This window comes from Nocardia vinacea NBRC 16497, assembly GCF_000308835.1.
In the GTDB taxonomy this organism is placed as follows: Bacteria; Actinomycetota; Actinomycetes; order Mycobacteriales; family Mycobacteriaceae; genus Nocardia; species Nocardia vinacea.
In genome coordinates, this window is sequence record NZ_BAGN01000006.1 from 1 (window position 1) to 115,343 (window position 115,343).

The 115,343-nt window shown below is 64.1% G+C and carries 106 protein-coding genes and 2 pseudogenes (1 of these 108 running past the window's edge); 60 read left to right on the top strand and 48 right to left on the bottom strand.

Translation table 11 applies throughout. The features are described from left to right. Positions 1-682: WD40 repeat domain-containing protein (locus ON44_RS00530; RefSeq protein ID WP_169338021.1), on the top strand; the 682-nt coding region annotated here is incomplete at its 5' end. Positions 683-793: 111 nt separating this feature from the next. Further along, positions 794-1,315 carry a RipA family octameric membrane protein gene (locus ON44_RS00535; protein WP_245566951.1) on the top strand — a complete coding sequence of 174 codons (522 nt, stop codon included), beginning with the start codon at positions 794-796 and terminating at the stop codon, positions 1,313-1,315. Positions 1,316-1,367: 52 nt separating this feature from the next. Here the strand turns inward: ON44_RS00535 and ON44_RS00540 are convergent, their stop codons facing one another. Next, entirely contained in the window at positions 1,368-1,790 is a 423-nt protein-coding gene (locus tag ON44_RS00540; protein WP_040685760.1) for an NUDIX domain-containing protein, read from the bottom strand. Positions 1,791-2,020: 230 nt separating this feature from the next. On the opposite strand from ON44_RS00540, the gene ON44_RS00545 reads away from it, so the two are divergent. The 4 genes from ON44_RS00545 to ON44_RS00560 all read left to right on the top strand — a co-directional run bounded on the left by ON44_RS00545 (position 2,021) and on the right by ON44_RS00560 (position 5,372). Further along, on the top strand, positions 2,021-2,605 hold the full coding sequence (locus ON44_RS00545; RefSeq protein ID WP_051181247.1) for a GNAT family N-acetyltransferase: 585 nt from the start codon (positions 2,021-2,023) through the stop codon (positions 2,603-2,605). A gap of 234 nt (positions 2,606-2,839) precedes the next feature. Then, positions 2,840-4,018 (top strand): cytochrome P450, encoded by a 1,179-nt coding sequence (locus ON44_RS00550; protein ID WP_218007497.1) that lies wholly within the window; start codon positions 2,840-2,842, stop codon positions 4,016-4,018. Between the two features lie 180 nt (positions 4,019-4,198). Beyond that, the gene (locus tag ON44_RS46375) at positions 4,199-4,774 is read left to right on the top strand and encodes a hypothetical protein (RefSeq protein ID WP_051181251.1); all 576 of its coding nucleotides are present in this window, start codon (positions 4,199-4,201) and stop codon (positions 4,772-4,774) included. After that, complete coding sequence (locus tag ON44_RS00560; RefSeq protein WP_040685761.1) at positions 4,758-5,372, top strand: putative T7SS-secreted protein; 615 nt, start codon at positions 4,758-4,760, stop codon at positions 5,370-5,372. The genes ON44_RS46375 and ON44_RS00560 overlap by 17 nt, the downstream gene beginning before the upstream one ends. A gap of 110 nt (positions 5,373-5,482) precedes the next feature. On the opposite strand, the gene ON44_RS00565 is transcribed toward ON44_RS00560, so the two are convergent. Beyond that, a complete protein-coding gene (locus tag ON44_RS00565) occupies positions 5,483-5,959 on the bottom strand; it encodes a phage tail protein (protein ID WP_051181252.1) in 477 nt (158 codons plus the stop codon). Then, positions 5,956-7,881 carry a putative baseplate assembly protein gene (locus ON44_RS00570; protein ID WP_040685863.1) on the bottom strand — a complete coding sequence of 642 codons (1,926 nt, stop codon included), beginning with the start codon at positions 7,879-7,881 and terminating at the stop codon, positions 5,956-5,958. Before ON44_RS00570 ends, ON44_RS00565 begins: the two co-directional genes overlap by 4 nt. A 56-nt stretch (positions 7,882-7,937) precedes the next feature. Between ON44_RS00570 and ON44_RS00575 the strand changes: the two genes are divergently transcribed. Together ON44_RS00575 and ON44_RS46380 are read left to right on the top strand one after the other, a co-directional pair. Continuing rightward, positions 7,938-8,351, top strand: a complete 414-nt coding sequence (locus ON44_RS00575) for an effector-associated constant component EACC1 (RefSeq protein WP_040685762.1) — start codon at positions 7,938-7,940, stop codon at positions 8,349-8,351. Beyond that, a complete protein-coding gene (locus tag ON44_RS46380) occupies positions 8,344-9,735 on the top strand; it encodes a caspase, EACC1-associated type (protein ID WP_051181256.1) in 1,392 nt (463 codons plus the stop codon). The genes ON44_RS00575 and ON44_RS46380 overlap by 8 nt, the downstream gene beginning before the upstream one ends. Positions 9,736-10,007: 272 nt before the next feature. Here ON44_RS46380 and ON44_RS00585 read toward each other — a convergent pair whose 3' ends face one another. The 11 genes from ON44_RS00585 to ON44_RS00640 form a co-directional block, all read right to left on the bottom strand. Next, on the bottom strand, positions 10,008-10,322 hold the full coding sequence (locus ON44_RS00585; RefSeq protein WP_040685763.1) for a hypothetical protein: 315 nt from the start codon (positions 10,320-10,322) through the stop codon (positions 10,008-10,010). An 11-nt stretch (positions 10,323-10,333) separates the two neighbouring features. Beyond that, positions 10,334-11,797 (bottom strand): hypothetical protein, encoded by a 1,464-nt coding sequence (locus tag ON44_RS00590; RefSeq protein WP_051181258.1) that lies wholly within the window; start codon positions 11,795-11,797, stop codon positions 10,334-10,336. Next, positions 11,794-12,084 carry a WXG100 family type VII secretion target gene (locus ON44_RS00595; RefSeq protein ID WP_040685764.1) on the bottom strand — a complete coding sequence of 97 codons (291 nt, stop codon included), beginning with the start codon at positions 12,082-12,084 and terminating at the stop codon, positions 11,794-11,796. The genes ON44_RS00590 and ON44_RS00595 overlap by 4 nt, the downstream gene beginning before the upstream one ends. Before the next feature lie 34 nt (positions 12,085-12,118). Beyond that, positions 12,119-12,409, bottom strand: coding sequence for a WXG100 family type VII secretion target (locus tag ON44_RS00600; RefSeq protein WP_040685866.1), 291 nt, complete (start codon positions 12,407-12,409; stop codon positions 12,119-12,121). A 1,220-nt stretch (positions 12,410-13,629) separates the two neighbouring features. Further along, entirely contained in the window at positions 13,630-15,069 is a 1,440-nt protein-coding gene (locus ON44_RS00610; RefSeq protein WP_245566952.1) for an ADP-ribosylglycohydrolase family protein, read from the bottom strand. 85 nt (positions 15,070-15,154) lie between these two features. Then, the gene (locus tag ON44_RS00615) at positions 15,155-16,228 is read right to left on the bottom strand and encodes an ADP-ribosylglycohydrolase family protein (protein ID WP_040685766.1); all 1,074 of its coding nucleotides are present in this window, start codon (positions 16,226-16,228) and stop codon (positions 15,155-15,157) included. Between the two features lie 109 nt (positions 16,229-16,337). Beyond that, positions 16,338-17,153 carry a TY-Chap domain-containing protein gene (locus tag ON44_RS46385; RefSeq protein WP_051181262.1) on the bottom strand — a complete coding sequence of 272 codons (816 nt, stop codon included), beginning with the start codon at positions 17,151-17,153 and terminating at the stop codon, positions 16,338-16,340. Then, entirely contained in the window at positions 17,150-17,632 is a 483-nt protein-coding gene (locus ON44_RS00625; RefSeq protein WP_040685767.1) for a DUF6301 family protein, read from the bottom strand. The genes ON44_RS46385 and ON44_RS00625 overlap by 4 nt, the downstream gene beginning before the upstream one ends. Before the next feature lie 113 nt (positions 17,633-17,745). Then, the gene (locus ON44_RS00630) at positions 17,746-18,102 is read right to left on the bottom strand and encodes a DUF6301 family protein (RefSeq protein WP_040685768.1); all 357 of its coding nucleotides are present in this window, start codon (positions 18,100-18,102) and stop codon (positions 17,746-17,748) included. Positions 18,103-18,120: 18 nt separating this feature from the next. Next, positions 18,121-18,570 carry a TY-Chap domain-containing protein gene (locus tag ON44_RS00635; RefSeq protein WP_040685769.1) on the bottom strand — a complete coding sequence of 150 codons (450 nt, stop codon included), beginning with the start codon at positions 18,568-18,570 and terminating at the stop codon, positions 18,121-18,123. Beyond that, on the bottom strand, positions 18,567-19,022 hold the full coding sequence (locus ON44_RS00640) for a DUF6301 family protein (RefSeq protein WP_506331747.1): 456 nt from the start codon (positions 19,020-19,022) through the stop codon (positions 18,567-18,569). Before ON44_RS00640 ends, ON44_RS00635 begins: the two co-directional genes overlap by 4 nt. Here ON44_RS00640 and ON44_RS52225 point away from each other — a divergent pair. Further along, entirely contained in the window at positions 18,913-19,170 is a 258-nt protein-coding gene (locus ON44_RS52225) for a hypothetical protein (protein ID WP_245566965.1), read from the top strand. The two genes, ON44_RS00640 and ON44_RS52225, sit on opposite strands and share 110 nt — an antisense overlap. Positions 19,171-19,240: 70 nt before the next feature. Here the strand turns inward: ON44_RS52225 and ON44_RS00645 are convergent, their stop codons facing one another. The 6 genes and pseudogenes from ON44_RS00645 to ON44_RS53880 form a co-directional block, all read right to left on the bottom strand. After that, entirely contained in the window at positions 19,241-19,591 is a 351-nt protein-coding gene (locus tag ON44_RS00645) for a hypothetical protein (protein WP_040685771.1), read from the bottom strand. A 57-nt stretch (positions 19,592-19,648) separates the two neighbouring features. Beyond that, positions 19,649-20,770: a DUF6301 family protein gene (locus ON44_RS00650; protein WP_040685772.1), complete on the bottom strand. Its 1,122-nt coding sequence runs from the start codon at positions 20,768-20,770 to the stop codon at positions 19,649-19,651. A gap of 151 nt (positions 20,771-20,921) precedes the next feature. After that, positions 20,922-22,823, bottom strand: a complete 1,902-nt coding sequence (locus ON44_RS46390) for a PH domain-containing protein (protein WP_157187001.1) — start codon at positions 22,821-22,823, stop codon at positions 20,922-20,924. Positions 22,824-22,844: 21 nt separating this feature from the next. Next, complete coding sequence (locus ON44_RS52230; RefSeq protein ID WP_245566953.1) at positions 22,845-23,741, bottom strand: hypothetical protein; 897 nt, start codon at positions 23,739-23,741, stop codon at positions 22,845-22,847. After that, positions 23,678-24,211 carry an SUKH-4 family immunity protein gene (locus ON44_RS52235; RefSeq protein ID WP_245566954.1) on the bottom strand — a complete coding sequence of 178 codons (534 nt, stop codon included), beginning with the start codon at positions 24,209-24,211 and terminating at the stop codon, positions 23,678-23,680. The genes ON44_RS52230 and ON44_RS52235 overlap by 64 nt, the downstream gene beginning before the upstream one ends. A 109-nt stretch (positions 24,212-24,320) precedes the next feature. Next, a pseudogene (locus ON44_RS53880) lies at positions 24,321-24,869 on the bottom strand (toxin glutamine deamidase domain-containing protein); the annotation flags it as partial. Between ON44_RS53880 and ON44_RS52240 the strand changes: the two are divergent. From ON44_RS52240 to ON44_RS00690, 3 genes are all read left to right on the top strand, one after another. Next, positions 24,762-25,007, top strand: a complete 246-nt coding sequence (locus ON44_RS52240) for a hypothetical protein (RefSeq protein ID WP_040685775.1) — start codon at positions 24,762-24,764, stop codon at positions 25,005-25,007. The pseudogene ON44_RS53880 and the gene ON44_RS52240 overlap by 108 nt on opposite strands. A 231-nt stretch (positions 25,008-25,238) precedes the next feature. Then, positions 25,239-25,505: a hypothetical protein gene (locus tag ON44_RS49800; protein WP_157187003.1), complete on the top strand. Its 267-nt coding sequence runs from the start codon at positions 25,239-25,241 to the stop codon at positions 25,503-25,505. A 1,046-nt stretch (positions 25,506-26,551) separates the two neighbouring features. Beyond that, entirely contained in the window at positions 26,552-26,947 is a 396-nt protein-coding gene (locus tag ON44_RS00690) for a hypothetical protein (RefSeq protein ID WP_040685779.1), read from the top strand. Positions 26,948-27,258: 311 nt separating this feature from the next. Here the strand turns inward: ON44_RS00690 and ON44_RS00695 are convergent, their stop codons facing one another. Next, positions 27,259-28,227, bottom strand: coding sequence for a zinc-dependent alcohol dehydrogenase family protein (locus ON44_RS00695; RefSeq protein WP_040685780.1), 969 nt, complete (start codon positions 28,225-28,227; stop codon positions 27,259-27,261). Positions 28,228-29,239: 1,012 nt separating this feature from the next. Between ON44_RS00695 and ON44_RS52245 the strand changes: the two genes are divergently transcribed. Continuing rightward, the gene (locus ON44_RS52245) at positions 29,240-29,890 is read left to right on the top strand and encodes a hypothetical protein (RefSeq protein ID WP_245566955.1); all 651 of its coding nucleotides are present in this window, start codon (positions 29,240-29,242) and stop codon (positions 29,888-29,890) included. A gap of 649 nt (positions 29,891-30,539) precedes the next feature. Next, positions 30,540-30,842, top strand: coding sequence for a hypothetical protein (locus ON44_RS00710; protein ID WP_157187004.1), 303 nt, complete (start codon positions 30,540-30,542; stop codon positions 30,840-30,842). 14 nt (positions 30,843-30,856) lie between these two features. Here the strand turns inward: ON44_RS00710 and ON44_RS00715 are convergent, their stop codons facing one another. After that, positions 30,857-31,558: a hypothetical protein gene (locus tag ON44_RS00715; protein WP_040685783.1), complete on the bottom strand. Its 702-nt coding sequence runs from the start codon at positions 31,556-31,558 to the stop codon at positions 30,857-30,859. A 172-nt stretch (positions 31,559-31,730) separates the two neighbouring features. On the opposite strand from ON44_RS00715, the gene ON44_RS00720 reads away from it, so the two are divergent. Together ON44_RS00720 and ON44_RS53885 are read left to right on the top strand one after the other, a co-directional pair. Continuing rightward, positions 31,731-32,339: a hypothetical protein gene (locus tag ON44_RS00720; RefSeq protein WP_040685784.1), complete on the top strand. Its 609-nt coding sequence runs from the start codon at positions 31,731-31,733 to the stop codon at positions 32,337-32,339. 118 nt (positions 32,340-32,457) lie between these two features. Continuing rightward, a complete protein-coding gene (locus tag ON44_RS53885) occupies positions 32,458-32,565 on the top strand; it encodes a helix-turn-helix domain-containing protein (RefSeq protein ID WP_218007498.1) in 108 nt (35 codons plus the stop codon). Positions 32,566-32,703: 138 nt separating this feature from the next. On the opposite strand, the gene sigJ is transcribed toward ON44_RS53885, so the two are convergent. Beyond that, positions 32,704-33,594, bottom strand: a complete 891-nt coding sequence (sigJ, locus tag ON44_RS00725; protein WP_040685785.1) for an RNA polymerase sigma factor SigJ — start codon at positions 33,592-33,594, stop codon at positions 32,704-32,706. A 135-nt stretch (positions 33,595-33,729) separates the two neighbouring features. Here sigJ and ON44_RS00730 point away from each other — a divergent pair, with 135 nt between their 5' ends. Together ON44_RS00730 and ON44_RS00735 are read left to right on the top strand one after the other, a co-directional pair. Next, positions 33,730-34,362 (top strand): NADPH-dependent FMN reductase, encoded by a 633-nt coding sequence (locus tag ON44_RS00730; protein ID WP_051181265.1) that lies wholly within the window; start codon positions 33,730-33,732, stop codon positions 34,360-34,362. Beyond that, the gene (locus tag ON44_RS00735; RefSeq protein WP_040685786.1) at positions 34,328-34,795 is read left to right on the top strand and encodes a YybH family protein; all 468 of its coding nucleotides are present in this window, start codon (positions 34,328-34,330) and stop codon (positions 34,793-34,795) included. Before ON44_RS00730 ends, ON44_RS00735 begins: the two co-directional genes overlap by 35 nt. Before the next feature lie 80 nt (positions 34,796-34,875). Here the strand turns inward: ON44_RS00735 and ON44_RS53355 are convergent, their stop codons facing one another. Next, a complete protein-coding gene (locus tag ON44_RS53355) occupies positions 34,876-35,166 on the bottom strand; it encodes an alpha/beta fold hydrolase (RefSeq protein ID WP_083897563.1) in 291 nt (96 codons plus the stop codon). Continuing rightward, the gene (locus tag ON44_RS46395; protein WP_051181268.1) at positions 35,163-35,816 is read right to left on the bottom strand and encodes an alpha/beta fold hydrolase; all 654 of its coding nucleotides are present in this window, start codon (positions 35,814-35,816) and stop codon (positions 35,163-35,165) included. Before ON44_RS46395 ends, ON44_RS53355 begins: the two co-directional genes overlap by 4 nt. A 172-nt stretch (positions 35,817-35,988) precedes the next feature. Here ON44_RS46395 and ON44_RS00750 point away from each other — a divergent pair, with 172 nt between their 5' ends. After that, complete coding sequence (locus ON44_RS00750; protein WP_040685788.1) at positions 35,989-36,681, top strand: CAP domain-containing protein; 693 nt, start codon at positions 35,989-35,991, stop codon at positions 36,679-36,681. Positions 36,682-37,078: 397 nt separating this feature from the next. Here the strand turns inward: ON44_RS00750 and ON44_RS00760 are convergent, their stop codons facing one another. Together ON44_RS00760 and ON44_RS00765 are read right to left on the bottom strand one after the other, a co-directional pair. Then, a complete protein-coding gene (locus ON44_RS00760) occupies positions 37,079-38,281 on the bottom strand; it encodes a lipid-transfer protein (protein ID WP_040685790.1) in 1,203 nt (400 codons plus the stop codon). Then, positions 38,274-38,720, bottom strand: a complete 447-nt coding sequence (locus ON44_RS00765) for a Zn-ribbon domain-containing OB-fold protein (RefSeq protein WP_444543885.1) — start codon at positions 38,718-38,720, stop codon at positions 38,274-38,276. Before ON44_RS00765 ends, ON44_RS00760 begins: the two co-directional genes overlap by 8 nt. 73 nt (positions 38,721-38,793) lie before the next feature. Here ON44_RS00765 and ON44_RS00770 point away from each other — a divergent pair, with 73 nt between their 5' ends. Continuing rightward, positions 38,794-39,633 carry a GTP-binding protein gene (locus ON44_RS00770; protein WP_245566956.1) on the top strand — a complete coding sequence of 280 codons (840 nt, stop codon included), beginning with the start codon at positions 38,794-38,796 and terminating at the stop codon, positions 39,631-39,633. Between the two features lie 382 nt (positions 39,634-40,015). Here the strand turns inward: ON44_RS00770 and ON44_RS00775 are convergent, their stop codons facing one another. Next, positions 40,016-40,363 carry a glycine zipper domain-containing protein gene (locus ON44_RS00775; protein ID WP_040685793.1) on the bottom strand — a complete coding sequence of 116 codons (348 nt, stop codon included), beginning with the start codon at positions 40,361-40,363 and terminating at the stop codon, positions 40,016-40,018. An 830-nt stretch (positions 40,364-41,193) separates the two neighbouring features. On the opposite strand from ON44_RS00775, the gene ON44_RS00780 reads away from it, so the two are divergent. Beyond that, positions 41,194-41,928: a hypothetical protein gene (locus tag ON44_RS00780; RefSeq protein WP_157187005.1), complete on the top strand. Its 735-nt coding sequence runs from the start codon at positions 41,194-41,196 to the stop codon at positions 41,926-41,928. 104 nt (positions 41,929-42,032) lie between these two features. After that, the gene (locus ON44_RS00785; protein ID WP_157187006.1) at positions 42,033-42,956 is read left to right on the top strand and encodes a hypothetical protein; all 924 of its coding nucleotides are present in this window, start codon (positions 42,033-42,035) and stop codon (positions 42,954-42,956) included. A 452-nt stretch (positions 42,957-43,408) separates the two neighbouring features. Here ON44_RS00785 and ON44_RS00795 read toward each other — a convergent pair whose 3' ends face one another. Further along, complete coding sequence (locus tag ON44_RS00795) at positions 43,409-44,035, bottom strand: dihydrofolate reductase family protein (protein ID WP_040685873.1); 627 nt, start codon at positions 44,033-44,035, stop codon at positions 43,409-43,411. Positions 44,036-44,166: 131 nt separating this feature from the next. Between ON44_RS00795 and ON44_RS00800 the strand changes: the two genes are divergently transcribed. From ON44_RS00800 to ON44_RS00820, 5 genes are all read left to right on the top strand, one after another. Continuing rightward, positions 44,167-45,714 (top strand): serine/threonine-protein kinase, encoded by a 1,548-nt coding sequence (locus ON44_RS00800; RefSeq protein ID WP_157187007.1) that lies wholly within the window; start codon positions 44,167-44,169, stop codon positions 45,712-45,714. A 158-nt stretch (positions 45,715-45,872) separates the two neighbouring features. Continuing rightward, complete coding sequence (locus tag ON44_RS00805) at positions 45,873-46,271, top strand: TOBE domain-containing protein (RefSeq protein WP_040685875.1); 399 nt, start codon at positions 45,873-45,875, stop codon at positions 46,269-46,271. Positions 46,272-46,276: 5 nt separating this feature from the next. After that, positions 46,277-47,056 (top strand): molybdate ABC transporter substrate-binding protein, encoded by a 780-nt coding sequence (modA, locus tag ON44_RS00810; protein WP_040685797.1) that lies wholly within the window; start codon positions 46,277-46,279, stop codon positions 47,054-47,056. After that, complete coding sequence (gene modB / locus ON44_RS00815) at positions 47,056-47,868, top strand: molybdate ABC transporter permease subunit (RefSeq protein WP_040685876.1); 813 nt, start codon at positions 47,056-47,058, stop codon at positions 47,866-47,868. The genes modA and modB overlap by 1 nt, the downstream gene beginning before the upstream one ends. Next, positions 47,865-48,914, top strand: a complete 1,050-nt coding sequence (locus ON44_RS00820; protein WP_040685798.1) for an ABC transporter ATP-binding protein — start codon at positions 47,865-47,867, stop codon at positions 48,912-48,914. Before modB ends, ON44_RS00820 begins: the two co-directional genes overlap by 4 nt. A 160-nt stretch (positions 48,915-49,074) precedes the next feature. On the opposite strand, the gene ON44_RS00825 is transcribed toward ON44_RS00820, so the two are convergent. The 3 genes from ON44_RS00825 to ON44_RS00835 all read right to left on the bottom strand — a co-directional run bounded on the left by ON44_RS00825 (position 49,075) and on the right by ON44_RS00835 (position 52,026). Next, positions 49,075-50,112 (bottom strand): alpha/beta hydrolase, encoded by a 1,038-nt coding sequence (locus tag ON44_RS00825; protein ID WP_040685799.1) that lies wholly within the window; start codon positions 50,110-50,112, stop codon positions 49,075-49,077. Between the two features lie 151 nt (positions 50,113-50,263). Beyond that, positions 50,264-50,908, bottom strand: a complete 645-nt coding sequence (locus ON44_RS00830) for a dihydrofolate reductase family protein (protein ID WP_040685800.1) — start codon at positions 50,906-50,908, stop codon at positions 50,264-50,266. Between the two features lie 197 nt (positions 50,909-51,105). Beyond that, the gene (locus ON44_RS00835) at positions 51,106-52,026 is read right to left on the bottom strand and encodes a MerR family transcriptional regulator (RefSeq protein ID WP_040685877.1); all 921 of its coding nucleotides are present in this window, start codon (positions 52,024-52,026) and stop codon (positions 51,106-51,108) included. 72 nt (positions 52,027-52,098) lie between these two features. Here ON44_RS00835 and ON44_RS00840 point away from each other — a divergent pair, with 72 nt between their 5' ends. Continuing rightward, positions 52,099-52,746 carry a maleylpyruvate isomerase family mycothiol-dependent enzyme gene (locus ON44_RS00840; protein WP_051181271.1) on the top strand — a complete coding sequence of 216 codons (648 nt, stop codon included), beginning with the start codon at positions 52,099-52,101 and terminating at the stop codon, positions 52,744-52,746. Between the two features lie 65 nt (positions 52,747-52,811). On the opposite strand, the gene ON44_RS00845 is transcribed toward ON44_RS00840, so the two are convergent. The 4 genes from ON44_RS00845 to ON44_RS00860 form a co-directional block, all read right to left on the bottom strand. Beyond that, positions 52,812-53,045, bottom strand: a complete 234-nt coding sequence (locus ON44_RS00845; protein ID WP_157187008.1) for a hypothetical protein — start codon at positions 53,043-53,045, stop codon at positions 52,812-52,814. Between the two features lie 406 nt (positions 53,046-53,451). After that, entirely contained in the window at positions 53,452-55,821 is a 2,370-nt protein-coding gene (locus tag ON44_RS00850; protein WP_040685802.1) for a heavy metal translocating P-type ATPase, read from the bottom strand. A gap of 34 nt (positions 55,822-55,855) precedes the next feature. Continuing rightward, complete coding sequence (locus ON44_RS00855) at positions 55,856-56,761, bottom strand: DUF8832 domain-containing protein (protein ID WP_040685803.1); 906 nt, start codon at positions 56,759-56,761, stop codon at positions 55,856-55,858. Positions 56,762-56,917: 156 nt separating this feature from the next. Further along, positions 56,918-57,673: a carboxymuconolactone decarboxylase family protein gene (locus tag ON44_RS00860; protein WP_040685879.1), complete on the bottom strand. Its 756-nt coding sequence runs from the start codon at positions 57,671-57,673 to the stop codon at positions 56,918-56,920. Between the two features lie 119 nt (positions 57,674-57,792). On the opposite strand from ON44_RS00860, the gene ON44_RS00865 reads away from it, so the two are divergent. Next, complete coding sequence (locus ON44_RS00865; protein ID WP_040685804.1) at positions 57,793-58,350, top strand: TetR/AcrR family transcriptional regulator; 558 nt, start codon at positions 57,793-57,795, stop codon at positions 58,348-58,350. 219 nt (positions 58,351-58,569) lie between these two features. On the opposite strand, the gene ON44_RS00870 is transcribed toward ON44_RS00865, so the two are convergent. From ON44_RS00870 to ON44_RS53890, 3 genes are all read right to left on the bottom strand, one after another. Beyond that, positions 58,570-59,280, bottom strand: coding sequence for a sterol desaturase family protein (locus ON44_RS00870; protein WP_083897575.1), 711 nt, complete (start codon positions 59,278-59,280; stop codon positions 58,570-58,572). Positions 59,281-59,393: 113 nt separating this feature from the next. After that, a complete protein-coding gene (locus ON44_RS00875) occupies positions 59,394-60,131 on the bottom strand; it encodes a FadR/GntR family transcriptional regulator (RefSeq protein ID WP_040685805.1) in 738 nt (245 codons plus the stop codon). 177 nt (positions 60,132-60,308) lie between these two features. Continuing rightward, entirely contained in the window at positions 60,309-62,096 is a 1,788-nt protein-coding gene (locus ON44_RS53890) for an nSTAND1 domain-containing NTPase (RefSeq protein WP_373283113.1), read from the bottom strand. Positions 62,097-62,851: 755 nt separating this feature from the next. Between ON44_RS53890 and ON44_RS49815 the strand changes: the two genes are divergently transcribed. The 6 genes from ON44_RS49815 to ON44_RS00910 all read left to right on the top strand — a co-directional run bounded on the left by ON44_RS49815 (position 62,852) and on the right by ON44_RS00910 (position 70,780). Continuing rightward, positions 62,852-63,001: a hypothetical protein gene (locus ON44_RS49815; RefSeq protein WP_157187011.1), complete on the top strand. Its 150-nt coding sequence runs from the start codon at positions 62,852-62,854 to the stop codon at positions 62,999-63,001. A 111-nt stretch (positions 63,002-63,112) separates the two neighbouring features. Next, on the top strand, positions 63,113-64,861 hold the full coding sequence (locus ON44_RS00885) for an MbnB/TglH/ChrH family RiPP precursor modification enzyme (protein WP_157187012.1): 1,749 nt from the start codon (positions 63,113-63,115) through the stop codon (positions 64,859-64,861). 41 nt (positions 64,862-64,902) lie between these two features. After that, on the top strand, positions 64,903-66,876 hold the full coding sequence (locus tag ON44_RS46400; RefSeq protein ID WP_169338022.1) for a glycosyltransferase: 1,974 nt from the start codon (positions 64,903-64,905) through the stop codon (positions 66,874-66,876). Positions 66,877-67,007: 131 nt separating this feature from the next. Further along, positions 67,008-68,300 carry an MFS transporter gene (locus tag ON44_RS00895; protein ID WP_157187013.1) on the top strand — a complete coding sequence of 431 codons (1,293 nt, stop codon included), beginning with the start codon at positions 67,008-67,010 and terminating at the stop codon, positions 68,298-68,300. Positions 68,301-68,342: 42 nt separating this feature from the next. Beyond that, entirely contained in the window at positions 68,343-70,079 is a 1,737-nt protein-coding gene (asnB, locus tag ON44_RS47930) for an asparagine synthase (glutamine-hydrolyzing) (RefSeq protein ID WP_157187014.1), read from the top strand. Beyond that, a complete protein-coding gene (locus ON44_RS00910; protein WP_040685811.1) occupies positions 70,076-70,780 on the top strand; it encodes a glutaminyl-peptide cyclotransferase in 705 nt (234 codons plus the stop codon). The genes asnB and ON44_RS00910 overlap by 4 nt, the downstream gene beginning before the upstream one ends. A 20-nt stretch (positions 70,781-70,800) precedes the next feature. On the opposite strand, the gene ON44_RS00915 is transcribed toward ON44_RS00910, so the two are convergent. From ON44_RS00915 to ON44_RS00940, 6 genes are all read right to left on the bottom strand, one after another. Next, positions 70,801-71,463, bottom strand: a complete 663-nt coding sequence (locus tag ON44_RS00915; RefSeq protein ID WP_245566957.1) for a hypothetical protein — start codon at positions 71,461-71,463, stop codon at positions 70,801-70,803. Continuing rightward, positions 71,460-73,139 (bottom strand): ABC transporter family substrate-binding protein, encoded by a 1,680-nt coding sequence (locus tag ON44_RS00920; RefSeq protein ID WP_040685812.1) that lies wholly within the window; start codon positions 73,137-73,139, stop codon positions 71,460-71,462. Before ON44_RS00920 ends, ON44_RS00915 begins: the two co-directional genes overlap by 4 nt. Positions 73,140-73,171: 32 nt before the next feature. Continuing rightward, positions 73,172-74,857, bottom strand: a complete 1,686-nt coding sequence (locus ON44_RS00925; RefSeq protein WP_040685883.1) for an ABC transporter family substrate-binding protein — start codon at positions 74,855-74,857, stop codon at positions 73,172-73,174. 130 nt (positions 74,858-74,987) lie between these two features. Then, positions 74,988-76,847 (bottom strand): ABC transporter ATP-binding protein, encoded by a 1,860-nt coding sequence (locus ON44_RS00930; protein WP_040685813.1) that lies wholly within the window; start codon positions 76,845-76,847, stop codon positions 74,988-74,990. After that, a complete protein-coding gene (locus ON44_RS00935) occupies positions 76,844-77,764 on the bottom strand; it encodes an ABC transporter permease (RefSeq protein WP_040685814.1) in 921 nt (306 codons plus the stop codon). The genes ON44_RS00930 and ON44_RS00935 overlap by 4 nt, the downstream gene beginning before the upstream one ends. Beyond that, the gene (locus ON44_RS00940; protein ID WP_040685815.1) at positions 77,764-78,738 is read right to left on the bottom strand and encodes an ABC transporter permease; all 975 of its coding nucleotides are present in this window, start codon (positions 78,736-78,738) and stop codon (positions 77,764-77,766) included. Before ON44_RS00940 ends, ON44_RS00935 begins: the two co-directional genes overlap by 1 nt. Before the next feature lie 159 nt (positions 78,739-78,897). Here ON44_RS00940 and ON44_RS00945 point away from each other — a divergent pair, with 159 nt between their 5' ends. Both ON44_RS00945 and ON44_RS00950 read left to right on the top strand, forming a co-directional pair. Then, on the top strand, positions 78,898-79,779 hold the full coding sequence (locus ON44_RS00945; RefSeq protein WP_040685816.1) for a hypothetical protein: 882 nt from the start codon (positions 78,898-78,900) through the stop codon (positions 79,777-79,779). A 74-nt stretch (positions 79,780-79,853) separates the two neighbouring features. Next, the gene (locus ON44_RS00950; RefSeq protein WP_040685884.1) at positions 79,854-80,654 is read left to right on the top strand and encodes a Cof-type HAD-IIB family hydrolase; all 801 of its coding nucleotides are present in this window, start codon (positions 79,854-79,856) and stop codon (positions 80,652-80,654) included. 9 nt (positions 80,655-80,663) lie between these two features. Here the strand turns inward: ON44_RS00950 and ON44_RS00955 are convergent, their stop codons facing one another. Then, positions 80,664-82,949 carry an N-acetylmuramoyl-L-alanine amidase gene (locus tag ON44_RS00955; protein ID WP_444543886.1) on the bottom strand — a complete coding sequence of 762 codons (2,286 nt, stop codon included), beginning with the start codon at positions 82,947-82,949 and terminating at the stop codon, positions 80,664-80,666. A 349-nt stretch (positions 82,950-83,298) separates the two neighbouring features. Here ON44_RS00955 and ON44_RS00960 point away from each other — a divergent pair, with 349 nt between their 5' ends. Continuing rightward, on the top strand, positions 83,299-84,894 hold the full coding sequence (locus ON44_RS00960; RefSeq protein WP_085998457.1) for a SpoIID/LytB domain-containing protein: 1,596 nt from the start codon (positions 83,299-83,301) through the stop codon (positions 84,892-84,894). Positions 84,895-85,259: 365 nt separating this feature from the next. Here ON44_RS00960 and ON44_RS00965 read toward each other — a convergent pair whose 3' ends face one another. Beyond that, positions 85,260-85,760, bottom strand: coding sequence for a MarR family winged helix-turn-helix transcriptional regulator (locus tag ON44_RS00965; RefSeq protein ID WP_040685818.1), 501 nt, complete (start codon positions 85,758-85,760; stop codon positions 85,260-85,262). Positions 85,761-85,866: 106 nt separating this feature from the next. On the opposite strand from ON44_RS00965, the gene ON44_RS00970 reads away from it, so the two are divergent. The 4 genes from ON44_RS00970 (at position 85,867) to ON44_RS49820 (ending at position 89,376) form a co-directional block, all read left to right on the top strand. Continuing rightward, positions 85,867-86,802 (top strand): EamA family transporter, encoded by a 936-nt coding sequence (locus tag ON44_RS00970; RefSeq protein ID WP_051181274.1) that lies wholly within the window; start codon positions 85,867-85,869, stop codon positions 86,800-86,802. Between the two features lie 61 nt (positions 86,803-86,863). Beyond that, positions 86,864-87,625 (top strand): MerR family transcriptional regulator, encoded by a 762-nt coding sequence (locus ON44_RS00975; RefSeq protein ID WP_040685819.1) that lies wholly within the window; start codon positions 86,864-86,866, stop codon positions 87,623-87,625. Between the two features lie 299 nt (positions 87,626-87,924). Next, positions 87,925-88,428: a hypothetical protein gene (locus ON44_RS00980; RefSeq protein WP_040685820.1), complete on the top strand. Its 504-nt coding sequence runs from the start codon at positions 87,925-87,927 to the stop codon at positions 88,426-88,428. Between the two features lie 243 nt (positions 88,429-88,671). Beyond that, the gene (locus ON44_RS49820) at positions 88,672-89,376 is read left to right on the top strand and encodes a hypothetical protein (RefSeq protein WP_051181276.1); all 705 of its coding nucleotides are present in this window, start codon (positions 88,672-88,674) and stop codon (positions 89,374-89,376) included. A gap of 21 nt (positions 89,377-89,397) precedes the next feature. Here the strand turns inward: ON44_RS49820 and ON44_RS00990 are convergent, their stop codons facing one another. Beyond that, a complete protein-coding gene (locus ON44_RS00990; RefSeq protein ID WP_040685821.1) occupies positions 89,398-90,060 on the bottom strand; it encodes a TetR/AcrR family transcriptional regulator in 663 nt (220 codons plus the stop codon). Positions 90,061-90,164: 104 nt separating this feature from the next. Here ON44_RS00990 and ON44_RS00995 point away from each other — a divergent pair, with 104 nt between their 5' ends. The 18 genes and pseudogenes from ON44_RS00995 to pks13 form a co-directional block, all read left to right on the top strand. Further along, complete coding sequence (locus ON44_RS00995) at positions 90,165-90,887, top strand: SDR family NAD(P)-dependent oxidoreductase (protein ID WP_040685822.1); 723 nt, start codon at positions 90,165-90,167, stop codon at positions 90,885-90,887. A gap of 75 nt (positions 90,888-90,962) precedes the next feature. Continuing rightward, positions 90,963-91,190, top strand: coding sequence for an enoyl-CoA hydratase/isomerase family protein (locus ON44_RS01000; RefSeq protein ID WP_040685823.1), 228 nt, complete (start codon positions 90,963-90,965; stop codon positions 91,188-91,190). Positions 91,191-91,306: 116 nt separating this feature from the next. Beyond that, positions 91,307-91,588, top strand: coding sequence for a hypothetical protein (locus ON44_RS01005; protein ID WP_040685824.1), 282 nt, complete (start codon positions 91,307-91,309; stop codon positions 91,586-91,588). 152 nt (positions 91,589-91,740) lie between these two features. Further along, positions 91,741-92,973, top strand: coding sequence for a UDP-galactopyranose mutase (gene glf / locus ON44_RS01010; RefSeq protein ID WP_040685825.1), 1,233 nt, complete (start codon positions 91,741-91,743; stop codon positions 92,971-92,973). Beyond that, positions 92,970-94,904 (top strand): glycosyltransferase, encoded by a 1,935-nt coding sequence (locus ON44_RS01015; RefSeq protein WP_040685826.1) that lies wholly within the window; start codon positions 92,970-92,972, stop codon positions 94,902-94,904. The genes glf and ON44_RS01015 overlap by 4 nt, the downstream gene beginning before the upstream one ends. A gap of 77 nt (positions 94,905-94,981) precedes the next feature. Beyond that, entirely contained in the window at positions 94,982-95,527 is a 546-nt protein-coding gene (locus ON44_RS01020) for a phosphatase PAP2 family protein (RefSeq protein WP_040685888.1), read from the top strand. A gap of 1 nt (position 95,528) precedes the next feature. Then, positions 95,529-96,461 carry a decaprenyl-phosphate phosphoribosyltransferase gene (locus ON44_RS01025; RefSeq protein ID WP_040685827.1) on the top strand — a complete coding sequence of 311 codons (933 nt, stop codon included), beginning with the start codon at positions 95,529-95,531 and terminating at the stop codon, positions 96,459-96,461. A 7-nt stretch (positions 96,462-96,468) separates the two neighbouring features. After that, positions 96,469-98,392 (top strand): annotated as a pseudogene (locus ON44_RS01030) (arabinofuranosyltransferase AftB family protein). 323 nt (positions 98,393-98,715) lie between these two features. Further along, on the top strand, positions 98,716-99,723 hold the full coding sequence (locus tag ON44_RS01035) for an alpha/beta hydrolase (protein WP_040685828.1): 1,008 nt from the start codon (positions 98,716-98,718) through the stop codon (positions 99,721-99,723). A gap of 295 nt (positions 99,724-100,018) precedes the next feature. After that, on the top strand, positions 100,019-101,113 hold the full coding sequence (locus tag ON44_RS01040) for an alpha/beta hydrolase (protein ID WP_083897570.1): 1,095 nt from the start codon (positions 100,019-100,021) through the stop codon (positions 101,111-101,113). A 471-nt stretch (positions 101,114-101,584) separates the two neighbouring features. After that, a complete protein-coding gene (locus ON44_RS01045; RefSeq protein WP_040685829.1) occupies positions 101,585-101,818 on the top strand; it encodes a hypothetical protein in 234 nt (77 codons plus the stop codon). A 339-nt stretch (positions 101,819-102,157) separates the two neighbouring features. Then, positions 102,158-103,195 carry an alpha/beta hydrolase gene (locus ON44_RS01050; RefSeq protein WP_083897571.1) on the top strand — a complete coding sequence of 346 codons (1,038 nt, stop codon included), beginning with the start codon at positions 102,158-102,160 and terminating at the stop codon, positions 103,193-103,195. A 210-nt stretch (positions 103,196-103,405) separates the two neighbouring features. Next, positions 103,406-105,208 (top strand): alpha/beta hydrolase-fold protein, encoded by a 1,803-nt coding sequence (locus tag ON44_RS01055; protein ID WP_040685891.1) that lies wholly within the window; start codon positions 103,406-103,408, stop codon positions 105,206-105,208. Positions 105,209-105,310: 102 nt separating this feature from the next. Further along, positions 105,311-105,829: a DUF732 domain-containing protein gene (locus ON44_RS01060; protein ID WP_040685830.1), complete on the top strand. Its 519-nt coding sequence runs from the start codon at positions 105,311-105,313 to the stop codon at positions 105,827-105,829. Beyond that, positions 105,826-106,815, top strand: coding sequence for a cutinase family protein (locus ON44_RS01065; protein ID WP_040685831.1), 990 nt, complete (start codon positions 105,826-105,828; stop codon positions 106,813-106,815). Before ON44_RS01060 ends, ON44_RS01065 begins: the two co-directional genes overlap by 4 nt. A 315-nt stretch (positions 106,816-107,130) precedes the next feature. Further along, positions 107,131-108,171: an LLM class F420-dependent oxidoreductase gene (locus ON44_RS01070; protein ID WP_051181283.1), complete on the top strand. Its 1,041-nt coding sequence runs from the start codon at positions 107,131-107,133 to the stop codon at positions 108,169-108,171. Positions 108,172-108,363: 192 nt separating this feature from the next. Then, complete coding sequence (gene fadD32, locus ON44_RS01075) at positions 108,364-110,280, top strand: long-chain-fatty-acid--AMP ligase FadD32 (protein WP_040685832.1); 1,917 nt, start codon at positions 108,364-108,366, stop codon at positions 110,278-110,280. 106 nt (positions 110,281-110,386) lie between these two features. After that, positions 110,387-115,343: the 5' portion of a polyketide synthase Pks13 gene (gene pks13 / locus ON44_RS01080; RefSeq protein WP_063721497.1), read on the top strand. 407 nt of this gene lie beyond the right edge of the window; the window shows 4,957 of its 5,364 coding nt (coding positions 1-4,957); it begins with the start codon at positions 110,387-110,389; its stop codon lies off the right edge, out of view.

Genomic DNA, 115,343 nt, shown 5'->3' on the forward strand with positions numbered 1-115,343 from the left:
CACCCGGCTGGCCTCCGGCAGCGACGACAAGACGCTGAGGCTGTGGGATGCGGCCACCGGTGAGCCCGTCGGTGCACCGCTCACCGGCCACACCAGCTCGGTGTACGCGGTGGCGTTCAGCCCCGATGGCACCCGGCTGGCCTCCGCCAGCGACGACAAGACGCTGAGGCTGTGGGATGTAGCCACCGGCGCACTGGTCGGTCAACCGCTCACCGGCCACACCGACGCGGTGTTGGACGTGGTGTTCAGCCCGGACGGTACTCGACTGGCCTCCGGTGGCCGTGACGGCACAGTGCGGCTGTGGGATGTGGCCACCGGTGCATCGGTCGGCGACCCGCTCACCGGCCCCACCGAATTCGTATATACGGTGGCGTTCAATCCCGCCGGGACCCTACTGGCCTCCGCCGGCCTGTTCAGTGACACGGTGCAGTTGTGGGATGTGGCCACCGGCGCGCCGGTCGGCGCCCCGCTCACCGGCCACACTCAATCGGTGTTGAGCGTCGCATTCAGTCCCGACGGGCGTCGGCTGGCCTCGGCCGGCATGGACGGCACCGTGCGGCTGCGGGATCGCCTCTGGGATATCGATGAAGCGTGCGAGCACGCCGCCCGCTACGTGACCCGCGAACAAATGCAGCCGTACCTGCCGCAGGACTGGACGCTGGCGTGCCACTATGCGCAGTGAACCTCCTCGAACCACTGGGATTCGATTCCGTTTAGCGCCGCACTCGGATCCGCCCCAGGAAGCCATCCGAATGAATGAGACTGTGCGCCACGACAGGAGGTCGAATTGCACGTGAACGATCCCCGGTCCGAGCTTCGCTCCAGACTCTGGAACGACACACCCGAAACGACCGGATCCGATGGGCAAACCACGACATACGACAGCGCCGTGCTCGAACAGTATCGGCTCTACGTCGAGATGGCAGACCGGGTCAGCGCACGGCGCGGGCTGGCGAACTCGTTCTTCCTCACACTGAACACCGGCATCGTCACCCTCGCCGTCACGGTCGGGAAAACCCCACCTGAGCGCGCCGCGTGGTGGCTGGTCATCCCCCTGCTCGCAATGCTGGGCCAATGCTTCGCCTGGCTCTACCTGGTGCGTAGCTACCGGCTGCTGAACAGCGCCAAATACCAAGTCGTCGGCGCACTGGAGGAACGTTTGCCCACCTCGCCGTTCTGGCGGGCGGAATGGTGGGCGCTCGGCGAAGGAACCGACCACTCCCGGTACTGGCCGCTGTCCCACATCGAGCAGTGGATCCCCGTTCTCTTCGCTCTCACATACGCCTTGGGCTTCTTCGCCGCGATCTTCGCATGACGCCGAGTGATCGAGGAAGGTGCCGCAGGACGGTCTGCTGACCGCGGCCGCGCTATTTGTCGTTGTTCCAGCTGTGCCAGAACGATCTTGTGCCGCTGGCGATGACGGCTTTCAGAGCGCTGGGGCGTAGGTCTGTGGTGTCGATCTGGTCTATTGGGAGCCAGTCGAATTCGAGGTGGTCTTCTTGGCTGGCCGGTGTGCTGTCGAGTTCTGCTTCGAAGATGAGATTGAGTTCGTGGTGTGTGTTGCCGTGATCGGTATACCGGTGCTCGATTACCCCGGCGAAGCCGGTGATCCTGCCTGCGGTTCCGAGTTCTTCGGCGAGTTCGCGGATGAGTGCGGATTCGACGGGTTCGCCGGGTTCGACATGTCCGCCGGGGAGGAAGGCCCAGGTTTTGCCGCGTTCGCGTGCCACGAGTAGCCGACCGCCATCGCGGATGATCGCACGGGCAATGATTTCGGTGGCGGCGCTCATCGATGGCTCTTCGTGTCGAAGGTCGTTTTATTAGAACCGGAACCGGACGATGCGAGTGGAGCGTTTCATGCCCGGCAGCAGGTTCAAGAGACGGAGCATGCGGCGTGCGTTCGCGGGTGCCTTGGCCAGCAGCAGCGGTGAGTCATTCATCGTGCCTGCGGTACTCGGAAATGGAAGTGGTAATGGTGACACCGGGCCGATATCCTGTGCATATTGTGGGGAGGCTGACCATGGACGATGCCCTGCAAATACCGCGTCTGAGAGCCACCGCAGACTTGGAACTGCGCCCGTGGTCGTTGTCTGCGGCAGACCTCGAGCTTGTTAGGGAAGCCTCTGCCGACGACCTGATTCCTATAACCACGGTGCCGGCGACCTTCTCGCGCGAGGCCGCAACGCGGTTTGTCGAACGCCAGCGGCAACGAGCGACCGATCGAACCGGATATCCGATGGTGATCGTCCGGCGACGGGACAACACACCACTGGGAAGTATCGACCTGTGGTTGAAGGACATCGACGAAGGCCGCGCATCGCTCGGCTACTGGGTGGTCCGCTCTGCCCGCGGCCATGGCGTCGCCGCGCATGCTCTGGCGGCAATGGCTACCTGGGCGCTGGAAGAGCTGCATATCCCACGGCTCCAGCTCTATGTGGAACCTTGGAACCGCGCTTCGATCCGCACTGCGGAGAGAGCCGGTTTCGAATGCGAAGGGCTCCTCAGATCGTGGCAGAAGGTCGGCAATCGACGCCGCGACATGTTCATGTACGCGCGCCTGGCAACGGGAACCCTCGCCGAGGCGGATCGGGTTTGCACCGGTTAGACCTCAATGACCGGTTGCCGGCGGTCGCGGGTGATCGTGAACCGATATCACTGCTGGCACAGTGTTCGATAGGCCCCGGCCGGGGTACTCGGCTCGTGGTCGACCTCCACGGCCTCGCTTGTTAAATGCGTAGTCGCGACTACGCTTGATCTGCGTTTGTACGCACAGCCAGTGGATGAATCCGCTCGAAAACATCTGATGAATCGCTCACCCTCTCTATGAGAGGACCGTCCGATGGGTTTTGCAGAAATGCGCCGGTTCCGGCGTGATCCGTTGGGTTTCCTCGAGAATCTGCGCCGGACCAGCCCGGTAGAGGTGTTCGGGCTGCCGTGGGGCGGGTGGTGTGTCGGCGATACGGGTCTGGCGCTGACGGTGTTGAGTGACCGCGCTTTCAATGCGGGGAAGTCCGGGTTCTTCGGTTCTATGCTGCCTTCGCGGTCTGCTCAGGTCGATTTCGGCCGCGCGGTGCGCGCGTTTCTGCGGACGCATACGCCCGAGTATCGCGAGTCCCTGGCGGCGGCGGTGATCGAAATGCCCTCCGTCACCCGCTGGCCCGCAGCGGGGGTCGAGCTGGTGTATCGGTGCACCGCGGACGTGTTGCTGCACCCCGATGGTTCTCCCGAGTTGCGGCAGTTACTGGAGCGAAATGCACGCGTGGGCGCGCTTCGCCCGGCCCGAATGGCGCAGCGGGCGCGGGCGCAGCTGCTGCGCGCCAAGCTGTCCACCGCGCTGAACGAGCAGATCCGGGACCGGCGCAGCGCCACCGGCCGCACTGCGCAAGCCGAACCACGGGATCTGCTCGATGCCGTGATCGGTGCCTGTCCCGACGGCGTCGCCGATACAACGGTGGCGCAGCTGTATGTGCTGATGTTCCGGTCCATTGTGGGACCGCTGGGCTACTCGCTCGCGTGGTCGGTGCTGCTGGGCAGTCTCCACTCGCCCGGCTCACCATGGCCTTGGCCCGTCGACTGGGTGGTGCGTGAGGCCCTGCGGCACCGGCCGGTCTCCTGGATGGTCAGCCGTCCCGTCCCCTATCCCGCCGAGTTCGGGGGGATCGCCTTCCAGACCGGCGACCTGCTGTCCGTCAGCCCCTATCTGCTCCATCACGACAACAAACACTGGACCAAACCAGGGGCATTCCAACCCGACCGCTGGATTCGACCGCGCGAACACGGCCCATTTGTGCCCTTCAGTTCCGGCCCCTTCACCTGCGCCGGCGCCGCGGTCGCCCACGATCTGGTCACCGATGCAGCCACCACCCTGGTCGAGAACACCTCTCTGCGCGTCATCGGCGGCGGTGATACCCGCCCGATCGTGACCAATGCCGCGACCCCCAGGCCGTTCACCGTGCGGCGTACCCCCACAAGCCCTGTCCGCGCCCGACCGAGCCATAGGAAGGAGGTGACATCATGATCAAGGCATTGCGGTTCATCATCACCAACAAGCCGACCCGTACCTGGGACCCTGCTCAATACGGATGATTCTGCTATCGGCTGTATGGCTCAACCAGCTCTCGGTCATCGGTGGCGCCCCCGATGACATCGCGTTTCCATCGGGGTCTTTGGAGCGGATGAAACGTCCCGAGATCCCAACTTGTATGGCGGGGATTCGGGGACACCATCGTGGTGGGACAAGATCGTCGACTACGTCGAGGGCGAGGTGTGGCCCAACGCCAAAACCGACACCGCTTATCGAGCGGTTTTCAGCTGCTCGCAGCCGGTGAAGGCTGCGTTCGAGACCTTCACTGAGCGCTGGTCATGGGGTGTGCGGGCGCTGGTGCACGCGGGCAACGAGATCGCGAAGACGTTGGGGTTGGCGGCGGGGCGCTATCACATCATGGATGAGAAGTTCTCGAACACGTTCAAGGAGATGTTCACGCAGCTGACGGGCAACCCGCATCTGTCGAAGGAAGAGATCGATGCGCGGTCGTGGGGAGAGACGTTGGCCGACAATCAGTTCAACCAGATCCGCCATACCGATTACAGCGCCGAATCGTTCCAGAATGCCTTCACTCATATCGGCACGAACGTCAAGGTGGTCGAGGCGGTGGGCCCGGAACAACGGTCCGATACCGGGGATCCCGCGGCATTGGAATACCGGTGCTGCCGAGCGGGCGGCGGAGATCATGAATGGCCAAGGTGGGGGCGAATAGGTGAGTGGTCTCGGTGATTTCGTCAACAAGGTTGGTGACGCGGTCGAGCACGGCGTCGAATCGGTCACCCAGAAGGCCGGTGAGCTCGCCGATGCTGGTTTGGACGCGGCAGCGGGGCTGGCGCGCAAGGTCGGTGCCGACGGGGTCGCGGAGAACCTCGACGACCTAGGGGACAAGATCGCCGATCTGGCTGGCGGTGAAATCAAAGAACGCGAACTCGGACAGACCACCGACCCGACAGAGCTGATCCGGGGTGAGCCCTCGGCAATCCACGACGCGGTCGAAGCGTTGCAGAAGATGGGCGACTCGATCGGCAAGACCGGCGACGCGCTCCGCACGGTGAACACCGCGGACTGGACCGGGTCGGCGGCGGAGGAGTTTCACACCGAGTTCGCGAAGCAGCCGAAGCTGTGGTGGGAGGGCGCCGATGCGATGCACAAGGCATCGGGTGTGCTCGACGGCTGGTACCACGAGGTCACCGCCGCGCAAACCAAAGCCGCTGATGCGATCGCGAAATGGGAAGCGGCCGACACCGAGGAAACCACGAGGAAGAACCAGTGGAATGCCCTGTCGGATGAGCAGAAACGCAAGACACCACTGACCGACACGTGCTAAGACGACAGGACTCGATGGTCGGGAACTGCGTCGAGCAGATCGGTCCGGTTCGAACAAACTCCCGCCGGGTCGACTTGAAAGCCCCTCCCGAGGACCGGACCTTGTCTGCGTCAAATGAACTCGACGTCGGCTGTGACGTGTGCGGGGGTGGCGTTGGCGACCAGTGCCTCGAGGCGGTGGTGATCGATTTCGATCCCAGGAGGAACGGTCAATTGGACGACTACCCATGGCCGTGGGCCTTCGAATCCCTCGATGATCACGGGTTCGAGGCCGGTGTCGGCACGAACCAGGGCCGCGAGACCGCGGCGGGTGCCCCACCATCGAGAGATCTCGTGTGCGGTCGCGACGAGGCGGCGGCGTTGTTCCAGTGATGGCTGTTGGTATGTGTACACGCCGAGGACACCGGCTAGCCAGTCAACGATTCCGGCGGGTGCCGTCTGTGCGTCGAGGTAGGTATCGAGACCGTCGACCACGTCGAAGATCGGCGCGAGTATCGCGTCGATGGCCGCCGCAGCGGCACGAACCGAAGGATCGTCGCGGAGTTCGGCTGGGAGTTCCCTGGCGACCGAGCGTCGCGGTGTGGTCATCGCTCTATCACCCGGATCTGGTGATCAAGTCCGAACGGCAACGCGTATCGAGCGACTTCGATTCGCCGGACGGCTTCGGACCGCCTTCCGGTGACCGGGTTCGCTGGAAATATGTGAACGTCGTCGACATAGTCGATTCCCGGAACCCGTTCCAGCACGGCATACACGTCACCGATTCCGACAGGACGTCCGAAAGACCAACCGGTACTGTCTGTTCCGCCTTCCAGCGGGTCGAAATGGCTGTATAGCGCCGCGAGTGCCGACCGCTGTAATTCGTTGCGATCAGCGAACGGGCTTGCGACTACCCTGCAAACCAACGAGAACCCCTGATACGAAACGGGTTCCATGCTGAGTTTGACACCGATTACCCGTCGTTCCTCTAGAAACGACACGACCCTGTCCATTGTGTCCGGACTGATCCGCAACTGGTCGAATTCGATACGGCCCGAACGGTTTCTGGCTACAGCGGGTACCAACAGCAGCCGGATTGTGCCGTCGTCTGCGGTGGAGCAATGCACTCGTGCGAGCTCCGGGGCGATATTGCGAGTCAGCTGTTCGAAGTCCTGAGCGGTGACCGCTCGATCGCGGGTCCTGAACTCCAGCGCGGAACGCTGCCGCAGCTGCTCGTCGGATTCTCCTTCGGTGCCGCCTATCCCGTGGGACAGATTCTCCACGCGATGTGCCGGTAGGCCGGTGACGCGTGTCTGTAGCTTGCTCAGTGCGCCAACGGCGATGTTGCCGGCTACTCCACCGCCCGACCAGTACCGGACAGCACGAATGAGCGCGTCTGAGGGTGGGCACTCTCCGTGCAGGTGCGCGGCTCCGTCGGCTTGATGGACTAATTGACCGAATATCACCTGACCGGACATTGGATCGATCAGCACATGTCGGTCGTACGGGCCACTATCCGCGAAGGTCGATACCAGGTGCCATGGTTTCCAGTCATCGTCCTCGAGGACCTCTATCACGGGCGGCTCGAAATTGAGCGTTACTGGATGGTGCCGCAGGGTGAACCGTTGGCCGGGAGTCCCATCGGAGACACCTAACGGCTCATCTTCGATCAGTCTGCCGTGGACCGCCGAACACGTGGCACCCGCTGTCGCCGCCCTGATCGAATTGATTGTCGGGGAAGCGGTGTAGGTCGGCTGGCCGGGCTCGGACGCGGTCACCCGGCAGCGGACCCAACCGGCTTCGCGTTCGGCGAAGTTCGCGATCGCATGGCGCCGCGGCAGGTGCAGCACGAGCTCGCCGCTCACGCACAGGCCGCTGGTTTCGTCACGCTCTACCTCGCATGCGAGCCATCCATCGCCGCACCACGCCTCCCACACGATCGGCGGGTTGCGAGGATCGATGCCGATTCCTGACAGCTGGCAATCGATGATCAGCGAGATCGCGCACATCGACGCGGTGGCCGAAAGGCCGAGCAGCAGAACGTTTCCGGCTGTCACCTGTTCACCGAAAGCCGTGACCGGCTCACCGCTGAGGAGCGTATTGGTCAGGTCGGTCACTGTACTGTCGTCTGCCGCCTGGTCGGCGCACGCGACCAACGAGATCGGGACGAGGTTGAGCGGCTTGTCGGTCGTGAACACCACGGTGCCGGATTCGTCGGAGATCTCGGTACCCCGTGGTATCACCACTTCGTGGCTCAATGGGTCGAGCAACCAGATCGTCACAGGCACTGTGGCAGCGGTCGGTGGGTGCCGCTGAACTCCAACCAGATTGAGCAATGACCGATGAAGTCGATCGGGCAGTTGGTTGACTCGGTAGACGAGCTGATCGACGACCATCGCGGTGGCCTCGAGCAATGCCTGCTGTGCTTGCTGTGACACCGGTTGGAGTCCGCGACTGCGTTGCGCGACATGGCGTTGCGCCTGTTCGAGTAGATCTTGGAAGCGTCGAGTGTCGAGGAGGGGATCTGTCATCGCTTCTTTCCAGTGGTCGCCGCTGATCAGCATTCCATCGGGTACCTCAGCGTGTCATGCTGATCGATGTGGACGGCCGGTCAGAACGAGCAACGATCGTGGTTCGGGTCGACCCGATCAGCTCGGTGTACGACGCGAACCACATCGGATGGCGCAAGCAGGCGAGCACGCTGAGCACTTCACTTTCGGCCGCGAACATCGGCGCCGTCCGCAAAGTCGGTGGCAGCGCCGACGGAAGCAAGGGAACGCTGGACGAAGTGATCATCGCCCTCGGTAGCGCGGGTGCGATCACCGCGGCGGTCGAGATCTTTCGCAGCTGGCTGAGCCGGGACCGTTCACGGGAGATAAAGCTGACGATCGAGTCCGAGGGGAAGAAGACGACGATCGCGTTGAATGCCAGCAGTACCGGCGATTCGACTGTCGAATCGATCATGCTTGCGGCGTTGGAGCGCAACCGCGGCGATGGGTGAGCGTGTCCACAAGGCTCTCCTCATTGCCAACTGGGATTTCCCGCGCGACCCGGATCAGTTGCCGCCGTTGAGCGGACCGAGTGAAGATGCCAGGCAACTGCGTGACGTGCTGATCAGTCAGCGCACGGGTTTGCACGATCCTCAGCACGTGGAGATTCTCGCGAATCGGACCCGCGGTGCGGTGCTCCGGCGGATCGAGGACTTCTTCCAGGACGCCGATCCCGATGATCAACTGCTGCTGTACTACAGCGGGCACGGCAAGCTCAATCTGTTCGACGAGCTCCACCTTTGTGCCGCTGATACCACGGCCGATCGATTGGTGTCGAGTGCGATCGGTACGAGCGCGATAAGCACCATTGTGGACGCCTCTCCGGCTGGCGCCAAGATCCTCATACTGGACTGCTGCTATTCCGGGAGCTTCAAAGGCGGCGAGAACATGCCGGGCAGGCTCGCGGGTGAGGGACGGTTCGTGTTGACCGCGTCCCGCGGTGCCGAGCTTGCCCCGGATGCCGGGAAAGACGAAACAACCAGTCCCTTCACCGGATTCCTGATCGAGGCGTTGGCGGCCGAGGCCGAGGACAGTGATGGCGACGGGTACCTGTCCATCGAGGATGTATACACCTATGTGTCCGACAGAATGCGTCGGCGACAGCTTTCTCGTCCCCAACGCAGCTTTGCCGCTGCGGTTGACGTGATCGCGCTTGCCAAGACTCCGTCGGCTGCGGGGCCGGGGTCGGCTCGCACCTCAGCGCTGGTCAGCCGGCCGCGCCCGTTGCTGGGAGTCTCTCTCGCGGTGCGGGAAGAAGTTGAACGAGGACGCGCGGCAGAGCGATCGGGGCAGTTGTGGGTTGCGCGCGAGGCATACAAACGGGCGGTGGACAGCAACGCTGGTGACTGGAGTGCCTTGGCGGCCGATCTACTGGGCGTCATTTTGCACGCCGACGGCGACATTGCTGGAGCGAAGTCGGCCTACAACTACGTTGTCGCATCGGGACATCCGGAGTGGGCGCCGCGCGCAGCGGTACGCCTCGGTGAGCTGGCTGTCGCGACCGGAGCACTCGACGATGCGGAAACCGCGTTCCGGCAAGCGCTGCGCGCCTCGCACTCGACCTGGTCGCCGGCTGCGGCCAACCATCTCGCTGATCTTCTCGCTGAGCGGGGCGAAACGCAGGCGGCACGGGAGTTATACGAACAGGCTGCCCGCAGCGGGCATCCCGAGTGGGCTCCTCGCGCCCTCGTCATGCTCGGTACTTTGCTGGCCGGTGACGGTGAGTTCATGGCTGCGAAGGCGTCATATCGCCGCGCGGTCCTGGCCGATAGCCGAGCGTGGACGAGCGAAGCGCTCGCTAAACTCCGCGACCTCGAAAACCCTTCGGCGCCATGACAAGGGAGACGCCATCGTTCCGGCATCAGCATAGGTCGTCGCCAACCGCGTTGTATTCGGCAACGGCGTGGTTGTAGCGGATCTGGCGTTCCTCGCGCCGCGTGGCCGGGGCCTGGTGGTCCGGCTCGGGCCGGCGGTGACGCTGGGCACGCTGTCGTGGCCGGGGTTCGTGCCGGACGAGGTGGCTGGGGCGCCGCCACGGTCGCCCTGGTCAGGACGCGAAAACGGCGGGCCGAACGGCCCGCCGTGCTGTTCTCGGCGCTGATTTCGGCTCAGTTGCCGGGGTTGGCGTCGCGGTCGTGGCTGGTGGGGTGGCCGTCCTTGTCGTACCACTGGCCGTTCGTGTCGCGGGTCCAGCCTTCGAATTCGGTGCCGATCAGGCTGTCGACCCCCCAGCGTTCCCCCAGGCCGAGTGAGGGGGACCGTGCAGGTTCGGGTGGGGCATTGCGGCGTTTCTCGTTGAATGCGGCGAGTATCTCGCGATTGCGCGCCCGTTCTTCATCAGAAGGGATCAAGCCTCGCGCTTCCGATTCCTCGCGACTGTAGAAGGTGAAGCGGCCTACTTTTTCCGATTCCGGTTCCGGCATGGGTGTGTCTCCTATCGTTCGGTCAGCGTGATAATGGTGCGACCCGTTTGCGGATCGGTCACTTTGCTCTCGCAGTAGAATTCGGTACCCGTTTTGAACATGACTTCGTCGGGAGTCCCGCCGTAGTCGTGGACTTGCCGCCCACTCTTGCTCACTATCTGGAATTCGGTGTTCGTGGTGTTGGTCATGAGCTCGTTACCGCCGCGACTGGAACTGTTCATGAACCCGTTCACCGGTCCCGCTTCTCCGGGCTGGAATCGCGCGAGTTCCTCGGGCGTCATCTGAATATTCCGGGTCACCGGACCTTGGTACGGGGGCAACTTGTCCAACGCGGCATTGATCCGGAGAGCTTCCGCCTGCTGATCGGCGGTGAGGTTCCCTTCACGCAGCCCGCGAATCAGGTCCCGGCTGGGGCCGCGGGTCAGCATCCATCGTTCCTCGTTGGACATCTCACCGGTGAACTGTGTCGGTGCCGTTTTCGGCTCCACCTTCGGCGTCGCCTTGGCCTTCAAGTCCTTGATGCGTTTCAGTTCTTTCGCATGTTTGGCAAGGGTTTGTTCGGATTTCACTCCTTTTGCGATGGCCCGGTTGGCCTTGAACGCATCGATGAGCGCGCGGATCGGGCGCGCGAATCGGGCGGCGATGGCCACGACACGCGCGCTGGCCACGGCGGCGCCGATACCGAAGGTCACCACGCTTGCCGCGATGGCGATTGCGACGGTGATGAGCAGCTCTTTGAGGAGCTCTTCGCCCAGGTCCTCGAGGACCTTTTTCATGTTTTCGCGCAGCTCGACCAGGCCGTCGTGGTGGTCTTTCGCGCTGGCGGACAGTTCATAGAATGCGGCGGTGGTGGTCAGGGCGGCGTCACGCAGGGCGCGCAGATCTTCATCGATGTGTTCGTATTCGGGGCTGACAATCGCCTCGAACGACCAGGCGACCCGTTCCAACTCCCCCGCCATCTTTGCCACCGGTCCGGCGTCGGCAATCTTGGTCCAGGTGTCGGCGGCGCGTGCGAGTAGATCGACATTGCCGTCCGGGATGGTGATCCCGATGGCTTCGGCCAGTTTCACACCGCCGTCTATGAGCCCTTGGCCGGGTCCTCCGGCGCTCGGCAGCGGCACCCGGCACAGATATGCCACGGGGCCAGGGGTGGCCGGTTTATCCGGTGCCGGGGTGTCGGTGCCGACCGTCGCGTTGTATTCGGCAACGGCGTGGTTGTAGCCGATTTCCAGCAACACGCACCCGTAGGCGTGCACCGCTTCGGCGAGGTCATTGGACATGTCCAATAGCTCTTCTGCGCGCATGTCGTAGGTCTTGGCCCATTTCTTGGCCTCGTCGTACGACCCGGTCATGGCGTGGCATTGGTTGAGGGTCGGCCAGAACGAATCAACGGAGGCGAACCAGTCGGAGGCCAGAGAGACGAGCTTGTTACCGGCGTCGTAGTAGACGCTGGTGTCGACATCGAGAACGGTCACGCGCGGCCCAGGGTGCGCAGGTTGGCCGTGACAGCGTCGCCGTAGGCGGTGTGCGCGGTGCGGGCTGCGGCCTGCATGGCCTCGATTCCTTCCCGAACCTCCTGCGCCGCAGTAGCCCATTCCCGGTGCGCTTCGGCTTGCTTGTCGGCGGCGTGGCCGTTCCAGCTCTGTTGCATCACGGCCATGCGTTCATCGATCTCGCGTAGAGATTCCCGTAGGAAATCGTTCAGTCCACCGATGCGGGCGGTTACGTCGTCCAGGTGGTCGAGATCGACCTGATACCTCATGTGCCACAGTCCTGTTCGGTTACGGCGGAACCAGCTACGGGAGATCCAGCGAGGATTGCCGCAGCCCGGTGGCGTTGGCAGTATCGGTGCCGGTGTATTCGACACCTACCACACCGAGCAGCTCAGCCATGGTGTTCAGGGCCTCGAGCACCTGCAAGGCGCCGTCGCGGGTCTCCTCCCACCCCGTCGAATAGGCGGTGGCCGCAGTGCCTTTCCAGCTCGACATCAGCCCCTGCACGTCTGCGTCGGCCGAGCGCACACCGTTGACGAGAGTTTGCGCGGTCCGCTGCACATACTGTCCGGCATCGGAAACATGTTCGGGCACAATCGCAAATGGTGAGCCGGTGGTTGATGAACCTTCAGCCATGCACGTTCTCTCAGTCGTCGGTCGGTGTTGGTCTCAGTAGGTTAGACGCGAACCACGCACGTTCGGTTCCATCAGAGACCTCTCGATCCGAACCACGCATCGGTGGTCACTCGTGAACAAGCTAGTCGCCGGATAGGACGACAACTCCGGTGGTCTGAATCCTCAAGGGCGGTCGTGGATGTCGGTTCGTCGCCGCGAGCGCGCGGATGAGGACGTTGACGAGTTTGCGTTGTTCTCGGTCCAGGAATGCTGCGAATGCTGCTTCCGGGTTGGCGGGGTGTATGCCTCGTCGAGTTCGAGCGCGATACTGGACCGGTGCGCGACATCGCGCACGTTGCGCTTCAGGGCTCGAGCGGCGGCGGCGTGGATGGTGTCGATCGAGGACGTGCTCGGGGTTGTCGATCAACCGGCTGACCGTGGTCAGGAATCAGGACGACATCAGTCCGGTGCGCGTCGCTGTCATCGTCACGGTGATGGCCAGCCCTGATGTGACGGCCTTGTACGGCCATTGCCTCGGCCGGTTACATCTGGCGTGGCGGACCAGGCCGGGTTGGTTCGCAGGTGCTCACTGCAACGGTGACGGCGGTCCTGGCAGCCACGAGCCGCTGTTCGAACATGTTCGGGTAGGCGGTCGGATCCCGACCCGGGGCGGGCATCTGGTGTTTCTGGAAACTGAGACCTGCCGCCGCCTATTGGGTCGGCTCGATGCCGCGTGGCCGATGCCGATGCGGAAGAGCGGGGCACTGCGCGATCGGGTCGCCGCGCATCGGGCGGCGCGGACCCTGCTCGGTCGAATTCTCGAGTACGGCGAACGGCTGTCGGCGACGGATAACACGTTGCGCCGCACCGGTTTTTCGGTGCCCGACGGGGCGAAGTCGGATGAGGTGGCTCACCTTCTCGAAGCGTTCGCTGGGGTGGAGGCGGAGCTCGCGTGGCAGCAGACCAAGATGCCCCTGGCTCACCTCACCGACCAGCTCGACACCTGGTGTCGTGATTCCCGGGCACCCAGCAATTTGCGCGAACTGGCCGAGCGTTCGCGGAAAGTCTGCCGAGGACGATGGAGACCAGCCGCGGTAGAGCGTTGGCTGAATTTCCTGGCCGCGCATGCCGAGTCCGATCCCGGGGCGCCTGGGCACGAATGCGATGACAGGCGGCGGATACTGGCCGGTCAATCGTGGTCATCTCGAAGATGCGCCGGACAGCCATCGTCGAGCGCGGCCGAATACAGAATTCTTGCGTCCACGTGTTCGATCGATCGAGTTGCACCAGCGGGGCAACGCCTCTCGTGCGGCAAGCCATGTCTGGGGTATCCCAACGATCGGGCCCGGGCGGTTGCCGGTGTAGGCGGCGACGATCCCGCCGACGATGGCGCTGGTGGTGTCGATATCTCCGTCTGCCGCAATACATGTGGCGACTGCAGCCGGGTAGTCGTCCAGATATGTTGCCGCGACCCACATTGTGAACGGCACCGTGTTCTGTGCGGTGACCAGGGATCCGTTGCCGAGTTCGTTCGCGGCTTCGGTGGCGGGGGCTCCGAGCAGGGTGCGGGCGCGGCGGATCAGCCGGGTCGTGTCACTGTGGTCGAGGTGGTCCAGGACGCTGGTGATGAATTCGGTTGGTGTGGGCCGTGTCCCGTTCAGGCGGGCATGTGCGGCGTGGGCTGCGGCGAGTGCAACCGCGACGGCACCGGTGACCCCTTCGGCATGCAGATGCGTCACCTGGGCCGACCGGACCGCTTCGGCGACAACCTTTTCCGGATCGCCGGCATAAAAGGCACCCAACGGGGCAACCCGCATGGCCGCACCGTTGCCACAGGAACCCTCGTCACCGAACGCGGCTGCGGCCGCCTTGCGCCAATGCACGCCATCGCGGACTCGGCGCAAGGTGCCGACCGTGGCGAAGCCGTAGTCACGGGCCGGGTCGAAGCGTCGCGCGAAAGCGGTGGCAAGCCGATCCTGGTCGATCCCGCCGCGACTGCTCAGCTCGGTAACCACTGAGCAGGCCATCTCGGTGTCGTCGGTCCACCCCCACGGTCCGGCAGGAAGATTACCTGCCCGAAGATCTGCGATGGATCGGCGCATGATCGGGAACTGCTGGCCCAAAGCGTCCCCCACGGACAGTCCATCCAAAGAATCAAGCATCAAGTCGACATGCATTGCGTCTGATGATAGCCAAGGGGAAGACGATCTACGCGGATGGCGAATGTGTGTCTGAATCTTCAACGGCGGCCGTGGATGTCGGTTCGACGCTGCAAGGGCGCGGATGAGTTCGGTGACGTGTTTGCGTTGCTCGCGCCCAGGAGAGCTGCTTCCGGTTGGCGGGGTGTGTGGCTCGTCGAGTTCGAGCGCGATTCCGGCCCCGTGCGCCACATCGCGCACATCGAGCTTCAAGGCTTGGATACAGCGCGAATGACGTCGATCGAGGACGGGGTACTCGGGGTTGTCGATCATTTTCTCATTTCTTGCGCCCCTGAGTCTCCTCAACAGGATTTGCCTGGTACGGCAGGGCAGCCGGTTGGCTTTAGGCCGGGTGAGCGGTCTGTGGGGCAAGGCGGACGACGCGGTCCCTGCCGCATCAAGCCAGGTCAGACCATGCCCAGACGTCGGCTCCGGCGCCATCCTCTTGCCGTCCGAATCGGAATTCGTCTGGCGATCTCCGAGAACCAGCAGACCAGTCACGTGAACCAACGAACGACCCTTACGGTCACTCGTCGAAGGGGTACCGGTCGTGTAACGCGGACCGGTCGCCGACAAAGTAGTTCAGGACGAGGTCGTCAGCGACTTGGATCAGCACATCGCGACCCTCGACTACGGATGCCCACTCCATCGGCAGCCCGGACACACCCTGGGCGGCACCGATCAGGTTGCCGGCGACCGCACCGGTGGAATCGGAGTCACCGGAATGATTCACCGACAACAGCAGTGCTGCGCGCACATCGCCGGTCCGGACCGCGTACAGGGCGCAGTACACCGCGATGGCCAGGCACTCTTCTGCGATCCACCCCGCGCCGACCTGCTCGACCGTTTCAGCGGTCGCCACGCCCTCGGACAGTTCGACAGCGCGGGTCAGCGCCGCGATGGTTTCCGCACCTGCGCGGAATGCCGCGAGTTGAGTAATGGTTTGCTGCACGGCAATCGGCAGTTCGACACCGCTGACAACACGATCGATCAGTGCCGCGAACGCACCCGCGGCGAGGTATCCCGTGGGATGCCCGTGGGTCAATTGCGCGCTCCGAGCGGCCGTGGTGAATGCGAGATCACCGCCCGCTCCGGCCAGTCCGAACGGTGCCGACCGCATTACTGTGCCGCAACCTTTCGAGCCCGGATTCACCGGACCGGGTTCGTCGAGCATGCCTGGGGCGAGATACCCCAGTGTCTGCTTGTTCAGCCCGGACATACAGGCATTCCCCGGTGCCCGCGCCGCATACAGAAACGGCTGACTCGCCAGCCAGCCATCACTGTCTGGTACGGGAGCATCCGGTGTCTGGGTCTGCAACCAGCGCAGATACGCCTTCCGCAGCGCCGGCACCGGGTCGACACCCGGAACGGACCGCAACAGACCCTCCGCAGTGAACAACGTCATCTGGGTGTCATCGGTAATCTGCTGCGGCGCACCCGCGTCGTGCTGAGGCAGAAAGCCCTGCACGCCCTCGGCTCCGTACCGCTGGCGAATCTGCGCTAGTTGCAAGAATTCGATAGGCCATCCGAGCGCGTCACCAATCGCCCCACCCAGCAGTGAGCCGCGGACTCGGTCGAAGACCAGCGTGTAATCACCCACGGGACACCATCATTGCGCATGCGGGCGGCACAAACTGCACCCAGCCACACCCGAAACCCCGGACAGCCCTTGCCCGTGCGACGGTGTGACCGTCAGCAGGCGCAAAAGGTCATGGAAATTCACGGACTTCGACAACGTCGAAGCCGACGGACCGGGCGGCGGTTTCGAACATTTCCTGCCACTGGTCCACGTCGGTGCTGTCTATCAGAACATCGGGCATGACCTCTACGCTGATGGACCACCGGTTTTCACCGTCGCGCCACAGCTTGGCCAGCACCGAGGCATCCCCGTCGGCGCCGAGTTCACGTGCACCGAATTGCATGTCATCCGGGTCATGGAGACGGCCGCGGCGGCTCAGGCTGAGCGTGTCACGCAACTGTTCCAGTTGATCGTGGTCGAGTTCTCCTGAAAGGATCAGCAGCAACCGGCGTTTCGGCCTGACCGGGAGTTTCGGGTCTGTCGCCGATGTCGGCTCATCCTCGGTTGGCGTCAGCCCCAGCAGGGGAAGGGCAAGGTCGGCGTTGCCTTTGTTCTCGTTCCATGCCTTGTAGGTCAACTGCGCCGGGGTAGCGATCCCGAACGCATCCCGTAAACCGGACGCGATCATCGTCGCCAGCCTGCGATAGTCGGCCCGTAGCGCGGGCCACGCCACGTTGTAGGACCAGTTGTAGCTGTCGCGCCCGACAGGCGGCTGCCAGCCCAGATCAGCGATGTGCTGAAGGCCCGCGGCATCGGCTCGCACCTCGGGGTCCAGCATGCCGGGGCCAGGTAGTTCGGCGCACAGCTCGGTATCGGTTTGATAGAACTGCGCATACCGGCGTCGGTCCGAGTTCGGTACAGCCTCCCTGATAGACACAACCGCGCCGGCAGGCAGCGACCCCAACTGGGCGGCCAATTGATCCGTGAATTCGTCCCAGCCGGTCATGACCGTTCTGCCTCGGCGAGCGCGTCGCCTTCGTCGTCGAGAGCCAACTGCTCGTTGGGCACCAGCTCCAGGTTCACCACGCTAGGAAAGGCTTTCAGCGCGAGAGTCTGCTGTGGTCCGGCCCACCGCACCTGGGGGTATTCACCCGGGATCCGCGTGCTCGGCGCACCGAGCGCCTCAGTAAGCGCACGCGTCATGCGCACGAACGCGTCCCACACGTTGTCGGCCTCATCGGAGTCGATGTCGGTCACCGACTGCATGATGTGGTGGGCTTGTCCATCCAAGCCGTCGATACGGCCACTCGCCAGCCCGAATCCGACGTCGAGGCGTACCGAATGTGGGCCGATCCGCTCGATGCGCCAACCGAATTCCGCGGCCAGGTCCGGCACGTCAGCCAACCGCCACGACCAATGCAACGACCGCATTCGAAGCGCCAGCTCGATAGTCTCGGTGTCGTCCAGCGCCCGCCAACCCGTCATGACCCCGCCCTATCGTTACTCTCGAACACGGCCATTCCGAGCCTGCCCACACTGTCACGTTCGCACGCCCTGGCCTGATCCGCCAATTCCGGTTCGCTGGTCGACGGGTGTTGTCAATCCTCTTGGTCGAGGGCGCTGAGCCAGTCGTTGGTTACCAGCTGTAATCGGACGGTGTGGTGGAAGTCGATCAGCCGCAGGGGTGTTTCCGGACCGGCCCAGCGGATTTCGGAAACCCTGTCGTCGAGGCGAACGGTTGGTTCGCCGAGGGATCTGGTCAGTACGTCCGCCATCCGGGCATACGCCGCCACTGTGTCATCGCGGCCGTCCGGTGTATCAGCTGCCTGGGTGCTGACGGTGACTTCGACGCGTACCGCGTCGCCGTCGAAGCCGATGATGTCGACGGTGTCCGGGCCGAGACGGGAGGCGAACTGAACCCGGTCCGTTGAGTGGCATGGTCTCCGTGTCCCCAAAGCTCGGATGACAACCGATCAGTCCTGGCGTGCCAGCCCGAGCAGTGGCAGGTGAAGCTCGCGTTCGTCCGCGTTCTTGTTCCATGCGGTGTAGGTCAACGACTCTGGGTCGCTGATTCGGAACGCGTCACGGAGTCCGGTCACCACCATTGCCGCCAACTGGCGGTATATGGCTGAATTGACCGGCCAAGGCAGCTCGATCCACCAGTAGGGGCCATGGTCGTTATCGGGTTCCTGCCAGCCTGACTCGGTGATCAGGCGGTATCCCGTTTCGTCAGGCCGTGCGGTGGGTTCGAGGAACTCATCGCCCACCAATTCGGCCAGTAGCTCGCTGTCGGTCTGCGCGAACTGCGCGAACCGCTGGTGGCCTGGAGGAAGTCCCGCTTCGACGATCTTCACAATCGCGCCTGCGGGCAGTACCGCTAACTGCTCGGCCAGTCGCTCGGCGAATCCCGTCCAATTCGTCATGTCAGGCCCTGCCGTTCGAATTCGATGGATCTATCAAAAGCCGCCAGCGAGGCGTTCGTTTGATACGTCACCTGGACAGTATGTGCGAGACTCAGATTCTTCAGGCGCAATGTTGTTTCCGAAAATGCCCAACGGATTTCTGCGGCTTCCCCCGGCATGCGGGAAGTTGGCTCGCCGAGAGCGGCGGTTATAGCGCCGGACATCCTGACGAACGCGTCACGCACCAATGCTTGGCCGGTCGCGTCCTCGCTCGCGGAGTCTGTCACCATCAGCTTGATGGACTCTGCCACCCCGTCGCGGCCTGTTACCGCACCGCTGCTCAGCCCGAAACCGCAGTCGAGCATGACCCAATCCGCTCGGGTCATTAATACCTTCCAGTCGAACCTTGCCGCTATCGCGGGCACCTCTTGCAGCTGCCACGACCAGTCCAATGACGGCAATCCGGTAGCCAATTCGACTATCTCGTCATCGGTCAGCGCACGCCATACCACCATGGATTCACCTTATTTATATCGCCGGATCGGACGGCTGGCGCCGGTGGAGACCGGAGATCCGATCATCGCCAACCCGATCGATGTCACGGTCATGGCCATGCATTAGCGCCGGCGCAGAGACGCGCTTCAGCAGCAATAGCCCCCAGCGCATACGGATCTATCTCGAGGCCACTGGATCAGTTGATGGTACGTTCCTCGCTCAACGGGTTACCGGCCGCATCGACTTCCTCATAGTCGATACTGAATTCGAGTTTCGCGCTTCGGCACTGTTCGGCAAGTTCATGCAGCCGGGCGACGGCGTCCTCGACGGCGCCATCGATATGGCCTTCGAGGAGGAAATAATTCGGGGGATTCTGCGGTGATGCCTCATAGCAGAGCAGTTCGAAGCCGTCTGTTTCGTAATGCGTTTCCCATCCTCGGCGAGGCTGCACACGTAGATCGTCGGTCGAAAGCCACGATCTCAATATCTGCTCGACAATTTCCGGGTCACCGGTTTCGAAGCTTCCGTGGAACGACGTACTCGGCACGAATCTACTCCAATCTCACAATCGTAATCTCACCTATTCTACCGAGCGGTGTCTGGCTTAGTCCTCATCGTAGAAGGTTGTGATAGCTGGGCCCTGCCGCAGGATCATTCGGATCGAGGGCGGCTGGTAGGAAAGTGTCAACGTATTCTCGATGCCTTCCCATTGGACCCACGTTCTTGTTCCCGTGACGCGCCTGGTCGGCTCGCCGTAGCTTGCGGTAAGAGCCGTTGTCATTCGGGTGAAGGTTTCATTTAGTTGTGAGCTACTGTTGGCATCCTCAGTCAGGGTGGCGACCGGCAGATCAATGAATTCGGCATCGCCACCGCTGCCACCGATGTAGCAGTAACCAGGAACGGATCTGGTGTCCATGGTGATTTGGTCGGATTCGACGGTTTCCAGTGTCCAGAACGTTGCCGCGCCACCGAGGCCGAGCAGGTCATCCATCCGCCACGACCAAACCATGTTACGGAGTTCACCGGCTAGTTCGACAATCTCATCATCCTCCAGTGCTGATCGTCGAACAGGTGGGGTGCGGGGTTGGTTTTCGTTGGCAGACCGCATCGGTCGGTCGTCGAGATCGACCTTGTATACGAACGGTTCGAACGCTGAGCTCGAAGTCTCGTCACGCAGTACTCGTTCAACGATCTTGTCTGCTTTTCGACGTCTTTCCGGATTACCAACGACGGTCGACCGTAACGGGATGGTGTCGTGGATCGCGTAGATAGAGGGATCGAAAGGTGGCAGCGGTTGATCGGCGACCGCGGTGGCGTCATCGGGTGTGGGTATCAGCGTGGGAGAGGTAGCCGAGCGTTCCGGTGATGCAATTTCGGTCTTGGCTGAGGGAGGTTCGGCAGCTGGTCGTCGACGCTCGGCAATAGTGAACCCTACTGCACGGCAACCTAATTCGGCGAGACAGAGCCACTTGGCGTATTTTGTGCCGGGTATGGCATCGAGGGTGATGGTCCATTCTTTGGTGCCGGTGCGCACCAGAGAGAGAACCATCGAGGTGACCGTTCGGTATTTGGGGTGGTGTTCGGTGCGGCGGCCCAATTCGGTGCCAACAGGGCCGGCCCCGCTTCCGGATAGGCTGAGCCCCAGGCAGTCTCGCAGTTGGTCGAGGTGGGATGGGTCGAGCCGATCGTGCAGGACCAGCGTCAGTTGTCTTTTCAGAAGTTTCACGTCGCATCGATCCAATTAGGTCCCAGCAAGGGAAGGCTCAGAGACTTGTCATCGTCATTCGAGGGCGTCGATCGACGCCATTCCATCACGTGATCACCTTTAGTTGCTCGATCCCTGGCCAACAGCGGCATCCGATATCCTTCCGTCCACGCTAGCGTTCGCGCTCCAGCCCTCGCTCGCGCGCCTCGCTCTCTCTGGCTCTTGTCCGGTGCGGAGCCTCGTCGGGACGCTCCCGCACAGCCTCGCGCGCATCGTGGCCTTGACTGACTTCCCAAAGGAAGCGTTGGACAATGATTTCGCTCGGGAACCCGCGGTCGATTCCCTTGGCAGCTTCCGCATAGCGGCGCGCGAGCGAGTCGTACGGAACTTCGACCGGTTCTCGTCCTGGCTGCCGGTAAATCAACACCCCCTTCTCCACAGACCTTCCGATCGGATCGTGATTGCGGACCAATTGATAGACGTTCGGATCGAGGGTCCGCATTTTATCCGCGGTCAGCTCGAGGCTCTTTGCCTGCCCGACGGACTCGTTGTGGTCCTGCCGAACGAGCTCACGACCGAAAACATCTAATACATTTTCATATGTCCGGGCGCGTTCGGCCTCCAAAATCCGGGTCGTGATATCGGTCTGCACGCGATTCAGCCCCAGCGTTTCGAGCGCGCGTGAATCGACTGCTCGTTCATGTTCCACAGCACGGTGAATCTGGTTATACATCTCGCGCACCTGCGCGGGATCGGGTTCCTTGCCCAGCGCGGCGGCCTGTTCGAGTTCCCGGGCCCGTTCGCGGATTAGTTCCATGAATTGTGCAGTTGCTCGTTCCTCCGGTTCGCGAGCCTCCATTACCTTTTCGGTAGCCTGCCGGACGAATTCGTTTCGGAACGCATCGCTTGCTTTGACGAGGGTGCTGGCGCGATCGAGTTCCAGCCCGTGAGCGACAATTCGTTCATGCTTCGGATCCAGTCCCAATTTCTGAATCGCTCGAGCTTCCATTTCTCGCTCATGCCGAATGACGCGTTCCACGGCATCGTAGTTCTGTAGCACATCGGCCAGTTCCGGGGCCTTGCCCTCAGCAAGGATGCGCTCCAATTCATGAGCCCTGTTCAGTTCGTGCTGGACGAATCGTGCACGTTCCTCGAGGTGTCCTTCGCGGAATTCCAATACCTTCTGAGTGGCAGTCTCCAGGAGGTGTCGGTCGGTGACTTCGAGTTCAGCTGTTACCGAATGATTTTGCTCGTAGATGCTGATTTCCAGAAGGTGCTCGACAATTTTTGCCGAGTTGCCCAGATCGAAGTCGCGCAGCACGTCCAGGCGGCTTTCGAGTTCGAGCCGTTGCCCCGTGGTCAAATGATCTCTTGCCAAAACGAGATCCCTGCTCACCCCGGACAGTGGACCTCCCCGCTCCAGTGCGCTCCATGCCCGGTCGAGAGCTTCCTTTGCTTGGGCGCGCTCGATCGTTGCCTCGATATCCGGCAGTCGGTCATTCGCCAGCTCGACGACCAGCTCCACACTCTCCCGCCAATAGGGGGCGAGGCTCTCCAACGCCTGCTCGCGCTGGGCCGCGAAATCTCGGGCCAGCTCCTGCCCGCGTTGCGTGATCAGGTCGCGTGGGGGAGCGCTGGCGCGCTGATTGCCGTCGAGATTTTCGGCAACCTCGGGAACCGGTTTGTCGTTTGAGAGCTCACCCTGGAAGCGGTAGAGGTCCTCGATCGCGCGCTGCGACTCGCGCTCTCGGGCTCCGTTCAACCGGTCGGCGAGTTCTTGTGCCCGATCCTTATCGGTTGTTTCGACGACAGGAAGTTCGGGACTTGAATCGAACGCACTATCCGGAACGATCAAAGATATGTCCTCGATGTTCAATTCTGGATATTTTGACTGGATTTCCTTACCTGCCGCTTTGAGTGGCTTGGAGATATCGGATGTGGATCTGACAACTCCTTTCAGGACAGCGTTCGAGAAGGTTCTTGCCTGGCTGTTGTAAGCGTTTTTATTGGCATCTATTTGCTGGGCTAGATCCCATATCTCGGATCGGGTGAGATCTTTCAGCTTCAACGGCACTGTCGGCGTTGCATCAGCGGCTCAGATTGCGGCCCGACCGTCAAAGCGATCGGCAAGCAGTTCATAGAACCGGTCCCGATCGATAACGAGCGCGAAATCGACATCTTTCGCTTCGGGTTTGCGCAGCGCAGACCCTTGAATGTACGGGTCGAGGTCGCCGAGCCCTGCGCGGTGGAGAGCTTCGTGGAAATCTCGAGCGAAGGCGTTGAAATGTTCGGCGCTGTCGAAGCGGTACGGGTAGCCGCGTTCCGAAACAACGTTGGCCCAGTTATCCATGTGGCGCGCGAGGGTGTCTGCGGCAACGGGTTTCGCGATGCGCGATCCGGTCTGTATGAGATCGGCGATGCTGCGATCGCTGAGCCCATGCTGGCGCCCTTGCTCGACCAGTGTGTTGAGCTCTCGGTCGCTGTAGCTGAGCGCGAATTTCTCGGGATCGCCTGCGACTCGGTCCCGGACCTTGTCGATGAGTTCCTTGGCAGGGGTCTGTGATCGGTCGTCGGAGATGCGGCGACTGAGTTCGCCCTTGTCGACCGGCTCGCGGGACTGATTGCCGCCAGAGCCCTCTGCCTCACGGGTGGGTTGGGTGGTGTGCTCGGGCTTGCCGACATTGAGGTTGTCCTGTACCGGATTCCGTGTAAGGCTCGGGTCGCTGCGATCGATGTGGGACTGGTCGCGATGTTGCGGTGCTTCAAATTGCTGGTGTTCGTCGAAGCCGGATCGACTACTCGGCTGGTCCGGCGGTTCGATACGGGCCCCGGGTACGTCGAACCCCTCTGTGCCAGCTGGTACCCAGTCGGGTGCCGACACCGATGTTGGAGCTTCAACATCTCGCGGTAGCTCCGTGTGGTCGGGGCCTAGTCCTCGAAGGTCCCCTGTTCCGGCCAGGTCCCGTCCTGACGGGATTTCCATTCCGCCCACGCCGCTGCGCGTGTCGCGCGCGCCCAGGTCGGCCGAATACGGAGCGGGTGCTTGGTGATGGTCAGCTGGAATTCCTCGGTCGGCTCCGGGGGTTGGATCAGCGACTCGATCCGGACTTGATACTGGATCGTCTCCGAGTCCTCGTGTGTGCGTTGAATTGTCGTCCGGGTGCGATGTGGGTAGATCTGAGCGCCTTGGACCGGTTGGCCCGCTTCGATCGCCTGGTCGTACATCTCCCCGATCGTGAACGGATGCAGACTCGGGTGTACCGTCACCACGCCCGTTTCCCGGTTCACCACGTAACTGGTCAGGCCCAGATCCATGCCCCGCGCTATCTCCTCCGGGGTGAGTTTCGGACGGCACACCCATCCGTGCTGGAACGAAATCGGCTCTTCGAACTGCAGGCTCGGGAATGCTTGGGCCAGATACTGCTGGACCTGTTCCTCGGTTTGGAACCGTTGTGCCACCATGTGATCCTCCATTCGGGTCGCAAATCATGAATCGCACCCCGAACGACCTGTCGACCAGGTGCGCTGGGGGCTTATCGGAGATGATCGGTGGCTTCGGTTGCGCGTCGACCCACATCGGCCCGCTTGCCCCGTGCGGGTAGACGATCGCGGTGGCGTGTGAACCCCCCATGATCGGACTGCCGTCCGGGTTGTAGAGCTTTTGCCCAGTTTTCGGGTCGAGGGCATGCCAGGCATTGTGCACGTATGCCGAGGCACCCGGTCCTTGTTGAGCTACCCAGTCATGCAATGCCTGGAACTGTTCGGGTATCGATCTGCCGCCGTCGTTGAAATGTTGCCAAGTGCCGCCGATCCACGCTTCGGCGCGCTGTAGACCGAGCGCTTCACCTCTGCGGGTGTCGATGCTGCCGTCAGGCAGCACATCCGGCCATCGAGGGGCAGCGGCCATCGGCCGACCGTTGTGCGTGGACAGGATGGCCATCGTGCAATCGCTGCAGTCGTTGCTACGACCCGGTTTCGTGGGGCCACCATCGTTGATGTGCTCTGCGTACAGGTGAGGATCGGCACCAACAAGGAATCGATTGCCAGCGCGGACGGAATCCTCGACTACGTGCTGATACGCGGGATCCTCGATGTCGTTGAGGTTGCCTTCTCCGATCACCCGACTATCCGCGATGTCGCCGCGGGTGACTGGAGTATTGGCCTTGGCGATGTCGTTGCTGAGCTGGCGAATCTCGTCCGGGCTGAACCCGTGTCCGCGCTGGCCTGGTTCGGTTTGCAGTCCAATATGGTCGCGTAGCTGCTGGACGATCGCGTCGGGGTGGGCGTCGGGATGCCAGGGACCGGCGGTCTCACTGACGTGGATGTGGAGGTTCGCCGCCGCCGGATCCGGCGTGTGCACCAAGTCGATCAGGACCCGGTCACCGGATAACAACCGCTGACCGTGATTGAAGGTCAGATCCGTTGCCAGCTGCGCCCTTTCCCACAGTCGCGCCACCTGTTCCGGGGATACGCTGCGGTCTGCGGTGACATGCACCTTGATGCCGGCTACCGCGACGGAACCTTGGTGCTCATCGGGGTAGCGCCGGAAGTCGTAGGCGGGCTTGGTATTCGCCCCATGCTCGGTGGGCACCTGAGTGGTATGGCCGCCCTCGGGCAGCTGCTGGCGGTACCACTCACGTATCTGTCGCACTTGGTGTGCCTGCTGCAACTCCTGAGGCGACAGCCGTTGCGGACCCTGGTGTGGACCAGGCTGATCCGGCCTCGGCGCTCTGCCTGGATGCTGGGGATCATTTGAGCTATGTGCCTGCGGACCGCGCTGCTGCGGTGCGCGCGAATCCGATTGCGGCGCTGAGTGTTCCGCTGGACCCGCATGTCGTACCGGTGTTGGCGGGACCGGTGTGTGTGACTCGATGACTTGCGGGGGTGTTGAGCTGCGAGGGGATTCGGGAGGCGCCACCGGAGTGCGGGGGTGCGGTGGCGGGACCTGGTGCGGGCTGAGTTCTGGTGAACGCTGGTGTGGTGTCGACGGTGTGCGGGCTACCGGCTGGTGTGGTGGTGTCGGCGTATGAGTGGGCGAATTGTGAGGCGCCGGCGCCACATTCGTTGGCGAGTGATGCGGCGCCGGTGAGACGGGTCGCTGTGTTTCAGGGGAATGTTGCGTCGGCGGTGTCGGAGAGTGCGACTCCGGCGCAGGCGCATGTGGTGTCGGCAGTGGTGACTCGGGAGCACGCGAGGATGTCCACGGCGCGTGCGGCGAGGGTGACTCGGGAGCGTGCTGTGACACCGAATGCGATTGCGCCTGTGAATGATCTGGCGATACAGGCTGCCGTGGGGCCGGGTCGGGCGTGGTCGGCGGATGTAGTGTCGTCGGCTCGTGCGTCGGCGCGTGAGTTATCGGTGGCAGCGATTCCGGTGCTCGCGACGACCTCCATGGTTCCTGTGGTGCTGGAGGCGGGGACTCCGGAGCAGGATCGTGGGGGTGCGATTGTCGCCGGGTGTCGAGCCAGTTGCGCACCTGGATGTCGTGTGGGCTCTCGCCCGGTGGGTGGGCGCGGGCGGCGGCGATTTCTTGCTGGGTGGGTTGGTAGCGGCCGATGTGGGGGTTGTATTCGCCGCTATAGAACGGGTCCATCGGAATGAGGCGGCCGTCGTCGAACCGGGCGACGTATCTGTGGACTTCGGGATCGAAGCCTGGACGTGGCGGTGGCGGCTCCAGAGACGGGGCTCGAGTGGGCGTCGGCGCGTGTTCTGTTGCGAGAGAGCCATTTTCGGAGTATTCGGAGCGAGCATCGGGCCGCGCGTGAGATTGGTTGGCGTCGGCTTCAGTCATCGAATCCGGGCGTGCCCACCGCGGCGGCTCTGATTCCGGTGCGCGCGTCGTCGACGTTACCGGGCGGTCGACCGGACCATGGTGCGGTGCAACCGATTCCGGTTCTATTCCGTCGTTTCTCCCTGTTCCCGAGCGATACGCTTCAGTTCCGACTCCCCCCAGGCTTGCCAGACCTTGACCTGCTCCTCGGTTGCTGGACGACGCCCCTTCGCCTCCAGTTCGGCTCGGTGGGCGCGGAGTCGCTTTCCGGTCGTCATCCTCGGGAGTACGCGGCGCTGGCCTACCTGCTCGAAACCGCCGGGCACCCGGTGACCGGCACCTACCCGACTCGCTTCAGCGAGCAGGAGGCGGCCATCCTGGAAGCAGGCAACGCATGGCTGGCCGAGGCGAACGTCGCACAGAGCTGAGACGCGGTCCGGACAGGCGCTGACATGGCTGCTCGGACTCGAGAGGTTGCGGGCACTCGGAGCCGCAGGGCGTTGTCGTGCTTGGCGCGGGCCTGCTCCACGGTCTCGGGCGGGATTCGATTACCTAGCCGCTTCACTGCCTGGGATGCCGCCTGGTGGCTCCGGTAGTCCAACTGGTCGGCGATTTCCTGCCATGTCGCGCCAGTCGCCGCCATGCGTTCGGCTTGTTCCGCGCGATGCCGGGCGTCAAGTCGGTTTGTCACGTAGACATGTTGTCAACGCACCGTGCCGACGTCGCGCGCTCGTCGCCTTCATCGCCCAGCCACTTTCAGCAGGATCTTGCCGCCACGGAGGAGATGTTGCACCGCGTCCTGGATATGCTCGAGGGGGTACACGGCCGCCACGGGGACAACGAGGGCGCCGTCGGCCACCAGCGGTGCCGCCTCACGAATGACAGGCAGCACCTTGTCGCGGTAGTCGAAGTCGCCGACAAAGAATCCGCGGACGGTGAGGTGCTTGCCGACCAGTGTCGAGGTGGCGACCCGCATGGGTTCGTCGCTGGCCCAGGAATAGCTGACCAACCATCCACCGTCGGACAGCAATTCGAGCAGCCGCGCTACCCCCGGACCACCGACGGCTTCCACTGCCAGCGCCACTCGCGCGTCGCCGATCACTGCTCGAACATCGCCGACCGCGTCGGGGTCGTCGACGTGGACCACGTCGGCCCCGGCCTCTGTGAGCTCGGCGAACGTTGCGTCGTCACGGGCCAGGTTGATCGTCTTCAGTCCACGAAGTTTGGCTAGCGCGATCAATGACCGTCCCACACCGGAGTTCGCGGCGTTCTGAACCACCCAGTCACCGGGCTGCAGGGGGGTGCATTCACTGAGCATCAACCCTGCCGTCGGGGGGTTGCTGCCCAGCATCGAGTACTGCTCGATGTTGCCGCCGGCGGGGAGTGCGAACAGGCCGTCGGCGGGCACGACGATCCGCTCACGCCACGCACCGGCATACAGGGGTAGCACGACCAGATCGCCGACTTGAAGTCCATCGACCTCGACGCCAGCGGCAAGCACGCGGGCGACCCCCTCTGCGCCTGGTATGTGGGGCAGGGGTGGTCGCGCCAGCATGCCGGTGACAACCAGCAGGTCGTGTTTGTTCAACGGCGAGATCTCAACGCTCAACAGAACCTCATGCGGACCCGGTGGCGGCGGCTCCTCGATGTCGACGACGCGGAGCACCTGCGCGGGGTCGCCGAACTGTTCGATCTGGATGGCGCGCATATTAATTCCTCTCCATCGAAGGTGGGGCCGCTGTGTGAGCGGCTGCCAACCGAGCTAGGAGGAAGCAACACCCGGTGGGCGCGTCAATCCAGGCGCGTCCACCTTCCCTCCGAAAGTATATCCACCACCCACCCGACAAGCAGGCACGGACATGGAGTGGATCTCACTGGCACTGTCCCTGGTCAACCTGGCGCTCGTGCTCAGCCTCTACCGGCGAGCAGCGGCGCAAAAGGCCAGCTAGAAGGCTATCGGCGCCAGTGCGGAGCTTCCCCCACTCTATCGCATACGATCGAAAGTGTGTTCGAATATGGCCGGTTGAGTTCACCCGGAGCCCAGGAGGATCGTCGATCCGCCCCTCCCGGCGACCGTCGACGTCGCAGCCGCGATCGGACAGCCTGGGGACAGGCCGGTCAACGAGCTCCCTCTCCGCGTTCGGGCCTAGGGCCTGTCGCTCGATGTGGGCGTTCCCGGTCAGCTTCTCGGCGTGGGCCCGTACGACCGGGGGTTCATGGATCTGTTTGCTGCACTTCATGATTCCGACTGGAAACGGGCTCGGGCACATGGAAATACCGCTCCAGCTCCACCCGCGACAACACCCCGAGCCGGCGCGCCCTCATCACGCACAGCCGGACATGAAACCAGCAGCAGCCCAACGCCGTTGCCGACTTCACCCGACGCTGTCAGAACAACCAGACCGCTCCGTTGTGACTCGAATGACTCGGAAAGACTTTCGTCAGCCCGCTCCCGTCAGGGCAGACAGCACACGGCCGCCGTACACGCTATCGCCGATAACTCACTCCCGCACCAGATTCCGGACCACCAAAGCTCGCCACCCAACCGCTGCGCAGATGCTCGGGCCACAAACGCGGCACGCATAACCCTTCCACTGGCAGCCGACTGACGGCCAAACTTGTGTAGCACTTCGTTGCTGGTCGCGCCATGGAACGATTCTCATGAGTGAGATCAGCGAGCCGCTCGGGTTCCCATGGCGCTAACGTAGCCACGGCCTGCCGTGAAAAGGCTGATTCCTGCGCCTCGTGCGCAGGGGCAACAGGTGCTCGCGGCGCGGTCAATCCGTCAATCGCACAAAGGGATTCCCATGTCCATCGAACCAGACGAACGCCTCGGCATACGCGGGCAAGCCAATGCTGTGGTGCACGCCCTGATCACCAGCGTTGTCAGTGTGTTCGCACTGATAGTCGTCGTCGTGCTCATCTCAAAGGCGCTCGGCTTGGGTGACGAAGATTCGGAATCAACTGCGGCGAGTACAACGAGCAGCTCAGCCCCTATCGCGCCGCCAACCACGCCGGCCGCTGCGCCGGTGTCTCTGTCGGATCCGCGATGCGTGCCAGCGTCGGAAAGTGTCGTCGCGCAGGTGCAAGCGGGCCTGACCATGGATGGCTACCGGCTCACCAATGCCACGGTGATCATCGACGGTCGTCTCACGTTCTTCGGTGCGACGACCCTCGACGCATCCGGACAGATGGAAGAGCGTTCGGACGTGTGGATCCTGCGCGACCACGTCGTCTTCGCCTCCACCGGTGGCGCACGCATCAACTCGCAATTCCCGAAAGCCTCGTCGTCACCGCTGAGTATTTCGCCGGCAGACGAGCGGGTGCGAGCTGTGGATGCCTGTGTAGTGGATGCGACGCGCAGAAGTTGATGCACCTGTGGGCGCGACGGATCGGGAGAGCTCGCAGCGAGTGGTAGACCGGACCGCGCGGAACCCCGTATCCAGTGTCGTCGGAGTCGCATCAATATCTGCCGACTCTGCCGTGGCTGGCAGATGTGTTGTAGCCCAATAGATTTGGTGATCCCGGGCTGAGCATTGCAGCATGCTGCACCCCTGCCCTCTACGTTCTTCCCCGAACCGCGCAACCTCACTGTGCGCACCGACAGTAAGGACATCGACATGTTGCGCGCCTGGCGATGGCGGTTCGGGGCCGTCGTTCGAGCCGTGTCGAGGTGGGGGAGGCAGCCGAAGATTCGCGTTGTCGGTCATCTGGAGGTGGATGTGCAGCAACATTTCCGGAACAGGCCCCGACGCTGGCGGTGGGGTGACCCTCGATGCGCTGATCGCCGCAGAATCGGGTGGGGATTCTGCTGTTCAGATGCGTGGCTGCTGGGTGGGACGGCTTAGAGCCTGGGGTGGTGTGGCGGGCTGGAGCGCTGCTGAGACATCGGGAATACGAGTAGTCAGCTACTCGTTCGCTTCGGTGCCCGTCGAGTTAGGTTGCCGGTAGTCCGACCGAATGGTTTCGACTATCGGGGGACAAGAACGTGAGGGCCTAGTTGATACAGAGGCGATGATCATGGCGAGTCAGATCGTGCCGCTGGAGGCGGTGCGGGAGATCATCCTTTCCCTCACTGCGACCGAGAAACAGGAAATGCTCGACTGTCTTCGGCGCGAGTTGGATCCGCCCATCAATGTGGCAGACAAGTTCGACTTCGAGGACCGGGCCTACATGGCCGCCATCTTGAGCAACGGATGGGTCGTCGTCTTCCGGGAGGATCCCGCCCGCGCCTTGCTGCATCCGCGTGGGAAGAAGATCGTGCTGTTCGACCTGCTCGACCCGCGGTCGGCGCTCTACAGCGTGTACGGCTTCATCATCTGACAGACCCGGCGGGGTCATTTCGTCTGGCTGGTCGGAGTACTACCCGGATGATTGTCGCCCCCTTTTTCGGGTGCGTGGGCGGCGATCGCGAATGCCACAATGCCTGCCAGCACGGCCGCGGTGGCGATCGCGAGGACACGCTGGAGTCGCTCGAAGTCGGCGCGAGTCCGGCGATAGTTCGCGAACTCGACTACAGCGTTGACGGCTTCCCTGATCTCGGAATCTCCGACGCCCGCTGCGGAGGCGGGGGTGGTCGACGGGCCGCCGATATCTCGTGCTCGACGGTTCGCCTCGCACAGCAGGTGATACAGCTGTTCTGGTGAAGTCGCGACTCGGCCGTACAGTTCCTCTCCGTAGGAAGCGATGTCGGCGTAAATCGTTGCCACATCCCCTTTGCGCAACTTGTCTTCTTTGCGGTTGAGCCTGCTTTCGAAGTCCTCGACACTCAACTCACCCAAGGTGATCCAGTCCTCGGTCAGCAGCCGGCCAGCGTGTGCCACCACCACCGCTACACCGCCGAGTGCCAGCGCGAGGCCGGCGACAGCGATGACGAGTCGTTGCCAGTGATCCGGTGAGAGCTCGCCCAGGCTGCCCAACTGCAAGCCTGCCACTAGAACACCGCCGACACCGGCGGCTGCGGTCATCAGCCATTTCGCCGCGGATCTCAACTTCTCGGTCGCATCCGCATACGACCTGCTACCCGGCGTGGTGACCATCGAATCCGTCTATCTCATCGTTGTGCCGCTGTTGTGAGGTAACTCTAGACGCCGATGCCCTCTCTGTCGACAAGCGTCGACAAACGTAGACAAGTGAAGACAAATGTTGACAAACGTCGACGGTCCTGGAACTCTAGGTACATCGGACCTCACCCTCAGACGGAGAAGGCTCATGAAGACGATCAGCATTCGGGATATCCGCGCACCTCAGCTCAGGCAGCTCGCTGCCGAGGGCACGCCGGCAGCGATCACCGATAATCGAGTGCTGGCCGGTATCTTCTGCCCGATCACCCAGGACTGGTTGGCGCAGATGCTGACCATGAACAGATCTCGTTTGAAGCAAAGTCTGCGGGAGGGCGAGAAGGATCTCGCCAACCTCGATAGATTGCCCGCGCTGGATTCGCTCGACGATGCCGCACCAGAACAGGATCACCAAACGGCAATGTGGAACCCCTTCGAAGCGCTTCAGGATGCCGTCGCGGCGTTCATGCCGGCGCTACCAGGTCATGGCAAAGACGAGCACGACAGCGGTAGCACTAGCCATCGGACAGTCCGGATCGGCGATCTCTCCGCGGCGGTGATACGGGAATCAGCGCAGACCCGCCAAACCGTGGCGGTCACCGACCGGCGGGAGTTGATAGGGATCATCGTCCCCGTCAGTGATCAGCTCATGGGGCATGTGCTGGAAGACAACCTTTCCCGCATCCGCCGCAACCTCTCCCACGGCGAACGAGAATTGCAGACCAGCACAAACCTCCCGACCTTGGACGATCTCGCTTAAGTACGATCGGGCTCAGCCGTGGGTGTCGAGAGTCGATCGATTTCCCGATACCCACGATGCACCCTCTGCAGCCCTGGTGAAGCTCCCCCTGGTGCGGGCGTCGAGAAATGACTCGTCCGTGTCATCGATCGCCCGGCTGCTGGGTGTCTCTCGCTCGACGATCTACAAGTATCTGCCCGAACTCGGCCCCGACCGACCGCCGGTGATCGAAGCCGCTGCGGAGTAGGCGTTCCACTGGCCACGACATGACCGTCGGACTACCCACCGCTCCCGGCCGCGAGAGTGAACTCGCGGCCAACCAATTCCGCGCAGCATCGCGGGTCGTGCAGGGCCCATCCGCTGGAACAGCTTGCGGATCCGCGGTTCAGCTGGCCGCCCATGGCCGCAGTTTTTCCGGGTTCCGGATCGCCCAGATGCGAGTAATCCGGCCGTCGGCGATGTCGAAGGCGTAGACCGAGACGATGGTGTCGTCGAGCTGTGCTACCAGGCCGGGCTGGCCGTTCACCGTACGCTCCTGCAGGGTTAGCGCGGGGCCATGGGTGGCGAGTTCCATCCAGGCGTGGGCGATCTGCTGGCCGCCGTTGATCGGGTCGCGGAAGGCCAATGCCAGACCGCCCCCGTCGGCCGTCGCGATCGCCTGCGGGTCGAGCAGGCCGATCAGGGCCTCGATATCTTTTGTCTCCCAAGCCCGTTTGAAGTCCCGGACCATTTCGGTGCGCTCGGTGCTCGACGGGCCCCGCGAGGTATCGATGCGACGGCGGGCGCTGGAGGCGAGCTGGCGGCAGGCTGCGGGGGTGCGCCCGACGATGTCGGCGACCTCGGCGAAGGAGTAGCGGAAGACGTCGTGCAGAACGAATGCCACCCGCTCGGCCGGTGTCATGGAATCCAGCACGACGAGGAAGGCCATGCTGATCGACTCGTCGAGGGTGACGCGGTCGGCGGGATCGACGGAGTCGGGACCATCGAGCCATTCGGACCGGCCGGGTACCGGCTCCGGAATCCATTCGCCCACATAACGTTCCCGCCTGGCGCGTGCCGAGCCGAGCAGATCGAGGCAGATCCGGCTGGCGACCGTGGTCAACCACGCGCCGGGCGCCGCCACCTCCCGCCGCTGCCGCTCGGACAGCGCGTACCAGCGCGCGTAAGTCTCCTGCACCACATCCTCGGCCTCGGCCAGGGAGCCGAGCAGCCGGTAGGCGAGATTGATCAGCTGACGGCGTTCACCGATCACCCCGGGCAGGTGCGGGTCAGTCATGGTCGGCTCCTTCGGTCTGTGCGTCCCTCACCGAAATCGACGAATCAGCGACCCGATTTGTGAGGCGGCCTGACATTCCGGACGGCTGTGTCGTCGGAAGGTCGTGACACTTTCAGCAAATCAGGAGTTCCGGAAATGATCAGAGTAGGCATCATCCTCGGCAGTACCCGGCCCAACCGCAACGGCCCGCAGGTCGCCCAGTGGGTTGTGGACTCGGCATCGCTGCGCGGCGACGCCGAGTTCGAGCTGATCGATCTGCGCGACCACCCGCTGCCGCATCTGGACGAGCCCGTGGCGCCGATGTTCGGCCCGTCGGTGCATGCGCACACCCGCGCCTGGGCGGAGCGGATCGCCCCGTTCGACGGCTTCGTGGTGGTGACCCCGGAATACAACGGCGGCGCGCCCGGGGTGCTGAAGAACGCCATCGACCACCTGTGCGCGGAATGGACCGACAAGGCGGTCGGATTCGTCTCCTACGGCGTGAGCGGCGGCGCCCGAGCGGTGGCGCAGCTGCGGGTGGTCTGTAGCACGCTTGGCATGGCCGATGTGAGCCGTCCGGTGGAGATCTCGGTGCTCACCGATTTCGAGAACCACACCACCTTCACACCGCGCGACCGCCACACCACAGCGCTGAACACCTTGCTGGATCAGCTCATCGCATGGAGCACCGCCCTGGCGCCGCTACGGCGGCCCGCCACCGATACCCCGCACATCAACTCCGAAGGAACCAATCATGACGAGCCCGAACGACTTTCAGTCACGCGCTGACCGTATCGCGGTAGATGACGTCGAGATTCGCCAGCAAATCGACAAGGTAGTCGAAGGACTGCGCGCCAAGGATCTCGAGGCCGTGAAACAGCTGTACACAACTGACGTCGTGTCCTTCGATGTCGAGCCGCCACTCCAGCATGTCGGGGTAGCGGCGAAACTCGCGAACTGGGCGAAAGTCTTCACGGTCTTCGAGAATGTGACCTATGAGCTTCGCGACCTGACGTTCACCGTAGGCGATGATGTGGCATTCGGGCACGCCTTTGCCCGGCTCAGCGGCACGCTGAAGAACGGGGCCACAACGAGCGGTATGTGGGTCCGGGTCACGTACGGCATGCGGAAGATCGACGACACCTGGTTGATCGCGCATGATCAGGTGTCGGTGCCGCTCGACATCCCGAGCGGCAAAGGTGTGGTCGACCTCGAGCCATGACGGGTCGCAGGAACCGACCATGGCTGCGCGGCCTACGACTGATTGGACACTCGATGCGAGGCTGAGCTCGTACGTGCTGATCAGTTCAGGAAGGTGGTGATCCGCGGGATCGTCGCGGCGGGGCAGTCCTCGTGCACGGTGTGGCCGCAGCCGGGCAGGATGACCGCCTCGGCGTCGGGGATGCGGTCGGCCACTCGGGTTGCCTGTGCGGATGGCAGCCATTGGTCGTCGCCGCCCCAGAGCACCAGGGTGGGTGCGGTCACCTGGTTCAGTCCGGCGTCGGTGCGGCGGTAGTCGAGATTTCGCCACAGGGCCAGGAAGCCGTCACGGTTGGCGGGCCGGGAGAACGGCGGGTAGAACTCGTCGATCAGTTCGTCGGTGACGAGATCCTGGTGCGCGAAGTGCCGCGGATGCTGTCGGCGTAGAAGGACCGGGTCGCGAGATCGGTGGTCAGTTCACCGATCACCGGCGTCTTGAACAGTGGTGTGATCGGAGCTTTTTCGGCGTCCAGGCTGGGGGAGTCCAGGAGCACGAGCCGCTCGACGCGTTCCGGATGCTGTTCGGCGAAGTACAGGCTCCAGGCCCCACCCCACGAGTGCCCGACCAGCGCGGTGCGGTTCAAGCCGACGGCGTCGAGGAAGGTCGCGATGGCGTCCGCCATGGCGGGCAGGTCGAAGGCGAAACCGGCGCTGTGCAATTCGGTGTAGCCCTGGCTGGGCAGGTCGACCGTGTACACGGTGTGCTGCCGGGCTAGTGCGGGGGCCGCCTCCCGCCAGGAGTAGCCCCACAGGCCGCCACCTGCGATCAGGACGACGGGTGATCCGCTACCCGAGACCGTGTAGTGGAACCGAGCGAGATCAGTTTCGACATACCGGGATTCGACGCGCGTCAGGTAGTGCGAGGGCAGGTCCGAGCTCGGCGGCTCCCAGGCGTAGGCGACCGGAAGAGCCAGCGCGAACAGCGCGGTCAGGGTGGCGGCGAGCCCGAGGGCCAGGCGGCGGAAGCGGATGCCGAATCGCATGAGGTACTCCGTGGCAGGTGGATGTCTTCGACCAGAGGACGAGACAGCACCCGCCGACGTGATGCGGTGTAACCCATTTCACGCCCATTGGTATTCCGTTGGTGGACTGTTGGTCTCGGCGCCGATGCTCGAGGAGCCCATTGGTTCCTCGAGCGTACGGAGTTGAAAGACCATGAGCCGCAAGATCATCGGCGGTGCCGTCCTGGCGCTGGCCATCGCCGCCACCACCGCCGTCACCGGTCTCCCGCGCACCGCCGCGCCCGCCACCGCCGCCCCCACCTGCGATAACGCCGACGACCCTGTGCACGGCTACCAGTACTTCGCGAACAAGTACCCCAACAACGGCCTCGGCGCCATGTTCGCCCTGAACGACCAGTTCGACAAGATCGAGCGCGCCGTCTTCTGCCTCACCAACATCGAACGCGCCAATGCCGGTGTCCCCGAGCTGAAATGGAGCGACGACTTGCGCAACAGCGCAGCTGATTTCGCCCGCCACGCCGAGGGGCGCCAATGGTGGACCGACGGGGCGAACTCTCACGACGATCCCGACCTCGCCGGTGTCCCGGTGGTCACCCAGGTCCAGCGCCGCGTGAAGTCCTACAACCCCTGCACCTACTACCAGGGCGATGGCCACGACGTGAACCGCTGGTCCGAGAACACCTACGCAGGCTGGGGCTCGAACACCTTCACCACCGCCCGAGCAGCCGTCACCTGGTGGATGAACAGCCCCACCCACAAGGACAACATCCTCGACCGCAACGTCACCAAGCTCGGCGTAGGAGTCCGTGCGGGCGCCGCCCGCCCCGGCTTCGACACCACCGACCCCGCGGGCATCTTCGTCCAGCAATTCGTCTCCTGCAGCTGACTTCCCGGGCCTTTCTGCGATTCGGTCAGCGCACAAAGCGGCATTGCCGGACGTTGATAGTCGCCGGTTGGTGCAGGTGTTCGGGTGGCTGATCCGGTGATGTCTCCACCAATACCTTTGCCCGTCCTTGAAATGATCGAGAACTGTTGCAGCCCTGCGGGAGACGGCCGGTCGTCAGAAATTCTGTGGTGCACCGCCCGCCGCAGATCGACGTTGATCATCATCGATCGCAACGCGCTCGCCGACCGGTGGTGAGCCGGAACCTCGATCATCTCGGCGTCGAGGGCGACGAGATCGGCGGGGGCCGATCCAGCAATCAGCGACCACGGCTTCATCGCGGTCGATATACGAAACCCCGGGTCATGCCCGGGTTTTCGCAGCGTGGATCGGCGTCGGTTCAGCGGGTGGCGATGATTGCCGAGCCGTGACCGAAGAGGCCCTGATTCACCGCGATGCCTGCGCGGGCGTTCTCCACTTGGCGGCTGTCGGCCTGGCCGCGCAATTGCCACGTGAGCTCGCAGATCTGAGCGATCGCCTGCGCGGGGATCGCCTCACCGAAGCAGGCCAGCCCACCGCTGGGGTTCACCGGCACGCGTCCACCCAAAGTCGTTGCGCCGCTGCGCAGCAGGTCCTCGGCGCCGCCCGTGTCGCAGAGCCCGATGTCCTCGTACCAGTCCAACTCCAGAGCGGTCGAGAGGTCGTAGACCTCCGCGAAGGACAGGTCGGAGGGCCCGAGCCCGGCCTCCTCATACGCGGCGTGTGCGATGGCGGAACGGAACGTGTGCGGCGGGGGCTCGACGGCCACGGCGGAGTCCGTCGCGAAATCCGGCAGGTCGAGGACGGTTTTCGGGAACGTCGGCGTGACCGTCGACAGCGCCCGGATACGGACCGGGTCGGTGACGCCGTGGCGGCGGGCGTACTCCATCGAGGTCAGCACCAGTGCCGCACCGCCATCACTGGTCGCGCAGATGTCGAGCAGCCGCAGTGGGTCCGAGACGATCGCTGAGGCCGCGACCTCCTCGGCCGAAACCTCCTTGCGGTAGCGGGCGTACGGGTTGTTCAGGCCGTGCTTCGCGTTCTTCACCTTGACCGCGGCGAAATCGTCGAGCGTGGCGCCGTGCAGCGCCATCCGGCGGCGGGCATAGAGCGCGAAATAGATGGGGTTGGTGGCACCGAGCAGGTGGAAGCGCAACCAGTCCGGATCGTCGCGGCGTTCACCGCCGACCGGCTGGAAGAAGCCCTTCGGGGCGGCATCCGCGCCGATCACCAGCGCTACATCGGTCAACCCGGCCAGGATCTGGGCACGCGCATTGGCGATGGCCTGCGCACCGGAGGCGCAGGCGGCGTAGCTGCTCGAGATCTGCGCACCCGACCAGCCCAAGGCCTGGGCGAATGTCGCACCGGAGACGAAACCGGGGTATCCGTTGCGGATCGTGTCCGCACCGGCGATGTAGCCGACGTCGAGGTGGTCCACTCCGGCATCGGCGAGCGCCGCGCGAGCGGCAACCAGACCGTATTCGACGAAATTGCGCCCCCACTTGCCCCACTGGTGCATGCCCGCACCGAGGACGGCAATGTCGCGATCATTCCTGTCAGGCATCGACCGGCCTCCACATCCACACCGTGTGCTCCGCTTCCTCGTCCTCGTACAGCACGCCGAGGGTCAGTTCGACCGGCATGCCGACGGCCAGGTCGTCCACCGTGAGGCCGCGCTGGACCTGCCCGAGAATCACCATCTGCTCGATCTCGAGCTCCACCGCCGCGACGACATACGGCTCGAACGGATCGGGCGAGACATAGGGCGGGGGCGGCTTGTACCGGGCATCCGCGTATGACCAGATCCGGCCACGCGTGGAGAACAGGTATTCGACCAGCTCGGAGCCGTCCTTCGGACTTGCACACTGCGGGTTGCGACAGGCCAGCGTGTTCCGCGGGAAATACGGTGTGCCGCACACATCGCAGCGACTTCCCACGAGACGTACCGCGCCGTCGTCCGCAGTGAACCAGCCTGCCACTGCGGGGCGTTGTTCTTTCTGCACGAACCCGACGTTATAGGAACATGTTCTATTTTGGGGCTGAAATCTGCTCCGGGGATATACGCGCGGAGGTACGGTGAGTGCGGATCGAGGACGCGACGAGACCCTCGAGTCGACTTGGAGTACCACAACGCCGATGGGCACCAAAGCCATTGACCCGCAGTCGATTCGCAACGTCACGATCATCGGGGACCCCGACGAGACGACGCGAGTCGTCCACCGCCTGTGCCGCCGTTTCGCCAGGACGGCGGCCACGGTCCATTGGGTGACGGGCCGCGTCGATCACACGATCCATATCGCCGAGCTGTCGAGCCAGGCGCCCATCGCGGACCTGGAGCGATCCGTCCGGGTAGCCGACGGGGTGATCGCGGTCGTGAGCGCTGCCATGGAGCGCACGCCGCGACTCGAGACGATTCTTCGGCTTGCTGACGACCACCAGGTCGCGCGGCTGTGTCTGGTGACCGGACTCGGTCATCCCGCCGCCGACTTCGACCGCTGCGTCCGCACGATCGCCGAGACGCGCGGGGCGGTGCCGTTGACGTTGCAGATTCCTATCGGCATCGGCACCGAGTTCGAAGGCGTCATCGATCTGGTCCCGATGTGGGCGCTCGAACCGATGGCCGCCGAATTCTATGGCAGTCATTGGAAAGTCGCCGAGCAGTGGTACCGCAACCTCGTGGCCACGGTGATGGAACAGGACGCGGCCGATTCGGGCGCTATCCTCGGCCTGCGACAGATCCCGCCCGAACACTTGCACGAGCGCATCCGCTGTCTCACGCGTATCGGCGACGCTGTGCCCGTCCTGTGTGATGCGGCGACGTGGAGTGACGACATCGCCCCGCTCCTGGACGCCATCGTCCGGTATCTGCCGTCTCCCATGCACGTCTGCCAACCGGAACATGCTCTCGACTATTGACGGACGCTGCCACAGGGCAACGACTTCGGCATCTCAGCAACTACACATCAATAGTCGGGCCTTACCGTTCGTGCCCTCCACATCGAGCGAATCGTCGTCGATGACGACCAGTGGCTCGCCGACGAGATCGCGACCGGCACACCCGAACGCACGGCCCACATGTTTCTTCCAAGCCGCGCGAAGTGGCCACTTCGCCGAAAGCGGCCCACGAGTCCTCCCCATGACCGTTCCACCACATCGAGTGACCACGAAGTTCACCGTTGGTGCGAGCGGAACGCGGTGTCTATCCGCAAAGACAACGTGAATGCAGGGGCGGTGAACGAGTCGAGTCCGAGCAGCGCGCGCTGCTCGGACTCGACGAAAAGGGTTGTGTCCTAGGGGATCAGGGCAGCACCTGGGGGATGACGCCTGGGTTGACCGAGCCGACGATCCCGCCGATCAGGGCGCCGATAACGGTGGGCACGGGATCGATGAAGGAACCGGTGGCGGAGCCGATCGCAGCGCCCGCGGCCGCGCCGTTCAGCACTGGATCGGGGTACTGCGCGTCGGGGTTGGTGGTGACATCCTCCAGTGGGAGTCCGGCGATCGGCTGGGCAACAACCGGAGCCGCCGGAGCAGCAGCCTGATCCGCGGAGGCGGAAGATGCGCCTGCGAATACAACGGCCGCAGCCAACGGCAGGGCACTCACCGCAAGGACGCGACTCGTCTTGATCAGGGCAGAACGGAACATTGTTTTCCTAACCTTTCGGGCCCTCGGAACAACCGAGTTCCACTACTTCATCAGGGGGAGACTGCCTCTTGCTGTGCTGATGAATTGACAGCAATCGAGCGGCCACTACTGCGCACCGCGCCCGACGATACTGCGCTACATGCGAATTCGCACATTATCGGCATCACAAAATGATCACCGGAGATCTGAACGGACAGACGGCTTCCCCGGGATCAGGTCGGCAACCGGTGCGCTCGCGCGAATAACGCTGATATATGTGGCGAATGGGCATCCGGCATAATCGGATGTTCGAGAGGGGTAGAAGCTCGGCCAAGCGCGAGATGCCGACCTGACCCTGTTCGTCCATTCGCGAATATCTTCGGTGTATACACGTGGCAACACGCCACCAGGATTCGCGAATAACTGCCGTCATAGCTCACGGACAGAGCCACTCGGCCGAGCAGGCTCGCACACCTTTCGCTCGATGCTGTCCTTTGCCAGTTGATCTGACGTATTGCCACCGTTGTGGCACAAGTGGGGTCTTCTGCCATTAGCCTGACGCGCTCGGTGACAGCGTGTTCATCGATGGCGAGGTCACTTCCGCCTCATCCACGAAAGCCTCTGCCCAGGAAGCCCGACGTGCCGGGAGCGACACCGACCGTTGCTCCCCGTGACGATGGTGGCGGGAATACGATCGGCTCTGAGTTGCGGGGCGACGGGGGAGCCCGTTGCGGAATCGAAGGGCTACAGGGATGACCGATTCCGAGCGCGGACCTGGTGGTCGGCCTCCTATGCTGGGTGGCGTCGATCCCGCTGCGCGGCAAGCAGATTCGCCGACAGGCGGCTGGGGCATGCCTTACGCGCCACCTGGCCAGGGATATGGGCCGACACTGTCGTATCCGCCACCATCGACCGGCAGCGGCAGAACGGCTCTGATCATCGCCGGTGTTCTCGGGCTGGTGGTGGTGCTTGGGCTCGGTGTGGTGATCGGCATCGTCGTCAGCGGTGGCGACAGTAGCAGTGAGTCCGCCGGTGCCTCGGCTACTGCCCGGCGGGAAACGGTGACCTATTCGATGAATGCGATCACCAACGCATGCGATCTTGTCGATCCCACGCCGTTGACCAAGTGGTCGCCCACGCCGAAAGGTGCTCTCGAGCACAGGGAAACGCGACCAACCGCCTACGGAAGCGGCAGCTTGAAATGCGATGCCGGATACACCAGCGCGACCGCCGGCGAGTTCCCCATGAACAAGGCAGGCATGAGCGTCGAGGCCGAATTCACCAACGGTACGGCGCCGCCCTTCTACGACCATTGGAAGCACGCCGATGTCGCCACACCCGAAGCGGAGTCGGCTTCCGGTGAGGTCACCGGAATCGGCAATCAGGGCTACTGGTACTCCGAAGTCAGAGGAAACCTCGTCGCGAATATGGCCTACGTCGTCTGTGTGCAGGATGGCAATGTCTCGGTGCGGGTGAAGATTTCCCTCACGCGTGAGCAGGGTTCTCCCGCGGTGCGGCGGGACGAACTCGATTCGATCGCCAGGTTCCAGGTCAGCAGGACGCTGGACGGTCTGCGAGAGAAGTAGAGACCGGCGACTCGAGCGGGACGGTGCGGACGGTGGCTGGAATACGATCGGATCGGAGTCGAGGTCGACGGGGAGCCCGTTGCGGAACCGGAGGGGCTATGGGGATGAGCGATTCCCAGCACGGACCTGACGATCGGTCGATGCCGGAGGGCGCCGATCCTGCTGTGCGACAACCTGATCCGCCCGTTGGCGGCTGGGGCATCCCGGACTCGGGCAGGTACACGCCTGCGCTCGGGGCCGCCCCCGGTCAGCCCGTTATCGGATACGGCCCACCTGGTCGGGGGTACGGGCCATCACCGTCGTATCCGCCGCCGACCGGCAGCAGCAGAACGGGTCTGATCGTCGTCGGTGTTCTCGGGCTGGTGGTGGTGCTGGGTCTCGGGGTGGTGATCGGTGTCTTTATCGGCGACACAGACAGTGGGTCCGCCGCTGCCCCGGCCCCGTCCAGCACCTCGGCCTCGTCCAGTGCGGCTGCGGCCACGACATCCCAACCGGCGCCGGGGATCTATTCGATGAGTGGGATCACCAACGCGTGTGATCTTGTCGATCCCTCGCCGTTGCACAGGTGGTCGTCCACCCCGAGGGAAGCCCCTGTGCATCAAGAATTCCCGGCGAATAACTCCGACGGCGGCAACTTGTACTGCGCCCTCCGCTACACCAGCCCCTCGACCGTCCCCGACGATGCCACCGTCGATGAAGCCGGCATCGGCCTCCAGGCCCAGATCACCGGCGCCGTGGCCGCCCCCGCCTACGACCGTTGGAAACAGACCGACACCGCCGCCACCGGATCGGGGCGGGCCTCGGGCGAGATAACTGGAATCGGCGCCCAGGGTTACTGGCATATCGCGACCACGGACACCAGCAACGGAATGACCTACATCGTGGGCGTGCAGGACAGCAATGTCTCGGTACGAGTGGAAGTCGCTGTCCTGCGCGCGAAGGGTGAAGCCCCGGTGAACCGGGACGAGCTCGCCACGATCGCCGAAAACCAAGCCCGCAGGGCGCTGGACGGATTGAAGAAGTCGTAGCACGTTCGCCGACCGCGTCACCCACGTCGCACATAGCGATTCGCCTTGTCGACGATCGCCGGCGTCGATCCCGGATGCCCTTACTGCCCATCGGACTTGCGGCGCAGCGACTTCGGGGCCGGCTTGTCGAACGGGCTGTCGCAGGACGGGGGTTCGTCGAGTTCATCCCCAGCCGGCGCTTCGACTCGGCGTTCTCCGCCCGCAACTCGGCGTTCTCTGCTTCCAACGAACCGAGCTTCGAGCCGCTCGATCACCTCGGCCTGCCTCGCCACCAACGCGACATGCTCCTCTTGTGAGGGCGTCGAACGCGAATCGGCAGGCACCCAACATCATTCACGGCGCAATGCCGATGACGGAAATCAGGACGACATCAGACCGGTGCGCGTCGCCGTCATCGCCACGGTGATGGCCAGCCGTGTTGCGACGGCCCGGCACAGCCATTCCCAGCCGGGTTACATCTGGCCGTGGCGGACCGGGCCTGCTGGTTCGTAGGTGCCGAGGACGATGCCGAGATCGGTCACGGTGAGCTCGAGGGGGCGCATCGTCGCCGGGAGGATGCCGTCGTTGAACAAGCGGCGACCGGAGCCGAGCACCAGCGGAAACGTCATCAGCCGGAAGCGGTCGACGAGCTCGTGCTGCAACAGTGTCTGGAGCAGTTTGCCGCTTCCCCAGATCTGCAGCTCGTCGCCGGGTTCGTCCTTGAGCGCCTGCACCGCCGCGACGACGTCGCCGGTCAGGAGGTGAGCGGTGTCGGGGTGCTCGCCGCGCCACGTGGCTTCGGCTTCGCTGAGGGAGTTGGACACGACGTATTTGGGCAGCGAGTTGATCGCGGTGGCGATGGGGTTGCCGGGGTCGGTTTGATCGGGCCAGTAGCCGCGGAAGATGTCGAATGTTCTGTGGCCGAGCAGGAACGCGGTGGCGTGGCTGTTGAGTTCGGTGACGAACTCGCCGACGGTTTGGTCCGGGAAGGGGGCCTGCCAGCCGCCGTGGGTGAAGGCGTCGCTGGGGTCTTCCTCGGGTCCGCCGGGGGCCTGCATTACGCCGTCGAGGGTCAGGAACGTCTGAACGGTGAGCTTCATATGGAGGTAGACGGAGTGGCGCACTGATTCTGAGCGGTCTCAGGTCGAATCGCCGCCGACCGAGTCAGAACGCATCCGTCATCCGCTCTCCCGGTCGCGGGGGCATCTATTCGCAGCGATACGGTCAGAGTGTGTCGGTGCAGAGCGCTGGCGGCTCGTTCGGGAATTACCACCTCGAACGCTTGGTGGGTCGTGGCGGTATGGGTGAGGTGTGGTTGGCGCGCGACCGCACCGGTAGCAGCGTCGCGTTGAAGGTGCTGTCTGCGGCGTATTCCGCCGATCCGGGCTATCGGCGCCGTTTCGAGCGGGAGGCGCGGCTGGGCGCCCAGGTGCGCAACCCACACATCGTGCCGATTCACGCTTTCGGTGAGGTCGATGGTCATCTGTTTTTGGAGATGGACTACATCGAGGGCATCGATCTGGCCACGCGGTTGCGATCGGGTGCGTTGGTGCCGATTCGGGCGGTCGAGGTCATCGCCCAAGCGGCGCAGGGGCTGGATGCCGCTCATGCGGCGGGGCTTGTTCATCGAGATGTGAAGCCGGGCAATATCCTCGAGGACACCAGCGGTTTCGTATATCTGATCGACTTCGGTATCGCCCGCGCCGCGGATGGCAGCGCCCTCACGGCCACCGGCTTGGTGGTGGGCACGTTGGGCTATATGGCGCCGGAGCGATTCACCGGCACGGCCGATGCCCGTTCGGATGTCTATTCGCTGGCCTGCGTGCTGTATGAAACCCTCACCGGGAAGCTGCCGTATGGCGAGGGCGACCCGGCGCAGCAGATGCATGCGCACTTGATGTCCGAACCCCCGCGTGCGTCGCGGGCCGCCGGAGGCGTCTCGCCGGCGCTGGACGCTGTCATCGCCCGCGGGATGGCCAAGGAACCGGGGCAACGCTATGCCAGCGCGGGGGAGTTCGCCGCCGCCGCAGGTGCGGCTTTGGGCGGGCCCGTTTCGGCGCAACCGGCCTCTGCGAGATCGGGCAGTCACCCGCTTACTCGCGTTATGACCGCCTCCGGCCCGCCCCCGACCTTGGTCGAGCCCCTGTCGGCGCCGCAATCACCCCAGCCCCGGACATTCTCACCAGCGCCTCGGCGAAAGCTGTTGGTGCGCCGATGGTTACCGATCGCCACCGGCCTAGCACTTGTCGCTGCAGCGGCACTGTGGCTGCTGAGCAGCGACCTCGGGTCCGACTCCACTCCAGGCGCGGCGACGACCGCTGCTGCCTCGACCGATTCGCCGCCGCCCTCGACCGGTGGACAATCACCGGTTCCGGCTGGTGCGGTTCGTGACGGGAACTTTGCTTTCACCGTGACCGAGGTGGCGTCCAATGTGAGCCGCACCGGTTCGGTAGCCCCGGGTGGTTCCTACACCATCGTGACGCTGTCGGTCACCAACGTCTCACAACACGGGCAAGTCTTCCGCATCGCCGACCAGCGCCTGATCACCGCCGCCGGCCGCTCCCTTGTCCCCGACGCGACTGCGACCACCGAACTCAACCCGTCCGGCACCGGTGTCGACCAGATCGATTCCGGCAGTACCCGCACGATCCGGCTGGCCTTCGACCTCCCCGGCAAGGACAAGAACGGCAAGAAAAACGACAAGAAGAACGACACCCCGAGCCGGTTGGTCCTACACGGCGCCCCGTCGTCCTCCGGCGTGACCGTGCCGGTCGGCTAGCCGCAAGCCGACCGGAACCGCACCGGGTGGGTCGTCGGTGACGTCGTGTTTCGGATAACTCTCACGGCCCGAGCACAGCGCGAAGGTATCTATAACGATCCGCTGGCGCGTGTGCATTCGGCTATACATTCCGTGGATGCGGCAATATGCTGCCAATCGTGTCGAATCTGCGGATCAGTGAGGTTGCCGCCTTGATGGGTGTCAGCGATGACACCGTGCGGCGGTATATCGATCAGGGCCGACTCAACGCGATTCAGCTGGACAACGGGCGCAAGGGTGTTAGTGGCCGCGAGCTGGCGGAATTTCTGCGGGCCAACTCGGAGGCCCCGGAGCCGGGTGCCACGGTGGCGGTCTCGGCGCGGAATCGGATGCGCGGGATCGTGACGCGCATCGTGAAGGACACGGTGATGGCTCAGGTCGAGATGCAAGCCGGGCCGTTCAGGTTGGTGTCGCTGCTGAGTCGGGACTCGGTCGACGAACTCGGCCTGGAGGTCGGCAGCATCGCGGTCGCGTCGGTCAAGTCCACCCATGTTGTTGTAGAAATCCCGGAAAGTTGACGAGGATGATTCGCTCGCTGAGCGCGGTCGCTCTGACCGGCGCCGTTGCATTGACACTGGCCGGCTGTGGATCGGACAAATCGTCCGACTCAGCCCCCACCGACAAGATCGCCGGAACGGTGACGGTATTCGCCGCCGCATCGCTGACTGAGACCTTTACCGAACTGGGCAAGCAATTCGAGGCCGCACACCCCGGCACCAAGGTCGTCTACAGCTTCGGTGCGAGCTCGGCCTTGGCCGAACAGATCAAGCAGGGCGCCCCGGTCGACGTATTCGCCTCGGCGGCGCCGAAGAATATGCAGCAGGTCGTCGATGCGGGCGATATCACCGCCAAACCCGTGACGTTCGTTCGCAACCGTCTCGAAATCGCGGTCCCCAAGGGCAATCCCGGCCACATCACCGGACTGGCCGACTTCGGCAAGACCGAACCCAAGATCGCGCTGTGTGCCGAACAGGTGCCATGTGGTGCCGCCGCGAAGAGCGTATTCGAGGTCGCCGGCGTGAACCCGCAGCCCGACACCCGTGAGGCCGACGTCAAGGCAGTACTGACGAAGGTCACCCTCGGTGAGGTGGATGCCGCGCTCGTCTACCGCACCGATGTCAAGGCTGCCGGTGACAAGGTGGAGGGCATCGACTTCCCCGAGGCGGACAAGGCGATCAACGACTATCCGGTAGCGCCGCTGGCCAAGGCACCCAACTCCGCGGCCGCCGCGGCGTTCGTCGAGTTCGTCCGGTCCGACCGAGCGCGCACGGTGTTCACCAAGGCGGGATTCGACAACCCGTGATCCGAACGTCGGCGCGGCGGCGGGTAGCGCGCGGGCGGCGACCGCTCGTTCTCGTGCTGCCCGCCGTCTGCGGTTTGGCGTTTCTGTTGTTGCCGCTGGCCGGGCTGCTGGTGCGCGCGCCTTGGCGCGGTCTGCCCGACCGGTTGTTCAGCGCCGAAGTCGGCCAGGCGCTGCGCCTTTCGCTGGTGTGTGCGAGCTCGGCTACTGTCGTCTGCCTTGTTTTCGGGATTCCCTTGGCGTGGTTGCTCGCTCGCGGCGAGATCCCCGGGCTCGGGTTCGTGCGGGCGCTGGTGACGGTCCCGCTGGTGCTGCCGCCGGTGGTCGGCGGTGTCGCGTTGCTGCTGGTATTGGGCAGGCGTGGGATCATCGGCCGTCATCTGTATGAGTGGTTCGGTGTCTCACTGCCTTTCACCACCGCCGGGGTCGTCGTCGCCGAAGCATTCGTGGCGATGCCATTTCTGGTGATTTCCGTCGAGGGTGCTTTGCGGGGAGTTGATCCCCGCTACGAAGAAGCTGCCGCCACCCTGGGCGCGTCGCGTTGGCTGACTTTCCGGCGGGTCACCTTGCCCTCGGCGATGCCGGGTGTGATCGCGGGCGCGGTGCTGTGCTGGGCCCGTGCGCTCGGTGAGTTCGGCGCCACGATCACCTTCGCGGGCAACTTCCCGGGTAAGACGACCACCATGCCGTTGGCGGTCTACCTCGCATTGGAAACCGATCCCGAGGACGCGATCGTGCTCAGCTTGGTGCTGCTCACCGTGTCGGTGGTCGTACTGGCCGCGCTGCGGGACCGGTGGACGCGAGGAGCGCTATGACACTCGACGCCGAAATACGCGTCACCCGGGACAAATTCGAACTCGATATCGCCCTCGGCGTGGCACCGGGCGAAGTCGTCGCACTGCTGGGTCCCAACGGTGCGGGCAAGACCACCGCGCTGCGGGCGCTGGCCGGACTCACCCCACTCACCGGTGGCAGCATTCGTCTCGACGAAAATACTTGGGACGCACCGCCGAAGCTGTTCATCCCGGCCGAGCGGCGCGCGATCGGCGTCGTATTCCAGGATTACCTGCTGTTCGCGCACATGTCGGCCCAGGACAACGTCGCCTTCGGGCTGCGCGCCCGCGGGCACCACCGCCGGGCCGCGCGCGACCGCGCGAAGTATTGGCTCGACCGAGTCGGCCTCGCCGAGCACCTGCACGCCAAACCGCGTGCGCTGTCGGGCGGTCAAGCGCAACGTGTCGCGCTGGCCCGTGCGCTGGCCACCGATCCGCGGCTGCTGCTGCTGGATGAACCGTTGGCGGCACTCGACGCCAGCACCCGTTTGGAGGTTCGCTCCGACCTCGCCCACCACCTCGCCGACTACACCGGACACACCTTGCTGGTCACCCATGACCCGCTCGATGCCATGGTGCTGGCCGACCGCCTCGTCATCGTCGAAAACGGCAGCATCATTCAGGAGGGCCCGCCCGGCGAGGTCGCCCGCAGACCACGCTCGGACTATGTCGCAAACCTGGTGGGCCTCAACCTTTATCGCGGCAGCGCCCACGGCAATACCATCGATCTCGACGACGGCGGCGCCCTCACTGTCGCCGAGCCCGCCCGGGGCGCTGTACATGTCGCGTTCCCGCCGAGCGCGGTGAGCCTGCACCTCGAACAACCAACGGGCAGCCCGCGAAATACCTGGCCGGTCACCGTGGTCGGGCTCGAACAGCACGCCAACACCACCCGGATTCGCCTCGATGGCAGCCCATCCGTGCTCGCCGACGTCACCCCCGCGACCGTCGCCGATTTACGTCTTCAGATCGGCGCGCCCCTGTGGGCCGCGGTCAAGGCCACCGAAATCCACACCTACCCGGCGTGATACGGCCCGGTTACGACTCCGCCGCTACGGCTTGCGAATCGGCGACCGGGATGTGGCGGCCGGTCACTGCGGCATCGGACACAGCTCGCCCCGACCTGCGGCTGGCGAGGTCGGGGCGAGGAATACCGTCAGATGGGTTGGTAGTTGCGGCCGGGGTCGGTCAGTAGAGATCTTTGGACAGAACCGGCCATGATTGCTTGAGGTCGTCCTGCCAGTAGCCCCAGGTGTGGGTGCCGGTGGGGGGCAGGTCGAATGTCGCCGGAATTCCCAACTGGTTCAACCGGTTCTGGAGGTTGTGCGAGCAGGCGCTCATCGCCGCCTCGATGATGCCGCCGACGACGACGTGGTTGGCCACACTGATCGGGTTGTACTTGTCGTCGCCCATGATGAACGGGTCACCGGGAGCGTCGTGCGCGCCGGGCAGACCGCCGCCCGCCGCAACCCAGAGGTTCGTTCCGCGCAGTTTGTCCGCGTGCAGGACCGGATCGTTCGCTTGCCAGAGCGGGTTGTCCGCGGGTCCCCACATATTGTCCGGGTTACCGCCGCCCCACGTTTCGACCGTGGTCTGCACGAACTTCTGGCCGATCGGATCACTGGTCTGCGCACAGCCGCTGTAGGCGCCGACATTCTGGAACAGGCCGGGCTTGGTGATCGCCAGCATCAGCACCGATGTCCCCGCCATCGAGTAGCCCGCGATCGAATTCTTGCCGTTGGTGCCGAGCGCCGCATCGATGATCGGTGGCAGCTCCTCGGTGTAGAAGGTCTGCCATTTGTTCATGCCGAGCACCGGATCGGTCGCGCGCCAGTCGGCGAAGTAGCTCCACCGGCCGCCGATCAGCTCGACGACGTTGACGTTCTTGTCGGCGAGGAATTGTTTGGCGTCGGTCTTCTGGTCCCAAGAGGCGTTACCGTCGACGCCACCGCCGCCGCCGTTGACCAGATACAGCGTCGGGCGCGAGACCGAGTTGTCCGCGGGCAGATCCACCAGGACCGGGAACGTCCGATCCATGGCTGTGGAGTGGACCTCGAGCTGCAGCTTGCGGTCGCCGAGGGTCTCTACTTTCTCGATGTAGGAACCGTCGGGTGCCTTGGCCGCGCTGTTGATCGGTGCGGCCGAGGCCGCAGGCGCCACCAGGCTCACTCCCGTGCCGACGACCGTCACAGCGGCGGCCGCCGCAACGAGAACTCTGAATCGCATACCGCGTCTCTCCTGAAAATCGCATCCGCGCAACGTGTAAGCCCGTTTAGGTAATCCACCAAATGGGCAATCGTTACTACCGTAGATCGAATCGGACGCCGGTTGCGGCCGGAAGCCCCCAGTCCTGGGGGTGGTGTGACCGAGAGTTGTGTCACTTTCGCCAGAAGAAGTGATGTACCACGCCGCTCGGGCTCGGGATCTGCTCCAGATGAAAACGGTCGATGAGTTCGTCGGGGCTGGTCCACAGCCTTTCGCCGCGACCGAGTTCGGTCGGTGCGACGGCGATGTGCATGTTGTCGATGAGATCGGCGTCGAGGAATGCCCGGACTGTGGCGACACCGCCACCGATTCGCACATCCTTGCCCTCGGCGGCGTCGAATGCCTGCGCCAGTGCGTCTTTCGGAGACATGTCGAGGAAGTGGAATGTGGTGTCCCCCAGGGTGATCGAGGGGCGCACATGATGTGTGAGGACGAAGACCGGTGTGTGGAACGGGGGTTCGTCGCCCCACCAGCCTTGCCAGTCGTAGTTCTCCCATGGACCCCGCTGCGGACCGAATTTATTGCGCCCCATGATCTCGGCGCCGATGTTGTTGGTGAAGTCTCGGGCGCAGTAGTCGTCGAGGCCGTAGGTGCCGCCGGGGTCGGTTCGGTTGGGCCAGTGGGCGGTGGCGCCTGCCCAGAAGAAGAGCTCGCTCGGATCGGCGTGGCCGAATGGGTGCTCGCGGGTTTGTCCCTCGCCTGCGCCGTATCCATCGCTGGAGACGCTGAAGTTCTGAACTCGGACCAGCTGTGTCATCGGAATCCCTTCTGGTTGCAATGTGCAATCGGTTGGGAATCTACCTGGGCTGATCTCACTGTGCAACCAGTTGTCGTGGCCGGCGACGATTCTCCGTGCCACTCGCTCGAATGGAAGTGCTTGCCGAACGAGCCGCCGCCTATCGCCGAGCAGCTGCCGAGTGCGGATCGTCGGCATTCCGGTTCAGCTACCGGTGGTCAGACGCGAACGTCTTCGGCCCACTGCGCAAGTGCTTGGTACAGCCAGTAGAGGGCGGTTCCCGCGGTGGTGGTTCCGGTGATCTGGGTGGTGAGTTTCCAGTAGCGATGGATGCGCGGGTCGTTATCGGGTGCGTTGTCGAGGAGTCGGTGGCGCAGGCGCGGGGTGTCGCGGTCGCGTCGGGCGGTGGCGTGCGCGTCGATGAACCGGTCGAGTTCTGGGCCCGGGTGCGGTTGTGTGCCGAGCGAGGCCACGACCGCGCATGCTTCGGCGACCCCGGTGACCAGTGCGAGTTTGTCGTGGATTCGGGTCGGGTTCGTCCGCCAGAGCTGTCGTGACATCACGGCGGTGCATGCGGGATCGGTGATGTGGGTGGTGAGTTCGGCGAAGGCGACGATGTGCTCAGGGGTCGGATCGGCGGGTAGCCGCGGGACGTTCATCGCGATGAATCCGTCGAACAGTGCCGGTGGGATCGGGGCGAGCAGTGGTCGCCAGAACGCCACCAGACTGGCGTGTGCGCGGTCCCGATCTTGGACGGACGCAAGCAGTTCCAGCCGTCGGGCGCGTTCGGCGGGTGGCGCATCCTCGACGGCGCGTAGTGATGCGCGCCGCCAGGACAGCACGCCGAGTTCGGTGTCGAGTGCGGCGCGTTCCGCGGCGATCGCATCGGCGATCGACAGGGTGCCGGTGAGAACCTCGATGATGGCCGACAGGCTCAGGCCGAGCGTTCGGAGGCGACGTACCAGCAACACCTGATCGACCGTGGTCGCCGGATCGAATAACCGGTGCCCGCCCCCGCTGCGCCGCGACTCCAGAACCCCGTTGTCGCAGTAGAAGCGGAGCGTGCGGACCGGTACCCCGGTCACTCGCGACAGCTCCCCGATACTCACGAGGCCGTCGCGGTGTGTGTTCTCGGTCACATTCGCTGGAACCTCCACCTCGGTGGAGTTCCTACCCTACTGGAACACCCACCGGGACAAGGAGATACGCGGATGGCCCAGGACACGATGATGAGCACCGACCAGATCTGGCGGGCAGTCGCCGCCGAGCGAGCCAGTCTGGTCGAACTGTTGGAGCCGCTGTCGGAAGCCGACTGGGACCATCCTTCGCTCTGCGATGGCTGGCGAATCCGCGACGTCGTCGCGCATATCGTGCTGTCCGCCCGCGCCTCCATCGGCTGGATCCTGATCAATGTGATCCGCGCCCGCGGCAGCCTGGACCGGGCGATTCGCGATACCGCTATCCGTCACGCGGACCGCATCACGACCCAGCAGCTGCTCGGCGAGTTGCGCGACAGCATCGACGCACGGGTCACGGCGGTCGGCACCACACCGGCCGATCGCCTGATGGACCTGCTGGTTCACGGCCAAGACATCGCCGTCCCACTCGGCGTCACCCGCGACATGCCGGTCGCCGCCGCACGAGCAGCCATTCACCGAATCTGGACAATGGGCGCCCCCTTCCACGCCCGCAAGAAATTCGCCGGCTACCGCCTCGCCGCAACCGACACCAACTGGTCCGCCGGCGACGGATCCACCATCACCGGCCCGGTCGCCGCCCTGCTCCTGATCGTTACCGGTCGCCAGCACGCATGGGACCAGCTCACCGGTGCGGGCGTAGCTCTATTTCCGCAACATTGATAAGAATTCCGCTGCCTCCATCGGGCCGCCGCATTGTTATGCACCGACCCACCTCGCTGAGACCCTTACAGTTCTTTGGTCGGCGGATCGCCTTCGTCGCGAACCGGTCCCGGGGGATCGCCTTCGTCGGGAATTGCTGCCGACCGCACAACCAATTGGCGTGCGCCGCTGGAGAACTTGTCGACCAGTTCCGTTGTCACGGTCACCTTGATCGGACCTATCGGACGAATGGCATCGACGTCGCGGTCGATCTGAACGTATACGGCGGGCGGGACTTCGGGGTTGTCCATGATGGGCATCGGCTGGCTCCTGAGGCGCGTGTGGTGACCGGCCTGTCGACACTGCCTCGACAGGCGCACAGGCGTCCAGGCGATAGTCCGCTGGGCGAACCGGGTTCGAGGGCGTCGACCGCGCTCAGGTAAACGCGAAATTTCTTGCTGGGAATTGACTGGCAATGTCGCGAGAGGTTGCCGAGAGTATCGCGCAGCTGATTGTGGACGCTTTTGGGCCGCAGTAGTTTTCGATTGCTGATCGTTGCTCTACGAAAGGTCGAACCGATGATTCTGCTCTCCCTCTTGGCCATGACCGGAAGTGCCGCTGCTGCATGGGCCACCGGAAGTGCCGCGGCGGGTCTGGGAAATAGCGGCATTCTGCAGTGAGCCATGGGATCGGGCGGGACGGCATATACGCCGCCCCGCCCGATTCCTATTGAGCGGTGGAACGGAAGCCGCGCAGGCGCAGACTGTTGCTGACCACGAAGACCGAGGAGAACGCCATCGCGGCGCCCGCGAGCATCGGGTTCAGCAGTCCGGCCATGGCGAGCGGAATCGCCGCCACGTTGTAGGCGAAGGCCCAGAACAGGTTGCCCTTGATGGTGCCGAGGGTCCTGCGGGACAGTCGGATCGCATCGGCGGCCGCCCGCAGGTCACCGCGGACCAGGGTCAGGTCGCTGGCCTCGATGGCGACATCTGTTCCGGTGCCCATCGCCAGGCCGAGGTCGGCCTGGGCCAGGGCAGCGGCATCATTGACGCCGTCGCCGACCATCGCCACCACCTTGCCCTCGGCCTGCAGCCGCTTGACGGTGTCGACCTTGTCGGCGGGCAGCACCTCCGCGATCACCTCGTCGATACCGACCTGTGCCGCAATGGCTTTCGCCGCGGCGGTGTTGTCGCCGGTCAGCATGATCGGGGTGAGACCGAGTGCCTTCAACTGCGAGATCGCTTCGGCGGAAGTGGGTTTCACCGCATCCGCGACCACGAGCACGCCGCGTGCCTTACCGTCCCAACCCACCGCGACGGCGGTCTTGCCATCGGTTTCGGCAGTGTGCATGGCCTGCTCGAGGTCGGCGTCCAACTGCTGCGACCAGTCCGCGAGCAGCCTTGCCCGCCCGACGATCACCGCATGGCCGTCCACCACACCCTGCACGCCGAGGCCCTCGATATTCGCGAACTCCTCGACCTGCCGCAGCGCACCGACCTTATCCCGGGCACCCTTGGCAATCGCGTGGGCGATCGGGTGCTCCGACGAATCCTCCAGCGCCCCGGCCAGCGCCAGCACCTCGGCAGTGTCCTCGCCCGCAGCGGCTATGACATCCAGCAGGGTCATCTTGCCGGTGGTGACGGTGCCGGTCTTGTCGAGCACCACGGTATCGACCCGCCGGGTCGACTCCAGCACCTCCGGACCCTTGATCAGAATGCCCAGTTGCGCACCTCGACCGGTGCCGACCAGCAGCGCCGTCGGCGTGGCCAGTCCGAGGGCGCATGGGCAGGCGATGATCAGGACCGCGACCGCGGCGGTGAACGCCGCGGCGACCGAACCGCCGGTGCCCAACCAGAATCCGAGCGTCGCGACCGACAGTGCGATCACGATCGGCACGAAGATCCCGGAGATGCGGTCCGCCAACCGCTGTGCCTGCGCCTTTCCGGTTTGCGCGTCCTCGACCAGTTTCGCCATCTGAGCCAGCTGGGTATCGGAGCCGATGCGATTGGCGCGCACCACGATCCGCCCGCCGACATTGACCGTCGCACCGACCACCGCATCCTCGGGACCGACCTCCACCGGCACCGATTCACCGGTGAGCATCGACGCGTCGACCGCCGAGGAACCCTCGACGACCACACCGTCGGTGGCGATCTTCTCACCGGGCCGCACCACGAAGATGTCGCCAACGCTCAACTGCTCGACCGGAATTCGCTGTTCAACTGTGCCTACCCACCCCGCCGACTCCGTCGGCTGCCGTCCCCCTGTGCCTACCCACCCCGCCGACTCCGTCGGCTGCCGTCCCCCTGTGCTTGCCCACCCCGCCGACTCCGTCGGCTGCCGTCCCCCTGTGCCGCGCAGCACCGAAACTTCCTTAGCGCCCAGCTCCAGCAGCGCCCGTAGCGCCGCCCCGGCCCGCCGCTTGGAGCGCGCCTCGAAGTAGCGTCCGGCCAGGATGAAGGTGGTGACGCCGGCCGCGGCCTCCAGGTAGATGCTGCCGGTGCCGTCCATCCGCGCAATGGTCAACTCGAACGGATGCTTCATGCCGGGCGTTCCGGCCGTGCCCCAGAAAAGCGCATACAGCGACCAGCCGAACGCTGCGAGGGTGCCCATCGACACCAGGGTGTCCATGGTGGCGGTGCCGTGCCGGAGGTTGGCCCACGCGGCGCGGTGGAAGGGCAGTGCGCCCCACACCACGACCGGCGCGGCCAGCGTCAGCGAAAGCCACTGCCAGTTGTCGAACTGCAGCGCGGGCACCATCGCCAGCGCGATAACCGGAACCGTCAGCATCAGCGAAACCAGCAGTCGGGTCCGCAGCGCCGCCGTCGGATCCTCGTCGGCGGCGGTTTCCGCGGGTTCCTCGATCCTCGGCAGCGCGGCGGTGTAACCGGCCTGCTCGACGGTGGCGATCAGCTGCTCCGGTGAGATGTCACCGCTGAAGTCGACCCGCGCCTTCTCTGTCGCATAGTTGACCGTCGCGGTGACGCCGTCGAGCCTGTTCAGCTTCTTCTCGATGCGATTGGCGCAGGACGCGCAGGTCATGCCACCGATCACCAATTCGACCTGTCCGGCGGATGGTTGTGTCGCGGTGGTCATCGTGTGCTCCGTTCTGTGCGACTCAGGGTAGTGATCAGTGGCCGTGTCCGGCAGGTTCCGCTGCCGGGATGGGCGCGGAGCCGGCGACCGAGAGGGTGAATTCGGCGGTGCGAACCACGCCTTCGTGCTGGAAATCCAGGAAGAGTCGGTAGTCGCCCGTGCTCGGCGCGTCGACGTAGAAGGTAATGCCTGGTCCGGCCGGGGTCACACCGTCGCCGGGGCTGCCCTCCGGATGGACGTGCAGGTAGGCGAGGTCGGCGGCGCGCAATGCCACCAGGTGACCATAGGCCCCCAGGTAGGGCTGCAGATCGGTGACCGGTTTGCCATTGCGGCTGACCGTGAGCACGACCTTCGAGGCCTGGCCCGGCGTGACCGTGCCGTTCAGCGCGACGGTGTACGCACCGACCTGCGCGGTAGCCGACGGCGCGGGCAGCGCCTGGGCGTCGTAGTTGCCCGCGACCCGCAGATCGGCACCGAGCGTCAGATTCTTACCGCCATCGGGTGTGAAGTCGGCGAAGACCCGGTAGTCACCGGCGCGGGTGAGATCCAGCGGGACGCTCCAGGCTCCGGCTTGGTCGAGTACCGGATGCACGTGCTGAAAGGCGGCCATATCGCGGCGGACCACGATGAGGTGCAGATCCTTGTCGTGGCTGCGGACATAGCTGGTGACGGGTGTGCCGTCGCGGTTCAGGATGCGAAACCGCAGCGGAACATTCGCCGCTGCGGTGGTCTGCGGGGTATCCAAGCGCAGGGTGTAGCCGTTTTCGCTGGCCATGAGTCCAGCGGGCAGTTCGTCGGACTCGCCCATGTCCTCGTGTCCCTTGGAGTCGTGCGCGGACTCGGTGGGTTCCGGCCCGAGCGCGGCACCGAGGGCCAGTGCGATCCCGAAGACCGCCGCGAGACCGAGGGTGAAGCCGGTGAACTTGTTTGCTGCGTTCATCAGGAGGCTCCGTTCGGATTCATTCGGCGGACCGTCCCGTCGAACTCGGATCTACCATACCCCCCTAGGGTACATTGTCAACATGGTACGGGGTGAGGGTATGCAGACGAGAGCCCGGCTCGGTACTGGACCGGGCCGGGCTCTCGGCTGCGATGCTCAGGCTTCGGGGCGGTAAGTGACCAGCGCCACCGCGGGCGCCGAAACCACCTGTACCTCTGCCGCCCCTGCGATCTTGACGTGCAGGAATCCACCCTCGATCGATACCTCGACATCATCGATCGTCCGAACCGGCTGTCCATCCCGGTCGAGCAGTGAATACCCATCGACCAGGGCGACTTCGGTGGCCTTACGCCATTTCGCGTTCATCGTGTTGCCTTTCGTGGGTTCGGCGGGAGGGAAGTCCAGCTCCGGCTGTGCGACGTGATTGAAGTAGTTCGACAGGACATTCAGCGCGATATGACCGACCACCTCGCTCAACTCGGCATCGCTCACGCCACGCTCGCGGGCCGAGTCGATGAAGTGATCGTCGACCCGGCCGCGCGAGCGCAGCACCTCGCGCGCGACCTGCAGTACCGCATCCGCGTGCGGATCATCGGCGCGCGCCGCACGGGTGGCCGCGATGGCCTCCTCGGTGAAACCCATCCGCCCCGCTCGCATGCTGTGCGCGGCAACGCAGTAGTCGCAACCGTTTTCGCTCGCGACCAGCAGGGCCAGTTGTTCGCGGATGCGGGCCGAGAGCTTGCCGCGGGTGAGTGCGTCGCGCATGTTCAGGTATCCGCGCAGTGTCGCGGGGCTGTTCGCCATGGCGGCGTAGAGATTCGGAACCCGGCCCAGTTGGCGCTGCACCTCGGTGAGCAGGTCGGCCTGCTCGGCGTCGGCGGTTTCGGTCGATACAAGCGGTAGCCGAGACATCGTGACTCCAAACTCGAACGGGATGGTACTGATCGGTACCGGATTGAAACGGTACTGATCGGTGCCGAATGCGTCAAGTCGGATGGTACCGATCGGTGCCGTCCTGGTAGGGTGATGCCATGGCAACACAGGCCAAACAGCGACTACTCACCACGGCCGAGGAGCTTTTCTACGCCGAGGGCATCAGGGCGGTCGGCGTCGATCGCCTGCTGCAGGAGTCCGGCGTCGGCCGTGCCTCCTTCTATCGCCACTTCGCGAGCAAGGACGACCTGGTCGTCGCCGTACTCGAGGACCGGGATCGGCGCTGGCTGGCGTGGTTACGGGAGTCCGTCGAAGCGAAGGCGAGCGACCCGGTGGACCGTCCGCTCGCGGTCTTCGACGCACTCTCGGAACGCTTCGCCCGCAACGACTTCCGCGGCTGCGCCTTCATCAATACCATGGTCGAAGTGGCCGATCCGAGCTCGGCCGCCCATCAGGCCGCCGATCGGCACAAGCGACGTGTCATCGACTACCTCGCCGAATTATTTACCGCCGCAGGCCGTTCCGACGCTCCCGAACTGGCGGCCGAGTTCGCTCTCCTCGTCGATGGCGCAATCGTCACGTCTGTTCGCGAGGCGACCCCGGCCGCCGCCGACCGCGCCCGAGCCATCGCCCAACGTCTGCTCGCCGCGAGCTGAGACTGTCGGCGGATAGCGATCCGCCTGGCTGCGTATCGACGCCGATTCAATTGGCGTGCACCATGATCTGCCCGCCGGCATTGACGGTCGCGCCGACCACCGCACGATCTCCCGGGGCCGGCGTGCCTGGGCGACGTCGACCACCTCGGCCGTGGCCCGGACGGCCACTAGGTGCGCGGCGGCGAAGGCTGGAAGCGCCGCGCTGGTGGTGCCCGGGCTTCAGGCCGAGTGCAGGTGCCGGGCTGTCGGGGAGGTTTCCGTGGTCGCCGGATCGGGATAGGTGCCGAGCAGACGGTCGGCGGTGCCGGAGGTGGTCACGGTGAACCAGTAGTGCTCGTTCTTGTAGTGGTGGTGGCGATGATTGCGCCAAACCGCCCGGTAGAGGGAGCCTTTCGGCTTGTAGTCGGTGTGGATCAGGTAGTGGGTCCACTCGTAGCCGAGGCCGAGGGCGGTGATCATCAGCAGGAAGGTCAGGCCGAGGCCGAGGCGGGGAAAGGCCAGGGTCGCGATCGCGATCAGAACGACCACCAGTACCGAAAGCGTCTTGGTCGGGATGAAGATCAGCGGGATATTGCGCGGATCCACGTGGTGCTCACGGTGTTTGCGCGCCAGTTCGCTATCGATCGGGATCGGGCCGAGTTGCCTCGGCCGCCAATGCAATACCGTGACGTGCACGATCCATTCGAAGACCGGAAAGACCGCGAGCATGACCGCGGGCACCAGCGCATCGGTCGACTGCCAGTCGCCCACGACGATTCGGGCGACCAGCGCCGCCACCAGGGTGGTGCCGATCAGCCATGGTGAGGGGTGCCGGATGAATTCGCGGAAGGCGGCGGCGAGGGTGAGGCCGCGGCGCAGGGGCCGTCCGTCCTGACGCGCGTGCTCGCCCGCCGTAGCCGAATCCTTGCTGGATGATCGGGGTTTCGTCATGTTCTTTTCCTTGGTGGAGCCAGTCGGTGCCATCCTTTCGGTGGCGCACCGAGCGATATTCCGGACCGCTGCGATGATCCGGGGATTGCCGACGCCGGATCGCGGATCCGCCGTCAGCGTTCGAGGTTTTCGGTACCCTCCAATACTTCGATCAGGGCCGTAGTCGCCGGCTCGAGCAACGCGCGAGCGATGCTCGCGGCTTGTTCCGGCGCACCGGCCTCGATGGCGGCGGCCAGGCTCCGATAGGCCTCGACATTGCCCACCTCGGCGGACATGATCGGCGCCAGCGCCGCCAGCGCGGGTTCGTAGGCGGCGCGCAACATGTTGAACATCAGTCGGAAGACGATGGAATCGGCCGCGTCGACGACGTGATCCCAGAACTTCATCGCATGCCGCTGCTGTGCGATCGGATCCTGTTCGGCGGCAAGCGCTTCGACGGTGTGATCCAAGGCGGCGCGTACGGTGGCGGACTCGGGTCCGCCGAACCGGATCGCCGCGAGTTCGGCCACCTTGGGTCCGTTGTGCAGCCGCGCCTCCAGAATGCTGCGCGCGACCTTCGGTTCCAGCTCCCCGGCCTGGATCAGCAGCCGGGGCAGCACCTCGAGCCCAGCCCCGCGCCGATAGTCCAGCACGGTGGTCGCGTCGCCCTGCCGCACCGCCACCAGTCCGGCAGCCGCCAGCCGCTGCAGTGCCTCGCGTACCGCGGGCCGGGACACACCTAGTGCCTCCGCCAACTGCCGCTCACTCGGCAGGGTCGCCCCGGGTGCCAACTCCCCGCTGAGTACATCCGCCGCGATCTGCTCGAACACATCGCCCGACACCGACCGCTTGACCACAGGTTGCAACGCCATACCGCCACTCTGCGCCAAAAAGGTCAGGAGGTCAAGTGGTCAGACCAGTGCAACAAGATGCGACATCGCGGCGCTCCGATGTCCACGGCTATCGGGTACGGGAGCGGGTGGTTCGAGGCCGCGCCGAAGCCGAGATTCCGTCAGCGTCTCTCGGCAGCGGTCGGCACTGCAGAGGGTTCAGGGAGTCGCGGCGCTTGCGGTCCGCTCGCGCTTTTCGGATTGGATCGACTCGTGCAGAAATTCGGTGACCACATCGTCGTTCGTATCGATGTGCTTCATCGCAGTTGCCAGTCGGCGACCACGATAGAGAAGCGAGGAGTGCCGGTCGGCTGTATTCCATTCAGACGCGTCAACGGCGGTTCGGCGTTGCACGAGGAGCACCGGCCGATGGATGTAGAGCCAATCTGCCAGCGGTTCCCAAGTCAGAATGAGGTCGTGGCTCAGATATGTTTCATCCCAGTCCATCGTGACGATCCGTCCATCGATCAGCGCATCGAGCACCGCTTGGGCTCCAGGCTCGCGGCCGACGAGGCGGCGCAGTTCGTCTCCGGAGAGCCTTCGGCGCGCGTCATCGGCGTCGCTGCGGACCGATACCAGACCCAGCAGGATTCGCCGCGCGGTCGAACGCTGGGACTGTGATAGGCAATTCCATACATCGTGTGCTGCAGCGTGGACGGCTCCTTCGACACCTCCGATTCTGCGGTAGCTGCCGACCGTGAATCGAGCGTTCTCTCGTTGCGGCCACATCATTTTCATGGTTTGCGACAGAACCGCCAATTCGCCCGGCTCATGGCCGAGCCTGCCGGTGTCGCTGCGGATGCCCTCGATCGCCGCGAGCAACACCTCTTCGAGGCCGGTTTCGACACCGATGCCGCACTGGTGAGCCAGGCCGGATGCGGCCGCCCTCAGCTCATCGGATTTCATCGTCTCCAGCAGGTATCCGCGATGTTTGATCGTGTCGATCAGGATCGGATGATCGGTGCAGTTCGAAATACAGTTTGTGCGAAGCGAAATCAACACGACGGCGATATCCGCGAGACACCGCACCGAGGCCAGAACCGTTTCGCGGGTATCTCGGTCGATCGGCGCTGCGAAGAACCGCTCGAATTGGTCGATGATCACCAAATATTCTTTGGCGTCGCGATGTTCGAGCGGCTCGCGAGCACGGACGGTCGCAGCATCACGTAGAGCTCGTGTCGTGGCCAGGACCTCCGCGAGGTCGTTCACCGGATCAGTGCCGAGTGTCACCATTTGGACTGTCTCGGTCCGGGGCTCGCTCCGCTGCAAGGCCGGAATCAATCCCGCCGCAAGCAGAGACGTCTTCCCTACGCCGGAAGCGCCGCTCACCGCGATAATCCGGTCGGTACCGCGTGCGTCCCGGGCTCGGGCCACATGCTCCACAAGTGCCTCGATCGCGACGTTCCTGCCGGCAAGGCCCGGTGCCTCTCGGCTCGAATAGGGAGCGTTACCAGGAAATGGGCAGTCGCTGGCGACAGGTGTTCGGCCGGATTGGGGGGCATGCGCCTGCCGCCACAACTCTCGCCACAAACGGATGTCGACGAGATCCGCTCGCACGAAGTGCCCCTGGTGTCGGACACCCTCTATGAGGACGAGCAGGACCGGATGCATCGCCTCGAATCGGGAGGGCACATTTCGGCCCGCTTTCCAGTCGCTGATCCGTTGGGCGGACACTGATACCGATCGCTCTGCGCGCTTGGTGGGCTGTGCTCGTTTGCGCGCCGCCGATGCGAGTACCCGCAGCGGGGGGCTGCCGCCGGCGAGATAGAGGGCATTGAACCGCAGCGCAAACTCCCGGCGTGGTGACGGGTGGTGGCCAGGTCCTGACGGGGTACCCGAATCGGTCGTATCCATTTCAACCCCCAACAGACTTCCGGTACGAGCAGTCGACCGTTCTCCGTCCGGCCCCCTGCATTGCCAACTACCCCATTGGACGCAGTAGATCATGTATAGGTTCCACTGGGTAGCAACGTTTTCGATGAATCGAGGGCGACCTGCTGGGTCATCGGTTCTACGCTCTCATCTGCAAACATCTGGTTGCCCTGCAGCGGCTGCGCACCGAGCGGCGGACCGACCGTGGTACTCGGTTCTGTCCGGACCGGACACTAATTTCTCGGCGGTGAGCTGTGGTTTCCACCGCGCGCTGACATCAACCGGTTGTGTTTGCTCGGTTAGACTGCCTATCGTTCTTCTCAACGTGGTTCTTTGGTCCGATCAGGGCCGAATCCGGCGGAATAATCCAGAGACGATGTGCTCGGCTGATCACGTCGACACCTGCACGGGGGACGATAAGCATATGGCTTACCACTGGTATTAAAGACAAACTTGTGGGGATATCCCATGCGCCAGGGTACTGCTGAGGATGAATGCTCTGCCTCAGGAACATAGTTCTACCTGTGACTGCAATGGTGAATGCACCCACTGTGCGGGTGTCCGCATCAGATCCTGGGGCAGGAGCGCAAATAATTTGTAGCAAGATCCGAAATATCTGCAGATCGCAAGGCTGAATATTGCCGATTACCAGGGGTTCTCTAGAAGGCGGTTCTCGTATAGTCGGAGTCCGAGTGGATTCCTTTTGACGGACGAAAGGGGGCATCGGTAACAAGTTGTCTGGGGTCGGTCGCCGAAGTGTGATACGGGGATGCGCCTGAATCAAACGCTACCGGCTCTGCTAGTGATAATCTCGACATAGGAGAAAATGCATGTCCATCGATACGGCTGTACTACAGAAATCCACGGAGGGATCCGCGGAGCCGATCGTGTTCGAACTTCTGGCCGATGCTGCCGATTTCATTGAGCTGGCTTACCAGCCGGTGTGCTCAGTAGTGTGTTCCGACCCGACCTCGGGCTAATGCTCTGACCCGGCCTACTACTTAATAGCCGCTGCAATGTGGCGGTGCTTGGCGTAGCCCAAGGTCTGGCCCAGCACCGCCCGTTGTTGCCCTGGATATTGGCGGATTTAGGTGAGCACTACGAATGGCTTCTCCAAGCAACGGCTGCCCAGATTGGGTGCTGGTTTGGGTTATCGCACAGCGATTCACGACAACATCATGCAATCGTTGGACTACATTGATTGGCTGGAAATCATTGCCGACCAGTTCATGCCGCTCAATAACGCCACCCGATTGAGACTAGCTGAGTTCCGCCGCGGTAGTCCGTGTGTGTCGCACAGCCTGGAATTATCCCTGGCTTCGATCGCGCCGGTGCCGGCGGACTACGGGCAATCGGTCCTGGACATCGCGGAGTTCCTTGCGGCTCCCTGGTTTTCCGATCATTTGGCATTCAATCGACTCGGGCTGATAAATACCGGTTCTTTCCTACCACCATTCCGCGACCTTTCATCCGTACATCGGGTCGCGAATCGGGTCCGCAGCTTGCAAGCCAGTGCGGGGCGACCTTTTCTCATCGAGAATGTTGCTGGTGCTATCGATCCAGGCGGCGATTTGGATGAGGTCGATTTTCTGAATGAGGTCGCCGCGCAGGCTGACTGTGGCATTTTGCTCGATATCGCCAATCTGATCGGTCGTTGCATGAGCTTGGGATGGAATGTCCTCGATTACCTCGACCGCCTCGATCTGGACCGCGTGACCCAAATCCATGTTGCCGGTGGGAAATGGCAGGAGGGGCATCTCCGCGACACCCACGATCAGCCCGTCTCTGACGATGTGTGGTCACTGCTGGCTCATGTCGCTGCGCGTACAACTATCAACGCGGTGCTAATTGAGCGCGACGCGAACTTTCCGACCGACTTCGGAGTACTACTCGCGGAACTGAGCCGCGCCAGGAATATCCTGGCCGATCCACAGGGTTTCGTGCAACCGTTCACGGGTGTACCAGCCATCACCACTCCCCATGTCGATGTTGCCTCCCAGCAACAGCTTGAAAGCACAGTCGAGCGCGTTGTCCTGGCAGCGGGTGGCGACTTGGACGAGCGGCGTCCTCCGAGCACATACCTCGCCGATGGACAGTGGCGCGAATTGCGCAGGTTCGGTGCCGAGGTCCTGCAAAAACGCAGGCAACTCGTGGATATGGCCTTTCCCGCCACCCTGATACTGCTTGGCCCGAGAAGCGATCAAGCAGCGTTGATCAAAGAGTTCGCTATGCAACATCCGCGGGTGCGTGCCTTCGATGAGGATGTCGGATTCAAGATCGCCGAGATCAGTCGCTTTTCGAGTTTCGCCGCGGTCATGGCCGAAGCGCGACAGCTGTCGCCGGCAGCGAGGGTGGTGATCTCCTTCGAGGCCGCATTGGCTGCGGCCACCTTGGTCGAGCTGCCGGGACCCGCTTCCGTCGACTGTCCGACCGATACCTGCGTTGTTACCGACGGCCACTTCCACCTTTGTGCAGCCGCGACCATCGCGCTGGCCCGTTCGGTGCATCTCGTAAGCGCCGAATTCAACGTAGCGGCGGTCCGTGCTGCCGTGATTGCGCGTCAGGCGGCTTCGCCGGAAGACCTCGATCGACTGTGCGTCGAGCGTGCCGAGCCGATCGAACTGCTGGTGGCACCGTCAAGCGAGGGAAAGCCTCGGATGTTCCGTTTGGGTAGACAGGAGGCGACCCTTCTTCAGTCGATCCCGGGAACCGTTCACGTCGACCATGGTGCTCGAGCCGCAATGCCGAAAGATGATTTCGGGCGAAGTCTACTCGCTGCGGCATTTCGTGCTCGCACGATAGCTATCACTCATTCGATGAATTGTGACGGTCAGGAATGAAAATTGTAGCGGTGGTCAAATATCCGCCTATACAAGGCGGTGTGAGTGCACAGAGTTATTGGCTGTGTCGACGGCTGGCCGAACAGGGAAATCAGGTTACCGTCGTCACCAACGCGGCAGAGGTCGAGCCTGAATATCGGATGTGGCTCGGCCCCGACGATCTGCGCGACCTTCAGGGTAGCTATCAAACGGGAGGCTCGGTGCGGGTCCTGTGGACCGAGTATTGGGATGAATGGCGCTGGCACCACATCCCGTCGAGCAATCCGATGCTCTCCAAGCTGGCATCACTGGCGATCGACGCTGTCCGCGCGCAGCAGGCCGACCTGATCCTGTCGTACTACCTCGAACCGTACGGCCAGGCCGCCGCAATCGCGGCACAGGCAACCGGCGTTCGCTGGTTGACCAAACATGCTGGGAGTGACCGTTACCGCCTGCTGAACAACCCCGAACTCGGTACCTACTACAAGCACGTCCTGCGGGCGGCGGACGGAGTGATCACCACTGGCGATCCTCTGCTCGGGCTGGCTGTCGAGGCCGACAAGCTGATCGACGGCCCGGCCGAACAGTACATTCCTCCGCAGTTCTCCAATGGTGCGAAGCCGCTGGACCTCAACGTGGAGATACAGAGATTCGGCGCCTACGGTAATGCGGCTGTCACCAACAACGCGCCTCTCTCCGCCGACAAGGCAATTATCGGAGCCTACGGGAAAGTTGGCCGAACGAAGGGCACGTTCGACCTGTTGGAAGCCTTCGCTCGGTCGCCTGAACTGCGTTCTCGAGCACAGTTGGTCCTGATGTGTGGTGGCCCGCTCATGTCGAAGGTGCGCGAGTTCATCGCCCGCGAAGGCCTCGATTCGGAGGTCTGGACTATACCGTTCATGCCCCATTGGCGCGTACCTGAGTTCATTCGCGCATGCAAGCTGATATGCTTTCTCGAGCGACAGTTCGCGATCCCCCAGCACGGTCCGAATATTCTCCATGAGATATCTGCATGCGGCGGGCAGGGTCTGGTCTCGGGTGAAATAGCTGCCAAGAATTCAACCGAGGTCGCGGAGAACCCGAATATTCACGTAATTCCGGATCCAACCGACATTGCCTTGCTGGCCAAGACTATTCTCCAGTTGGTCGGCAATGAAGTGCTGCCGACTGTCGACATGGATCGAGTTACGCCCGAAAGGATCGTCACAGCGGACCGGCGTTTGTCGGAACTAGCCACACAGATAGCGGCGTTCGCGAAGAAACCTATCGGCGAGAATTACCGCTCGTCCGTGACAAGCATTGAATCGCCGAGTGCGGTCGGAAACTATGTAGATGAATTATTGAAGCGCTATGCGCCGACAATCGACAGCGTTGCTGGGAATGATATACGACGGCAGATTGCCGACCATGCCTGGCCGCTAGACGCATACTTCTTGACACACGTCGTTGGCGCAGTCGATCAGGTGGTGGCGGCCAGGACCGGTCATGCGGATTACGACATCCTGGTCTCGGAATCCGATCTGCTGTGGATGTCATGTGATATCGAGTCCGTACAGGGTGCTGCCCGATTCAGTCTGCCAATCGGTGCTTTGCCGGATAATATTGCCGCGCCGTCGACATGGTCAGCGCCGGACGGTCGATACAAGCGCTGCTGGCTCACTACGAACTCGATTCGCTATCGGCGTTACTCCGCAAACACCGTTCGACACATCCTCGACAAGCGGAAAGCATCTGAGGCGGCGCGTGGAAAGTCGGCGGCGACGAATCTCGATGGGCTGGAATCAGGGCAGCGAACACATTCCGTGCTGGTTGTCAAGCAAGGCAATCTCGAAGGGAACTTCATCGTCGTACACGAGTCTGTTGCGAGTTTCTTGCAGTCATGTGATGGCACTCGCAGTCCGGATGAAATCCTCCGCGGTTTGGCTGACGAATTCTCCGAAGCCGACACCATAGTGTCGGCGGCGATCGAGAATCTTCAGCGATTCAACATCATCAAAAGTATTTGGTATCCCTTAGCGGGGCCGACGGCATGGTAGCTTTGCGGGTCAACTCCGGGGTCTCGAGGTCTGACTGCCATGTCGGATCCTGAACCAGCGTCTCTGCGACACCATCGCGGCACTGACGGTCGGCCGTGCCTGGATATCCGACATCGGCGGGGTGGGTAGGCGTGACAGATCCCACTGTGTCCGACACGAAACGTAACTTCCGTTTGCTCTGGTCCGGTCAGACCGTTAGCCAGCTCGGCAGCATGGTCACGACCGTAGCTCTGCCGGTCGCGGCTGTTTCGTGGTTGCACGGATCGACATTGGATGTCGGCTTCATCGGAATGTTGCAGTTTCTGCCAGCTTTGATACTTACTCTGCCCGTGGGCGCCTGGGTGGATCGCCGAAAGAAACGACCCCTGGTGATCGCAGCAAATATCGGACAAGCATGTGCTATCGGCAGCATACCGATTACTGCGGCGTGGGGATGGTTGTCCATCTACCAGCTCTACCTCGTGGCGCCGGTCATTGGAATGCTGAGTCTTATATCCCAACTCAGCTCCTCGAGCTATATACGTACCCTGGTGCCGAAGGGATCTCTACAGCAGGCGAATTCACGACTGCAGGCCAGCGGATCGGCAGCGCGAGTGGTCGGCCCGGGTATCGGCGGCGTATTGATCAGCGCGTTCGGAGCCCCGTTCGCTCTTGCTGCGGACGCCATCAGTTTCATGATTTCAGCAGGAACGCTCAGCGTCATCCGTGCCGAGGAGCCGCCGGAGTCGCTAGCCCGCCGGGATACGACCTATCTGTCGTCGATCACCGAGGGAATGTCCTTGGTATACCGCGACAGACAACTACGTAGCATCATAATATGCGCGGCCATTGCCAACCTATGTCTGAGCGCGATCGGCACTGTGGAAATTCCGTACTTGCTCAACGAGATGAATGTCGGCTCGTCTGCCGTCGGTGTTATCGTTGCGGTCGGCAGCGTCGGTGGAATCATCGGGGCGGCTACGGCCGGTTGGTTGTCGCGTAAAATAGGTGACGGCTGGTCGATCTGGCTGGGGCTTGCAATCTTGGGTCCATTCGGCGTTTTCTTACCACTGGCTTGGCATGGCACCGGTATTGCCTTTTTTGTCCTGGGTCTGTTTTTCTTGGAATGCGGAATCACCGTTTCGAGTGTGATAGCGATAACCTTCCAGCAGACATATTGTCCGCACGATATGCTGGCGCGCGTCGGCGCATCCTTCCGGGTTCTGCTTATGGGCACAATTCCGTTCGGCGCATTGCTCGGCGGTGTAGCAGGCTCGCAGTTCGGCGACCGCAACGCCCTCTGGATTTTTGCGATGGTCAATTTTATCCCAGGAATATTGTGGTCGCTGAGCGGCGCCAGCCGGCGCCGACACTTGCCCTCCGAGCCTCGGTCGAGCATGGCGGGATCCCACATCGCATCCGGTGAGGTGGCCCATGGTTCGTAAGGTCTCGTCATGCCAGACTTTTAGATAGCAAGGAGAGACACTGTGTGCGGAATTGTAGGCGGTATCGGTGAACTTCGCCCTTTTGCAACTTCAGCGATGTTGTCGAGTATTGCTCATCGTGGTCCGGACGGTACCGGACTGCATATCAAGCCCAACGTTTCTGTAGGCGCTGCACGGCTGGCGATTGTGGACATCGAAGGCGGTGCGCAGCCTATATACTCGTCCGACGGTCGACATTGCATCGTTTTCAATGGCGAGATATACAACCACCAACAGTTGCGCGCGTCATTGCAGAGACGTGGGCGTCACTTCCGGTCGGTCACGGACGGAGAGGTGGTGTTGCAGCAGTTCCTTGAATACGGCCCGCAGGGCCTTCGTGAACTGTCCGGTATGTACGCGTTCTGTATCACAGGACCGGACTGGCTATTTCTGGCACGCGACCCACTAGGAATTAAACCCCTATACATCTATCGCTCTCCTGATGCCCGAACACTGCTATTCTCCTCGGAGATCAAGGCGCTGCTGCAATCCCCGGTCCATCGGCCTTCTGTGGATATGACCGCCATAGCGGATTGGCTATTGGTCGGCCATCCGTGTGGCGACCGGACATTCGTAGAACAAGTTCGGGCAGTGCCGCCCGGAACGGGAATACGAGCGACTATTCATGCCGGTGAACTTCGCTACGAACATATCTCGACTACGGAAAATGTCGTACTCAACGTAGCGGAGGGCCGTGATTCCGTAGCCGAGAAAGTCTTCGAACAGGAACTTGTGTCCGCTGTGCGAACGCATATCGAAGCGGACGTCGAAGTCGGTATCGCCCTGTCCGGTGGAATCGATTCCAGTCTGCTCGCGGCTATGGCACCCCAGCGACTCCGATCCTTTACCGTCGCCGAACGGGAAGACGACGGTGACCTCACCGGAGCTCGTGCCATAGCTCGATCTTTACGTCTCGACCATCACGAACACCTGATAAACACACAGGATTATTTCGACAACATCGTTCGGTCGGTCTTGATCGAGGAACAGCCGGCTGCATTGGGCGGGCTTCCGCTGTATTTCCTATGTTTGACCATGTCGCGTCATGTCAAGTGTGCGGTCATCGGCGAAGGTGCTGACGAACTCTTCGGTGGCTACCGTGAGTATATGGATCCGGCGCTGTATCTCGATGACTCCTCCAGCAGGCTCCGAATGCTCGCCGACGCGGGGCTGAGGCCCAGTGACGACGCGTTGGAGCTCGTCGAAATGAAGGCAGCCGCTGGACCGGACCGCGATCGTAGGGTGCACGCTTTTCATGCGAATCTCGGTAATACATTGGTTCGTCGACATTTAGAAGTGGTCGACAAGTATTCGATGGCGGTTGGTTTGGAACTCCGCGTCCCGTATTTGGACAACGCGGTATACCAGTCGGCAATGGCGGTCCCGGTCGGCGCCAAGGTGGATGTTGAATCGCGAACTCAAAAGGTTCTGCTCCGCGAGTTGCTCCAAAATAGACTCGGCGCATCCGCGGCGTCCGTGCTCAGGCGTCGGAAGCAAGGCTTTCCGGCGAGCGGAGTGCGCCACGCCGCAAGCTTCGCTCGGTACTGTGAATGCATAGTCTCCGATGACTACATCAAAGCTCATCCGTTGGGCGTGGCGCTTCCGACGAAGTACATGCTTGTTATGTACGACCTGTTCGAGGAGCTGATGTTGCGCAACGCCGGATGTCGACCGGTGGGCTTCGACCTGGCCGAGTTCATACGATTGCGCTCCACGAGTCGACAACCCACGGGGGCATGAGCTTGATAATCTACGATCCGGTTGTAATCCAGTCGATTTCGCATAACCCGACTGCTTTTACGCAAGGTTTGGAGATGTTCGACGGTGATCTTCTGGAGAGCAGCGGCGGTCACGGTGATTCGCAGATATACCGGTACCGCGGCACGGGGCCTGCTGTGGTGAACAGAGTTCGTCTCGGCGGAAACCTTTTCGGCGAAGACATCTGTGTTATTGATGACCAGCTGGTCCAGTTGACGTGGCGAGATTCAGTGGCCCTGCGATGGAGCCTGCCGGATCTCAATTTGATCGAAAAAGTACCATATGACCGCGAAGGTTGGGGCATGTGTACAGACGGCAACTACTGTTACACATCGGATGGTACTGCTGAGATAGCCGTCCGCGATCGGCGGTCCCTTCGTCCGGTGCGCTCGATCTCGGCGCATATACCGAGCGGAGAACTGATCAGCGGCCTCAACGCGTTATCCTATGGCGGCGGCGTTCTGTGGGCGAATAAGGTGCAGTCCTGTAGCTTATTCGAGATCGATCCGCAAACCGGGGTTGTCATCGGCATGGTCAATCTGTGGGACCTATTCATGAATGCGCCCGATAATAGCGGCTACGGGGCGAATGGATTGATCGTGGATCTGTCCGGGGGCGAACGGACCCTATGGGTGACGGGAAAGCTACACCCCAGACTCATAAAACTAGTGCTCGAGGGTTGAAGGCTCTCGCACAATGGCGGTCAGCTGGGGTCGGAGCCGCTGATAGCGGCGAACCATATGGTCGATGCTGCGGCGATGCATACCGCGCCGGTGAAGGCACCGAGACCACCACCGGCGACGTAAACCCAAAACAGGCCGACGAAGGGAGCGGCGACAGTTGCTTGTGCATCGAGGAGGAGGCGGCGGACTATCCGGGTAGCGGTGGTGGTCAGTGCGGTGGCATCGGGGTCGGGACGGGTGGGGTTGTCCAGGAGACGCCCGGGGGGCTCGGTATCGCGGAGGCGGCCCGAGGGGTAGACGCGATGACCTGCGATCCGGACGGATCGGTCGGTGAAGTCGGCTTGCCCGGCGGTAATGGTCATCAGCACGGGTTCGAAATAGACGGGAAGCCAGCGCGGTTCGGCGGTATCGTGAATTTCGAGCCAGGATCGACTGACCAGACGATGCTGTTGCCGCACCCGTGAGATATCAACGGTGCGTGGGGTTTCCATAGATCCGATCCGAAAAATCCACAGCGCGACCGCCAGTCGATATGCCGTGTAACCAATGATCCCCAACGCCACGACTGCCAGCGCCGCCACTTGGTCCGGATCGGCGAACGGCGCCCAGGCGAGGGAAGTCGCCAGGGCGCCGATCGTCACGCAGATCGGATAGGCCAGTGGGTGGCCTGTTCCGAAACTCACTTCAAGAAGCCGATTTTCGTGTAGTCGAGGGAAGCGAGGCCAGCCGCGCCGTAGTTGGCGAGATTGTCCCGAACTGCCACATTTCCGGGGGATTGCATCAGCGGCAGCGAGTGGCCTTCTTCGAAGACCTTGCGGTCGATCTGATTGGCCAGCTCCGTCGCCTTTGCCGGATCGAGTTCCGATACCGCCTGCTCGATCAGAGCATTGATCTCCGGCGAACCGATCCGGCCGTAGTTGCCCTGCAGATCGGCGGGGTTGTACCCGTAGATCTGGTTGAGGCTGCCGAGCGGGAACGGATCACCGACCCAGATCCACTGCGCCACATCGAAATCACCGGGCTGGATCACCTCGGTGAAGTAGCCCTTGCCCGGCTTGGTCACGATGTTGAGCTTGACCCCGATCTGTGCCAGGTTCTGCTGGATGATCTGGGCGATCTGCACCCAGGTGTCGTCGTTGTACATGATGTCGCGGATTTCCAGCTTGCGGCCATCCTTTTCGCGGACATCCCCGTTGAGCTTCCAGCCGAGGTCATCGAGTTCCTTTGCCGCGGCGGCGGCATCGAAGCCAAGGCTGTTGTCCTGGTATCCGGCCTGCCCCTGGATATAGACATGGTTGTTCAACGGCTTCGGGTTCTCGACCAGTCCGTTCTGCATCGCGGTGACGATCCCCTGGCGGTCGATGGCTTTCGAGATGGCGACGCGCAGTTTCGGATCCGCAAGAATCGAGCCCGGCGCACCATTGAAGGTGAAATGGCTCCAGCTGTTACCGGGCGCGCGCCGGATCGCCACACCGGGGGTGCTCTTCGCGGTTTTCAGTTCGTCGCGGGTGCCGATGCCGATCGCATCGATCTCATTGTTCTGCAGCGCGGGCAGCTGAGCTTTGGAATCCAGAACGCTGTAGGTGATGGTGTCGAGCTTCGGAGTGGCGCCCCACCATTTGGGGTTGCGGCCGAGCACAATCCGGCCTTGTGCCCTATCTGTGGACTGCACCAGGAACGGACCGGCAGTCAGCGTGATGGCATCGACCAGACTCTTGTTGAATGCTTCCGGTGTGCCCGTGACCGACTTGGGGAACAGGAACGAGTTGCCCGCGAACTGGCCCCGCCACTCGGCGAAATGCTGCTTGAAGGTAATGACCGCCTGTCGATCGTCGACGCCGCGCTCGACCTTCTCCACGCGATCGAAGCCACTGTTGTTCGCGATAAGGAAAGCTTTGTCGTTTCCGCTGAGCGCGTTGGCCTGCGATTGAATGTCTTCCCAGGTCATCGGAGTGCCATCGGACCAGACCGCCTGAGGATTGAACGTGTAGGTGACCTGCTGCGGGCTGGTGTTGGTGAGCTGGATATCGGTGAAATAGTCGGTATTGATCGTCAGCTGACCGGCGGCATCGGTTCTGAAAGAACGCGGCATCATCGGCCGCTCCAGGGAAGCGATCTCGAAGTCGTTTCCATCGTTGGACAGCGTGTTCCAGTTCGCTGGGAACGCGGAGATCGCCAGCCGCAGATTGCCGCCGTCACGCAGGTCGGCGACATCGCGGGGGTTGATGTCGTTGGTCGTGCCGAGCGCGGCGGCGGAGCCCTCGGGTGCGCTCTCGTCGTCCGCACCACACCCCGTCGCTATCAATCCGATGGCGAGCAGGGGTACCGCGAGGCGGGTTACCGATGAACGAAGCCGCATGGGTCGCTCCTTCCAGCAGACGTGCTGCGTAGTTACTTCAGGAAGCCGATCTTGGTGTAGTCGTAGGAGGCCAGGCCGGGAGCACCATAATTGGCGAGATCGGCACGCACGCCAACATTGCCGGTGGACTGTACGAGGGGAACAGAGAAGCCGATCTCGAACAGCTTGCGGTCCACATCGTTGGCGAGGTCGTTCGCCTTGTTCGGATCGAGTTCGGCGAGGGTCCGCTCGATCAGATCGTTGATCTCGGGCGTGCCGATCCGGCCGTAGTTGCCCTGTAGTTCGGTCGGGTTGTAGCCGTACACCTGTGGGATGCTGCTGAGGGGGAAGGCATCGCCTTGCCAGATCCAGTGCGCCACGTCGAAGTCGCCAGGCTTGATCACATTGGTGAAATAGCCAGGGCCCGGCTTGGTATCGATGACCAACTTTACGCCGATCCGGGCCAAGTTCTGCTGGATGATCTGCGCGATCTGCACCCACTGCTGGGCGTTGTACATAACATCGCGGATTTCCAGCTTGCGACCATCCTTCTCCCGCACATCGCCGTTCAGCTTCCAGCCGAGCGCGTCGAGTTCCTTGGCTGCGGACTCTGGATCGTAGGGCAGGCTGTTGTCGCGGTAGCCGACCTGACCGTCGACGAAGATATGGTTGTTCAACGGTCTCGGCGCCGCCACCAGGCCATTCTGTACCGCGTTCGCGATGCCCTGGCGATCGATCGCCTTCGAAATGGCCACGCGTACCGCGGGATCGGCCACGATCGAGCCCGGCGATCCGTTGAAGCTCAGGTGCGACCAACTATTGCCCGCCGCGCGTCGGATAGCGATGCCGACAGTGCTGCGTGCGGTCCTCATGTCATCGATAGAGGAGATTCCTACCGCATCGATCTCGTTGTTCTGCAACGCGGGGATCAATGCTTCGCTGGCCAGCACCGAGAACGTGATGGTGTCCAGCTTGGGCTTGTCGCCCCACCACAACTGGTTGCGGCTCAGTACGATTCGGCCTTGGGCCCGATCCACCGATTGCACCAGAAAGGGTCCCGCGGTCAGCGTGATGTCGTTGAGCAGACTCTTGTTGAATGCCTCCGGTGATTCGGTGACCGACTTCGGGAATAGAAAACTGTTGCCCGCGAATTGGCCACGCCATTCGGCGTAGTGCTGCTTGAAGGTGATGACGGCCTGCCGTTCGTTGGTGCCGCGCTCGACCTTCTCGACCCGGTCGAAGCCATTGGTCAGCTTGATCAGGTAGCTCTTGTCCGCACCGCTGAGCGCTGCCGCCTGGGATCTGAGGTCCTCCCAGGTGATCGGGCTGCCGTCGGACCAGACCGCCTTGGGATTGATCGTGTATGTGACCTGCTGTGGGTTCGTGTTGGTGAGCTCGACGTCCGTGAAATAGTCAGTGTTGACCGAGAATTCGCCGGAGGCGCTGGTACGGAATGCCCGCGGCATCATCGGCCGCTCGAGCGCACCGACCTCGCCCGAGGCGTCGGTGTGCAGGGCATTCCAGTTCTCCGGCAGGGCAGTCAGCGCGAGCCGCAGGTTGCCGCCGTCACGTAGCGCGTCGACGTCATGCGGATTGATATCGCTCGTTGTGCCGAGTTCGGCCACCGATCCTTCGGGCGCGCTCTCATCCGCGCTGGAACATCCGGCGAAAACCAGCCCAAATGCGAATAGCGGCACAGCGAATCGAGTGCGCAGCGGCGTGTTCCGCGCGTTCGACATCGTCATTTCACGAATCCGATCGTGGGTGGCGGGCGCGATGTCCCGCAGATCGGTGACCTTCGAGATCGTTACGTGCAGTGCGGGATCAGCCCACCGCATTCCGCTCGATCGGATCCGCATCGCGCTCTCCCTACTGGCTGACGACCGGAACCGGGACCGCGTCGATCAGCGCGCGGGTGTACGCGTGCCGTGGATCCGCGAAAATCTGCTCGGCGGGACCGGATTCGACGATCTTGCCGCGATACATCACCGCGATGTGGTGGGCCAGGTTGCGCACCACGGACAGGTCGTGTGAGACGAACAGGTAGGACAGTCCACGTTCGGTTTGCAGGTTGCGCAACAGGTTCAGCACGCCCGCCTGGATCGAGACATCCAATGACGACACCGGTTCGTCCAGTACCAGCATCTCCGGGTCGAGCGCCAGTGCGCGAGCGATGCTGATGCGCTGCTTCTGCCCACCGGAGAAGTCCGCGGGGTATCGGTCGGCGTGCTCGGGGCGCAGCCCGACCTGTTCCAGCAGGTCCGGTACTCGACGTGCGATTTCGGTGCGCGATCGCCCGTCGATGCGCATCGGTTCGGCCAGCGCGTCGAAGATCGGCAGGCGCGGATCCAGCGACGCGGTCGGGTCCTGGAACACGATCTGCATCTTCCTGCGGATCGCGCGCTTCTGGGTCTTGGTGAGGGTCGCGACGTCGCTGCCCATGATTTCGATGGTTCCCGATTCCGGTCGGACCAGGTCGAGAATCTGGGTGAGTGTGGTGGATTTGCCGGACCCGGACTCGCCGACCAGTGCTAACGTGCGGCCCGACCGCACCTCGAAACTGATGCCGTCGACGGCCCGCACCTCGCCCTTGTTGCGTCGGAACACGACGCCGGAGGTAATAGGGAAAGTCTTCACCAGGTCGGAAACGCGAAGCACCACACCGGTATCGACGGCTGCCTCTGCCTCTGCCTGTGGTTCGGCGACCTCACTGCGGTACGCCTGGAAGAGGTCGGCGGTGCCGACCTCGGCGGTGCGAATGCAGGCGGCGGCGTGCCCAGGATTCGTCTTCTCCAACGGTGGTTCGGCCGCACGGCAGTCGTCGATCGCGATGGGGCATCGTGGCGCGAACGAGCAGCCCTTCGGCAGTGCGTGCATTGCGGGCGGCGCGCCGACTATCGGAATGAGCGGCGAGCGGGCCGGGCCGTCCATCCGCGGGATCGAACCGAGCAGTCCGACCGTATAGGGCATCCGTGGCGCGCTGAAAAGTTCATCGGCTGGTGCGGTTTCGACGATCCGTCCGGCGTACATCACAGCGACCCGGTCGGCCAGAGTGGCCGCGATACCCATGTCATGGGTGATCATGATGACGCCTGCGCCGGTGATATCGCGTGCCTTGCGCAGCAGGTTGAGGATTTGCTTCTGCACCGTGACGTCGAGCGCAGTGGTCGGTTCGTCGCAGATGATCAGCGAGGGATCGTTGGCGATCGCCATGGCGATGACGACGCGCTGGCGTTGACCGCCGGAAAACTCGTGCGGGAAGGCCCGCGCGCGCAGTTCTGGATCAGGGATGCCGACGAGTTCCAGCAGTTCCACCGCGCGTCGCTTCGCGTCGGCCTTGTTCGTAGAGCCGTGCGCCAATAGGGCTTCGGTGATCTGCTCGCCGACCCGGTAGACGGGGGTCAGTGCCGAAAGCGGATCCTGGAAGACCATGCTGATGGAACTGCCACGCAGCCGCGACATCTGCCGATCGCCGAGCCCGAGCAGTTCGCGACCGCGCAAGCGGATGGATCCGTTGACCCGTGCCTGATCCGGCAGCAGCCCCATAACCGCGAGCGATGATACGGATTTGCCCGACCCCGATTCGCCGACGATCGCCAGGACTTCACCATCGGAGACGGTGTAGGTCACGCCGCGGACCGCGTCGATGCGGCCCTCTTCGCTGGGGAAGGAGACCCGCAGATCGGTGACCTCGAGCAATGGCGCGGTCGAATTCTTCTCCGGGATCATGCCTGCGCCTTCTTCTTCGACCTGGCCCGCGCGGCGCTGGGATCGAAGGCGTCGCGCAGGCCGTCACCGACCAGATTCGCGCACAACACCGTCATGATCAGCAGGCCACCGGCGAACAGGAACAGCCACGGGTAGGTCAGTGCCGATTTGGTGCCGTCTGCGATGAGCGAGCCGAGCGAGACGTCCGGTTTCTGGACTCCGAAACCGAGGTAGCTCAGGCCGGTTTCGGCCATGATCGACGCGCCGATATTGAGAGTTGTGTCGATGATCAGGATCGATGCGATGTTGGGCAGCACGTGGCTGAGGATGACGGTCCTGGTCGGCGCCCCCATATACCGTGCCGCCCGGACGAATTCACGTTCGCGCAGGCTCATCGTGAGCCCACGCACGATCCGTGCACTTATCATCCAGCCGAAAAGGCTGAGCAGGACGATGAGTAACAGGATCGAGCCACTGCCCTTGGTCCGCGGGGCAAAGATGGCCACGATGATGAAGCTGGGCACCACGAGCAGTAGATCGACCAGCCACATGATGGCCCGGTCGGTCCAGCCGCCGAGCAGTCCGCACACCGCCCCGGCCAGCGCGGCGATGACAGTACTGAAGATCGCAACACAGAACCCGATGATGAGAGACTTTTGCAGTCCGCGCATGGTCTGCGCGAGCACATCCTGACCGATCTGGTTGGTACCGAACGGGTGTTTGCCACTTGGTGGTTTGAGTAGCGAGGTGTAGTCGAGCTGCTGGTAGTCGTAGGGCAGCAACGACGGTAACGCGAAGGCGGCGATAAACATCGCGACGAGGATGATTGTGCCTACAACCGCTGGCTTGTTGCGCAGGAAGCGTCGCCAGACCAACTTGCGCCTGCCCGCAGCGGCGACCGAGGGCGCGCCCTGAACGATGATCTCGGCTTCGGTCATCAAACACGCACCCTGGGATCGAGAATCGCGTACACGACATCGGAGAGCAGGCCGGACAACAGCACTACCAATCCGGCGAATGCGGTGATCGTGACGACGGGATAAAGGTCCTGGGCGTTGATCGAGTCGACCAGCCATTCGCCCATGCCGTGCCAACCGAAGATCTTCTCGGTAAAGGTCGCACCGGTGATCAGTCCACCGAAGCTATACGCGAACAGCGTCGCCATGGGGATCAACGCGGTGCGCAGACCGTGCTTGTACAGCGCCTTACTGCGGGTGAGGCCCTTGGCGCGGGCGGTGCGGATGAAATCGTTCTGCAACACATCGAGCATGGCATTGCGCTGGTAGCGGCTGTAGCCCGCCATACCGCCCAGCGCGAGTGCCAGCGTCGGCAGCACCATGTGCTGGAGCCGATCTATGAACTGAGCGCCGAAACCGGCGACCGCGTTGGCCGAGGTCTCCCCGGTATAGAGGAATATCTGCTGCCCAGTTATCGAATTGACTTCCAGCGCACCGTATTTCAGCAATGTCGCGAGCAGGAACACGGGGGTGCTCAGGATGAGTAGCGAAATTATGGTGGTGAAGTAGTCGCTGAATCTGTATTGCCGGATCGCGCCGGCGGCTCCGATCAGGACACCGAGGACCGTGCCGATCACCGAGCCGACGATCAGCAACCGCAGGCTCACCGCGATCCGACGGCCGAGCTCGTCGCTGACCGGCTGACCGGCGAGCGTGTTACCGAAGTCGCCGTGCGCCACGCCTTTCACCCAGGCGATGTAGCGCTGCGGGATCGGATCGTTGAGATGCAGCTCCTCGGCCTTCGCGTCGATCACTGATTGCGGTGGGCGCGGATTGCGTTGTTCGAGACTGTCCAGTGGTCGAAACGTCAGCGACGCCAGACTGAACGTCAGGAACGAAGCCAGCAGCAACAGCACGACATAATTGAGCGCGCGTCGTAGCAGGAAGCCGGTCATCAGTCCTCTGGTCCTACGGCTGGTCGGGCCAGCATCGAGTATTAGCCCCTGATCATAAGGACGTGCGTGCGAGCGTGCGTGACACGCGTGAGATCGGCATGTCCTTTATTCTGTCGAGACGGTGCGTCCAGGCTTTTCCCGGCGCTCTAAGGGGGACTCATGAGTTATCCGCAATATGAGCCTTATCCATCGGCTCCGGCACCAGCACCTGGTGGCGGCACCGCGATCACGGCCGGTGTGCTGGCGAGTATCGGCAGTGCGGGCCAATTGCTCGGCGGTGGTTTCAATATCGTGCTCGGGCTCACCGACCTGGCCCGTGATCTGTCGGAATACGACTCGACCGGCCTGTTCGCGCAGAGCTGGATCAAGACCTACCTGCTGGTGACCGGTTCGATCGCGGTGGTCACGGCGTTCCTACTCGGGGTCGGTGCGGTCATGATGTTCACCAGGCGGCCGCTCGGTCGGGTGCTCGTCGTTGCCGGATGCGCGGTGGTGGTGATCGCGGGGATCACGGAGTACGCGGTAACCCTGCACTACACCACCTCGGGCGGGAGCGCGGCTGAGATCGGCGGCGGCATCGGTGGTCTGTTCGGGCTGATCTTCCCGATCGCGACCGCGGTGCTCGCCCTCGTGCCCCCGACAACGCGCTGGCTCAACTACAACCCGGTAGCCGCGCCGTCGGTGGCCATGTATCCGTACGGACCTGCTGTGCCAACCGCTGGGTATCCGTCTGGTGCTGCTGTGCCTCCGGCTGGGTATCCGTCTGGTGCTGCTGTGCCTCCGGCCGGGTATCCGTCCGGTCCTGCTGTACCACCGGCCGGGTATCCACCGTATCCGCCGTCGCCTTATCCGCAATACGGTCCGTCAGCCGATGTTCCCCCGTATCCGCAAGCAGGTGCCGATCAGGCAGGCGCGCAGCCGCAATGGGGAGCGAATCCGCAGGCAGCACCGGATTCTGCACCACCAGATCTGGCTGAACGGCAGTCCGACCCGACGATGAAGGCCGAGGACTCCCCGTGGCGGCGACCGCCATCGCAGTGATAGCCGCGACCGCGCCGAGATGGTCTTCCGGCAGGATGGAATAGGTGACGCGCCTGCACCTGCCCAAGCCGAAGATGGTTGCCACCGATGTGGACGGCACCCTCATCGATCACGACGAGCGGGTCACCGCGCGAACGAAGACGGCCGTGGCTGCTCTGATCTCCGACGGGGTGCCGTTCGTGCTGGCCACCGGACGCCCGCCGCGCTGGATCGATCCGGTGGTCGACGGGCTGGGTTATGCGCCGCTGTGCGTCTGCGGCAATGGTGCGGTGATCTACGACAGCGCCGCCGACCGCGTGCTCGCCAGCCGGACCCTGGACGTGGACACCCTGGCCTGGATCGCCGACCTGGCCGAACGCGCACTGCCCGGCTGTGGTCTGGCCGCCGAACGCGTCGGCGCCAGTGCGCACGACGCGGTGACGCCGCAATTCGTGAGCTCACCGGAATACGAACATGCCTGGCTGAATCCGGATGACACCGAGGTTTCGCGCGCCGAGGTCATCGATGCGCCCGCGATCAAGATGCTGGTCCGACTACGCGGCGCCCCCAGTGCCGATATGCGCGCGGTCCTCGCACCGCTGATCGGCGACCGCGCCGATATCACCTACTCGACCGATCACGGACTGATCGAACTCTCCGCGCCCGGCGTCACGAAGGCGTCCGGCCTGGCTATCGTCGCCCAACGCCTCGGTGTCGAACATTCGGCGATCATCGCATTCGGCGATATGCCCAACGATGTTCCGATGCTGACCATGGTCGGCCATGGCGTCGCGATGGCCAATGCGCATCCGGAGGCGCTCGCCGCCGCGGACGAGATTGCGGCGGCGAACTCCGAAGACGGTGTGGCGCAAGTGCTCGAGCGCTGGTGGGTGTGAACGCTCCGGTCAGCTGGCCGGTGCGGGGACTGGTTCGGGGCCTGGCGCGATAACCTGGCCGACCGGGTTGCGGTTGACCTGCTGCTGGTAAGTGTCGTTATAGGTCTTCCGGACGGTGGTGATGATGCCGGTCAGCTGGTTGAGAATCAGTGAGCCGTACTGGAAGTCGGTTCGCAGCCCGTTCGGCACCGAGTAGCTGTTGCTCATCGGCAGCCCGAGAAGCCCGGCATCCCCGCCGAGGGCGAGGAAGCGATCCAGGATCGCGCCCATCACCTCGAACACCTGACCGTTCGGGCCGGTATAGACGTACCCGTTGACGAACTTCGCGTACTGCTGCCCCTGCGCGGCGGGCAGCGGCTCCGACACCGCCGCGCCGAGCGGGCCATCCGGACCGCCCTTATCGGCCCAGTGCTTGGCGATCGCATTCTGATTCACCATGCCGAGCAGCTTGGCCGTGAGTGCGGCCAGCGTGGCGATATCGGTCTGGGTCTGCGGGTCGGTCTGGGTCTGCGGTTGCTGGGTTGTCGGCGCCTGTGCCTGCTGTTGCGGCTTGGTGGACATGCCGGACGGTGCCGATATCCCCGCTGCGATATCCCGAATGCGGTCCATATCGGCGTAGGCGGAGTCACCGGGGCAGCTGGTATTGCCGACGTCGCGATGCGCGAACACCACCGGCAGCCGGACCGCCTCACCCTGCGCATACGAGGTGAAGTCGGTGCCCTCGGAATACATCGTGGTGTAGCCCTTGGGATCCAGGCCCGCGATCTTGGACCGCCACCCGATGAACCGGCCGATCGCATTGATCGCCTCTTCCGACGGTTCCTCGGATTCGTAGTTGCCCATCAGTGCGACACCCGAGGTGTTCTCGTTGAACCCACCTGCGTGCGCGCCCTGCACCGGGCGATCCAGTCCGCCGAAGCGGCCCTCGAAGATCTGGCCGTACTTGTCGACCAGTGCGTTGTAGCCGATATCGCACCAGCCCAAGGTCTTTGCGTGATACGTGTAGATCGCGCGGACGATGCCCGCCGATTCGGCCCGGGTGTAGTCGTTGCGGCCCGCGGTGTGGTGCACGGTGAGGCCGCCGAGCTGGTCGTCGTAGGTGGGTTCCTCGCAGCGGATGGATTCGTCCGCGCCCCACTGGGATCGGGTGATGACATTGGGTCCGCCACCGGGGAGCGCCGCGGCGACATTGTTGAGCGCGCCGTCGATCGCGCCGCGGCCCGGATCGATCAACACGGCCGTCAGTGCGGCGGCGGTCTGGGCCGGATCATCGGAACGTCCGGCCGCCGGGGTTGGCAGCATCGGCACGGCGCCCTCCGCGTCACCCGCGACGGGGGGACGCGGTGCGGCCGCCACGGCAGGCTTGCGGGTCACCAGGATCTGCACGGACTGGGTATTGCCGACGTAGATCGGCTCGGTGCCGGTGGTGCCGCCGATCGCCTGATCGTTGCGACGGGTATCGACGGCCTCGGTGTCGTACCAGGGACCCCACATGCCATCGGACTGACGGGCCCGGACCAACGCCTTGGTATTCACCAGATCGTGCGCGGTCAGCGCGACAACGCTGAACGGGGTATCGCGGCTGAGCTCCTTGACCTGCGCGCCCACCTGGCTGAGGAGTTCCGGAGGGACGGCGCCAGGTGACAGTGCCGGTGTGTCGGGGGTGACGTCGGGCTCGAGCTGGGTGGGATCGGCGATGAAGGCGACGGCTGGGGACCGGCCTTGGGTCGGTTGACCGGGGGTTGAGCCCTGATCTGGGATGGTTTGGCCTGGGATGGTTTGGCCAGGTAGTGGTTGGCCTGGGATGGTTTGGGCGGGTAGCGGTTGGCCCGGAACGGTTTGGCCGGGCAGCGGTTGGCCCGGAACGGTTTGGCCAGGTAGTGATTGGCCCGGGACCGTTTGGCCGGGCAGTGATTGGCCGGGAACGGATTGGCTCGGTGTGCTCTGTCCGGGATCGAGCTTGGGTAGTGGAATTTCCTTCGGTAGCTCGACACCGGGTGGCAGTGGCAAACCCTGGGGAACCGGAATGGATTCCGGAATCGGCAGCATGCGTAGATCCGAAAGATGCAGATCAGGCAGGTCGAGACCGGTGAGTTCGCGTAGCGGAAGGGTGATGTCGGGCGCCGTGGTGAGAACCACCTCGGCCAATTGCGCGGGGATTGCGGTGAGCTCGCTACCGGTTGTCGAGCGGTAATCGGTCGAATCGCTCAGCGTGAACGTCGCGAGCGGAGCCGCTACCGCAAGTGTGGTGACAACCGGGAGCACGTAGGAACGTTTCGGTTTGCGGTACGGCACGAGCATCTCCAATCAGGTCGAACCGAGCGATCATCTGCATGAATGTCAGGGTTGCTTCCTGATGCATCAACGATCACACTAGTTCACAACTGTCACAGGTCTAAACCTCTGATTGAGGGATTATGTGATTGCTCGAATGTAGCTCTCGATTTGCGACCGGATGGAACGACATGCCGACAGGTATCGAACCGATCGGGTCCTGGAAAACCGTGGGAGTGAACGGATGCGAAGTAGACGGCACCGGAATGACACGACGCGCGGGGAGCGAAAATTGCGGGTGAAAACGAATGCATCACGCGAACGAATTGGCGGGCAGCGGATATCGGGAACTCCGATTTCCATCCGTCCGATGCTGGTCACCGGTGGTGCGGCCGTCCTGGCCAGCACCATACTCGCGTTCTGGGTCTGGCCGACCGACGCGCTTGTCCGTCCGTTGGCCGGACCGGGCCATGGGCGCGGTATGAGTCAGGTCGGCGCGTTCGACAGTGCCCTTGAAGGCTGGGCTGCCGAACGCATCCTCGATCGCTACTACCCGGGCGCGACGCTCAGCAAAATCTCGGCGACCACCGTCGGGGTGCGGCTGTTCACCCAGGACGACTCGACGCTGGACGCCTATGCCGACGCCGGATTGCGAGTCGCGGGCCAAATGCTGCCGCGCGGCCAGGTCGCGCATCTCACCGCGCTACCCGACGGCGGCGCGAATGTGGTTGTCACGATGGGCTGTGACGGTGCGGTGCTGTGGCAGCGGGCGACCGCCGACCCGTGGATCTATCCGCTCAACCCGCGGCCCAACCGTCCCGCCGCCGAACATCTGACGCTGTGCGGTGGTTCGGCATATCGCGGCTCACTCGGTGTTGCCATGGAAAACGGTGCGGCGCGCACGGTGAATCGCGTCGATGTCGAGGACTATCTGCTCGGTGTCGTCCCGGCCGAGGTGCAGGCCAACTGGGTCGACAAGGGAGCGACGGAAGCCCTTCGCGCACAAGCGATCGCGGCACGTTCGTACGCGCTGGCCGAGCATCGCTACCCATACGCGCAGACTTGCGATACCACCGACTGCCAGGAGTATCCAGGCACTGCCAAGGAGGATCCGCGCGCGGCCGCTGCCATCGCATCGACCGCGGGGACGGTGCTTTTGCGGGACGGCCGAATCCTGCGTTCGGAGTACTCCTCCGCACCGGACGGTGGCGAACCGGCCGATATCTACGCCTTCGATGTCGGACCGACGCCCGCCGAACTCGGCACCCCGGTGGTCGGTGCGGGTAATCCGGTGGATCCCCGCAAGCAGACTCTCGTCGCCGAATCCCCGATCGATGCCGAATACCGCCGGATCGGCGGTGCGAGCAGCGCGGTCGGCCAGCCGCTCGGCCCCGAAATGGCGCTACCCCAAAACGGCGGTACCTACCGGCTTTTCACCAACGGCGTCATCATCGCGACACCGACGCTCGGTGCCCAGGTCGTCGACTTCACGACGCTGATGCAGCTGGTGCCGGATGCGCACGAGGGCAAGCCCGGCGGCACCGTGCTGCCGGGCAGTAACGGGCGCGCCGTACCACCCGGCGCGAATGGCACGCCCGAGAGCGCAGTGCCCGGTGCTGCGAATGGCGCGCCTGAAAGCGCGGCGCCCGGAAGTGCGGTACCGCCCGGTGTGCACAGCTCACCCGGGAGCACAGTGCCCGGTGGCACGAACGCCGTGCCTGAGAGTGCCGCACCCGGCAATGCCGCGCCCGCGAGCGCGCCGCCCGGCGGCGACGTCCCGCCTGGAAGCGCCGTGCCGGACGGTAACGTCCCGCTTGGAAGCGCCGTGCCCGAGGGCGCGCTCGCGCCCGGAACCACCGTCGCCCCGACCACGGCATCGACCCCAACCCCGCCACCCCCACGTGCTCCCGCGATCCCCTCGGTCGCGCCGACAGACGAGGATTCGCAGCTGACCGAAGAGCCGTAGTCACCGAGCCGTTTTGGACCATTCGCGTCGGCCACGGGAGTCGTGGCGTCCGCGCGATTGCCGGTGCAGCGTCGCCGAATCCACTTACGCGAGTCGGAGCGACGACGAGTTCGAGTTGCGTGACGCATTCGTTCGGTCAGGTGGCCTCGGTCCGGGGCGGCGCAGCCTTGCCTCGGCCGGTGCCGCGTCGGCGAATCTATTTACGCGAGTTGGAGCTAGACGACGAGTTCGAGTTGCGTGACGCATTCGTTCGGCCAGGTGGCCTCGATCTGGCGCGGCGCAACCTTTGCCTCGGCCGGTGCCGCTATTAGCGAATTCGCCTGCGCGACAAGAGCTGTAACTGGCGTGGTCGGGCATTTGTCGAATCAGGACGACGCGGTGTCGCCCAACGATTCGGTCAGGGTTCGCAGCAGATCGGCCAGGTGACCGCGGTCCTGCTTATCCAGTGCGGCGAGGAGGCGTTGCTCGTTCGCCATGTGCAAGGGCAGTAGGTCGTCGATCAGGGTGCGGCCTGCGGCGGTGAGTTGGACGCGGATTGCTCTGCGGTCCTCTGGGCAGGGTGCGCGCTCGACGAGGCCCTTGGCTGCGAGTCGGTCGATGCGGTTGGTGATGGCGCCCGAGGTGAGCATGGCGACCTGGTTGAGGGCGCCCGCGGTGAGTCCGTCGGCGCCGCCCGAGCGACGCAGGGTCGCGAGCATGTCGAACTCCCAGAACTCCAGTCCGTGTCCGGCGAAGAACTTCTTCAGGTCCTGTTCCAGCAGGCGGGACAGCCGTTGGATGCGTCCGATCACCGCCATCGGTGACACGTCGACGTCCGGCCGTTCCCGGTTCCAGTGCGCGGTGAACAGATCGATCGAGTCGGCCACGGCGTTCCTCTCGATAGTGATTATCTCAACATTCATCTACTTGACGGCGAGATATGCCAGCGAGTAGATATTTCAACGTTGAGATTATCAATGAGGAGCGACCAACATGACAACAACCACCGCCGCGCGCGACTCGTACGCCGGCACCCTGGCGCTCGCCGCACTCGCCCCGATCGCATGGGGCTCCACCTACGCCGTGACCACTGAATTCCTGCCGCCGGACCGTCCGCTCTTCACCGCGCTGATGCGCGCGCTGCCCGCCGGGCTCGCGCTGCTCGCCATCACCCGCGTGCTGCCGCGCGGGGTCTGGCTCGGGCGCGCCGCTGCCCTCGGTGTCCTCAATATCGGCGCGTTCTTCCCGCTGTTGTTCCTCGCCGCGTACCGGCTGCCGGGCGGTGTCGCCGGTGTTCTGGGTGCGGTCGCACCGATGTTCGCGCTGGCCTTCGCAACAGTCGTGCTCGCCGAAAAACCCAACGGGCGCAAGGTGATCGCGGGCCTGATCGGTGTCTTCGGGGTCGCACTTGTGGTGCTGCGCGCCAATGCGCAACTCGATACGGTCGGTGTGATCGCCGGACTCGCCGGTGCGGCGTCCATGGCGATGGGCACGGTGCTCACTCAGCGTTGGGGTCGACCCGAGGGTGTCGGACCGCTCGCGATCACCGGCTGGCAGCTCACCGCGGGTGGCCTGTTCATCGCGCCGCTCGCCTTCCTGATCGAGGGTGCGCCGCCCGCACTCGACGGCCGGGCCGTCGGCGGCTACCTGTACCTCGGCGTCATCGGTACCGCGCTGGCGTACTTCCTCTGGTTCCGCGGCATCGCCAAGGTGCCGGCGACCTCGGTCGCCTTCCTCGGACTGCTCAGCCCGGTATCTGCGGCGGTGATCGGCTGGATCGCGCTCGGTCAAGCATTGAGCCCGCTGCAGGTGGTCGGACTCGGTATCGCGCTCGGCGGCACGCTGCTCGGTCAGATGGTCGCAAAGCCGCGGATCGAACCTGCCGTGGTCATACCTCGAGTGCCGGTCGGCGCACATCAAAGGGGTTGACCTTGACGTAACGTCAACTTGCAAGCTGGTTGTACCGACGAGAAAGAAGGGAGAACAGGTCATGCGAACGGGCACCGAATGGTCCATCCAGGATCTGGCCAAGGCGGCCGGTACCACCAGCCGAACGCTGCGCCACTACGGGCAGCTCGGGCTGCTGCCGCCGAGCCGGATCGGCGCCAACGGCTACCGCTACTACGACCAGGACTCCCTGGTTCGGCTGCAACGCATCCTGCTGCTGCGCGAACTCGGCCTCGGCCTTCCGGTCATCGCCGAAGTTCTCGCGGGCGAACAGGACACCGCCGCCGCGCTGCGCGCGCACCTGGAACTGCTTCGGCAGGAACAGGATCGGATCCGGCGCCAGATCGAGTCGGTGACCACCACGCTGCACAAGACGGAACGAGGTGAACAACTCATGGCAGCAGAGGTTTTCGACGGTTTCGACCACACTCGGTACAAGGATGAGGTGATCGAACGCTGGGGTAAGGCCGCCTACGAAAGCGCCGACCGCTGGTGGCGCTCGCTCAGCGAGGCGGATAAGCAGGCGTACTTCCAGACCCACCTGGATATCGCCGCCGACTACGGCCGGGCGCACGCCGCCGGACTCGCCCCGGACAACGACGAGGTCCAGGCCATCGTCGCGCGGCATTACGACTGGATCGGGGTCGGTTCACAGCGCCGCCCGTCGTACGAGTACTTCACCGGACTCGGCGAAATGTACGTCGCCGACCCGCGTTTCGCGGCCAACTACGACGTACACGGTGACGGCACAACCGAATTCGTGCGTGACGCGATGAAGGCGTACGCCGAGGCCAACCTGCGGTAGTTCGAAAGCTGCCGTCTGACGGTGGATCGAGTGGGGCGTCCGCATGTTGCGTGCGGGCGCCCCACTCGCGGTATCCGCTGCTCGATCGCCAGCCGGCTGCGCAAACGCCGATTGGGCGCACCGTGATGTCCCGTGCGACGAGCAGCCGAACCGTGCCGTGCCGCCTAACGGCCGCTGGATTGCGCAAAGCCGCGACGCTACTGAGCGGAGCCCGGCGGCCGTAGGATCGGGTGGTCCGCAATCATCGGGGAGGAGCGCCGATCATGCTTTACCGGAGTGGGGATCGGTCGCCGAGTGGGGTGGTCGCGCAGATCGGCGCGGCGATTGCGGTGCTGTACGGGTTGGGAAGCCTGCTCGGGGGCACCTTGCTCGTCGTCGACTTCATCGACAATCGAAGCCGGTTCGACAATTCGCTCGTCATCTTCACTACGCTCGGCGCGGCGCTGATGGCCTTTGCCATGATCTTCGGCGGTATCCAGCTCTGGCGTCAGGACGAAACCGGGCGCTACACGCTGATCGTCGCATCCGGCCTATCGCTCGCGATCGGCATTGTCGGACTTGCCGTTTCGCTCACCGACTACGAATTCGGCCTCGGCATCTTCTGGTGGTCCACCGCCGACCACCCGATCTGGGTACCGCCCTTCTTCGGCCTGGTCGGCCAGGTGACCGCCCTCATCCAGGAAAACCTGCTTCGCACCGCCATAGACCTAACCCAACCCCTCCTCATCCTGCTCCTGTGCGCCAACAGATTTGCCGCTCGCTGGACCGCCGCTCGCCCCGCCCACCCCGCACTGACCTACTGATCGCCGCTCCGCTCATCGCCGCAGTGCCCAGCACCGGCGATCGGGCTGCGGTCGAGTAATCGCGGTTCGTGCGTTGACGTTCTGGCCCAACGAAAGCGGGGGATTCGATGAGTCATCCGTACGGACAGCCCGGCCATCCACAGCAGCCCGGCACACCAGCTGCCGCACTTTACTGATCGCACGCTTCGAGCGAAACGGCTGGGTACGGTACAGTTTCGCGATCGGAGTGGGAGGGAGATCTCGATGGGGTATCCACACGGCCAGCCGGGTTACGGTTATTCGCAACCGGCATACGGCTATCCGGGGCGGCCGAGTGGTACGGCCGCGATGACCGCAGGGGTCATCGCGGTTATCGTCGGCCTGCTCGGCCTTGTCGGAGTGGTGATCGGATTGTCCGCCGTGGTCGGCGAGAGCAGGTCGCACAACGATCACAGTTTCGGTCCGTCCGCACCGGAAGTACCCGGTTATGTCTACGGCTTGATCGGCCTCGGTGCGGTTATCGCTTTGCTATGGCTGTTCGGCGCGATCCTCCTGTTCCGCCGCAGTACTGCAGGCCGGGTGATCCTGATCGTTTTGTCCGCGCTCGGATTGATCGGCGCTATCATCACCGCCATAAACGGAGCTCCCGGCAGCCTCGTGGTGGGTTTGATCCCGCTGATCATTCTCGCCTGCGCCGCGTCCGGCTCCACCCGTGACTGGATAGCCGCGGGTCGCGCACCGTACCCCTACGGCCAGCCGGTTCAGCCGTATGTGCAGCCTGCGCCCTATGGTCAGCCGGTGCAGCCCTTTGCCCCGCCGTTTGCGCAGCCCATCCAGCCACCGGCCCCTCCGTATGTGCAGCCCGCGCCCTTCGGTCAGCCAGCGCCGTATGGTCAGCCGGATCCGTATCAGCAGCCTGGATTTCAGCCCGGGCAGTATCCGCAGCAGCAGCCTTATCCGTATCAGTGAAGTTGACGTGCTGAGTTTCGTTCAAGTGCCACATGCGTTTTCGGATGCGCGGCGGTGCTGACCCTTCAGCGCTTGCATCAGTTGATCTTCGGTGATGGGGGGCACCGGGAGGGGGTGGGCGGCGGTGGCTCGGAGGCCGTCCAGGACCAGGGCGAGGTGACGCCGCCAGGCTTCGGGGGCGATTTTGGCGGTGGCCTCGATGATTCGGGTGTGCGACCAGGTGATGAAGGCGATGTCTTCCAGGACCCAGTCGGGGCGTAGCGCGCCGGATTCCTGAGCGCGCGCGACGATTTGTCGCATCAGGCCATGGCCGAACTCCTGGGCGTGCGCGATGGCGGGGCTGGGGGCGCCGCGCAGGGCGAGGTCGCTGAGGAGGCGGTCGGCGGCCTGGAGTGCGCAGACCTTCTCGACCAGGTAGACGAAAGCGTCCCAGGGGTCCTGGATTTCCATCGCCTCCTGAGCGATGCGGCCGCCTGTCTCGATGCGGTCCTCGACGGCCGCGGCGATGAGGTCGTCGCGGGTGGGGAAGCGGTTGTAGAGCGTGCCGATGGCGACGCCCGCGCGGGCGGCGATTTCCTTGAGCGGCGCGTCCAGACCGCGTTCCTCGAAGACCTCGCGGGCGGCGTTGACGAGCGCGTCCCGATTGCGTTGGGCGTCGCTGCGTAACGGCTTGTCCACGGGCATTCGCCGATCCTACAAATCCGGTACCCGATTTATCTTGAGCATAGGTTCAACTTAATGCTAGCGTCGACACTAACTTGAACCACTGCTCAACTTAGTGAGGAAGTATGACCAAGACGATCGCGATCTTCGGCTTCGGACCAGGACTCGGCATGGGGACCGGACGGCGATTCGGCCGGGAAGGATTCCGGGTGGCGGTCATCGGCCGGAATCCGGACAAGGCCCGCGGGCATGCCGCGGAACTGGCCGCCGAGGGCATCGAGGCCGCGGCCTTCCCCGCCGATCTCACCGACGAAAAGCAGCTGTACAGCGTGGTCGATGACATCACCGACAAGTTCGGGCAGATCGATGTCGCGATGCACGGCGCGGCGGGCGATGCGGTCGATCGCATCCCGACCACCCTCGATGTCGACGCCGCCAATCTGCGCGTCCCGCTGGAATTGAAGGTCTACTCACCGATCTGGATGACCCGCGCGCTCGCGCCCGCGATGATCGAGCGCGGCGCAGGGGCACTGCTGTTTTCGTCCGGATACTCCGACGGGTATCCGGTCCCGTACCTGTCCAACTTCGGCGTCGCGCTCGGCGCGCAGCGCACCTACATTCGCCAGCTCGCGATCGAACTGCAGGGCACCGGCGTCTATGTCGGCCTGCTCAATATCGGCGTGCTGATCGGCAACAGCAAGGCCGAGCGCCTGGTCGACGAGCAGCCGGAACTGTTCCCGGCCGGGCTCGAGATCGTCCGCATGACCAATGACGAACTGGGCGACCACTATTGGCGCATGTACACCGACCGCGACACCGTCGAGTCGGATATCGGCTTTCCGGAGTAGTTCATGGTGTTGGCCGCCGGATCGCCCTGCGGTACGACTCGCGATTCGAGGCCGAGATATGCGCGCCGATCAGCGGTGCGGCCGCGCCCTATTCTCACCCTGTCGGGCCGACGCATCGATGCCGCCGAGGCGCTGCGCATCGGCTTGGTCGCGGAGGTCGTACCCGCGGCGGAGTTGATGGATATCGTGGGCCGCCTCGCCCGAGATATCGCACGCGGTCCGCGCGAGGCGCTGATACGAACGAAGGCGAAGGCGGTGCGGCGCATGGGCATAGACGTGGGGATGGCGACGCTGGCGATGTGAACGTACAGATCGAAACCAGCGTCCGAGGCAATTCGACGTGCTCGGTGTAGACGGATCGCGGTCAGCCGAGATACCGACGCGGCGCTGTCGAGCCGTCTGGACAGGCCGTTGACCGAATGCGTGACGATCGGATCGTCGAGGATTCGGTGCGCTCGTTCGCCGCCGCCGGCGCGACCGGCAGCCTGTCCCGATGCACCCCGCACCGCGGCGATGGTGCCGTGGAAATCGGCGACCTGACGGTCGAAGGCGGCGACCCGCTCGCCCGGCACCGCGGTGCGCAGCGCGGTGGTGGCGGTGAGGATGTCGTCGGGCCGCTGGCGACTGCTTGTGGGTCGCTCGAACGGGTCAGCGTTGGTGCAGTCGCCGAGTCAACGCTGGACCGCGAACTGGACAGATGATCAGTTCGTGTGGATATGTATATAGCCCCGGTGCCCGCGGCGTAGTCATTTCGGCAAACACCAGGAGAAATCCCGATGGCATCCGTCGGTGACTGCGCGCAGGTCGCGACTCCACCTGGCCCGCGCGCGGACTTCCGATACGCTGGGCACCCGTGACCGTCGCATCGTCCCCGGGTAACTCCGCAAACTCCGCCTCACAGTTCGATCTGATCGTCGTCGGCTCCGGATTCTTCGGGCTGACCGTCGCCGAGCGCGCCGCCAATCTACTCGGCAAACGGGTGTTGGTGATCGATCGTCGCTACCACCTCGGCGGCAACGCCTATTCGGAGCCGGAGCCGCAGACCGGGATCGAGGTGCACAAGTACGGGGCGCACCTGTTCCACACCTCGAACAAGCGGGTGTGGGACTACGTGACCCAGTTCACCGAATTCACCGGCTACCAGCATCGGGTCTTCGCGATGCACAAGGGGCAGGCCTACCAGTTCCCGATGGGCCTCGGTCTGATCTCCCAGTTCTTCGGCCGCTACTTCACGCCGGAGGAGGCGCGCAAGCTGATCGCCGAACAGGCCTCGGAGGTCGAGACCAAGGACGCGCAGAACCTCGAGGAGAAGGCGATCTCGCTGATCGGCCGCCCGCTCTACGAGGCGTTCGTGCGCGACTACACCGCCAAGCAGTGGCAGACCGATCCGAAGGAACTGCCCGCGGGCAATATCACCCGCCTGCCGGTGCGCTACACCTTCGACAACCGCTACTTCAACGACACGTACGAGGGACTGCCCAAAGAGGGCTACACGAAGTGGCTGGAGAATATGGCCGCCTCCGAGCTCATCGAAGTCCGGCTGAACACCGACTGGTTCGATGTGCGCGAGCAGATCCGCGCCGAGAACCCGGACGCCCCGGTCGTCTACACCGGACCGGTGGACCGCTACTTCGACTACAGCGAGGGCGAACTCGGCTGGCGCACCATCGATTTCGAGACCGAAGTGCTCGAAACCGGTGACTTCCAGGGCACCTCGGTGATGAACTACAACGATTCGGATGTGCCCTACACCCGCATTATCGAACCGCGGCACTTCCACCCGGAGCGCGAGAGCTACCCGGACGACAAGACCGTGATCATGCGCGAATTCTCCCGTTTCGCGCAGACCGGTGACGAGCCGTACTACCCGATCAATACGCCGGAGGACCGCGCCAAGCTCACCGCATACCGGGCGCTGGCGAAGAAGGAAACCGCAGCGGCGAAGGTGCTTTTCGGTGGTCGCCTCGGCACCTACCAGTACCTGGATATGCATATGGCGATCGGCAGCGCGCTCAGCATGTTCGACAATGTCCTGCGGCCGCACCTGGAGTCGGGCGAACCTCTTTCGGATGAAAGCGACGAATGACCTCCCAATCGATCCTGGAAGATATGACCACCGAAACCCGCGCGAAGTCGCTGCTGCAGCGCATCATCCTGCCCCGGCCGGGTGAACCGCTGGACGTGCGTACCCTCTACCTGGAGGAATCGCCGACCAACGCCCGGCGCGCGCACGCCACCACCCGCACCTCGCTGTCGGTGGGCGCGGAGTCGGAGGTGTCGTTCTGCACCTACTTCAATGCGTTGCCCGCGAGCTACTGGCGGCGCTGGAGCATCCTGAAGTCGGTGGTGCTGCGGCTGGAACTCGCCGGGCACGGCCGTGTGGACGTCTACCGTTCGAAGGCGGACGGCTCGCGAATCCACGTGCAGGGCAAGGAATTCGCGGTCGCGCCCGGCACTGAATCGGTGCACGTGGAATTCGAGACCGACCTCGGCCCGTTCGAGGACGGCGGCTGGATCTGGTTCGACATCACCACCGATACGGCAGTCACGCTGCTCGCGGGCGGTTGGTACGCACCGGTCGAGGCGCCCGGTGCGGGCACCATCGCGGTCGGCATGCCGACCTTCAACCGGCCGACCGACCTGGTGAAAACCCTTGGCGCGCTGGGGTCGGATCCGCTGGTGCTCGAGAAGATCGCGGCGGTCATCGTCGCCGATCAGGGCAACCGCAAGGTGGTCGACGAGCCCGGCTTCGCCGAAGCGGCCGCGGTTCTCGGCGATCGGCTCGCCATTCGCAATCAGCCCAACCTGGGTGGTTCCGGGGGCTACAGCCGGGTCATGTACGAGGCGCTGAAAACCACCGACGCCCAGTACATCGTCTACATGGACGACGATATCGAGATCGAACCCGATTCGATCCTGCGCGCGCTGGCCTTCGCCCGCTTCGCCAAATCGCCCATGCTGGTCGGCGGGCAGATGCTCAACCTCCAGGAGCGCTCACACCTGCACAGCATGGGCGAGGTCGTGGATCGCGGCATCTTCATGTGGACCTCCGCGCCGAATGTCGAATACGACCACGACTTCTCGAAATACCCGCTCAAGGACCGCGACAACTCCAAGCTGCTGCACCGGCGCATCGACGTCGACTTCAACGGCTGGTGGACCTGCGTGATCCCACGCCAGGTCGCCGAGGAGATCGGTCAACCGCTGCCGCTGTTCCTGAAGTGGGACGACGTCGAATACGGGCTGCGCGCCCGCGATCACGGCTACTCCACCGTCACGCTGCCCGGCGCCGCCGTCTGGCATATGGCCTGGAGCGACAAGGACGACGCGATCGACTGGCAGGCGTACTTCCACCTGCGCAACCGCCTGGTGGTCGCCTCGCTGCATATGCCTGGCAACGGGCGCGGCATGGTCGTCAACACCGTCAAGGCGACTCTGAAACATCTACTCTGCCTGGAGTATTCGACGGTCGCCATCCAGAACCTGGCCATCAAGGACTTCCTCGCCGGACCGGAGCGACTGTTCCAACTGCTGCCGAGCGCCCTCGGCGTGGTGCACGAAATGCGCAAGCAGTACCCGGATGCGGTCATCCTGCCGTCGTCCACCGAACTGCCGCTGGCCAGCCACATCGGCGTCGGCGCGGTCGGTGAACCGGCGAATCCGATCGCCAAGGTGGTCCGCCTGGCCAAGGGCGTCGTGCACAACTTCCGCCCGGCACATGCCGAACATCACGAGCGTCCGCAGCTGAATGTGCCTACGCTGGACGCCCGTTGGTTCCTGCTCTCGCAGATCGACGGCGTCACCGTTACCACCGCGGACGGCCGCGGCGTGGTCTACCGTAAGCGCGATCCGCGTCAGGCCCTCGGCCTGTTCAAGGAGGCCATGCGGCTGCGCAAGGAGTTGGCGGCCCGCTTCCCGGAGATGCAGCAGCGCTACCGTGCCGCCCACCCGAAGCTGACCAGCGCGGCGGCTTGGGAGAACGTCTTCGGTATCGATACGAAGGATGAGCAGCAGTGAGTCTGGAAGCCACCGCCGCGGACGACAACACCGCGGTGCACTCGAGTGCGAACGGTCACGGTGGCCCGGTGTCGGCGGTGCCGTCGGCGCCGCAGCCGCCCGAGGTCAAGATCATCAACGCGGTCCAGGCGACCATCGGCACCAAGCCCGAGGTGATCAAGGCCGCGCGTGGTATGTCGCATTTCGGTGAGCACGCGCTCGGCTGGATCGGCATCGCGGCCGCGGGCTGGCTCGTCGACAAACCGCGGCGCCGGCAGTGGGCCGGGGTCGCGGTCGGCGCGGTCGGCGCGCACGCGGCATCGATCGTCATCAAGCGCATCGTCCGGCGTCCGCGCCCGAATGATCCATCGGTGCAGGTCAACGTCTCGACGCCGAGCAAGTTGAGCTTCCCGTCCTCGCACGCGACCTCGACCACGGCAGCGGCGGTGTTGCTCGGCAGACTGACCGGGCTACCCTTGCCTGCGGTGCTCGTCCCACCGATGTTGCTCTCCCGGGTTGTGCTCGGGGTGCACTATCCCTCCGACGTGCTCGCCGGTTCCGCGCTCGGCGCCGCGTCCGCCGCTGTTGTGCTTGCCGCCGAAAAGAGACTCGATAGTGACCGCACAAGAAAAGACCTTGGTTGACATGAGTGAAGAGCCGACCAGCACGGACCTAGCCGAAGCAGTAGTCAAGGGCCCGCCCAAGACACTGGCCGGCGGGCTGTTCAAGGCGGTCCGCCCGCGTCAGTGGGTCAAGAACGTGCTGGTGCTCGCCGCACCGCTGGCAGCCGGTCCAGATACGGCCACCGACTTGGCCGTGCTCGGACACGTCGGGCTCGCCTTCGTGGTCTTCTGCATGGCGGCCTCGGGCATCTACCTGGTCAACGACGCGCTCGACGTGGAGGCCGACCGGGCGCACCCGACCAAGCGGTACCGCCCGATCGCCGCGGGCGTGGTCCCGGTGAATCTGGCCTACCTGCTCTCAGTGGTGCTGCTGCTCGGCTCGATCGCCGGATCGTTCCTGGCCTCCTGGCATCTGGCCGTGGTGATGACCGTCTACATCGGCATCCAGCTGGCCTACTGCTTCGGCCTCAAGCACCAGGCGGTGCTGGACATCTGCATCGTGTCCTCCGGCTTCCTGCTGCGCGCGGTCGCCGGTGGCGCGGCCGCGAATATCGACCTGTCGCAATGGTTCCTGCTGATCATGGCGTTCGGCTCGCTGTTCATGGCCGCGGGTAAGCGCTATGCGGAACTTCAGATCGCGCTGAGCACCGGCGCCAAGATCCGCAAGTCGCTGGAGTACTACACACCGACATATCTGCGCTTCATCTGGACTCTCGCCGCGACCGCGGTGGTGGTGTTCTACGGCCTGTGGGCGTTCCAACAGGACAGCCTCAAGCACACCAACTGGTTCGCAATCTCGATGATTCCGTTTACCATCGCAATCCTGCGTTACGCGGTCGACGTCGATGGCGGCGAGGCCGGTGAACCCGAAGAGATCGCGCTGGGGGATCGCATCCTCCAGTTCCTCGCAATCGCCTGGATCGGAGCGGTAGGTGTCGCTGTCTATCTCACCTGACGAACTGCTGGTAGAGGGAGTGGAGCGAACAGAACAAGTGACGGAGGAGCCGGCCGAAGGGTCGGCTCGTTCCGCCTTGCGGTTCGCCAGGCTATCCCGAGCCACCTTCGTCGGTGGGATCGCGCTCACCGTCGCACTATTCTCGGTCGGCGCCTGGCAGCGACGCTGGATCGCCGACGACGGCCTCATCGTGCTGCGCACGGTGCGGAATCTGTTGGCGGGCAACGGTCCGGTCTTCAACGAGGGCGAGCGCGTCGAGACCAATACCAGTACCGCATGGACCTATCTGGTGTGGTTCTTCAGTTGGCTCACGAGGGCCAGGCTGGAGTACGTCGTACTCGGCGTCGCGCTGACGGTGTCGATGCTGGCGATCGTCTTCGCCATGCTCGGCACTGCCCGGCTGTGGGGCGGCACCAAATCGGCGCTACTGCTGCCGGCGGGCGTATTCGTCTACATCGCCCTGCCGCCCGCCCGTGACTACGCCACCTCCGGTCTGGAGAGCGGTCTGGTCATCTGCTGGCTGGGCCTGCTGTGGTGGCAGCTGATGCGCTGGAGTCAGACCGAGCGGGTGAAGCTGCCCGCGCTGTTCGGGCTGGTGTTCCTCGCCGGACTCGCACCGCTGATCCGTCCGGAGATGACGCTGGTCGGCGCCCTGTCGCTGCTGATGATCTTCTTGGCCCCGATGTCGCAGTCCCGGCTGCATCCGATCGTGTTGCGCGGCTTGATCGTTGCCGCCGCCGGACTGGTGCCGATGTGCTACCAGGTCTGGCGGATGGGCTACTACGGCCTGCCCTATCCGAATACCGCGGTCGCCAAGGATGCGGGCGGCGCCAAGTGGGGGCAGGGCTTCAAATACCTCTGGGGATCTGGTCGGTCCGTACTACCTGTGGGTGCCGCTGCTGGTGCTGCTGGTGCTCGGTGTGGTCGCGGGCCGCTCGGCGCGTGCCGACAAGGCAGCCGACGAGCGCTGGACGGTGCGGCGGGTCCGTGCATGGCTGCACTCGCCGAGTGCGGTGGTCGCGCTCATGCTCGGCAGCGGATTCGTCCTCACGATCTATGCCCTGCGCGTCGGCGGTGACTTCATGCACGGCCGGATGCTGCTGCCGCAGCTGTTCTGCCTGCTGCTGCCGGTCGCCGTGGTGCCGATTCGGCTGCCCGAGGGCGGTCTGCGGGCGGTGACCGCGAAGGATTGGTCCTTCGCGGTGATCACGCTCGCGCTGCTCGGGACCGCGGGCTGGGCGCTGTTCGCGGCGAACACCACGGCCATCAAGTCCGGCACCAAGATCAGTGCCTCCGGCATCGTCGACGAGCGCGTCTACTACGTCCTCAATACCGGCCACGACCATCCGATCCTGGCCGAGGACTACCTGGACTACCCGCGCGTGCGGGCCATGGTGAACAACATCGCCGAAACCCCCGACGGCGGTCTGCTGCTGAACTCGCCGTCGTTCATGTTCTGGTACATCGCGCCCCCGCCGCAGCCGATTCCCGACGGTGGTGCCGGGCATACCGTCTACTTCCTCAATCTCGGAATGACCAGCATGAACGTCCCGCTGGACGTGCGCGTCATCGACCAGATGGGCCTGGCCTATCCGCTGGCCGCGCACACCGACCGGCTCACCGACGGCCGGATCGGCCACGACAAGAGCCTGTATCCGGACTGGGTCGTGGTGGATACCGGCATGGTCGACCGGCATCCGTGGATGCCCTGGTACATGGACGAGAAGTGGGTCACCCAGGCGCGCACCGCCATGAGCTGCCCGGACACCGTGGCACTGAATATCTCTTACCGTGATCCGCTCACCTGGGGTCGCTTCAAGCACAACCTGATCCACGCACTGCACTTCGCGAAGTACCGGATCGATCGCGTGCCGAAGTACGAGATCGAGCGGTGCGGGCTGGTGGATCCGTATCCTCAACCGCAAAGATAAGAAGCAACTCCTGTCACACTGAGCCCATGGATCTCCGTGGGCTCAGTTCTTTCACTGACCAGGGCAGATAAACGTGGCGCATATCGCTTTATCTCTTTTTGATAACGTCACCGCATCGATGAAGCGATATGGTACGTGGGAACGCCCGTTGGGGCGTCCGATTTCGACATGGGCCCATCCAGTGGTCAACGTAGAGACGCGGCCGTAGTACGACCGCATAACGAAAGGCCTATAACCAGATGCGAGGCGTGATCGGGCGAAGGACGCAGAATGGACGTCTGAAAACCCGTAGAGCCGGTTCGTGGCTCAAGCGGTCGGTGCTGATGTCGCTGGCTATCTTGCTGCCGCTCGGGGTGTCAGTAGCAGGTCCGGCGGGTTCCGCGTCGGCTGCGTTCAACCCGGACGGTTTCGATTTCTGGGTCGACTCCAGTATGGGTCCGATCAAGTCGCGGATCTTCCGCGCCGCGGACGGCAATACCGGACGCGTGGTCTACGCGCTGGACGGTATGCGGGCCCGCGGTGACCTGAACGGCTGGGAGATCGAGACCGAGGTCGCCCGTGAGCTGACCAAGTGGAATATCAATGTCGTCATGCCGGTCGGCGGCCCGTCCAGCTTCTATGCGGACTGGAACGCGCCGGGTAACTTCCTCGGCTTGAGCACCGGTTCGTCGGGTTCGGCCAATGGTTCGTCCTCCGGGTCCGCGATGACCGGCTCCTCGGGTTGGAACGAGACCCTCGGCAAGTCGAACACCTACAAGTGGGAGACCTTCCTGACCAGCGATCTGCGCAATGCCCTGCGTGATCGCCTCGGCTTCAGCCCGACCCGCAACGGTGTCTTCGGGCTGTCCATGGGCGGCAGTGCCGCGCTGACGCTCTCGGCCTACCACCCGGACCAGTTCGTCTATGCCGGTTCGTATTCCGGTTACCTGAACATCTCCGCGCCGGGTATGCGCGAGGCGCTGCGCGTCGCGATGATCAGCGCGGGCGGCTACAACATCGACGCGATGGCGCCGCCGTGGGGTCCGCAGTGGCTGCGCATGGATCCGTTCGTCTTCGCGCCGCAGCTGATCCGGAACAACACCAGGCTCTGGGTGGCCGCCGGTAGCGCACTGCCCGGTCCGGCCGACGCGAGCTCGCCGATCGACATCATCCAGGGCACGCCGCTGGAGGCGCTCGCACTGGTCAACACCCGGGCCTTCCAGGTCCGGATGGCGACGCTGGGTGCGCAGAATGTCACCTACAGCTTCCCGTCCGTCGGCATCCACAACTGGCACAACTGGGAGTCCGAGGTCTACCGCATGATCCCGGATCTCTCTGCCAATATCGGGTAATACCCGGCCCCTCGAAACCGCCTGGTGTGTTCGCACGCCAGGCGGTTTTTGTTTGCTCGCATCCGTCCGAAACCCCCATTGACAACGAATCAGCTGCTGGATGCCTTCGGTAGTTGTGGGGTGAATCACTTTCCAGCAACATGGAAGCATTCGCTGGTGATTGATGTGCGGAGAACATGCATAGAGGTCGAATCGTCCGTTTTGGGTAGGGCGGTGCATCTTTATGTCAGATGAGGGACCAGTCGAGATTGCCTGACATTTGCTGGCTGGCCGTCCGGATGAAAGGTCGAGTCGAATGCGAAGTGTGCGCTGGAAACGTAGGCCCCCGCGTCCGAATCCGGGATATGCCTCGGGTTCCTGGGCGAGGAAATTGGTATTCGGCGTGGCGACGGCCATGCTGTTACCGCTCGGCATCTCCGTAGCGGGCAGCGGCGCGACCGCATCGGCGGGCTTCAACCCGGCGGCCTTCGACTTCTGGGTCGATTCCCCGGTGATGGGTCCGATCAAGAGCCGGGTGCTGCGTGCGGCGGACGGCAATACCAACCGCGTCGTCTATGTGCTCGACGGCCAGCGGGCACCGGAAACGCTCAATGGCTGGGAGATCGAGACCAACGTCCCCGAGGTCCTCGCGAGCTGGAATATCAATGTAGTCATGCCGGTCGGCGGCATGTCGAGCTTCTACGCGGACTGGAATGCGCCGAGTAACTTCTTCGGCGTCACGCCCGGTTCGATGGGTTCGTCCACCGGATCCGGTGCGACGGAAGCCTTTATGGCAGGGCCCGGGAAGAGCTATCGCTACGACTGGGAAACGTTCCTGACCGAGCAATTGCGACCGGCACTGCGGGATCGCTTGGGCTTCAATCCGAATCGCAATGGTGTGTTCGGGTTGTCGATGGGTGGCAGTGCCGCGCTGACGCTTGCGGCCTATCATCCGGACCAGTTCAGCTTCGCCGGAGCGTTCTCGGGCTACCTCAATATTTCGGCGCCGGGTATGCGGGAGGCGATTCGGACGGCGATGATGGACGCGGGCGGCTACAACGTGGACTCGATGGCGCCGCCGTGGGGTCCGCAGTGGCTGCGGATGGATCCGTTCGTTTTCGCGCCGCGCTTGATCGCGAACGGCACCCGGGTGTGGGTCGCCGCCGGTAGTGCGCTGCCGATGCCCGAGGATCTGAATATTCCGTTGCCGGTTGCCGCGGATCGTCTCCTCAGGGGCTCGCCGCTCGAGGCGCTCGCCTTGGCGAATACCAGGGCATTTCAGGTCCGCATGATGTCGTTGGGGGCGCAGAACGTGGTGTATTCGTTCCCGCCCGCCGGTCTGCATGCGTGGACCAACTGGCAGGACGAGGCCTATCGGATGATTCCGGACATGTCCGCCAATATCGGCTGAGTCGTCTATCGGCCGCCGCTCGCTCCCGGCGGGCATGTGTTGCTTGCGGTGCAAGCCGCCCGGTGCACGGACCGGGCGGCTTTGTTCTGGGCCGTATCGAGCATTTGCCCGCTGGTTGGCTGGATGATCGCTGGCTCGGGAGTTTCGGCGCGGCATGCCCGGCGAAGGATCGTGGTAACTGTTCGCGTCGGTAATTCCCGGACCCGGCACGATCCGACATCGCGGCGGCTTCTGGTTCGAGCATGTGCCAGTAGAAGAGTGATAACGCCGAGACCTTCAGTGCGCGGGAGAGTATCGGTGTCGAGTTTCGATCCTCATGCTCGACAGCGGCGAGCAACGGTGCTCGCATGGGCGAAAGATCGAATCGCTGCGACATCACGGAGTGCGCTGAATAGTTGCCGGTGACTGGCTGCGGAGCTCGGCGGTTGGGGGGTGGAATTCGCATTGGCAGATCTCCCTGGTGCTGCCGCAGTGGAATATCAACGTTGTCATTCCGGTCGACGGGCAATCCAATTCGGCTATGCCGGTTCGTATTCGGGCTACCTGAATATTTCGGCGCCCGGTATGCGCGAGGCGCTGCGGCTGGTCCGGCTGCATTCCCGCGGCCCGACGAACGCGGTCTTCCGCTACCCGGCGGGCGGTGTGCACGCCTGGCGCTACCGGGCCGGCCAAGTGCTCGAGACGCTTCCGGATCTGAGCCGGTAGCTCGGGTAAGGATTCGGACTCCCTAGTGACCCCCTAATCTTTGTCCGAAATTCCCGTTCCGACACGACATCTCCGCACGAACGCGATAAGGTCTCCGCACGATCACAGCTTGTGAACGGGCGGAATTCGGCCACTCGAATACCCCGGTCTTGCTAAGGCTTCGCACGTCGAATAACCTCCAGCGAGCGCAAGTGTGACCAGATCGTTGTAGCGCCGTCTCTTGTGCCGGAATGTCGGGTACCGGTTCGCATGTGACGTGCGTCTCGTTGGCAGCACGGGTGTCGCCCGGTCCGCAAGGGCCACGGGCGACACCACAACAGCAGAAAGAGAGCAGGATTCATGCGTTTCGGCAGGGCGGCCGCGCCGAAGAGAACCAAGTCGGGACGGCGAGGCACCCCTCGTGGTTGGCGGAATCGAATTCTGGCTGTCGGTGCGGCGGCGTTGGCGCTACCGATCGCCGCGGGCGTGACGGGCCCGACCGTTGCTTTGGCGGCGCCGATGCACGGCCCCGCGTTGCGGACGCCGTCGGGCGGCTTCGAAGATCTGATGGTCCCGTCGCAGATGGGTCCGATCAAGGTCCAGGTGCAGTGGGCGGCGCGCGGCGGTGACGCGGCGCTCTACCTGCTCGATGGTCTGCGTGCTCGTGACGACCGCAATGCCTGGTCGTTCGAGACCAACGCCCTCCAGCAGTTCGGCAACGACAACATTTCGCTGATCATGCCGGTCGGGGGTCAGTCGAGCTTCTACGCCGACTGGTACGCGCCGAGCAACACCAACGGCCAGAAGACCACCTACAAGTGGGAAACCTTCCTGACCAAGGAACTCCCCGCCTTCCTCGAGGGCTACGGCGTGTCGCGCACGAAGAACGCGGTCGTCGGTCTCTCGATGGGTGGCTCGGCCGCGCTGGCGTTGGCCGCTTACCACCGCGACCAGTTCAAGTACGCCGCGTCCTTCTCCGGCTACCTGAACATCTCCGCGCCGGGTATGCGTGAGGCGATCCGCGTCGCGATGCTGGACGCGGGCCGCTACAACGTCGACTCGATGGCTGCGCCGTGGAGCTCGCAGTGGCTGCGGATGGACCCGTTCGTGTTCGCACCGCAGCTCAAGGGTCTGCCGATGTACATCTCGGCGGCCAGCGGTCTGCCGGGGCAGTACGACAACCCGAACTCGGCCGTCGGCTACTTCAACACCGCCAACGGTATGGCGCTGGAGGCGCTGTCGCTGGTGAACACCCGCGCGTTCCAGTCTCGCCTGGCCTCGCTCGGCATTCCGGCCACGTTCGACTTCCCGGCCTCGGGTACCCACTCGTGGAAGTACTGGGAGGGTGAGCTGTGGAACGCCCACAACGGCATCCTCGACGCCACCGGCGGTTGGTGAGCTAAGGGTCTAGACGCTGAACGGCGCCGTCTGCTTCCGAACGGAAGCGGCGGCGCCGTTTCGCATTCGGGCGGCGGATAAGCCTGTCCGCGTGTCTTACCCGCAACCGCGCCGCAACCGGGGTAGGAAACACTTGTGGCAGGACTTGCATTCGGCAGATGGGTGCGGCGCGGGCGGCGTAGCGGACGTGTGACCTGTGGTCGGGTCGCGATGCTGGCCACCGCCATCGTGATCCCACTCGCCTCAGGGCTTTCCCCGAGCACCGCACCCGCAAACGCTCAACCCGCCGCCGCACCGGCTGTCGGCGCGACGGTGCAGCGGGTGGTGTGGCTCACCGATCGGCGAGTGGCGCTGTGGATCAATTCGCCATCGATGGCCACACCCATCCAGGTGCAGCTGCTGCTGGCCCGGGATTGGAACACGCACCCGGAGGCCAGGTTCCCGGCCCTGTTCATGCTCGACGGTCTGCGCGCCACCGATGAGGAGAGCGGCTGGACCCACGACGCCGGTGCGGTGGACTTCTACGCCGATAAGAACGTCACGGTGGTGCTGCCGGTCGGCGGCCAGTCCAGCTTCTACTCCGACTGGCTGCAGCCGGACAACGGCCGCAACTACAAATGGGAAACCTTCCTGACCAAGGAACTTCCGCCGCTGCTGGAGAGTCAGTGGCGCACCACGGATGTGCGTGGCATGGAAGGCATTTCGATGGGCGGTACGGCCGCGATGTTCCTGGCCGGGCGCAATCCGAATTTCGCGAAATACGCCGCGTCGTACTCCGGTGTGCTGACCACGACCACCCTCGGCATGCCGCAGGCGATCCAGTACGCCATGCACGATGCGGGCGGATTCGATTCGGCCGCCATGTGGGGTCCGCCGGGCGGTCCGGAGTGGGACGGCCACGACCCATATGCGTTGGCGGACAAGCTCAAGGGCGTCAGCCTGTATATCTCCAGTGGTAACGGCTCGATCGGACCGTTCGACCAGGCCAGCGGCATTCCCGGGGTCAGCACCAACTACGCGGGCATGGGGTTGGAAATCCTCTCCAGGCTGACCTCGCAGAACTTCGTGACCAAACTCGGCAAGCTATCCATCCCCGCCCAGGTGAATTACCGTCCCTCCGGCACACATTCGTGGCCGTACTGGGATTTCGAAATGCGCCAGTCCTGGCCGCAGGCCGCCGCCGCGCTCGGGGTCGATCCGAACAAACCGGCCTGCCAGACCGGGGGCGCGATCGCCGCCCTGGCGAGCGGCAACGGCTGGCTCGGCGAATGCCTCACCGGTGAGTATCAGGTGGCCGGCGGCATCGCGCAGGACTTCAAGGGCGGCCGGGTCTTCTATTCGCAGGCCGACGGCGCGCACGCGGTCGGGGGCATGATCGGCGGCGGCTACCAGGCCGCGCTCGGCCCGGGCGGTGCGCTCGGCCTGCCCACCGATGACGAACGCGGGCTGCCGGACGGCCGTGGACGCATGCAGGCCTTCCAGAACGGCCTGCTCTACTGGACCCCGCGGACCGGCGCCCAAGTGGTGCGCGGCGCGATTCTCGACGAATGGGGTAGGCAGGGCTTCGAGCGTGGCCCGGCCGGATATCCCACCGGACCGGAGACCAAGGCGCCCAATAGGGACGGTGTGGTCCAGTCCTTCGAAAACGGTCCGTTCTACTACAGCGGGAAGACCGGTGTACATCATGTGCAGGGAATGATCCTGGGCAAGTACGCCGAATTGGGTTACGAGAACAGCCAACTCGGCTTCCCCACCGCGGACGAGGCCCCGAGCAAGGATTTCGGCCGCTACAGCAAGTTCGAGGGCGGAAATATCTACTGGAGCCCGCTGTCGGGTGCGTGGCCGGTGCGTTCGGGTCCGATAATGGATATGTGGTCGGTGGTCGGCTACGAGAACGGCAGGCTCGGGTATCCGACGAGTGACGAGTTCGCCGTTCCCGGGGGCGTCCAGCAGAATTTCCAGACCGGATTCATTACGGTGCGTGATGGCAAACCCGAGGTTCACGGCATTTAATTCCAACCGGTCTGTTTGCCGACCGCCTGCACCTATGCTCGGCTTTCCTCTAGCCTGGGTGGCGACCCGTCCCCTTAGCGAACAGATCGAGGACACGAATTCATGCATCGGACCCGCGGAAAGGTTATCGGCGTAGTCGTGGGGATCGCCGCTACCGGCTTGCTCGCCGCCTGTGGCAATAACGATTCGACTGTGACGAGCACGCCGACGCTGTCCCACACCACGACGGCGGCGGCGACGACCTCCGCCTCGACCAGTGCCGGTGCAACCGGTCAGCCGGCGCCGGCCCCTGAGACGCCCGCCGATACGGCGACGCCGGAGCGCCCGCAGCCCGTCCCGACCAATCCCTCGCCTGCTGACACGTCGAAGCTCACCGACAAGGACAAGAAGTTCCTCGACGCGCTCAAGGCCGCGGGCATTACCCCGTCCAGCCCGGACATCGCGCTGAGCATCGGAACCTACGTCTGCCAGGGCGTCGCGGCGAATGCCTCCGATCAGGATCTGATGACCTTCGCTACCGCGATGGCCGGATCGGATCCGTCCTTCGATCCGGCGAAGATGCCGGTGGAGCAGGCCGGCAAGATCTACATCGACACGGCTAAGGCGACGTACTGCCAGTGAGAGCGCGTCGCAGTTCGGCATCCCGCCGCTCCCGAAAACCGGCGGGGTGCCTGCTCTTCATCGGTCTGGTAGTGCTCGTCGTCGTCATCGCGCTGCTGCTGTGGTTCGTGCTCGCCGGACCGCTGCGCAAGCCGAAGCCCGGTCCGAAGCCGCCGCCGCCACCGACCTCCCAGCCGGCCTGGTGTCCCGATGTGCAGATGATTTCGATACCCGGTACCTGGGAATCGAACAGCAACGACGATCCGCACAATCCGACGGCCAATCCGATCTCGTTGATGCTCAACGTCTCCGGGCCGGTATCGCAGCAGTTCCCGGAGGGACGGCTCGATGTCTACACCGTTCCGTACGTCGCGCAGTTCTCCAATCCGATCGCGATTCCGCCGGACGGCCAGCAGTCGTATAACAACAGCCGTTCCGAGGGCTGGCAGCGCGCGCAGGACGCGATGGCGAATCGGTATCGCGACTGTCCGCTGACCACCTATGTGGTCGCCGGGTTCTCTCAGGGCGCGGTGATCGCGGGCGATATCGCCAACCAGATCGGCGCGGGCAAGGGACCGGTACCCGCGGACAAGGTGCTCGGCGTCATGCTGATCGCCGACGGCCGCCGCACCGGTGACAACGGACCGGGCCAGGCCATCCAGATCGGCACCGCGCCCACCGGAGTCGGCGCCGAGGTCTCGCTCAACGGGCTGAAGGTGCCCGGGATCACGATGACCGGTACCAGGTCGGGTGGGTTCGGCTCGCTCGCCGATCGCACATACACCATCTGCGCGCCGGGTGATCTGATCTGCGATTCGCCGCGCGATGCGTTGAGTCCCCTGAACATCGTCGGCAGCGTGCTGACCCTGGTCCACGCGATGGGCAACCCGGTGCACAGCCTCTACAACAGTTACGTAGTGGACGGCGATGGCACCACCGCGACACAGTGGACGGTGAACTGGGCCAACGGTTTGATAGAAGGAGCGCCACATCCGGCGCATGCTTGACCGCCTCCCCGGGCCTTTTGCCGGTCGTGGGAGCCTCGACAGTGTCGTCGCGGGCCGGCGGTCGAGTGCGGGTGAGCCTCTGGGCGTACCCGGCGAGTTACCCATGTGCGCACGAAATCAGTTGTTGTCTTGGTGACTGGTCACATGAAACCCGCCTGATCGCGGTGCTAGTGACGCAAGCCTGGGCAACTACACACCACAACGCTGTAAAGTGCGCCTGATGATCGCGACGCCGGCCCTCGAGCCCCCAGAAGCGTGGGCACGATGCGGCCCGGCGGCGCGCCCACATTTCCTTACAGCCAGGAGCATGAGTTCATGACAGAAGCCGCACCGGCCACCACGGCGAGCCGTGACGCGGATGCTGAGTTGACCGCGCTGGGTACTCCGCTGCGGCCCTTCCGCTTCGCGGCAGCGGGCGAGGGAAATAAGCAAGAGGGCGGGGCCAGGAAGTTCATCCAGACCGCGCAGACGGCCGAGGAGTACGGCTTCGACACCTTCGTCGTGCCGGATCACCTGGGTGACCAGATCGGCCCGATCGCCGCACTCGGCGCGCTGACCCAGGCCACCGAGCGGATCCGGCTGGGAACCTCGGTGCTGGCCAACGGCTTCCGGCATCCGGTGGTGCTGGCCAAGGACCTCGCCACCATCGATGTGCTGTCCAAGGGCCGCCTCGAGGTCGGCGTCGGCGCGGGCTGGAAGCAGGACGAATTCGTCGCGGCGGGTCTGCCGTACGAATCGCCGGGCGTGCGCCTTGCGAAGCTGGACGAGACCCTGACCATCCTCGATGTGCTGCTGCGTGGCCAGGAATGCACCTTCGATGGCAAGTACTACCAGGTGAACGGCATCAAGGGCACGCCACGGCCGCGGCAGGGTCCGCGCCCGCCGATCTGCACCGGCGGTGGCGGTCCGAAAATGCTGCGTCTGGCCGCCAAGCACGCCGATATCGTTTCGGTCGTTCCGGTCACCACCAAGAACGGCAAGGGCCTGCTGTCCGGCATCACCTTGGAGAAGACCATCGAGAAGGTGAACCTGATCAAGGAAGCGGCGGGTGAGCGTTTCGCCGATATCGAGCTGAACTGGGCCATTACCGCGATCGTCATCACCGACGACCGGGAGAAGACCGCCGAGATGGCGCTGTCCGCGATCGAGCGCGGACTGCACCCGGACCTCGAGGTCGACGTAAAATTGTCGGTCGAGGAAATCCTCGCCTCGCCGTATGTGGCGATCGGCACATTCGAGGAGATCGCCGAACAGATCCGTCAGGTGCGGCAACTCACATCGATGTCCTATGTCGGTGTGTTCCCAACCCAGATGGACGCGTTCGCGCCGATTATTCCGCTGCTGCGGGGGGAGTGACCCGGTCTTCTCTGTAACATGACTCTGGTTTGAGAACATCTAGCCGATAGCGGTCTACCGCGCAGACCGCAATAAAATCTGCAGGCTGGCTCTCGCATGTAGAGCACCCGCGGGCGATAGCGAGTCGGGGCCTCACAGGTAACAGCGGCGTTGTCGCCGTCTTGCTGCGTGTGCCTCGGAGGAGATGAAGGAATGGAAGAGACTTTCGACGATTACCTGGATGAGACCGGGAACATCCGTATTCCCGATGATCACACCCTGGTGGACCACGTCGAGAAGCACACCCGCAACGACGCGAACACCCTCGCGTACCGCTACATCGATTACTCGCGCGAGCGTGACGGTGAGGCGCAGGAGCTGACGTGGCGTGAGTTCGGTATTCGGCTGCGCGCGGTGGCCGCTCGACTGCAACAGGTGACCAACCCGGGTGACCGGGTCGCGATCCTCGCCCCGCAGGGCCTGGATTACGTGATCTCCTTCTTCGCCGCGATCTACGCGGGCACCATCTCGGTGCCGCTGTTCGACCCGGACGAGCCGGGTCACACCGACCGCCTGCACGCGGTGCTCGGCGACTGCGAACCCTCGGCCATTCTGACCGCGAGCTCCTCCGCGGCCGGTGTGCGCCAGTTCTTCCGCTCGCTGCCCGCCGCCCAGCGTCCGCGCATCATCGCGGTCGACGCGATCCCGGACGCCGTCGGCGAGAGCTGGGTGCGTCCCGATGTCGCCGTCGATGACATCGCCTACCTGCAGTACACCTCGGGCTCCACGCGCGTCCCGGCCGGTGTCGAGATCACCCACCGGGCGGTCGGCACCAATCTGCTGCAGATGGTCGACGCGATCAACCTGGACTGGAACTCGCGCGGTGTCACCTGGCTGCCGCTATTCCACGATATGGGCCTGCTGACGGTGATCCTGCCCGCGGTCGGCGGCAAGTACATCACCATCATGTCGCCGAGCGCGTTCGTGCGCCGTCCGTACCGCTGGATCAAGGAACTGGCCGCACACAACGACGGCGCCGGAACCTTCGCCGCCGCACCGAACTTCGCCTTCGAGCACGCCGCCGCGCGTGGTCTGCCGAAGAACGGCGAATCGCTGGACCTGTCGAATGTCATCGGCCTGATCAACGGCAGTGAGCCGGTGACCACCTCGTCGATGAAGAAGTTCAACGACGCGTTCGCCCCGTACGGCCTGCCCAAGACCGCGATCAAGCCCTGCTACGGCATGGCCGAGGCGACGCTGTTCGTCTCCGCGACCAAGGCCGAGGACGAGGCCAAGGTCGTCTACGTCGACCGCAACGAGCTCAACGCCGGTCGCATGGTCAAGGTCGAGCAGGGCGCCGAGAACGCCATCGCGCAGGTCTCCTGCGGTTATGTCGCGCTGTCGCAGTGGGCCGCCATCGTCGATCCGGAGACCGTCGATTCCGACGGCGGCGGGCACGAGCTGGCCGACGGTCAGGTCGGTGAGATCTGGCTGCACGGCAACAATATGGGCATCGGCTACTGGGGTCGTCCGGACGAGACCGCAGCGACCTTCCACAACAAGGTCGCCCATCGTCTCACCGAGGGCAGCCACACCGAGGGCACCGCGGCCGACGCCAACTGGATGCGCACCGGCGACTACGGCGTGTACTTCGAGGGCGAGCTGTACATCACGGGGCGGGTGAAGGACCTCGTGATCGTCGACGGTCGCAACCACTACCCGCAGGACCTCGAGTTCTCCGCGCAGGAGGCCTCGAAGGCGCTGCGGCCCGGTTTCGTCGCCGCGTTCTCGGTACCCGCGAACCAGCTGCCCGCCGAGGTGTTCGAACAGGGCAGCCATTCCGGCCTGAGCTTCGATGCCGACGATGCCTCCGAGCAACTCGTCATCGTGGGCGAGCGCGGACCCGGCGCAGGCAAAGCCGACCCGCTGCCCATCGCCGACGCGGTCCGCGCGGCGGTATCCCAGCGTCACGGTGTGACCGTGCGCGACGTGCTCTTGGTTCCCGCGGGTTCGATTCCACGGACCTCCAGCGGCAAGATCGCTCGACGCGCCTGCAAGACTGCTTATCTGGAGGGAACGCTGCGGGGTGGTTACACCCAGCAGGCCTTCCCCGATGCACCGGAAGAGTAATTGCCCGAGGGTGGCTCGACCCGAATATCGGCGCTCTGCGTGGCTTCCCACGTCAGACGTCGATTCGCGGCGCGCCCGGTACGCAGACAGGTAGCTTGAGGAACTGATGGCTGACAACGAGGGCACGCCCGAACAGACGACCGAGATCGTGCTCGCCGATGCGGACGCGATCGATCCCACTGGCGCCGGAGACGTTTCGCAACCGGCCGCGCGGACCGATATATCCGTCGCGGAGCTGCGGGAGTGGCTGCGACGCTGGGTCGCCGACGCGACCGGTCAATCGATCGAGCAGATCACGGTGGACCGGCCGATGGAGGAATTCGGGCTGGCCTCACGCGATGCCATCGCACTCGGCGGTGATATCGAAGAGCTGACCGGTGTGGTGCTGACGGCGACGATCGTCTATCAGCATCCGACCATCGCGTCGCTGGCCGAGGTTGTCGTCAACGGTGAGCCGGAGTTGCCGCTGGAATCCGCCGACGATTCGTTCTACACCGCCGGTTATCAGCCGGGCGAGGCGCACGATATCGCGATCGTCGGCCTGTCCACCCGGCTGCCGGGCGCGGGCGATACCCCCGAATCGACCTGGGAATTCCTGATCAACCGCGGTGACGCGATCCGGGAACTGCCAGCGGGACGCTGGGAGGAGTTCACCGCCGACCCGGCGGTTGCGGCGAAGGTCGCCGAGGGCAATACGCTCGGCGGCTACCTCGACCAAGACGTCGTCAAGACCTTCGACGCGGAGTTCTTCGCGATGTCGCCGATCGAGGTCGAGCGGGTCGATCCGCAGCAGCGGCTCATGATGGAGCTGACCTGGGAAGCGTTGGAGCACGCGCGAATTCCCGCGAGTGACCTCAAGGGCGAGTCGGTCGGTGTCTTCGTCGGCACCTCCACCAATGACTTCCAACTGGTGTCGGCACTCGGGCTTGGCCAATCCGATCCGACGGCGCCTGCCTCGGCCGACGCGTACGCGCTGACCGGCGGGTCCTCCGGCATCATCGCCAACCGGATCTCCTACTTCTATGACTTCCGCGGTCCGTCGGTCGCCGTCGATACCGCCTGCTCGTCCACGCTGGTCGCGGTTCACCAAGCGGTGCGCGCACTGCGCGAGGGTGATGCCGACTTGGCCCTGGCAGGTGGCGTGAATATGTTGCTCGCGCCCGCGATTACCCTCGGCTTCGACTCGATCGGCGCGGTCGCGAAGAACGGTCGCATCAAGGCTTTCTCGTCCGATGCGGACGGCATGGTCCGGTCTGAGGGCGCGGGCCTGGTGGTCCTCAAGCGCCTGGCCGATGCCGAACGTGATGGCGATCGGATACTCGCCGTGATCAAGGGCTCGGCGGTCAATTCCGACGGCCGGTCAAACGGCATCGTGGCGCCGAATCCGGATGCCCAGGCCGACGTACTGCGCCGCGCCTATCGCGATGCGGGCATCGCGCCCTCCACGGTCGACTATATCGAGGCGCACGGTACCGGCACGCTGCTCGGCGATCCGATCGAGGCCGATGCGCTCGGACGGGTGATCGGCCGCGGCCGCGATGACGACAAGCCTGCGCTGCTCGGCTCGGCGAAGACGAACTTCGGCCACCTGGAGTCCGGTGCGGGCGCGGCCAGCTTGGCCAAGGTGATCATGGCGCTGCAGCACAATGTGCTGCCTCCGAACGTCAACTATGTCGGACCGAATCCGTATATCCCGTTCGATCAGGCCCACCTGAAGGTCGTCGACGAGCCGACCGAATTCCCGCGCTACAGCGGCACCGCGACCATTGGTATTTCCGGCTTCGGTTTCGGTGGCACCAATGCGCACGTCGTGGTGCAGGAGTACGTGCCAGCACAGGCTGCGGCTGTAGAGCCCGCGGTTACCGCGGCTGACGATCTCGTTTCCGATGACGAGACGACCGATGTGGTCGCTGAGGCGACCGAGGTTGTCGCTGAGGCGGAAGCAGTGGAAACCGCGGCGCGCGAGGCCGAATGGTCCGATGAGCGGGAAGAGCCGCTGCCGGTGATCCTGGCGGTCTCGGCGTACCTGCCCTCGCGTCGTCGCCGTGCCGCCGCGGAGCTGGCTGACTGGCTGGAGACCGAGCAGGGCCGCAGTACTCCGCTCGCGGATGTGGCGCGATCGCTGGCCAAGCGCAGTCACTGGCGCTCCCGCGGGGTCGTGCTCGCCAAGACGCATGAAGAAGCTGTCGCCGGATTGCGCGCAGTCGCTGCAGGCAAGCCGGGTGCCGGTGTATTCACCGCGGATGCCCCGGCCGCGCAGGGCCCGGTCTGGGTGCTGTCCGGATTCGGCGCGCAGCACCGCAAGATGGGTAAGCAGCTCTACCTGGAGAATTCGATCTTCCGCAAGGCCGTCGACGAGGTCGACGAGCTGGTGCAGGACGAGGCCGGGTATTCGGTGCGCGAGATGATCCTGGACGACGCCCAGGATTACAACGTCGGCACCTCGCAGGTCGGCATCTTCACCATTCAGATCGGTCTGGCCGCACTGCTGCGCGCGCACGGCGCGCAACCCGATGCGGTGGTCGGTCATTCGATGGGTGAGGTGGCCGGAGCCTATATCTCCGGTGGTCTCGTGCTCGAGGATGCGGTGCGCGTGATCTGCGCCCGTTCGCGCCTGATGGGCGAGGGCGAGGCGATGATCAGCGATGACGATGTGCGCAATATGGCGCTGGTCGAGCTGAGTGCCGCCGATGTCGAGGCGATGCTGGTCGACTATCCGGATGTCGAGTGCGCGGTGTACGCGGCGCCGACGAATACCGTGATCGGCGGCCCGCAGGATCAGGTCGCGGCCATCGTTGCCAAGGTCGAGGAGGCGGGCAAATTCGCTCGTGTGCTGGCGACCCGCGGCGCCGGGCACACCTCGCAGATGGATCCGCTGCTCGGCGAGTTGGCGGCGGAATTGGCCGGTATCGAGCCGACCAAGTTGACGGCGGGCCTGTACTCGACCGTCAACAAGGAAGAGTTCTACCGGCCCGGCAGCGATCCGGTGCACGACGAGGCCTACTGGGTCAAGAACATGCGCCACTCGGTGTACTTCACCAATGCGGTGAAGCTCGCGGTGGACACCGGCCACACCACCTTCCTGGAATTGGCGCCGAATTCCGTTGCGCTGATGCAGGTTCTCGGCACGACCTTCGCGGCGGGTGTGCACGATGCGCAGCTCATCCCGACGCTCAAGCGCAAGGAAGACGAGTCGGCGGGCGTAATCTCCGCGCTGGCCCAGCTTTACGTGCACGGGCATCGCGTGGATCTGCCGTCGCTGCTGCCCGCGGGCGACTACGCCGATATTCCGCGCACCGCATTCCTGCGCAAGCAGTACTGGCCGAAGGCGACGATGGCCGGTGGCAGCGGCAATGCCCGCGTGCCCGGTGCGCATGTCGCGCTGCCGGACGGTCGGCACGCGTGGGAGGTGCAGGCCTCGGCCGTCACCGATCTCGCGGTGCTGGTGAAAACCGCTGCGGCACAGGTGCTCAGCGAGGTGTCGTTGGGTGCTTCGGTCCCGCACGCGGTGCTGCCGGCCACCGGAACGTTGACCACCACGTTGATCCCGCACCTGGGTGGTGCGTCGGTGCAGGTGCATGCGCGCGCGGGTGCGAGCTTCCAGCTGCTGTTCGAGGCGGTCGTCGCCTCGGGGGCGCCGCTTCCCGAACCCGTTGTCGCCGCTGCGGTTCCGGGAGCCGAGGTCGCGACCACCGGGGACGCCGATCTCGAGATCGTCGAAACCTTCGGTGAGCGTTGGGATCCGGCGGGCACCCAGACCCTGGAGGAGCGGCTGGCGCTGATCGTCGCCGAGTCGATGGGTTACGCGGTCGAGGATCTGCCGATGGAGATCCCGCTGATGGAGCTCGGCCTCGACTCGCTGATGGCCATGCGCATCAAGAACCGCGTCGAATACGAATTCGATATTCCGCAGCTGCAGATCCAGGCCGTGCGCGATGCCAACCTGAACGAGGTCGGCAAGGTGCTGCACTACGCGATCGAGCATCGCGACGAGGTGCAGGCAATCGCCGATAAGCAGGCGGCCGGTGAGGAGATCGCGGTCGACGGCGGATTCATCGCTGCGGCGCGCGCTGCGGTTGCGGCGGGTGCGGATCCGGTGGCCGTGGTGGCGAATGCCGCTGCCGGTGAAGGGGTTTCGCTGGATGCCGAGAACACCTCGGTGGAGGCGGAGGCCGAGAAGATCGTTGTCGAGGCCGAGACGGCCGCCGGTATCACTGGTGCCGCCGCGCCTGCCCCGGCCGCGCAGGTCGCTGCGGTCGAAGCGAACGAGGCCGCGATCGAACGCGCTCTGGACACCGAGAACACCACCGCGGTCGGCGCGGCCGAGACCGTGGCAGCTGCCGCGGCTCCCGCCGCCGCCGCGATCTTCGGTGGTCAGCCCGCCGGTGCCGAGGAAGACGATGTGCCGCCGCGCGACGCCGCCGAGCGGTTGACCTTCGCGACTTGGGCGATCGTCACCGGTAAGTCGGCGGGTGGCATTTTCAATACCCTGCCGATCCTCGAAGAAGAGGTCGCCGAGAAGTTGGCGACCCGACTGACCGAGCGGGTCAAGGCCGAGGTCACCGTCGATGATGTGCTCGACTGCGAGACCATCGAGCAGCTCGCCGATATCGTGCGCGAACTGCAGAACAGCGGTGCCGATGTGGATGGGTTCGTGCGCCCGCTGCGGGCGCGCGCCGACGGCTCGAATGCGGTGCCGGTCTTCGTATTCCATCCATCGGGCGGCAACACGCTGGTCTACGAACCGCTGCTGAAGCGGCTTCCGGCCGATACCCCGATGTACGGTTTCGAGCGCGTCGAGGGCGATATCGCCGAGCGGGCGCGCCAGTACCTGCCCGAACTCCGCAAGATCCAAGGCAACGGTCCGTACGTGCTGTACGGCTGGTCGCTCGGCGCGGTGTTCGCGCTGCAGGTCGCCCAGTTGCTGCGCGCCGAGGGGGCCGATGTGCGCATCGTCGGTCTGATCGACCTGGCCATCCCGACCGAGGGCGAGGACAACAGCCCGGAGGAGCGGGTCCGTCGCATCCAGCGCTATCAGGCATTTGCGAAGAAGACCTACGGGG

What these genes read in the sequence shown, in the direction of transcription:
- ON44_RS00860 (WP_040685879.1), bottom strand. Translation starts at nt 57,673, where the DNA reads ATGTCTCGGCTACCGCTTGTATCGACCGAAACCGCCGACGCCGAGCAG.
- ON44_RS00825 (WP_040685799.1), bottom strand. Translation starts at nt 50,112, where the DNA reads ATGCGATTCAGAGTTCTCGTTGCGGCGGCCGCCGCTGTGACGGTCGTC.
- ON44_RS00840 (WP_051181271.1), top strand. Translation starts at nt 52,099, where the DNA reads ATGGCCCAGGACACGATGATGAGCACCGACCAGATCTGGCGGGCAGTC.
- ON44_RS00830 (WP_040685800.1), bottom strand. Translation starts at nt 50,908, where the DNA reads ATGACACAGCTGGTCCGAGTTCAGAACTTCAGCGTCTCCAGCGATGGA.
- ON44_RS01070 (WP_051181283.1), top strand. Translation starts at nt 107,131, where the DNA reads ATGACAGAAGCCGCACCGGCCACCACGGCGAGCCGTGACGCGGATGCT.
- ON44_RS00870 (WP_083897575.1), bottom strand. Translation starts at nt 59,280, where the DNA reads ATGACGAAACCCCGATCATCCAGCAAGGATTCGGCTACGGCGGGCGAG.
- ON44_RS00875 (WP_040685805.1), bottom strand. Translation starts at nt 60,131, where the DNA reads ATGGCGTTGCAACCTGTGGTCAAGCGGTCGGTGTCGGGCGATGTGTTC.
- ON44_RS00910 (WP_040685811.1), top strand. Translation starts at nt 70,076, where the DNA reads ATGAGCTTGATAATCTACGATCCGGTTGTAATCCAGTCGATTTCGCAT.
- ON44_RS00920 (WP_040685812.1), bottom strand. Translation starts at nt 73,139, where the DNA reads ATGCGGCTTCGTTCATCGGTAACCCGCCTCGCGGTACCCCTGCTCGCC.
- ON44_RS00795 (WP_040685873.1), bottom strand. Translation starts at nt 44,035, where the DNA reads ATGAAGCTCACCGTTCAGACGTTCCTGACCCTCGACGGCGTAATGCAG.
- ON44_RS00940 (WP_040685815.1), bottom strand. Translation starts at nt 78,738, where the DNA reads ATGACCGGCTTCCTGCTACGACGCGCGCTCAATTATGTCGTGCTGTTG.
- sigJ (WP_040685785.1), bottom strand. Translation starts at nt 33,594, where the DNA reads ATGACTGACCCGCACCTGCCCGGGGTGATCGGTGAACGCCGTCAGCTG.
- fadD32 (WP_040685832.1), top strand. Translation starts at nt 108,364, where the DNA reads ATGGAAGAGACTTTCGACGATTACCTGGATGAGACCGGGAACATCCGT.
- ON44_RS00710 (WP_157187004.1), top strand. Translation starts at nt 30,540, where the DNA reads ATGGCGAGTCAGATCGTGCCGCTGGAGGCGGTGCGGGAGATCATCCTT.
- ON44_RS46385 (WP_051181262.1), bottom strand. Translation starts at nt 17,153, where the DNA reads ATGACCGGCTGGGACGAATTCACGGATCAATTGGCCGCCCAGTTGGGG.
- ON44_RS00855 (WP_040685803.1), bottom strand. Translation starts at nt 56,761, where the DNA reads ATGAACGCAGCAAACAAGTTCACCGGCTTCACCCTCGGTCTCGCGGCG.
- ON44_RS00945 (WP_040685816.1), top strand. Translation starts at nt 78,898, where the DNA reads ATGAGTTATCCGCAATATGAGCCTTATCCATCGGCTCCGGCACCAGCA.
- ON44_RS00970 (WP_051181274.1), top strand. Translation starts at nt 85,867, where the DNA reads ATGACAACAACCACCGCCGCGCGCGACTCGTACGCCGGCACCCTGGCG.
- ON44_RS00975 (WP_040685819.1), top strand. Translation starts at nt 86,864, where the DNA reads ATGCGAACGGGCACCGAATGGTCCATCCAGGATCTGGCCAAGGCGGCC.
- ON44_RS01060 (WP_040685830.1), top strand. Translation starts at nt 105,311, where the DNA reads ATGCATCGGACCCGCGGAAAGGTTATCGGCGTAGTCGTGGGGATCGCC.
- ON44_RS00695 (WP_040685780.1), bottom strand. Translation starts at nt 28,227, where the DNA reads ATGCGCGCCATCCAGATCGAACAGTTCGGCGACCCCGCGCAGGTGCTC.
- ON44_RS49815 (WP_157187011.1), top strand. Translation starts at nt 62,852, where the DNA reads ATGTCCATCGATACGGCTGTACTACAGAAATCCACGGAGGGATCCGCG.
- modA (WP_040685797.1), top strand. Translation starts at nt 46,277, where the DNA reads ATGATTCGCTCGCTGAGCGCGGTCGCTCTGACCGGCGCCGTTGCATTG.
- ON44_RS00935 (WP_040685814.1), bottom strand. Translation starts at nt 77,764, where the DNA reads ATGACCGAAGCCGAGATCATCGTTCAGGGCGCGCCCTCGGTCGCCGCT.
- ON44_RS00785 (WP_157187006.1), top strand. Translation starts at nt 42,033, where the DNA reads ATGAGCGATTCCCAGCACGGACCTGACGATCGGTCGATGCCGGAGGGC.
- ON44_RS00995 (WP_040685822.1), top strand. Translation starts at nt 90,165, where the DNA reads ATGACCAAGACGATCGCGATCTTCGGCTTCGGACCAGGACTCGGCATG.
- ON44_RS00635 (WP_040685769.1), bottom strand. Translation starts at nt 18,570, where the DNA reads ATGACGAATTGGACGGGATTCGCCGAGCGACTGGCCGAGCAGTTAGCG.
- ON44_RS52225 (WP_245566965.1), top strand. Translation starts at nt 18,913, where the DNA reads ATGACCCAATCCGCTCGGGTCATTAATACCTTCCAGTCGAACCTTGCC.
- ON44_RS49800 (WP_157187003.1), top strand. Translation starts at nt 25,239, where the DNA reads ATGCACCTTGATGCCGGCTACCGCGACGGAACCTTGGTGCTCATCGGG.
- ON44_RS01055 (WP_040685891.1), top strand. Translation starts at nt 103,406, where the DNA reads ATGCTGGCCACCGCCATCGTGATCCCACTCGCCTCAGGGCTTTCCCCG.
- ON44_RS01035 (WP_040685828.1), top strand. Translation starts at nt 98,716, where the DNA reads ATGTCGCTGGCTATCTTGCTGCCGCTCGGGGTGTCAGTAGCAGGTCCG.
- ON44_RS00925 (WP_040685883.1), bottom strand. Translation starts at nt 74,857, where the DNA reads ATGTCGAACGCGCGGAACACGCCGCTGCGCACTCGATTCGCTGTGCCG.
- ON44_RS00850 (WP_040685802.1), bottom strand. Translation starts at nt 55,821, where the DNA reads ATGACCACCGCGACACAACCATCCGCCGGACAGGTCGAATTGGTGATC.
- ON44_RS52235 (WP_245566954.1), bottom strand. Translation starts at nt 24,211, where the DNA reads ATGGTGGCACAACGGTTCCAAACCGAGGAACAGGTCCAGCAGTATCTG.
- ON44_RS00720 (WP_040685784.1), top strand. Translation starts at nt 31,731, where the DNA reads ATGAAGACGATCAGCATTCGGGATATCCGCGCACCTCAGCTCAGGCAG.
- ON44_RS01040 (WP_083897570.1), top strand. Translation starts at nt 100,019, where the DNA reads ATGCGAAGTGTGCGCTGGAAACGTAGGCCCCCGCGTCCGAATCCGGGA.
- ON44_RS01015 (WP_040685826.1), top strand. Translation starts at nt 92,970, where the DNA reads ATGACCTCCCAATCGATCCTGGAAGATATGACCACCGAAACCCGCGCG.
- ON44_RS00865 (WP_040685804.1), top strand. Translation starts at nt 57,793, where the DNA reads ATGGCAACACAGGCCAAACAGCGACTACTCACCACGGCCGAGGAGCTT.
- ON44_RS00735 (WP_040685786.1), top strand. Translation starts at nt 34,328, where the DNA reads ATGACGAGCCCGAACGACTTTCAGTCACGCGCTGACCGTATCGCGGTA.
- ON44_RS00715 (WP_040685783.1), bottom strand. Translation starts at nt 31,558, where the DNA reads ATGGTCACCACGCCGGGTAGCAGGTCGTATGCGGATGCGACCGAGAAG.
- ON44_RS00780 (WP_157187005.1), top strand. Translation starts at nt 41,194, where the DNA reads ATGCCTTACGCGCCACCTGGCCAGGGATATGGGCCGACACTGTCGTAT.
- ON44_RS53890 (WP_373283113.1), bottom strand. Translation starts at nt 62,096, where the DNA reads ATGATCTACTGCGTCCAATGGGGTAGTTGGCAATGCAGGGGGCCGGAC.
- ON44_RS00930 (WP_040685813.1), bottom strand. Translation starts at nt 76,847, where the DNA reads ATGATCCCGGAGAAGAATTCGACCGCGCCATTGCTCGAGGTCACCGAT.
- ON44_RS00610 (WP_245566952.1), bottom strand. Translation starts at nt 15,069, where the DNA reads ATGGCGCCGGAGCCGACGTCTGGGCATGGTCTGACCTGGCTTGATGCG.
- ON44_RS00760 (WP_040685790.1), bottom strand. Translation starts at nt 38,281, where the DNA reads ATGCCTGACAGGAATGATCGCGACATTGCCGTCCTCGGTGCGGGCATG.
- ON44_RS00595 (WP_040685764.1), bottom strand. Translation starts at nt 12,084, where the DNA reads ATGAGGTATCAGGTCGATCTCGACCACCTGGACGACGTAACCGCCCGC.
- ON44_RS00575 (WP_040685762.1), top strand. Translation starts at nt 7,938, where the DNA reads ATGCTGATCGATGTGGACGGCCGGTCAGAACGAGCAACGATCGTGGTT.
- ON44_RS00775 (WP_040685793.1), bottom strand. Translation starts at nt 40,363, where the DNA reads ATGTTCCGTTCTGCCCTGATCAAGACGAGTCGCGTCCTTGCGGTGAGT.
- ON44_RS46380 (WP_051181256.1), top strand. Translation starts at nt 8,344, where the DNA reads ATGGGTGAGCGTGTCCACAAGGCTCTCCTCATTGCCAACTGGGATTTC.
- ON44_RS00570 (WP_040685863.1), bottom strand. Translation starts at nt 7,881, where the DNA reads ATGACAGATCCCCTCCTCGACACTCGACGCTTCCAAGATCTACTCGAA.
- ON44_RS00730 (WP_051181265.1), top strand. Translation starts at nt 33,730, where the DNA reads ATGATCAGAGTAGGCATCATCCTCGGCAGTACCCGGCCCAACCGCAAC.
- ON44_RS46395 (WP_051181268.1), bottom strand. Translation starts at nt 35,816, where the DNA reads ATGCGATTCGGCATCCGCTTCCGCCGCCTGGCCCTCGGGCTCGCCGCC.
- ON44_RS01050 (WP_083897571.1), top strand. Translation starts at nt 102,158, where the DNA reads ATGCGTTTCGGCAGGGCGGCCGCGCCGAAGAGAACCAAGTCGGGACGG.
- ON44_RS00545 (WP_051181247.1), top strand. Translation starts at nt 2,021, where the DNA reads ATGGACGATGCCCTGCAAATACCGCGTCTGAGAGCCACCGCAGACTTG.
- ON44_RS00960 (WP_085998457.1), top strand. Translation starts at nt 83,299, where the DNA reads ATGCTGGTCACCGGTGGTGCGGCCGTCCTGGCCAGCACCATACTCGCG.
- ON44_RS00550 (WP_218007497.1), top strand. Translation starts at nt 2,840, where the DNA reads ATGGGTTTTGCAGAAATGCGCCGGTTCCGGCGTGATCCGTTGGGTTTC.
- ON44_RS00990 (WP_040685821.1), bottom strand. Translation starts at nt 90,060, where the DNA reads ATGCCCGTGGACAAGCCGTTACGCAGCGACGCCCAACGCAATCGGGAC.
- ON44_RS00750 (WP_040685788.1), top strand. Translation starts at nt 35,989, where the DNA reads ATGAGCCGCAAGATCATCGGCGGTGCCGTCCTGGCGCTGGCCATCGCC.
- ON44_RS00950 (WP_040685884.1), top strand. Translation starts at nt 79,854, where the DNA reads ATGGTTGCCACCGATGTGGACGGCACCCTCATCGATCACGACGAGCGG.
- ON44_RS00585 (WP_040685763.1), bottom strand. Translation starts at nt 10,322, where the DNA reads ATGCCGGAACCGGAATCGGAAAAAGTAGGCCGCTTCACCTTCTACAGT.
- ON44_RS01025 (WP_040685827.1), top strand. Translation starts at nt 95,529, where the DNA reads ATGAGTGAAGAGCCGACCAGCACGGACCTAGCCGAAGCAGTAGTCAAG.
- ON44_RS49820 (WP_051181276.1), top strand. Translation starts at nt 88,672, where the DNA reads ATGGGGTATCCACACGGCCAGCCGGGTTACGGTTATTCGCAACCGGCA.
- ON44_RS00820 (WP_040685798.1), top strand. Translation starts at nt 47,865, where the DNA reads ATGACACTCGACGCCGAAATACGCGTCACCCGGGACAAATTCGAACTC.
- ON44_RS00845 (WP_157187008.1), bottom strand. Translation starts at nt 53,045, where the DNA reads ATGCCCATCATGGACAACCCCGAAGTCCCGCCCGCCGTATACGTTCAG.
- ON44_RS00565 (WP_051181252.1), bottom strand. Translation starts at nt 5,959, where the DNA reads ATGACCACACCGCGACGCTCGGTCGCCAGGGAACTCCCAGCCGAACTC.
- ON44_RS00540 (WP_040685760.1), bottom strand. Translation starts at nt 1,790, where the DNA reads ATGAGCGCCGCCACCGAAATCATTGCCCGTGCGATCATCCGCGATGGC.
- ON44_RS01005 (WP_040685824.1), top strand. Translation starts at nt 91,307, where the DNA reads ATGCGTGACGATCGGATCGTCGAGGATTCGGTGCGCTCGTTCGCCGCC.
- ON44_RS00625 (WP_040685767.1), bottom strand. Translation starts at nt 17,632, where the DNA reads ATGACGGGTTGGCGGGCGCTGGACGACACCGAGACTATCGAGCTGGCG.